We start from the raw sequence: 104,152 nt of genomic DNA on the forward strand, positions 1-104,152 counted from the left end.
GGGATTAGTTGACCACTACAAACGACCTGCTCGACATCGCCCGGCAACGCTTGCCGAAACACGTTGCTTGTCCCACCACAACTCCCTGTGGGAGCGGGCTTGCTCGCGAAAAACGATAACGCGGTCCCGTTGAGGCCATATAAATGCAAGAAAATTCGCTGTGGATATCTCCGTCAGCAACAACCTATGAAAGCTTCGGCAAGGTCCTACAAAACAAGACACCTTGTCGGCTATCGATGACCAGTCACTCAATCCTATAGTCCGGGCTGTCGCTGCCAAATCAGCGACTCGGGCTTGGTCACCCGAATTAGATCTACGTACTCACCCGTTGTATGCTGCCGACGCTTTTTTGTGTCTGCACGCTATATGGTGGCTGTGTTTGGGATGCCTTCGGGCATGCCGGTTCTGTGCGTAGATCTCACCGGTTGACCAACCCGAACACAGTCGCCTCCCATCGTTTGGTCACGATGATGGCGGTCCTTTCTGACACATCTGAGATTGCACATCATGAATAAATGGAATCCGTTCACCAACGAACGCTATCTACCGCTCCACACCAACCTCACCGATTCCCCGCCCCTGATCATCGACACAGAGGCCAGCCCCCAAGACATCCTCGAAGCCGCCCTCCAGCGCATCCGGGCCTCCAGCGAGCTGCTGCAAACCCTGCACTGCCAAAGCTTCAAGGACGGCGATGTCGAAGACATCCCGCACATCACCCACGCCCTCTACCTGCTAACCCAGGACGGCTGCGACCTGCTCAAGGTTGCCCAGCAACGCATGCTCAACTGGAAAGCCCCCTCTTAACGCGATCGTTCAGGCAGGTTCCGTTCCCAAGTAGGAGGGGCCTGCCTGATCAATGATGTTTTTCTGCCACCCCACATAGGAGCCGAACATTGCAAACTATTATTGATTGCGTAGCATGTGAGCCATTGTTCACCCATGGACTCACTCTCATGACAGCCGAAACTATCGATCACTGCACCCTCACACGATTGGTTAAGAAAGGCTCGGTAAACAGCGCGCATATCGTCGCGAATCCGGGAGGGTGGTCGATTCAAATTCCGTACGGGAACAAACAATGCTCCCTGACCGCGCAACGTAGTCGACAGGTACGACTGTTCAAACGACTTGAAACGTTGGTGACTTATCTGCAAGACGTAGGCATCACCACCTTCGATGTGGACGCATCGAACTATGATCCACTCCAAATCAAAACCTACACGCGTCCCGATCGTTCCGAGGCGTTGAAACAGGCACACGATGCCGTCGCATACGAGGAGTGGTTCAAGGAGCAGGTCCAAATTGGGCTTGATGATTCAAGACCGACGGTGAGCGACGAGGAGGCCCGCCGAATATTCGCCGCCAAACGTGATGCCATACGTCAGCGGGCGCGTTGATGAAGGTAATCTGGCGTCAGACGGCGCTTGATGACCGAAGCAAAATCATAGATCACATCACTCTGGACAACCCTGAAGCGGCGATTGCCCTCGACGAGATTTTCGAGTTGAAAGCTGAAAACGCTCGTCAGCGTCCGACTCTTTACAGAAAAGGCAAAGTCCCAGGAACGCAGGAGATTGTTGCGACCGCCAACTACGTCATGATCTATCTGATCACAGAAAATGCAGTTGAAATGGTAAGGGTGATTCATGCCAGACAACGATGGCCCTGAAACTCCTTCGGTACTGCCCACAAACAGGTTGGACCTAATCCCGCACCAGCCCCAACGGACGCACCCGCAATGAACCTCGCCCCCAACTTCCCCGACGACGACACCATGCGCCTGCTCATGCAGCTGCTACACGAAGAACTCGGTCTGCCCGAACGAAAAACCATCAGCCTCGCCACTTCGATCAATTTCGACCTGGGCTGCAACGGCGCCGACGCCCAGCAACTGATGGAGACATTGGAAGAGCAATTCGCTGTCAACTTCATCGACTACGACGCTTATCGCTACTTTCAACCGGAAGGATTCGATGTCTTTCAAAAACGCAGGGCGAAGGGCCGTGGCGAGAAAGTGCCGCTGGCCATCGGCATGCTCTACAAAGCGATCAAGATGCAACGTTGGGATACGTGGGAACTGGAAAGCCTATAGAGCAAATGTCGCTCCCGAAAGGGCTCGCAACTGCAATTATTCTGGCGTTATCACCTCACAAGTGAAGGAATATTAGCTTCATGGCTAGAAAAACAGCGCCGCTGCTGCCGTCAATTGCACGACTGCTGGCCGACCTCGGTGAGCGCCTGAAACTGGCCCGTTTGCGTAGAAGGCTCACGGCTAAACAAGTGGCTGAGCGAGCCGGGATGTCGGTCATGACATTGCGCTCTCTGGAGTCTGGTGGTGCGGGCGTGACAATGGGGGCTTACCTCTCAGTGATGCACGTATTAGGTCTGGAGAAGGACTTGAGCAAGGTTGGCGCTACCGATGAATTGGGACGTCAACTGCAAGATGCTCAGTTAACCCGAGCATCAAGCCCTCGGACCAAAAAAACCGGAAGTGAACATAGCGTGATAGCGACGAAGTCGTTGATACCGAACCGCTCGAAGGAAACGCGAGCCACCAGTACAGCGAACCTCAGCGTCAGCGATTCTCTTCTCTTTCCCATGAATACCCACTCGCTGTCCGCGCTGCTGGTCAGAAAAAAGCCTGAACCCAACAGGTGACGAATGAGGCCGATTGTTGCTTGTGCATGGTGTAAACACTGGAAGAACTGTTCGCCATCAACCTCATCGATTAGACGCCTATCGCTACTTCCAACCCGAAGGCCATGGTGCGCTCATCTAGTAGCGCCGAGCCAAGGGCCAAATCCCCGATGACCATCGGTATGTACTATCAGGGTCTTCAAGGCCCAACGCTGGGACACGGATGAGCTCGAGGACCTGTAACGGCCCGGCGCATTCTGACTTGCCCACGAAAAACTGAATTTCGCGCACAAAAAAGCCGCCCCGAAGGGCGGCTTTTTCGTTAGCTCAATCCAACACTTACAACTTCGGACCCGCAGCCTTGATCGCGTCGCTCACTTCGAACTTCTTGAAGTTCTCGATGAACAGGCCGGCCAGTGCTTTGGCGGCTTCGTCGTAGGATGGCTTGTCGGCCCAGGTGTTGCGTGGGTTCAGCAGGCCAGTCTCAACGCCCGCTACGGCCAGTGGCACGTCGAGGTTGATGGTGTCCAGGTGCTCGGTCTCGGCACCGATCAGCGCGCCGCTCTGGATCGCGGCGATCACGGCACGGGTGGTCGGGATGTTGAAGCGTTTGCCGACGCCGTAGCCACCGCCGGTCCAGCCGGTGTTGACCAGGTAGACCTTGGAGCCGAAGCCGCGGATGCGCTTGATCAGCAGCTCAGCGTATTCACCGGCCGGACGCGGGAAGAACGGTGCGCCGAAGCAGGTGGAGAAGGTCGACTTGATGCCGCTGCCCGAACCCATTTCGGTCGAACCGACCAGCGCGGTGTAACCGGACAGGAAGTGGTAAGCCGCTTGTTCTTCATTGAGGATCGACACTGGCGGCAGCACGCCGGTCAGGTCGCAGGTCAGGAAGATCACAGCGTTCGGCTCGCCACCGAGGTTCTTCTCGGAGCGCTTGGCAACGTGCTCCAGCGGGTAGGCGGCGCGGCTGTTCTGGGTCAGGCTGACATCGGCGTAGTCGGCGTGCTTGGCATCGTCGATAACGACGTTTTCCAGTACCGCGCCGTGCTTGATGGCTTTCCAGATAACCGGCTCGTTCTTCTCGGACAGATCGATGCACTTGGCATAGCAACCGCCTTCGATGTTGAACACAACGCCTTCGCCCCAGCCGTGCTCGTCGTCACCGATCAGGTAACGGCTTTCGTCGGCCGACAGGGTGGTTTTACCAGTGCCGGACAGACCGAAGAACAGGGTCACGTCGCCTTCTTCGCCGATGTTGGCGGCGCAGTGCATTGGCAGTACGTCGGCAGCCGGCAGCAGGAAGTTCTGCACCGAGAACATGGCTTTCTTCATTTCACCGGCGTAACGCATGCCGGCGATCAGCACTTTCTTCTGTGCGAAGTTGAGGATCACGCAGCCGTCGGAGTTGGTGCCGTCACGCTCTGGCACGCACTCGAAGTTGGCAACGTTGAGCACTTGCCACTCGTCACGACCCGCCGGGTTGTACTGAGCCGGGTTGATGAACAGGCAACGGCCGAACAGGTTCTGCCAGGCAGTCTGGGTGGTCATCTTCACGGCCAGGTAGTGCTCGGAAGCCGCACCTACATGCACGTGGGAAACGAAATGCTCTTGCGCGTTGTTGAATGCCTCAACGCGAGCCCACAGGGCGTCGAACTTGTCGGCCGGGAACTTGCGGTTGATCGGGCCCCAGGCGATGGCGGCCTGAGTGCTTGGCTCTTCAACGATGAAACGGTCGACTGGCGAACGGCCGGTACGGTGACCGGTACGAACAACCAGTGCGCCGGTATCGGCAAGCTCGCCTTCACCGCGGTTGAGGGCTTCTTTAACCAGATCGTCAACACTCAGATCGGTGTACACGGCATTGTTGGCTTGCGTCATGAGGTTCCCCGTCGGCCAGTGGCCGAGTGCTCCAAACGTTTTTGTAGTAGAAAGTCGTGCACTACTACCGCGAAAAAAGTGGGCCGGATTATGCCAGAAAAGCCCAAAAAGAGTAGGCCCCTCCTGTCGTAACGGCGTTAATCCGGCGCAAGGCAGTGAATTTACCTGCGCTGAACCGTTTTAGTGACGGGTATCTGACGGCGTCTCGATACCCGCGCCGGCGAACAATTGAGTGACATCGGCCGCGTCAAACAGGTAGCGCTGGTTGCAGAACTGGCAATCGATTTCGATGTTGCCACCGTGTTCGACCGCCAGTTGATGCGCGTCTTCCATACCCAGACTGACCAGCGCATTGGCCGAACGTTCGCGCGAGCAACTGCAACGGAAGCGCAGCTTCTGCACATCGAACAGTCGCACCTGCTCGTCGTGGTACAGGCGATGCAGCACGGTTTCGTTGTCCAGGCTCAACAGCTCATCGGCGGTCAGCGTACCGCCCAGGGTGGTGATGTGCTGCCAGCTGGCGGCGCGTTCGTCTTCGTCTTTCAAACGGTCGGCCGGCAGTTGTTGCAGCAACAGGCCACGGGCACGACGACCATCGGCGCAGAGCTTGATGCGGGTGCCAATCTGCTGGGACATGACGAAGTAGTTGGTGAAGCAGTCGGACAACGTTTCGCCATTCAGGTCGACGACGCCCTGGTAGCGCTGGCCCCGTTTCGGGTCGACGGTCAATGTCAGCGAGCCGTCCGGCATCAAGTCGGCCAGGGTAGCGTCGGGGGCAATGCGGTCGGCCTCGTAACGGGCCAGGCCACGGATGTCGCGCTCGCTGGAGCACTCGATCATCAGCAGCGGGATCGGGCCTTCGGAGCGGGCTTGCAGAATCAGCAAGCCATCGAACTTCAACGTGCCGACCAGCAACGATGCGGCCGCCATCAACTCGCCGAGCAGTTGCGCGACCGGCTGCGGGTAGGCGTGTTTGGCCAGGACTTCGGCGTAGCTGAGCTCCAACGAGACCAGCTCGCCACGGGTGTCGCTGTCATCGAAGATGAAGCGTTGGGTGAAGTCGTTATCCGCGTGATCGGTCATAGGTCTGGGTATCTGAAGTAGTGAAAATGGTTACAGGAAACAGGAAATTGACCTTACGCCACCCCTCGGGTGCGCAACGTTCAGCCATGAAAGGCATTTTATGAACAATCCGGGCCTGATCCAAGCAAGGTGGAAAAAGCGCTGATGGGTTCCGGGCGTTTCCCGCTCTGCACTGCTGGCAATGTGGTTATGGCCTACAGGTCAGAGACTGTGTGTGATTTTCGACGAGCGGCGATATCGTCCATGCGATGCACAACTGGCCAGGCACAGATATGGATGCGCAGCGGGTCAATTGCAAGTCTTGGCCTGAAGGCGCGGTGAAACCTGGCGAGTGCGCGGCACTCGCCCGAGCAATATCTGTATCAGTCGTCGTTACTGCTGCCACGAAACTTGAACAGATCCCGTCGCTGTTTTTTGCTCGGCTTACCGTCGGTGCTCACGCCCAGGGCTCCAGCCTTTCTTTGCGCCGCGGCCTCTTCGCGCTTGGCGATGCTGGCCAGGGTTTCGGCATACAAGGTTTGCGCCTGCGGTGCGCCGCGACGAACGATCGACAGTGCCAGGACCACAACCGTGCGCTCCTCGAATCCGGTGCGAATCACGAACTCATCGCCAATACGTGGCTCCTTGCCCGGCTTGCAGCGTTCGCCCCGGCAATGCACCTTGCCGCTCTCAATCGCCGCCTTGGCCAGGGCGCGGGTTTTGTAGAATCGTGCAGCCCACAACCATTTATCGAGGCGGACTTTGTCGTCCTCTTCGTTTTTTTGTGCCATGGAATTTCCTCATTCTGAAATATTGGTGAACTGTACTACCGTTTCTGACGTACCAAGAATTTCACCGGCCCGGATTACAATGCTGACATTCCATAACCTCCCTGGGAGGCTGGAAATCCGGGGCGTAGATATCTGTCGCCTTTTAATCATTATTCTGCGTGAATACCGCGAATCCGGCCGCATGCGGCCCGAGCGGTTTCTACCGGTTGAGCACTATTGAAGACATTTGACCATTTGACCGTTGTCGGTCTGCGCGAGTGGGTGGCGCTCCCGGATTTGGGAGTCGCCGGCCTTCGGGCAAAAATCGACACCGGTGCCAGCACCTCAAGCCTCCACGCCACCGAAATCGAGCCGTTCGAGCGCGATGGTGAGCAGTGGGTGCGTTTTACCGCCCACCTGGGTTCCGTCGTACAACTGCGCCACCGACGCTGCGAAGCACCGCTGGTGACGATGAAAACCATTAAAAGCTCAAACGGTCACGCGCAGGTGCGATACGTGATCAGCACCACCCTGGCCCTTGGTGATCGGGTCTGGCGGGTCGAGTTCACGCTCGCCTGCCGCAAGTCCATGCGTTATCGCCTGCTGCTCGGCTCCAAAGCCCTGATCCACGGCCAGTTGGTGGTCAATCCGGGCATCAAGTATGTACAAGACAAGCCGGTGTTCCCGGTATCTACCTCCTCCACAGGTGTTGCATGAAGATCGCTGTGCTGTCGCGGAATCCGCGTCTGTATTCCACCCGTCGTCTGGTCGAAGCCGGTACCGAGCGTGGCCATGAAATGGTGGTGGTCGACACCTTGCGCGCCTACATGAACATCGCCAGTCACAAGCCGCAGATCCACTACCGCGGCAAACCGCTGGAGGGTTTCGATGCGGTGATTCCACGGATCGGTGCATCCGTGACCTTTTATGGCTGCGCAGTACTGCGCCAGTTCGAAATGATGGGGGTATTTCCACTCAACGAATCGGTGGCCATTGCCCGTTCCCGGGACAAGCTGCGTTCGCTGCAATTGTTGTCCCGTCGCGGGATCGGCTTGCCGGTGACCGGGTTTGCCCACTCCCCCGATGACATTCCCGACCTGATCGAAATGGTCAACGGCGCGCCGTTGGTGATCAAGGTGCTGGAAGGCACCCAAGGCATCGGCGTGGTGCTGTGCGAAACCGCCACGGCGGCGGAGTCGGTGATCGAGGCGTTCATGGGCCTCAAGCAGAACATCATGGTTCAGGAGTACATCAAGGAGGCTGGCGGGGCGGATATTCGCTGCTTCGTCGTCGGTGACAAGGTGATTGCAGCGATGAAGCGCCAGGCCAAGCCCGGCGAGTTTCGCTCCAACCTGCATCGCGGTGGCAGCGCGAGCCTGATCAAGATCACCCCGGAAGAGCGCATGACGGCGTTGCGTGCGGCGAAGGTCATGGGGCTGGCGGTGGCAGGCGTCGACATCCTGCGCTCCAATCACGGGCCATTGGTGATGGAAGTGAACTCGTCGCCGGGTCTTGAGGGGATCGAGACCACCACCGGGAAGAACGTGGCGGGGATCATCATCGAGCATCTGGAGAAGAATGGTGGGCCGAATATGACTCGGACCAAGGGCAAGGGCTAAAAGCAGACACAAGCTGCAAGCTTCAAGCGGCAAGTGAAAAGCCGCTTTCTCTTGCAGCTTGAAGCTTGGCGCTCGAAGCTGTCTTCAGACCGCATCCCGCGGCAACATCAACCCCAACGGCAACCGCACCCGCGCTTCCAGCCCACCACCCGAGCGGTTACGCAGCTCAACGTTGCCGCCATGCATCGAAGCAATCCGCTTCACGATTGCCAGCCCCAACCCGGTACCCTTGCCACCCCGGGCACGATCACCCCGGGTGAACGGGTTGAAAATCGCCTCCAGCTCCGAAGGATCGATCCCGGCACCGCGGTCCATGACACTGAGCACCACATACGGTGCGCTGGTGTCCCCGGACACATACGCTGCCACCTCCACACCGCTACCGGCATGATGCAGCGCGTTGCCGATCAGGTTGTTCAGCAGTCGCTTCATCGATACCCGACGCAGCGGAAACGGCTGGATAGGCTCCAGGCGCAATCGCACTTTTTCTTCGGTCTGGTTATACGGCGCGGCAACTTCACGGACCAGGTCGCTCAGGTCAACCTCTTCCACCGACTCGTCGCGCCCGTCACGAATGAACGCCAGGAACTGATCGAGAATCGCGTCCATGTCTTCGATGTCGCGCACCATGTCATCGGTCAGGTCGGTGTGATCGCCCATCAGTTCCAGGGACAGGCGCAAGCGGGTCAGCGGCGTGCGCAAATCATGGGAAACCCCGGCCAGCATCAGTTCACGTTCGCGACCGGCCTGTTCGACGTCTTCGGCCATCTGGTTGAAGGCGCGGTAAACCTCGGTCATCTCACTCGGCGTATCGCTGATCGGCAGGCGCACGCTGCGGCCCTGGCCGAGTTGCCGCGCTGCATAGACCAGACGCTTCAAAGGTTGATTGAGCTGACTGACGAAGATCCAGGCCGAAGCGGTGGACAGCAGACCAATCGCGAGAAACCAACCCAGCACGTTCCAGATTTTCTGACCGCGCAGCGGATGGGGATAAAGCGGTACTTTCAGCCAGCCATCCCCCAGGCTTGGCGCCCGCACCCACAGCGCCGGTGGCGAATGCATGCGCAGCCGGACTTCAGTGTCGGCACCCAGCTCCGCCTGCATCTGCCGCTGGTAGATCTCGCTGTAAGGCCAGTGTTGTTCGCCTTCCGGCACACCGGCACCCACCACCCGGATCAGGGTCGCGGACTCGGCGATCTTGGTGCGGTTTTCTTCATCGGCAGCCCAATAGGCACGCAGCGTCAGGGCGACACCGTGGCTGTATTGGCGGTCCACCAGCACGTCTTCGTTCATCAGCAGATAAACCAGGGTCAGTGCCTTGGAGAAGAGTACGACGATGAGCACCAGCCAAAGGGTGCGGGAGAAGAAGCTCTGGGGAAACCAAACGGGGGTTTTCATGGATAACCGTTCAACACTTGCAGGAGCGAGCGATGCTCGCATATTGCGGATCGCGAGTCTGCGGACGGGATCGTTTGATCCGCTGTCCGCATGACCCGCTCCTACAAATCGCCAATCACTTGGTGGCGGTACCATCCGGTACAAACACGTAACCCACGCCCCAGACAGTCTGGATGTAACGCGGTTTGGACGGATCGGGCTCGATCATCCGGCGCAGACGGGAAATCTGCACATCGATGGAACGCTCCAGGGCATCCCACTCGCGACCACGGGCCAGGTTCATCAGTTTGTCGCGGGTCAGCGGTTGACGGGCGTTCATCACCAGGGCCTTGAGTACAGCGAACTCACCGGTGGTGAGCATGTGCACTTCTTCGCCGCGCTTGAGCTCACGGGTAGCCAGGGACAGCTCGTAGTCACCGAAGGTCACGCTTTCGTCTTCGCTACCCGGGGCGCCCGGAACCGGAGCCGACTGGCGACGCAATACCGCCTTGACGCGAGCCATCAGCTCATCGGGGTTGAACGGCTTGGCCAGGTAATCGTCGGCGCCCAGTTCCAGGCCCTTGATGCGGCTCAGCTCATCGCCCTTGGCGGTGAGCATGATGATCGGAATCTGGTTGTTCGCGTTGCGCAGGCGGCGGCAGGCGGTCAGGCCGTCTTCGCCGGGCAACATCAGGTCGAGTACGACCAGGTTGAACACTTCGCGCGCCAGCAGGCGATCCATTTGCTCGGTGTTCGGTACGGCGCGGGCGCGGTAGCCCTTGCTGACGAAAAAACGTTCCAGCAGGCTGCTCAGCCCCGGATCGTCGTCAACGATAAGAATTTTTTCGCCTTCAGCAGTTTGTGCAGTGCTGCTCATTGGATGCTCCTTTGATCTCGGCGCGCATTATGGCGTAGCTGCCGTTATACGCACCGTGTGCATTGTTAGCAGATTTTTCCTTTAGTGCCAGAAAACCGGCCATTGCACCGGCAACCCGCGATGTCCCCGAATGCCGGAACGCTGGTTATAATGCGCGGCCTTTTGTGTCAGGCAACATCAGACAGGTACTACAGACGGGCACCATTTATTTTCATGGCGTCGGCAGTAATTGTTCGATTTCACGGGTCAACGGGATACCTTTTGATCCAGGTAGCGGCGCAGGCCAGGCCGCTCAACCAGACTCGCCCAGGCCCTATCTCTGCGCCTGCGAGCCTGCTTTCACAATTTGTCAGGTGGTTTTATGGACAGCATCAACAGCCGCATCGCCGAGGAACTCGGTGTACGCCCACAACAGGTCGAAGCGGCCGTCGCGCTACTCGATGAAGGCTCTACCGTTCCCTTCATCGCCCGTTACCGGAAAGAAGTGACCGGCAGCCTCGACGATACGCAATTGCGTCATCTGGAAGAGCGCCTGCGCTACCTGCGAGAACTCGACGAACGGCGGATCAGCATCCTCGCCAGCATCCAGGAGCAGGGTAAGCTGACCCCGCAACTTGAGCGCGACATCAAGCTCGCCGACACCAAGACCCGTCTCGAAGACTTGTACCTGCCGTACAAGCAGAAGCGCCGCACCAAGGGCCAGATCGCCCTGGAAGCCGGCCTCGGCGAGCTGGCCGACGGCCTGTTCAACGACCCGTCCCTGAGCCCGGAAACCGAAGCCGCACGCTTCATCGACGCGGAAAAAGGCGTGGCCGATGTGAAGGCCGCCCTCGAAGGCGCCAAGTACATCCTGATGGAACGCTTCGCCGAAGACGCAGGCCTGCTGGACAAGCTGCGCAACTACCTCAAGCAGGAAGCCACCCTCAGTGCCCGCGTGATCGCCGGCAAGGAAGAGGAAGGCGCCAAGTTCCGCGATTACTTCGAACACGACGAACCGCTCAAAAGCATGCCGTCGCACCGCGCGCTGGCGATTTTCCGTGGCCGCAACGAAGGCATCCTCAGCTCCGCGCTGAAAGTCGGCGACGAACTGCCGGGCACCATGCACCCGTGCGAAGGCATGATCGGCCAGCAGTTCGGTATCCAGAACCAGAACCGCGCCGCCGACAAATGGCTGGGCGAAGTGGTGCGCTGGACCTGGAAGGTCAAGCTCTACACCCACCTGGAGACCGATCTGCTGGGCGAACTGCGCGATGGCGCGGAAACCGAAGCGATCAACGTATTCGCCCACAACCTGCACGACCTGCTGCTATCGGCCCCGGCCGGCCCGCGCGCCACTCTGGGCCTCGACCCGGGCCTGCGCACCGGTTGCAAGGTCGCCGTGGTCGACGCCACCGGCAAGCTGCTGGATCACGCCACGGTTTACCCGCACGTACCGCACAACAAGTGGGACCAGACCCTCGCCGTGCTCGCCGCCCTGTGTGCCAAGCACTCGGTGGACCTGATCGCCATCGGCAACGGTACCGCCAGCCGCGAAACCGACAAGCTGGCCGCTGAACTGATCAAAAAATACCCGGCCATGAAAATGACCAAGGTCATGGTTTCCGAGGCCGGTGCATCGGTTTACTCGGCATCGGAATTGGCTTCCAGGGAATTCCCGGACCTCGACGTGTCGATCCGTGGCGCCGTGTCGATTGCCCGTCGCCTGCAAGACCCGCTGGCTGAGCTTGTGAAGATCGATCCGAAATCCATCGGCGTCGGCCAGTACCAGCACGACGTGTCGCAGCTGAAACTGGCCCGTGGCCTGGATGCGGTGGTCGAGGACTGCGTGAACGCCGTCGGCGTGGATGTGAACACGGCGTCCGTGGCGCTGCTGGCACGGATCTCCGGCCTCAACGCAACCCTGGCGCAGAACATCGTCAGCCACCGCGACGAGCATGGCGCGTTCAAGACCCGTGCCGCGCTGAAGAAAGTCGCGCGCCTGGGCGAAAAAACCTTCGAACAGGCCGCCGGATTCCTGCGCGTGATGAACGGCGACAACCCGCTGGACGCCTCCGCGGTACACCCGGAAGCCTATCCGCTGGTACAACGCATCGCCGCCGAGACCGACCGCGACATTCGCTCACTGATCGGCGACAGCGGTTTCCTCAAGCGCCTTGATCCGAAGAAATTCACCGACGAAACCTTCGGTCTTCCGACCGTTACCGACATTCTCCAGGAGCTGGACAAGCCAGGACGCGACCCACGTCCCGAGTTCAAGACCGCCGAGTTCCAGGAAGGCGTCGAAGACCTCAAGGACCTGCAGCTGGGCATGATCCTCGAAGGCGTGGTGACCAACGTGACCAACTTCGGGGCCTTCGTCGATATCGGCGTGCATCAGGACGGTTTGGTGCACATCTCCGCACTTTCGGAGAAGTTCATCAAGGATCCTCGCGAAGCGGTGAAGGCCGGTGACGTGGTGAAGGTGAAGGTCATGGAAGTCGACATCCCGCGCAAACGCGTTGGCCTGTCGATGCGCATGAGCGACACCCCGGGCGAGAAAATCGACGGCGCTCGCGGCGCGCGTCCGGGGTCGGCGCCACGCCAGTCCCAGAACACCGCACCGCGCAAGGAAACCACGGCAGCCGCCCCGAGCAACAATGCCATGGCTTCGCTGTTCGCCAATGCCAAGCAGTTGAAGAAACGCTGATGGACATTCCCGCCGGGCTGACCGAAAGCGCGTTTTTCAAGCTGCTGGGCTGCCGCCTGCACAGTCTGGAAACCGGGGTGGCGCAAGTCGCCCTGGCGCTGGAACCGCAGCTGCGCAATCGCGGCGGCAAGCTGCACGGCGGGGCCTTGTTCAGCCTGGTGGACATTGCCATGGGGCTGGCCTGCTCCAGCACCCACGGCTTTGACCAGCAGAGCGCGACCATCGAGTGCAAGATCAACTACATCCGCGCCGTCTCTGACGGCGAGGTGATGTGCACGGCGCGGGTGATCCACCCGGGCCGCCGCACCTTGGTGGTCGAGGCCGATGTGGTGCAGGGCGACAAACTGGTCGCAAAAGCACAAGGCACGTTCGCTGTCCTGTAGCTAGTCGTCATCAAATTGAGTTAATTTCGGCGCTGTGATCGCAGCGTCGAGCTTTTCTGTGGGAGCGGGCTTGCCCGCGAAGAGGGAGTGTCAGTCAACCTCAAGTCGTCTGACACACCGCCTTCGCGGGCAAGCCCGCTCCCACAGGGATTGCGTTTCCTTCGCGTGCATCTGCCAGATTCAAGGATTGAAGTCGGCGGTTCCAAAGGGGCTTTGAGAGCCCGAAAAACCAGGCGAAAACGCCAGTTTTAACTTCACCCTTGTAGACCGTCTTGCCCACCCCCATATTGGGGCGACTGACGCGTGAAGGAATCCAACTTGAGCGAACTTCTCAACCGCCGCCTGGCTCTGCTCGGCGAGCGCGCTAACCTCTCTCTGCTCGAACAGTGCCTTCACGGCATCGAACGTGAATGCCTGCGCGTGACCGATGAAGGTCGCCTGGCGCAAACGCCGCACCCGGAAGAATTGGGTTCCGCGCTGACCAATGAACAGATCACCACCGACTATTCCGAGTCGCTGCTGGAGTTCATCACCCCGGCCCTGCCCGATCCTGCCGATACGCTGGCGAGTCTGGACAGCATTCACCGCTTTGCCTACAGCAAGCTCGGCAACGAGTACCTGTGGAGCCCATCGATGCCGTGCCCGTTGCCGGCCGAGGAAGATATCCCGATCGCCTATTACGGCACGTCCAATATCGGGCAGCTCAAGTACGTCTACCGCAAGGGCCTGGCCCTGCGTTACGGCAAGACCATGCAATGCATTGCCGGCATCCACTACAACTTTTCCCTGCCGGAAAAACTCTGGCCGTTGCTCAAGGAAGCCGAAGGCTTTGTCGGCACCGACCGCGACTTCCAGTCGTCGTCCTACATCGCGCTGATTCGCAACTTCCGCCGCTACAGCTGGCTGCTGATGTACCTGTTCGGTGCTTCACCCGCACTGGACGCCGGCTTCCTGCGCGGTCGTTCGCACCAGTTGGAACAACTGGACCCGCAGACCTTGTACCTGCCGTACGCCACCAGCCTGCGCATGAGCGACCTGGGTTACCAGAGCAACGCCCAGGCCGGCCTGACGCCGTGCTACAACGATCTGAACAGCTACACCGACAGCCTGCGCAAAGCGGTGGCCACGCCGTATGCGCCGTACGTCGAAGTCGGCACCCACCAGGATGGCGAGTGGGTACAGCTCAACACCAACATTCTGCAGATCGAAAACGAGTACTACTCCAACATCCGCCCGAAACGCGTGACCTACACCGGCGAGCGCCCTATCCAGGCGCTGATGGCCCGTGGCATTCAGTACGTCGAAGTACGCTGCCTGGACATCAACCCGTTCCTGCCGATGGGCATCGACCTTGCCGAGTCGCGCTTCCTCGATGCGTTCCTGCTGTACTGCGCGCTCAATGACAGCCCGCTGCTGACCAGCACCAGTTGCGGCAACGCGACCTCGAACTTCCTCAGCGTGGTCAAGGAAGGTCGTCGTCCGGGCCTGCAACTGCAACGGGATGGCCAGCCGGTTGACCTGAAGGAATGGGCCGGCGAGCTACTGGAAAAAATCGCGCCTCTGGCGGCGATGCTCGACCAGAGCCATGGCGGTGACGCCCACAGCAAGGCGCTGGACGCCCAGATGGCCAAGGTCCAGGACCCGTCCCTGACGCCGTCGGCCCAGGTATTGGCAGCGATGGCCGAACACAAGGAAAGCTTCGCCCAGTTCTCCCTGCGCCAGAGCCAGGCCCATGCCGAGTTCTTCCGCAGCGAGCCGTTGGCGCCGGAGGAACAAGCGAAGTTTGAAGAGCGGGCGCGTTCGTCGCTGGCTGAGCAGGCTGAGCTGGAGCAGAACGAAGTCGGTGATTTCGATGTGTTCGTCGGGGCGTACCAGGCGAGCATTCTGGCTATCAGCAACTGAAGGTCCTTCGGACCTTATCGCGAGCAAGCTCGCTCCCACAGGGTTCAATGGTGTTTGCACGATTGTGCTCACACCGAAGATCCAATGTGGGAGCGAGCTTGCTCGCGATGACCGCGTAGCGGTCGCTCCTCAAGTTTTCCTCTCATAAGCTAATTCGAAAAAGTTATTTATTTTAGAATTCTTAGATCATTTAGTCTCTTTCTCACGCCGACACTCGGTCGCCTGACAAGGAGCTTTCTGATGAAACTGACTTTCCCTCTACGCTTGCTGGCGGCCGCGTCCTTGGCTACCGCGAGCTTTTTTGCCCAGGCGGCCGACTTCACCGTCGCCTACCAGACCACCGTTGACCCGGCGAAAGTCGCCCAGGCTGACGGCGCTTACGAAAAGGCCACCAAGGCCGATATCAGCTGGCGTAAATTCGACAACGGTGCCGATATCATCGCCGCCATCGCCTCCGGCGACGTGCAGATCGGCTATCTCGGCTCCAGCCCCCTGACCGCCGCGATCACCCGCAAAGTGCCAGTGGAAACTTTCCTCATCGCCACCCAGATCGGTGCCGCCGAAGCCTTGGTCGCCCGGGACGATTCCGGGATCAAGACCCCGCAAGACCTGATCGGCAAGAAAATCGCCGTGCCGTTTGTATCCACCGGCCACTACAGCCTGCTGGCCGCGCTGAAGCACTGGAACATCGATCCATCGAAAGTGACCGTCCTCAACCTGGCTCCGCCCGCGATCATTGCCGCCTGGAAGCGCGGTGACATCGACGCCACGTACGTGTGGGATCCGGCCCTGGGGGTCGCCAAGGAAAACGGCAAGGTACTGATCACCTCCGGCGAGCTGGCCAAGTTCGGCGCACCGACCTTTGATGCCTGGATCGTGCGCAAGGATTTCGCCGAGAAGCACCCGGAGATCGTCACCGCGTTCGCCAAAGTGACCCTGGACGCCTACGCCGATTACCGCAAAGACCCGCAAGCCTGGCTCGCCAACCAGGGCAACGTCGACAAGCTTGTAAAACTGTCTGGCGCCAAGGCCAGCGACATTCCATTGCTGCTGCAAGGCAACGTCTACCCGCTGGCGGCTGACCAGGTGCTCACCCTCGGCGCGCCGACCACCAAAGCCATCACCGACACCGCGGCGTTCCTCAAGGAACAAGGCAAGGTCGAGGCGGTACTGCCGGACTACGCGCCGTACGTCAGCGCCAAGTTCATCACCAACTGATCGGGAGTCAATGCGATGGCTTTGCTTGAGCTGGAGCGCATCAGCGCACAGTACCCCGGCAACCCGGAATCGGTGTTGGCGGATATCTCCCTGAGCCTGGGGCCCCGGCAATTGCTGGTCGCCCTCGGCCCGTCCGGCAGTGGCAAGACTTCGCTGTTGAACCTGATTGCCGGTTTCGTCGAACCCAGCGCCGGACGCATCACCCTCGACGGCGTGCCCGTCAAAGGCCCGAGTGCCGAGCGCGGCGTGGTGTTCCAGGACGACGCGCTGCTGCCATGGCAAGACGTGCTGGCCAATGTCGGATTCGGCCTTGAACTGGCCGGTATCGCCCGGGACAAGCGCGAAGCTCGCGCCCGGGAAATGCTTGCCCTGGTCGACCTTTCAGGCTTTGAACAACGCCGTATCTGGCAGCTTTCGGGCGGCCAGAAGCAGCGTGTCGGCCTGGCCCGCGCCCTCGCCGCCGATCCACGCGTGTTGCTGATGGACGAACCTTTCGGCGCCCTCGACGCCTTTACTCGCGAGCAGATGCAGGAACTGTTGCTGCAAGTCTGGCAACGCACCGCCAAACCGGTATTCCTGATTACCCACGACATCGAAGAAGCCGTGTTCCTCGCCACCGACCTGATTCTGTTGGCGCCCAACCCAGGGCAAATCGTCGAGCGCCTGAGCCTCGATTTCGGTCAGCGTTATGCCGCCGGTGAGTCGGCCCGCTCGATCAAGTCCGACCCGGGTTTTATCGAAACCCGCGAACACGTACTCGCCAAAGTGTTCTCCCAACGCAGCGCCGCCCAGCGGCAGGAGCGCGCATGAGCAGCTACGAAATTCCCGTCGCAGCGATAACACCAGGCTCAGACGTGATTCCGGCAAGTCGCCGTTTGAGCACTCGATGGATCAGTGTGCTGACACTGGTCGTTCTCGTTGCTGTTTGGTGGGCCGTGACGGCGACCGGCTTGATCGAGCCGCTGTTCCTGCCACCACCGTCAGCCGTGCTGCAAAAAGGCTGGCTGTTGGCGACCTCGGGTTACATGGATTCAACCCTGTGGCAGCACCTCGGCGCGAGCCTGAGCCGCATCGGCCTGGGCCTCGGCTTTGCGATTCTCACCGCCGTGCCGGTGGGAATCGCCATCGGCGCCAACCGTATCGCCCGTGGTGTGCTCGATCCGCTGATCGAGTTCTACCGGCCGATTCCGCCGTTGGCTTATCTGCCGCTGATCGTGATCTGGTGCGGCATCGGTGAGTTGTCAAAAGTGCTGCTGATCTACCTCGCGATCTTCGCTCCGATTGCCATCGCCACCGCCACCGGTGTGCGCACGGTCGACCCGGCCAAATTGCGCGCCGCGCAGTCGCTGGGCGCAACGCGCGTGCAGTTGATTCGCCACGTGATCTTGCCCAGTGCCTTGCCGGACATTCTGACCGGTGTGCGCATTGGCCTCGGCGTGGGTTGGTCGACGCTGGTCGCCGCCGAACTGATCGCCGCCACCAGCGGCCTGGGCTTCATGGTGCAATCGGCCGCGCAGTTTCTGGTCACCGATGTGGTGGTACTGGGGATTCTGGTGATTGCACTGATCGCTTTCGCGATGGAAATGGGCCTGCGCAAATTGCAGCGCAAACTGGTGCCGTGGCACGGCCAGGCTCACTGAAATCATAAATGTGGGAGCGGGCTTGCTCGCGAATGCAGAGTGTCAGGCGACTTTATTGAGACTGACACACCGCTTTCGCGAGCAAGCCCGCTCCCACAAAAAGCGCACCCGAATTGAAGAGAACAACCATGAACGAGTTGACCATCACCCCTTTAAGCTCCGCCCTCGGTGCACAGATCAGCGGCATCGACATCAGCCAGCCACTGAGCGCGGAACAACGCGACGCCATCGAGCAGGCCCTGCTCAAGCATCAAGTTCTGTTCTTTCGCGACCAGCCGATCACACCACAGCAACAGGCGCGATTCGCCGCCAATTTCGGCGACCTGCACATTCACCCGATCTACCCGAATGTGCCGGAGCAACCCGAAGTGCTGATCCTCGACACCGCCGTCACCGACGTGCGTGACAACGCGATCTGGCACACCGACGTGACCTTCCTGCCGACCCCGGCCATGGGTGCGGTGCTCAGCGCCAAGTTGCTGCCGGAGTTTGGCGGCGACACGTTATGGGCCAGCGGGATTGCCGCGTACGAGGCCCTGTCTGCGCCGCTGAAAACCTTGCTCGAAGGCCTGACCGCCACCCACGATTTCACCCGTTCGTTTCCGCTGGAACGCTACGGCAACACGCCAGAGGCGCTGGCCCAATGGGAAGAAGCACGGCGCAAGAATCCGCCGCTGTCGCACCCGGTGATCCGCACGCACCCGGTCAGCGGGCGCCGCTCGCTGTTCGTCAACGAAGGCTTCACCTCGAAGATCAACGAACTGTCGGAAACCGAGAACGAGGCGATTCTGAAGTTCCTGTTCGCCCATTCGACGCGGCCGGAATTCACCATTCGTTGGCGTTGGCAGCAGGATGACATTGCATTCTGGGACAACCGCGTGACCCAGCATTACGCGGTGGACGATTACCGGCCGGCGCGGCGGGTGATGCAGCGGGCGACGGTGTTGGGGGATGTGCCGTTTTTTTCGGTGAGTCCCTGACATCTTCATTGCCTGTTCAGGCCTCTTCGCGGGCAAGCCCGCTCCCACAGGTTCAGTAGTGCTCACAGAGTTTGTGTGCGACTCGGACACTGTGGGAGCGGCGGTGCGGCGATCCGACTTGCCCGCGAAGAGGCCGGAACAGGCACCAAAAAGCCAGTGCCGATCACTTACTCCGCAGTCGAAGGCTTCTCCCAAAGATTGATCCCGCCCTCTTGGGCAAACCGGTCAATCTCCGCCAGCTCCTGCGCACTGAAGCTCAGGTTCTTCAACGCGCCGACGTTCTCGATGATCTGCTCCGGCCGGCTCGCGCCAATCAATGCCGAAGTGACCCGTGGATCGCGCAGGGTCCAGGCCAGCGCCAGTTGCGCCAGGCTCTGGCCACGACGCCTGGCGATTTCGTTGAGTGCCCGCACCTGGGCAATGTTGGCCTCGGACAAATGCGATGCCTGCAACGAACCACCGCCCGGACGGTTGACCCGTGCATCCTCCGGTACGCCGTTGAGGTATTTGTCGGTCAGCAAGCCCTGGGCCAGCGGGGTGAAGGCGATCACACCGGTGCCGAGTTCGTCGGTGGTGTCCAGCAGGTCTTTTTCCACCCAGCGATTGAGCAGGTTGTAGGCCGGCTGGTGAATCAGCAGCGGCACTTTCCACTCTTTGAGCAACGCCGCCATTTCGCGGGTTTTCACCCCGGAGTACGAAGAGATGCCGATGTACAACGCCTTGCCCTGCTGCACCGCAGTCGCGAGTGCGCTGGCGGTTTCTTCCAGCGGGGTATCCGGATCAAAACGGTGGGAGTAAAAGATGTCGACGTAGTCCACGCCCAGGCGTTGCAGGCTCTGGTCGAGGCTGGCCAGCACGTACTTGCGCGAACCGCCGCCCTGTCCGTAAGGGCCGGGCCACATGTCCCAACCGGCCTTGCTGGAAATGATCAGTTCGTCGCGGTACTGCTTGAAGTCTTCACGCAGTAAACGGCCGAAGTTGATCTCCGCGCTGCCGTACGGCGGGCCGTAGTTGTTGGCCAGGTCGAAGTGGTTGATGCCCAGGTCGAATGCCGTGCGCAACAACGCGCGCTGGGTATCGATCGGCGTGCTGTCGCCGAAGTTGTGCCACAGGCCCAGCGACAGTGCCGGCAGCACCAGGCCGCTGCGACCCACGCGGCGGTAGGGTATGGAGTCGTAGCGGTTTTCGGCAGCGGTGTAAGTCATCGAATCCTCTCTTGTCGGTCTTGAATCTGGTATCGACTGCTTCGCCAGTCGCCCAGCATACGCCCGGACAAACGCCAGAAAACCCCGGATTCGACTAATGGCTGAAACGTTTCAGATACTTCCCCGCCAACAATCTACCGCGCCCCCGAAAACACCTCCCCCAACCAGTCCACAAACACCCGGACCCTGGGCGACATGTGTCGGTTGTGCGGGTATAGCACCGAAACCGGCATCGATGGCGGTGGTGTGTCGACGAGGACTTCCTGCACCAGGCCTTGGGAAATCTGCGTTTCCATCCGGTAGTGCGGGCACTGGATCAGGCCCAGCCCGGCAATCGCCGAGGCGGCGTAGATTTCTGCGCCGAACACCGAGACCGCACCGTCGATGGCCACTTCCTTGACTTCACCGTCCACCATGAATTCAAACGGGAACAACCTGGCCGTCGTGCGCGAAACGTAGTTCACCGCACGGTGCCGGCTCAGGTCGGCAAGGCTTTTCGGTTCGCCGTATTTGCGCAAATAGGCGGGGCTGGCGCAGGTGATCTGACGCAGGTTGGCGATACGCTTGCCGATCAGCGTGGAGTCGCCCAATGTTCCTGCGCGCAACACGCAATCGATACCTTCAGTGATCAGATCGACCTGGCGGTCAGCCTCGCTGATCGACAGGTCGATGTCGGGATAACGCGCCATGAATTGCGGCAATGCCGGGATCACGAAGTGCTTGGCCAATGTCCCGTGCAAGTCCACCCGCAGCCGCCCCTTCGGTGCCACACCGCGAAACGCCAATTCCGCTTCTTCCAGCTCTGCCAGCAGTTGCACGCAACGCAGGTAGTAGGCCTCGCCATCCAGCGTCGGACGCACTTTACGCGTGCTGCGCTCCAACAAACGCGTACCGAGCCAGGCCTCGAACTGATTCAAGGTGTGGGTCAGTGTTGCGCGTGGCAGGTTCAGGTCATCGGCAGCCTGCGTGAAGCTGCTGCGCTCGTAGATCCGCACAAAAATCTTCATCGCTTTGACTTGGTCCACAACTCACTCCAGGCACTCGATTGTTGGCGATTATTGAACAGTCAAGGCAACTCTCGTGCATTTATCGGCCTGAGTAAACATGTGAAATTGGCTTCACACCCCGTCGACAGGAACACCAACATGACTCATCAAACTCCGAAAGTTGCCATAGTGACCGGCGCCTCCCGCGGCATCGGCGCGGTCATCGCCAAACAATTGGCCAGCGAAGGTTTCGCCGTTGCCATCAACTACGCCAGCAGCGCCACCGAAGCCTCCAAACTGGTGGTGGAGTTGCGTCAGGCCGGCCATCAGGCCATAGCGATCAAGGCCGATGTGGCCAATGCCGACGACGTGCGCCGGATGTTCGACGAGACAGAAACCCAACTGGGCAATGTCGATGTGTTGGTGAACAACGCCGGCATCCTCAAGGTGCTGCCACTGGCGCAACACAGCGACGAACTGTTCGAGCAGAACTTCAACATCCACGCTCGCGGTACCTTCAATACCCTGCGTGAAGCGGCGACCCGCCTGAACAGCGGTGGCCGGATCATCAACTTCTCCAGCAGCACTGTCGGCATGAACCTGCCGGGCTATGCGGTGTACATCGCCAGCAAAGCGGCAGTGGAATCCCTGACCCAGGTATTCGCCAAGGAAATGCGCGGGCGCAACATCACCGTCAATGCGGTGGCACCCGGGCCGGTGGCGACTGAGTTGTTTTTGCACGGCAAGAGTGAGGAGCAGATTCAGAATTTCGCGAAGATGGCGCCGCTGGAGCGTCTCGGTCAGCCGCAGGATATTGCCCGAGTCGTGTCCTTCCTCGTCGGACCGGATTCGGCGTGGGTCAACGGGCAGGTTTTGCGGGTCAATGGTGGATTGGCTTAACTATGCTCAGACAGACACCGCGATAGCGGTTTGTCAGGCAAAAAAATCCAGCGGAAGCACACACCATGCACACCACCATCATCATCACCTTCGGCCTGATCCTCCTGGCGCTGATGCTCTACATCGGCGAGAAAATCGGCTTCACCCGCCAGACCCTGGCCTACGGTTTTATCCTGCTGTGGCTGGCGCTGACGCTGATCAACGGCGCAGTCGGCATTGTGCATGCCGGCCAGCCATTGAGCACCGAACTGGTGGTCGGCAGCGCCGTGTTCGGTGTCCCGGTAGCGGCACTGGTGTTGTTCATGGTGCTGACCACCGAGACGTGAAGGCCTTGATCAACGCACCAGATGCAGGAACTGCATGTGCCGTTCGTACTGGTCGAGGATGTCGTTGATGATCTGCTCCTTGGTGTAGCCGACCAGATCGTAGTCCTGACTGCCCTCGCTCAAATGCACTTCGGCCCGGTAATAGCGGCGATTGTTGAGTTGCTTGGAACCCATGCCGCCACGGGCAAACGATGGCGTGAAATAGCCGCGCATCTGCACCTGATAAACGAACGGATGCTGGTCGCCATGACCGATTTCCAGGCTGACGCTGTCATGGGCCGGGTCCGGGTGCATGACCACGTGCAAACCCTTTTCCCGGAACACCGCGGACACCTCTTCAATCGCCGGACGCACCGTGGTGTCGAGGAAGCGATAGACCTCATCCCGCGACGGGAAATGCACCGCCTGACTCAGGCGCTGACGCCAACCGCCCCGCCGTGAACCGGACACCGGTGCCAGTGAATGCATCTGCGCGATCTGCTTCTGCGACTCCAGATAAAACGCCTTGTGCAGCCCCCACATCATCAACAGCAGGATCAGCGAGAACGGCAGCGAGGTCAGGACCACCGCTGACTTCAGCGCATCGATGCTGCCGGAAAACAGCAGCGCACTGGTTACCAATGCGGTCATCGCACCCCAGAACACCCGCAGCCATTTCGGCCCGTCTTCATCCGGGTTGCCGCCCTTGGCAGACAGCGTCGACAGCACTACGGTGCCGGAGTCGGCGGAGGTGACGAAGAACACGAAGCTGATGAACACCGTGACCGCGATGACGGTTTTGCTCCACGGGTAGGTTTCCAGCAACAGGTAGAGCGTCATCGACGGATTGTCGATGGCCGACATGCCGAGCGCGCTCATGCCGTGGTTGAGCACTTGATCGATGGCGCTGTTGCCGAAAATGGACATCCACGCCAGGGTAAAGCCGAGCGGAATCAACAGCACGCCGAAGACGAACTCGCGAATGGTGCGGCCACGGGAAATCCGTGCGATGAACAAGCCCACGAACGGCGACCATGCAATCCACCAGGCCCAGTAGAACACCGTCCAGCCGCCCAGCCAGTCGCTGGGTTTGTCGTAGGCGTAGAGGTCGAAACTCTTCATCGGCAAGGCGCCGAGGTAGTCGCCGAGGTTCTGGATCAGGGTGTTGAGCAAGTGCTGCGTGGGGCCGGCGAACAGTACGAACAGCAGCAGCGCGCAGGCCAGCAGCATGTTGATGTCGGACATGACCCGCACGCCCTTGTCGACGCCGGAGACCGCAACGATGATCGCAGCGCCCATCATCAAGGTGATCAGGCCAACCTGAACCCACTGGGTGTGGGCGATGCCGAACAGGTAGTCCAGGCCCGAGTTGAGGTGCAACACACCAAAGCCCATATCGGCACCGAGGCCGAACACCGTGGCGATGATGCCGAAGCCATCCACCGCGTAGCCGATGGGGCCATTGATGCGCTTGCCGATCAGCGGATACAGCGCCGAGCGCAGGGCCAGTGGCAGGTTATGCCGGTAGGCGAAGTAGGCCAGCGCCATGCCGACAAAGGCGAACACGCCCCAGCCATGCAGGCCCCAGTGCAGAAACAGAATCTGCATCGCCTGGCGCGCCGCATCCGCCGTACCGGCCTCGCCTTGGGGCGGTTGCAGCATGTGGGTCAACGGCTCGGACACGCAGAAGAAAAACAGGGTGATGCTGATCCCGGCGGCGAACAGCATGCCAGCCCAGGACAAATAACTGAATTCGGGTTCGTCGTGGTCGGCACCGAGCTTGATCTTGCCGTAGCCGGACAAGGCGGTGACCACCACGAAGACCAGATACAGGGTCATCGCCAGCAGGTAATACCAGCCGACCGTGTTGGCCGCCCAGTTTTGCGCCGCCAGCAACCAGGCACCGGCCTGCTCGGGCATGGCGATGACAACGACACCAAACAACAGGATGAAACTCGCCGAGAACCAGAACACCGGCGGATTCATGCGGATCAGGCCGCTTGGAGGGATGGACGATGCACTCATGTTCGGTGCACCTCGAAGGGGTAAAACGTGGCTGTAGAAATCAGACTCAGCAAAGGCAAGCCTCCTGTTGTGAGCGGGCAGCGAACCGCCGGTTTAACTTGAATGAACGTTCAAGTTAAACATGGATAGGGGGCTAAGGACTAATCGCAGGGCTCGGCGGTAGTGTTAATACGCTAGCTCAAGGGAGGGTATTACGCGGGTTTTACGGGGTTCTGTAGGAGCTGTAGGAGCTGTAGGAGCTGTCGAGTGCAACGAGGCTGCGATCTTTTGATCTTGATTTTGCGGTGCATTGGAAAAGATCACAGCCTCGTTGCACTCGACAGCTCCTACAAGTCCTACAAGTCCTACGGCAGGGATCTTATTTTTGCGCCCCATCATCATGCTGCAGATTCGCCTGGGTCAGGTTGCTGCCCGCCGGCACGCTGCGGGTCAGCCAGACGTTACCGCCAATGGTCGAGCCCTGGCCGATGGTGATCCGCCCCAGAATCGTCGCCCCGGCATAAATCACCACGTCATCCTCGACAATCGGGTGCCGTGGCTGGCCTTTCTGCAGCTGACCGTCTTCGTCCGCCGGGAAGCGCTTGGCGCCCAAGGTCACCGCCTGATAGATCCGCACGCGCTCGCCGATGATTGCCGTCTCGCCAATCACCACGCCCGTCCCGTGGTCGATGAAGAAACTGCGGCCGATCTGCGCACCTGGGTGAATGTCGATACCGGTGGCCGAGTGAGCGATTTCCGCGCTGATCCGCGCCAGCAGCGGCAACCCGGCGCGATACAAATGGTGGGCCAGACGATGGTGAATCACCGCCAGAATCCCCGGGTAGCACAACAACACTTCATCGACGCTGCGCGCCGCCGGGTCGCCGTGATAGGCCGCGAGCACGTCGCTGTCCAACAGGCTGCGCAACCCGGGCAAAGCGAGGGCGAAGTCCTGAATGATCTGGATGGTTTTGGCTTCGACTTCAGTCTCGGCCTGGGCACTGTGGCGCGCGGCGTAGCGCAATTCGAGTCGCGCCTGGGCCAACAGCGCATTCAGCGCCACATCGAGGGTGTGGCCGACGTAGAAATCTTCGCTCTCTTCGCGCAGGTCAACCGGCCCCAGGCGCATCGGGAACAGCGCACCGCACAGGGCTTCGAGAATGTCCGCCATGGCTGCGCGGGACGGCAATTCGCGACCGCCCTGCTCGCCGCTGGCCCGGCCGTTTTGTGCACGCCACTGTTCACGTGCCGTGCGCAGCTGGCTGACGATGGTCTGCAATTGCCAATGGCTGGAACGCTCACTCACGGTAAAAACTCCTCATGGGCGGCCGGACTGTCTGGCCGCACTGACGGGGATTACTTTACGGCAAGGGTCGCGAGGCAAATTAAGAACCAATAGTGCTGTGCTCAGTTCGATTGGCTATAAGCGATTGGCGGTTGCCCCAACTTTTTGGCGTGCCTATAGTCCTGAGATCTTCAACCGCCAGTACGGACTCATGATCAAACAACAGCTCGCCCGCTTTAACCGCCTCGACCTGCTCGGTCAGCCCACCGCCCTGGAAAAACTCGAACGCCTGTCGACCTGGCTGGGCCGCGACCTGTACGTCAAGCGCGATGACCTGACGCCGCTGGCAATGGGCGGCAACAAGCTGCGCAAACTCGAATACCTGGCCGCCGATGCCTTGGCCCAGGGTGCCGACACCTTGATCACGGCGGGCGCGCTGCAATCGAACCACGTGCGCCAGACAGCCGCCATTGCCGCCAAGTTGGGACTGGGCTGCGTAGCCCTTCTGGAAAATCCTCTGGGTACTGACGACATCAATTACACCGGCAACGGCAACCGCCTGCTGCTCGACCTGTTCGATGCCAAGGTCGAACTGGTGGAAAACCTCGACAACGCCGACGAGCAACTGCAAGCCCTGGCCAACCGACTGCGCAGCAACGGCAAGAAGCCGTACCTGGTGCCGATCGGTGGCTCCAATGCGCTGGGCGCCCTGGGTTACGTGCGCGCCGGGCTGGAACTGGCCGAGCAGATCAAGGACACCGGTCTGAAGTTCGCTGCCGTGGTCCTGGCCTCGGGCAGCGCCGGTACCCATAGCGGCCTGGCATTGGCCCTGAGTGAAGCATTGCCGGATCTGCCAGTGATCGGCGTGACGGTTTCGCGCAGCGATGAAGACCAGCGGCCAAAGGTTCAAGGCCTGGCCGAACGCACTGCCGAGTTGCTGGGCGTGAATCTGCCGGAGGCTTTCAAGGTCGAGTTGTGGGATGAATATTTCGCCCCGCGTTATGGCGAGCCGAATGCCGGCACACTGGCGGCGGTGAAGCTGCTGGCGAGTCAGGAAGGCTTGCTGCTGGACCCGGTCTACACTGGCAAGGCCATGGCGGGCTTGCTGGACGGGATCGGGCGTCAGCGTTTCGACGAAGGTCCGATTATCTTCCTGCACACCGGCGGGGCGCCGGCGTTGTTTGCCTACAAAGACTTTATCTGACTGATCGTTCCCGCGTTCGCGTGGGAACGTATTTGAATTAATATTCAAATAAAGAATAATAAATAGAATATTTATTATTTTCCTATCTAACGGCGTCATCTTATAGTCACGCCGCAGGCGAATTTGCAGCGAGACGCATAAGCTGCTTTAGGGCAGGATATCGCAGTCGTCCAAATCCCGAATTTGCCAACTTTCCTAAAGCGTCTTCCATAAGAAAACACAGGGGCTTGTCATGAATTTTTCCGCACTACGTCGCAATCTGCTGGTGGGTTCGCTGGGCCTGGCACTGAGCGCCGGCCTGATTGGCCAGGCGGTTGCCGGTGAGCAACTGCAACAAATCAAGGACAAAGGCGTGATCAACGTCGGCCTGGAAGGCACTTACCCACCGTTCAGTTTCGTCGATGCCGACGGCAAACTGACCGGCTTCGAAGTCGAGTTCTCCGAAGCCCTGGCCAAAGAGCTGGGCGTCAAGGTCAAACTGCAACCGACCAAATGGGACGGCATCCTCGCGGCCCTGGAATCCAAGCGCCTGGACGCAGTGATCAACCAGGTGACCATCTCCGAAGAACGCAAGAAGAAGTACGACTTCTCCGAGCCTTACACCGTTTCCGGTATCCAGGCGCTGGTGCTGACCAAGAAGGCCGCCGAGCTGAACATCAAGACCGCTGCCGACCTGGGTGGCAAGAAAGTCGGCGTAGGCCTGGGCACCAACTACGAAGAGTGGGTGAAAACCAATGTGCCGACCGCTGACGTCCGCACCTACGAAGATGATCCGACCAAGTTCCAGGACCTGCGTGTCGGCCGTATCGACGCCATTCTGATCGACCGTCTGGCTGCACTGGAATACGCCAAGAAAGCCAAGGACACCACCGCCGCCGGTGACGCGTTCTCCCGTCAGGAAGCCGGCATTGCCCTGCGCAAAGGCGAGCCTGAACTGCTGGCCGCGGTGAACAAGGCGATCGACAAGCTGCGCGCCGATGGCACCCTGAAAAAGCTCTCGGAAAAATACTTCAACGCTGACGTCACTCAATAATGGAAGAAGCTTTCCAACTCGCACTGGACTCCGTGCCCTTTCTGCTCAAGGGCGCGTACTACACGGTCATCCTCAGCCTGGGCGGGATGTTCTTCGGCCTGGTGATGGGGTTCGGCCTGGCGCTGATGCGCCTGTCGCGCTTCAAGCTGGTGAGCTGGATCGCCCGCATCTACGTGTCGTTCTTTCGCGGCACGCCGTTGCTGGTGCAACTGTTCGTGATCTATTACGGCTTGCCGCAATTGGGTCTGGAACTGGATCCGCTGCCGGCGGCCCTGATCGGCTTCTCGCTGAACATGGCCGCCTATGCCTGCGAAATCCTGCGTGCCGCGATCAGCTCCATCGAGCGCGGCCAGTGGGAAGCCGCTGCCAGTATCGGCATGACCCGCGCGCAGACCCTGCGCCGGGCCATCCTGCCGCAGGCGATGCGCACCGCATTGCCGCCGCTGGGCAACAGCTTCATTTCGCTGGTCAAGGACACGGCGCTGGCCGCTACCATCCAGGTACCGGAACTGTTCCGCCAGGCACAACTGATCACCGCCCGTACCTTCGAAATCTTCACCATGTATCTTGCCGCCGCACTGATCTACTGGGTCCTGGCCACGGTGCTGTCGCACCTGCAGAACCAGTTGGAAGCGCGGGTCAATCGGCACGACCAGGAGTCCTGACCCAATGATTGTCGTGGAAAAACTGACAAAGCAGTTCAAGGGTCAAGTCGTGCTCAATGGCATCGATCTTGAGGTCAAGGAAGGCGAGGTGATCGCGATCATCGGCCCGAGTGGTTCGGGCAAGACCACCTTCCTGCGCTGCCTGAATTTTCTGGAAGAACCCACCAGCGGCCGGATCAAGGTCGGCGATATCGAAGTCGATACCAGCCGCCCCCTGAACCAGCAGCAGAGCCTGGTGCGACGTTTGCGCCAGCACGTGGGCTTCGTGTTCCAGAACTTCAACCTGTTCCCCCATCGCACCGCCCTGGAAAACGTCATCGAAGGCCCGATCGTGGTCAAGAAGACACCGCGCGACGACGCTGTTGCCCTGGGTAAAAAACTATTGGCCAAGGTCGGTCTGGCGGGCAAGGAGGACGCTTACCCGCGTCGCCTCTCCGGTGGCCAGCAACAGCGCGTGGCGATTGCCCGGGCACTGGCGATGGAGCCCGAAGTGATCCTGTTCGATGAGCCGACCTCGGCCCTCGACCCGGAACTGGTGGGCGAGGTGCTGGCGACCATCCGCGGTCTGGCCGAAGAGAAGCGCACCATGGTGATCGTCACCCACGAAATGGGCTTTGCCCGGGACGTGGCCAACCGTGTGGTGTTTTTCGACAAGGGTGTGATCGTCGAGCAAGGCGAAGCGAAGGCATTGTTTGCCAACCCGAAAGAAGAACGGACGAAACAGTTCCTGAGCAAGTTCCTGAATAACGCCCACAACTAAAAACCCCGCTCAACAACAGTCACCTTCCATGGATGGAAGTGACACCCCACAAAAAATCCCTCATCAATACCAAACTAACCACCCTCTATTCGATATACATATTTTGTACGCGCGCGCGGTACATATATATGTACCGCAATAATTAAACGCCCTCTCCCCACCAAACTCCTTTCCCGGCACTTGGCCAACCACGCGTGCAAAGTCGCCCTGATCTGGCCAATTTCATCGGACAAATTCGACACACCGGCATGGTTTACTTACTTAGCGCCGTAGGAACTTTCTGAATAACACCACCTACCCTCCCACAACTAACAAATCTCATTGACACCAGTTCCCCGTGACTCTTATCTAGTCTCCGAACAACGTCACCCTTCCCGCCAGACTCATTATTTCAATTAAAAGTAATGAATGGTTTTGCTGTTCGATATTTAGTTTTTGATTTCCCAGAAACGGACTTCGTTGCAAGACTTCAAGGAGACTTCATGAAAAGCACCTCGAACAAATCCGGGCTTGCGGCCCCGACCCTGGCGCAATCCAACAAGACCGGCATTAACGTCACTTGCGCGGCGCACCTGCTGATCGATGTGGCGCCCTACCCCGCCATGGACGCAGGAGACCTGATCGAACTGTTCTGGGACAACTGCTACGTGGCCTCCCGCGTGCTGACGGCCAGCGATGTCGGCCGACCGGTGCAGTTGCGGGTGCCTGAGAGTTTTGTCACCAACGGTACCTCGCGCATTCACTACCGGGTCATGCAGATTGGCCGGGGCCCGGCGGTATCGGCCAGTCAACACGTGCAGATCAAACTCGACTGTCCAGGCGGCCAGCCCTCGGCGCTGTGCGGCGATGAAAACCAGTGCCTGGCACCGGTGAGCATTCCCGAGGCGATTCGCCGTCAAGGGGTCAATCCAAGCCAGGTCAAACGCGGTGTTCCCTTGACCATCGAGCCGTACCTGAACATGGCCGTCGACGACGAAATCACCCTGCGCTGGGGCGATGTGCGCATGGATCTGCCACGGCTCAAGTCCACCGATGTAGGTCAGCCGATCCAGGTGTGGATACCGCCGGCCATCATCCTCGAAGCCGGCGAAGATCTGCGGCTGGAAGTGACGTACTGCATTCTCGATCGGGTGGGCAACAACTCCCGTTGGGCACCGGCCCGCACGCTGAAGATCGGTTGCGCCAATCCTTATCTGAAAGTCCCGAAGAAACAGCCCCTCAAGGCTGCTGAACCCCGTAGACGATAAAGAAACGTCTGTGGCGGAATCATCCTTCTATCTATATTCCTAAAAGTTAGTTCATAAATTATTTATACGCGCTTAGGGTATATACACCGGACCACCGGACATCCTTGATTTCATGCGCTGCCACAAGCGGCGCTTCCATAAGATGTGAGGTAGGTATGGTCCGGAACACAATCACCCCAGTGCAGATCGCCAGGGCATTGCGAGCAGCCAAGGAGTGGCACTGATGTCCAGTCTGGCAGATGCAAACGTCCAGAGTGACCTGGACATCGCCCCGCTGTTGTTGCCCGCAAAAGTCCTGCGCAACGATGCTCAAGCCATCAAGGCCGCCCACGAACTGGCGCAAGTCGCCCGCCTGCAAGCAGCCAAGCGTGACCAGTTGCGCAAGCTCCCATGGTCTGAAATCGAACAGTTCACCCGCAGCGGCCTGGGCAGCATTTCCATCCCCCGCGAGTACGGTGGCCCGCAGGTTTCGTTCGTCACCCTGGCCGAGGTCTTCGCAATCATTTCCGCCGCCGACCCGGCGCTTGGGCAGATCCCGCAAAACCAGTTCGGCATTCTTAACCTGATCCTCGGCAGCGCCACCGAAGCGCAGAAAAGACAACTGTTCAAAAGCGTCCTGGATGGCTGGCGCATCGGCAATGCGGGGCCGGAACGCGGCACCAAAAACACCCTGGAACTGAAAGCGCGCATCACCGCTGACGGAGTCCTCAACGGCCAGAAGTTCTATTCCACCGGTGCGCTGTTCGCCCATTGGGTTGCGGTCAAGGCATTGAACGACGACGGCAAACAAGTGCTGGCGTTCATCCGGCGCGGCACGCCGGGATTGCGCATCGTCGATGACTGGTCCGGGTTTGGTCAGCGCACCACCGCCAGCGGCACGATTTTGCTCAACAACGTGCAGGTCGATCCCGAGCTGGTGGTGGATAACTGGCGGATCAACGACACGCCGAACATCCAGGGCGCCGTCTCGCAGCTGATTCAGGCGGCCATCGACGCCGGTATCGCCCGGGGCGCCATCGACGACGCCATCGATTTCGTGAAAACCCGTGCCCGGCCGTGGATCGACGCCAAGGTCGAGCGGGCCAGCGATGACCTTTACGTGATCGCCGATATCGGCAGGTTGAAAATCGAATTGCACGCTGCCGAAGCGCTGCTGCGCAAGGCCGGGCAAGTACTCGATGACGTCAGCGCCGCTCCGCTCACTGCCGAGTCTGCCGCCCGCGCCTCGATTGCCGTGGCCGAAGCCAAGGTGCTGACCACCGAGATTTCGTTGCTGGCCAGCGAAAAGCTGCTCGAACTGGCCGGCAGCCGCGCGACCCTCGCCGAATTCAACCTCGACCGCCACTGGCGCAACGCCCGGGTGCACACACTGCACGATCCGGTGCGCTGGAAGTATCACGCGATCGGTGCCTATCGCCTCAACGGCACGCTGCCTAATCGCCATTCCTGGATCTGACGACCAGACATCTGGAGAAACATATGACAAGTTCTCACCACGTCGCGGTCATCACCAGCGATGAACAAGCCCTGATCGTCGCCAGCGACCTTGCCGAAGACTTCAAACGCGACAGCGCCACACGCGATCACGAGCGCCGCTTGCCACACCCGGAACTGGAAGTGTTTTCCCGCTCGGGCCTGTGGGGCATCAGCGTGCCAAAGGAATTTGGCGGCGCCGGTGTTTCCAACGTCACCCTGGCCAAGGTCATCGCCTTGATTGCCCGGGCCGATGGCTCCCTTGGGCAGATCCCGCAGAACCATTTTTATGCCCTCGAAGTACTGCATGTGAACGGCAGCCACGAGCAGAAGCAACGCCTGTACGCCGAGGTTCTGACCGGCCAGCGCTTCGGCAATGCATTGGCCGAACTCGGCACCAAAACCGCCCACGATCGCATCACCAGCCTGACCCGCGACGCCAGCGGCTATCGCATCAATGGTCGCAAGTTCTACGCCACCGGTGCGATCTATGCCCAGCGCATTCCCACCTCGGTGGTGGATGAAAACGGCGTGCAGCAACTGGCGTTCGTCCCGCGCAACAGCAAGGGCCTCACCGTAATTGACGACTGGAGCGGCTTCGGCCAGCGCACCACCGGCAGCGGTTCGGTGGTGTTCGAAGATGTCTACGTCGCTGCCGAAGATGTCATCCCCTTTCAAAGCGCCTTCGAACGCCCGACCCCGGTCGGCCCGCTGGCGCAGATTCTCCATGCCGCCATCGACACCGGCATCGCCCGCGCCGCGTATGAAGATGCGCTGCACTTCGTGCGCACCAAAACCCGGCCGTGGATCGACGCCACCCACGAAAAAGCCACGGACGATCCACTGACCCTCAAGAGCTTCGGCCACCTGAGCATTCGCCTGCACGCCGCCGAGGCACTGCTGGAGCGGGCCGGTGAATACCTCGACCAGGCCCAGGCCGACGCGAACGCCGAGACCGTCGCGGCCGCGTCGATTGCCGTCGCCGAAGCCCGCGCCCTGAGCACCGAAATCTCCCTGGTCGCCGGCAGCACGCTGTTCGAACTGGCCGGCAGCCAGGCGACCCTGATCGAACACGGCCTCGACCGCCACTGGCGCAACGCCCGGGTGCACACCCTGCACGACCCGGTGCGCTGGAAGTACCACGCCGTCGGCAATTACTACCTAAACGATGAAAACCCGCCACTGCGGGGGACCATCTGAATGGCCAAGAAGAAGATCCTGCTCAACGCGTTCAACATGAACTGCATCGGGCACATCAACCATGGCTTGTGGACGCACCCGCGCGACACGTCCACCCGCTACAACACGATCGAATACTGGACCGAACTGGCGCAACTGCTGGAGCGCGGGTTGTTCGACGGCCTGTTCATCGCCGACATCGTCGGGGTCTACGACGTCTACCAGAACTCGGTGGACGTGCCGCTCAAAGAGTCGATCCAGTTGCCGGTCAACGATCCGCTGCTGCTGGTGTCGGCCATGGCCGCGGTGACGAAAAACCTCGGTTTCGGCCTGACTGCCAACCTCACCTACGAAGCGCCGTATCTGTTCGCCCGCCGCCTGTCGACGCTGGATCACCTGAGCCGTGGGCGAGTCGGCTGGAACATCGTCACCGGCTATCTCGACAGCGCCGCCAAGGCCATGGGCCTGAGCGAACAGGTCGAGCATGACCGTCGTTATGACCAGGCCGACGAGTACCTGGAGGTGCTCTACAAACTCCTGGAAGGCAGTTGGGAAAACGGCGCTGTGCTCAACGATCCACGGCAGCGGATCTACGCGCAACCGGACAAAGTGCACAAGGTCGAGCACAAGGGCGAGTTCTATCAGGTCGAGGGTTATCACCTGTGCGAACCCTCGCCCCAGCGCACACCGGTGCTGTTCCAGGCCGGCAGTTCGGATCGCGGCTTGTTGTTCGCCGGGCGACATGCCGAGTGCGTGTTCATCAGTGGCCAGAACAAACCATCGACCAGGGCCCAGGTGGACAAGGTGCGCGCCAGCGCCGTCGAAGCCGGGCGCAATCCCGAGGACATCAAGGTGTTCATGGGCCTGAACGTGATCGTCGGCGCCACCGAAGAGCTGGCCTGGGCCAAGCACGCCGAGTACCTGAGCTACGCCAGTGCCGAGGCCGGCGTGGCGCACTTTTCGGCGTCCACCGGGATCGATTTTTCCCAATATGAAATCGACGAGCCGATCCAGTACGTGAAGAGCAACGCGATCCAGTCCGCCACCAAGCACCTGCAAAACAACGACTGGACCCGACGCAAACTGCTGGAGCAACACGCCCTCGGCGGGCGTTACATCACCGTGGTCGGCTCACCGCAACAAGTGGCGGATGAACTGGAATCCTGGATCGCCGAAACCGGGCTGGATGGCTTCAACCTGACCCGCATCGTCACGCCGGAAAGCTATGAGGATTTCATCGAACTGGTGATCCCCGAGTTGCAACGGCGGGGGTCGTACAAGACCGCTTATGACAGCGGGACCTTGCGTCAAAAGCTGTTTCGCGAAGGGGCGTTTTTGCCTGAGCAACATACCGGCTCGGCTTACCGCCGCTAAAAGCTTCGCGAGCAAGCCCGCTCCCACAGGGGAATGCATTCCAGATGTGGGAGCGGGCTTGCTCGCGAAGAGGCCCCACCAGACACCAAAAATTCAATGCACTGACTGGATAACCCATCATGAAAAAGCACTACCTCTCTCACCCAGTCAAAGCACTGGCCCTGGCCCTCGGCCTGTTCAGCTCTGCGGTTTTCGCCGCCGACGCGCCGCTGAAAATCGGCACCACCGCTGCCTTCGCCATTCCCCTTGAAGCGGCCGTCGAAGAGGCCTCCAAACAAGGCCTGAAAGTCGAGCTGGTGGAGTTCACCGACTGGATCGCGCCGAACGTCAGCCTCGCCGCCGGCGACATCGACGTGAACTACTTCCAGCACATCCCCTTCCTGGAAAACGCCAAGGCCGCCTCGGGTTTCGACCTGGTGCCGTTCGCGCCGGGGATCATCAACAACGTCGGCCTCTACTCGAAGAAATACAAAAGCTTCGACGAACTGCCGCAAGGCGCCAGCGTGGCCATCGCCAACGACCCGATCAACAGCGGTCGAGGCTTGCAACTGCTGGCCAAGGCCGGACTGATCACCCTCAAGCCCGGCGTCGGCTACAAGGCCACCGAAGAAGACATCATCGCCAACCCGAAGCACATCAAGATCCTCCAGGTCGAAGCCGTGCAACTGGTACGCGCCTATGACGATGCCGATCTGGTGCAGGGCTACCCGGCCTACATTCGCTTGTCGAAAACCTTCGATGCGGGCTCAGCGCTGCTGTTCGACGGCCTCGATCACAAGGAGTACGTGATTCAGTTCGTGATCCAGCCCAAGAGTAAAACCGACCCGCGCCTGATCAAGTTCGTCGACATCTATCAGCACTCACCGGCTGTGCGCGCCGCGCTGGATAAGGCTCACGGCAAGCTCTATCAAGCCGGCTGGGAAAGCTGAACATGACCGCCGCCATCCAACGGCGACTGGAGCTTCCAGAGCCTCAACGCGCTGAACAAACCGAGCTGCATCCCGAGCTCAATCGTGCTCATGTGCGCTTCATCAACCTGGGTAAAACCTACAACGGCCAGCAAGGTCCGGTGGCCGCGTTGCACGGCATCGACCTGGCGATCCAGCGCGGCGAAGTGTTCGGCATCATCGGTCGCAGCGGCGCCGGCAAGTCGTCGTTGATCCGCACCATCAATCGCCTGGAACAGCCGAGCAGTGGTCGTGTACTGATCGATCAAGTGGACATCGGCGAGTTCGACGAAGACCGCCTGGTGGCGCTGCGTCGGCGCATCGGCATGATCTTCCAGCACTTCAACCTGATGTCGGCCAAGACCGTTTGGCAGAACGTCGAGCTACCGCTGAAAGTCGCCGGCGTGCCCAAGGAACAACGGGAGCAGAAGGTCCGTGAACTGCTGGAACTGGTGGGCTTGCAGGCCAAGCACAAGGCTTACCCGGCGCAGTTGTCCGGCGGGCAGAAACAGCGCGTGGGCATCGCCCGGGCGCTGGTGCATGACCCGGAAATTCTGCTGTGCGACGAAGCCACCTCGGCGCTCGACCCAGAAACCACGCAATCGATCCTCGGCCTGCTGCGCGAAATCAATCAGCGCCTGGGCCTGACCATTGTGCTGATCACCCACGAGATGGCGGTGATTCGTGAGATCTGTGATCGCGTGGTCGTGCTCGAACACGGGCGCATCGCCGAGCAAGGGCCGGTGTGGGAAGTGTTCGGCAATCCGCAACATGAGGTCAGCAAGACATTGCTGGCGCCGTTGCAACACGCATTGCCCAAAGAGCTGCAGAGCCGTTTGCAGGCGCAGCCAAAATCCTTGGCCGATGCCGTGGTCCTGCGCCTGCAGTTCACCGGCAGCCAACGCGACGAACCGGATCTGGCGGCACTGTTCAGCGCCCTCGGAGGCCGTGTGCGATTGCTGCAAGGCGGCGTGGAACGAATTCAGGGCCATGCCCTCGGGCAACTGCTGCTGGCAGTGACCGGCTCGACTCTCGGTGCCGAGCAATTGCGTCAACGCGCCGGCCAATGGGCGCAACAGGTGGAGGTGCTGGGCTATGTGGTTTGATCGCTTGCTGCAGGGTTTCATCGACACGTTCCTGATGGTCGGCGTGTCGTCGTTGATCGCGCTGTTGGCGGGCATCCCGCTGGCGGTGATCCTGGTCACCAGCTCCAAGGGCGGCATCTACCAAGCCCCGGCGTTGAACCGCGCACTGGGCGCGTTCGTGAATTTGTTCCGCTCGATTCCGTTTCTGATTTTGATGGTGGCGCTGATTCCGTTCACCCGGCTCATCGTCGGCACCACCTACGGCGTGTGGGCGGCCGTGGTGCCGCTGACCATCGCGGCCACGCCGTTCTTTGCACGCATTGCCGAAGTCAGCTTGCGCGAGGTCGATCATGGATTGATCGAAGCGGCGCAAGCCATGGGCTGCCGGCGCTGGCACATCGTTTGGCATGTGTTGTTGCCTGAGGCGCTGCCGGGGATTGTGGGCGGGTTCACCATCACCTTGGTCACCATGATCAATTCGTCGGCCATGGCCGGAGCGATTGGCGCCGGTGGACTGGGGGACATTGCCTATCGGTATGGGTATCAGCGCTTTGATAGCCAGATCATGTTGACGGTGATTGTGTTGCTGGTGGCGGTGGTGGCTGTGATTCAGTTGGGTGGTGACCGGTTGGCGCGGGGGTTGAACAAACGGTAAGTGAAGATCCCGGCGATATTTCGCACAGGAAAATCAGCGATTCCGAACGCCCGTTCCCTTTCCTTTGCAGGACGTTTCCTAGATCATTTCGCTCGCTTGCGCCTGCCAAATCCGGTGTTTAGTCTCGGTCCGTCACTGCTCATCAGTGATCGGGTTTAGTAGCCCGGAACAATAGGCGCATAGCGATTCCATGCTTATGTCCGGCAAATTTTGCCGCATGCAGAATATGGTGGCTGTGCGTGGGGCACCTTCGGGTGCACCGGTTTTCCTATTGACCGGCCTACTAACCTGCGTACAGCCGCCACCCAATCGTTTAGTGGGCGATAAGTGATGGCTCCCATGCAGCAATAGGAGCAACACCCATGAAAAAATCCGTTCCCGATCCACCTCCCGAAAATCCCGCCAACGAAACCGTCACCGACGATTCACTCAGGGATCGTTCCGCGCTGTACCGCGCCATTGATTTCTATCTCACCGGCAAGCAACCCGCACCAACCGATGAGATGCGCTTCTACAACGTCAGCAAAGACGTGAGTTTTGAAGACACCCAACTCTATGTTGCCGACCTGCTGCGCTGTGCTTCGGTCACGGCGTATCAGTGTGGCGATCAACTCAAGGGCGCCGACCGTGCAATGGTGTACTCGATCTGGCATTTGCTGGAGATTGCCAAGGCGATGGTGGATCACTCCATTGAGTGTTTGGGGATGAAAAAGGGCTAAGTCTGACTTTAATCATCGGTTGTCAGTGCCACCGCCATCGCGAGCAAGCTCGCTCCCACAGTTGACCGTGGATATCTGTGGGAGCGAGCTTGCTCGCGATGGGCTGCGCAGCAGCCCCCGACGCCATGGCGTATATTCGGTGAATCCAAATTGCCTGCGCAGCCGACCATGAAGCAAACACCCGACGACCTCGAACAGATCACCGCCACCACCCTGGGCCATTACAACGCAGTGGCCGAAGACTTCCGTGAAGGCACCCGCGATCACGACGTCAGCCAGAACATTGATGCCCTGTTGCGGCATATTCAGGGCGATGCGCCTTTCGACATTCTCGATTTCGGCTGCGGGCCGGGGCGTGATTTGCAGGCGTTCACCCGTATGGGCCACAAGGCTGTCGGCCTCGACGGTTCGGAAAAATTCGCGCAGATGGCCCGCGAGGACAGCGGGTGCGAGGTGTGGCAGCAGGACTTCCTGAAGCTTGATCTGCCGGCCGAGCGTTTCGACGGGATTTTTGCCAACGCGGTGCTGTTTCATGTTCCGCGTCAGGAATTACCGCGGGTGTTGAAGCAGTTGTGGGGGGCGCTGAAACCGGGTGGAGTGTTGTTCAGTTCCAATCCTCGTGGCGAGAATCAGGAAGGCTGGAACGGGCCGCGTTATGGGTCGTATCACGACCTGGCGGCCTGGCAGCATTTGTTGATCGAGGCGGGGTTTGTGGAGCTGGAGCATTACTACCGGCCGGCCGGGCTGCCGCGGGAGCAACAGCCTTGGTTGGCGAGTGTGTGGCGTAAGGTGTAATGCCGACAAATTTGCAGCGTTTGTTCTGACGCCTTCGCGGGCAAGCCCGCTCCCACAGGAGTACGCGGTCAACTGTGGGAGCGGGCTTGCCCGCGAATAGAGCGCGCAACGCTCGCTTTCAAGCCACCTCTTTCTTCGGCTCGCGAATCTTGTACCAGGCCACATACAGCGCCGGCAAAAACAGCAGCGTCAGCAAGGTGGCGATGACGATCCCGCCGATCATTGCGTAGGCCATCGGCCCCCAGAACACTTCCCGGGCAATCGGGATCATCCCCATGCTCGCCGCCGCAGCGGTCAGCAGGATCGGCCGACGTCGATGTTCGGTGGCCTGTACCACCGCATCCCACGGCGCGTAGCCCTTCTGCTCGTACTCTTCGATCTGGGTCACCAGGATCACCGAGTTACGGATGATGATACCGATCAGCGCCAGAATCCCGAGGATCGCCACGAAGCCCATCGGCGTGCCCGTCGGCACCAGCGCGATCACCACGCCGATCAGCCCCAGCGGCGCGACACTGGCCACCAGGAACAGCTTCTGCACGCTGTGCAGTTGGATCATCAGGAAGGTCGCCATCAGGAACAGCATCAGCGGCACAACCTTGGCAATCGGGCCCTGGGCCTTGCCGCTTTCCTCCACCGTACCACCGGTGGCGACCTTGTAGCCCGCCGGCAGTTTGGCAGCGAAAGCGTCGATGGACGGCTTGAGGATTTTCACCAGGTCCGTCGGCTGGATCTCGTCGCGTATCGCCGCCTTGATGGTGATGGTCGGCAGGCGATCGCGACGCCACACCAGCGGTTGCTCCAGTTCGTAGCGCACAGTGGCAAACGCCAGCAACGGAATCGACGTGCCGCTCGGCGTGACGATTTGCAGGTTCTGCAGGGTTTCCGGCGTACCGCGTTCGGAATCCACCGCGCGACCGACCACGTTGATCAGGTAGATGTCGTCATCGACCTGAGTCACCGTCTGGCCGCTGACGATGCCGTTCATCAGGGCGGCAACGTCTTCGGAGGACAGCCCCAACTGCCGCGCCTTGTCCTGGGCGATGTCGATGCGCAGCACTTTGCCCGGCTCGTTCCAGTCGTAGATGATCTCGCCAATGTGCGGGTTCTTGTCCAGTTCCGTGGCCAGGTCAATGGCATGTCGGCGCACCTGGTCGATGTCCTTGCCGCTGACCCGGTACTGGATCGGACGCCCTACCGGCGGGCCCATTTCCAGTGCCTGGACATAACCGCCGATGCCGACGAAGTCGTTGCGCAAGCGATCGCGAAGCTTCTGCATCATGGCTTCACGGGTATGGCCTTTGCTGACGATCACCAACTGCGCGTAGAACGGGTTTTGCAGTTGCTGGTCCAGTGGCAGGTAGAAACGAATCGCGCCCTGGCCGACGTAGGTGCTCCAGCGCACGATGTCCGGATCGTCCTTGAGCGTGGCCTCAAGGCGATCGACCGCCCGGCGGGTTTCGTCGAGCGAGGCGTTTTGCGGCAGGTTCAGGTCCACCAGGATTTCCGGGCGATCCGAAGACGGGAAGAACTGGTTCTGCACGTAGCGCATGCTGAACACCGCCAGTACAAAGCACAGCACGGTGATGCCGATGGCCCACCAGCGATTGCGCATGCACCACAGCAGCCCGCCGTTGAACGCCTTGCCGATGCGCCCCGGTTCGCCTTCATGGGGTTTCACGTTGGTACTGAGAATGTGCACACCGATCACCGGCGCAAACAACACCGCCACTACCCATGACACCAGCATCGCGCAGGCGATCACCGCAAACAGGGTGTAGGTGTACTCACCGGCGGAGCTGGCGTTCAAGCCGATCGGCACGAAGCCCGCCACCGTCACCAGCGTACCGGTGAGCATCGGGAACGCCGTGGAGGTGTAGGCGAAGGTTGCCGCCTGCTCCTTGGTCTCGCCCATTTCCAGGCGCGTGACCATCATTTCCACGGTGATCATCGCATCGTCCACCAGCAGGCCGAGGGCGATGATCAGTGCACCGAGGGAAATCCGCTGCATGGTGATGCCGCTGTATTCCATGAACACGAACACCATCGCCAGCACCAACGGGATCGAGCACGCCACCACCAGCCCGGCGCGCACGCCAAGGCTGACGAAGCTGACCAGCAGCACGATCACCACCGCCTCGAACAAGGCACTGGTAAAGCCGCCGACGGCCTCTTCCACCACCACGGCCTGGTCGGAGACGTTGTAAATGCCGACACCCACCGGCAGGTCGGCGGTCAACTGGTCCATACGAGCGTGCAAGGCCTTGCCGAATGCCTGGACGTTGCCACCCTTTTGCATGGCAATCGCCAGGCCGATGGCCTGTTTGCCGTTGTAGCGAAATTCCGGCGAGGCCGGATCGACATAGCCGCGGCTGATTTCGGCAATGTCGGCCAGACGATAGTAGCGATCGTTGAGCTTGAGGTTGACCTCGGCCAGGTCTTTCTCCGAAGCGAACTTCCCTGAAGTGCGCACCGAAATCCGCTCCGGCCCGGCCTCGATGACACCCGCCGGGGTCACGGCGTTCTGAGATTGCAGGCTCTGCACCACCTGTCGCTCATCGATGCCCAGCGCTGCGAGTTTGCGTGTGGAGAAGTTCAGGTACAGCACTTCGTCCTGCTGGCCGACCATTTCGATCTTGCCCAGCCCCGGCACGCCACGAATTTCCATGCGCGCCTGTTCCACGTAGTCGCGCAGCTGACGCAGGGTCAGGCCGTCGGCGGTGAAGGCGTAGATCGAGCCGAAGACGTCACCGAATTCGTCGTTGAACGACGGCCCCTGGATGCCTTGCGGAAACTGGTACTTGATGTCGCTGATCTTCTTGCGCACCTGGTACCAGATTTCCGGGATGTCCTTGGCACTGGTGGTGTCGCGCAGGTACACATACACCGTGGACTCACCGGGGCGCGTGTAGCTTTTCACGTAGTCGAGGGAGTCGAGCTCTTCGAGCTTTTTCTCGATCCGGTCGGTGATCTGCTTGAGGGTTTCCTCCTGGGTCGCCCCCGGCCATTTGCTCTGGATCACCATGGTCTTGATGGTGAACGAAGGGTCTTCTTCGCGCCCCAGGTTGAAGTACGAGAACACACCCATCAACAACGCGACGAACATCAGATACCAGATGAACGACTGATGCTTGAGGGCCCATTCCGAGAGGTTGAAAGGCCCTTTCATTGACTGTCCTCGTCGAATTTCACTTTCTGCCCCGGCTTGAGGCTGTTCACACCGGCACTGACCACTCGCTCGCCGTTCTTCACGCCGCCGGCCAGCACCACGGTGCTGTCGGTACGGCTGATCACGGTGATGTCACGGGGAGAGACGGTTTTACTCTGTGCATCGATCACCCAGATCCGTGGCTTGCCATCGACCTCCTGCAGCGCGGTGACAGGCAACTCGATGCGCGGCTTGATCGCCGTGCTCAGGGTGACGCTGATGGCCGTCCCCAGGCGAAAGCCGTCTGGCGTTTCGGCCAGCGTCAGGCGGGCGCGACGGGTGCGTGTGGCGCTTTGAGCCTGAGGTTCGATTTCGCGGATGATGGCGGTGGTGTTGATGCTCGGATCCAGCTGCGCAGCGACCAGAAACACCACATCGCTGGGCAGTTGATCGACCAGGGTATCGGGCAGGTCGATTACCGCTTCCTTGATGTCCGGTTGCGCCAGGGTCACCACTTGCTGACCGGCCGACACCACTTGCCCGGCCTCGGCGCTCCACTGGGTGACCACGGCTTTATGGTCGGCACGCAGCTCGGTGTAACCCAATTGGTCTTTGCTCTGGTTGACGGCTGCGCGAGCCTGATCGAGGGAGGCCTGGGTGGTTTTCAGGTCCGTGTTGGCTGCGTCGAGTTGCGCTTGGGCGCCAACCCCGCGGTCAAACAGGGCTTGCTGGCGCTGGGCAGTGGCCTTGGCGTTGATCAGTTGCGCCTGGATTTTCGCCAGGTCGCCCTGGGCCGAGCGTAATTGGTTCTGTTGATCCGAAGGGTCGAGGGTGGCGAGCAATGTGCCCTTCTGCACTTCGGCGCCGACATCGACGTTACGGCTGGCGATTCGCCCGCCCACGCGGAACCCGGTATCGGTTTCATAGCGCGCCTGGATGCTGCCGGCGAAGCGGCCCAGGTCCTCTTCGTTCAAGGTCTGGACCTTGATCGACAGCACCGGCCGTACCGGCGCCGGCGGCGGTTCGTTTTTGGAACAGGCGCTCAGCACCAGCCCGATGGACAACGCCCATAAAGGCTTCATGGCTTGGCTCCCCACGTCAGATCCTTGTAAGTGTTTTCGGCAATTTCGACGTCCATGTCGGGGTGCAAGAGTTGTCCGCCCGCGATGATGACTTTGTCGCCGTCTTTCAACCCGCCGCTGATGATGACCTTGCCGGTCAGGTAGCGGCCGACAGTGACCGAATGCAACTGGGCCTTGCCCTTGTCATCGACAATCCAGACAGCGGGTTCACTGATGTTTTTGGTCAGCGCCGACCACGGCAACTCAACGACCGACTTGCCCGATCCCCTGGCCGTGGCACTCACCACCGAGCCCAATTGCATGCCGTCGGGCAGACTGTTGAGGCCGACCTTGACCTGCACGGTACCGGATTGCGCCGACACCGCCGGGGTGATTTCGCGCACGGTGCCGGTGGTTTTGATCGCCGGGTTGTCGAGCAGGCTCAGGACAATGGTTTCATCGCTCGGCTTCTCGGCCAGCAGGGATTCATAAACGTTGAACACCGCATCGCGGTCGCCGTCACGGGCCAGGCTGAAGATCGGCATCGTCGCCTGAACCACCTGGCCGACTTCCGCCTGACGCTCGGTAATGATCCCCGGCGCATCGGCGATCAGCGCCGTATAGCTCAATTGATCCCTGGCATTGGCCAACTGCGCCTGGGCGGCGCTCAAGGCGCTCTGGCTGCTGCGCAAGGCTGCCTGGGCCGAGTCGAATTCGCTCTGGCTGGTGTAGCCCTTGGGCAAGAGTTTTTGCTGGCGCACGAACGCCGCTGCGCTCTGCGTCACTCGCGCCTGTTCAGCCAACACTTGTGCCTGGGCCGAGTCGACGTTGCTCTGCAAATCCTTGGGGTCGAGCCGGGCCAGCACTTGCTTGGCTGTCACGCGATCACCGACGTCCACCGAGCGCTGGATGATCTTGCCGCCCACGCGAAAAGACAGCTCTGTCTGTACCCGTGCCTGGATATCACCGGTGAGGGTAACCGGGGCCGCGTAATCCGCTGGCTTGACGACTTGCACGAACACCCGTGGCAAGTATTCCTGCACGGGCTTTTTCTCGTCGCAAGCGGTCAGCAGGGTGACGACACTCAAGGCCATGACTACTTTGAATCCGGGAACCGCCATGCAAACTCCTTGGCCTTTTTTATGGACAACTCGACAGAGAGCTTAGAACAGGATCCAGACCTTGCACGAGCGTCTTATGAAGAAAAAATTCACCCTTCCTTACGTCCAAAACACTTGCGCTAGACACCTGCCCGTACCGGACAATGGGCCTCGCTCGACCCCGCCACAGGAACCCACATGCTCAACACGCTCGCGGTAGCCAATTACCGCTCGATCAACAAACTGGTGATCCCGCTGGGTCAGCTGAATCTGATCACCGGCCCCAATGGCAGCGGCAAATCCAACCTGTACCGTGCGCTGCGTCTGCTGGCGGAAACCGCCCACGGCGGCGTGGTCAATGCCCTGGCCCGTGAAGGTGGCCTGGATTCGACCTTCTGGGCCGGCCCGGAAACCCTCTCCCGGCGCATGCGCACTGGCGAAGTCGCCATCGAGCCCACCGTGCGCCAGGGCGTCAAGCGCCTGCGCCTGGGGTTTGCGGGAGACGATTTCGGCTACTCGATCAGCCTCGGCCTTCCCGATTCCAATGGCCATTTCATGCTGCCCGGGCACAGCTCGCCGATCCCGTCCTATTTCAGCCTCGACCCGCAGATCAAGCGCGAATGCCTGTGGGCCGGGGCGTTCTATCGCCCAGCCAGTCTGCTGGTCGATCGTGACGGCCCGATGATCCGCGCCCGCGCCGATCGCAAGTGGGATGTATTGGCGCAGCACACACCGACGTTCGACAGCCTCTTCGATCAGGTCGGCAGCCTGCGCGGTTCGCCGGAGGTGCTGGAGATGCGCGAGTTCATCCGCCGTTGGCGCTTTTACGATCATTTTCGCAGCGATGCCGACGCTCCGGCGCGTCAACCGCAACTGGGCACTCGCACGCCGGTGCTGCATCACGACGGACGCGACTTGGCGGCGGCCTTGCAGACGATCATCGAAATCGGTGATCCCGACGCCTTGCGGGCGGCGATCAGCGACGCCTTTCCCGGCGCTCGGTTGAATATCGACCCTCTGCCCGGTGGTCGCTTCGCCATCGAGTTCTTTCAGGAAGGTTTGTTGCGGCCGCTGTCAGCCGCCGAGCTGTCGGATGGAACCTTGACCTATTGCTGGTCGCGGCGCTGCTGACGCCACGGCCGCCGACACTGATGGTGCTGAACGAACCGGAAACCAGTCTGCATCCGGATCTGCTGCCGGCGCTGGCACGCTTGATCATCCGTGCCTCGGCGCAGTGCCAGGTGTGGGTGGTGTCCCATGCCCGGCGCTTGATTTCGGCGTTGCAGGAGGACCCGGACTGCAACTGCATCGTGCTGGAGAAAAATCTTGGCCAGACCGGGATCGTGGGCCAGCGCATGCTGGATGAGCCGGCATGGTATTGGCCTGATTGAACGGCGCGTGATTTGCCGGGATGAGGGAAGACGTCTATTTTCCCTTGCGCCGCAGGAAGGATCTTTTTTTCGAAACACAACTCCAAGGACGAACCACTTTTGGCCAGACTCCCGGCCAACACCTCACAAGGACGAGAACATGGCAGACGCACAACCGCCGCAACGGCTGGATCCGCAGGACATCCTGAAATTACTGATGGCGTTGCGCAGGGCCTTGAAGGCCGGGCCGGCCTGAAGGCTTTTGATCTTGTGGCGAGGGAGCTTGCTCCCTCGCCACTGGTAAACCGACACACAAAAAAACGCCGACGCTAAATCAGCCGTCGGCGTTTGAAACCTTGAAGGGGTTTACTTCGCGAATCAGAACGCAGGCAATACCGCGCCGCTGTACTTCTTCTCGATGAATGCTTTGACTTCCGGACTGGTCAGGGCCTTGGCCAGTTTCTGGATGGCAACGCTGTCCTTGTTGTCCGGACGGGCCACCAGGTAGTTCACGTAAGGCGAATCGGCACCTTCAATGATCAGCGCGTCTTTCGCCGGGTTCAGGCCCGCTTCCAGCGCGTAGTTGGTGTTGATCATGTCCAGGTCGACCTGATCCAGCACACGCGGCAACATGGCTGATTCGAGTTCCTTGAACTTGAAGTTGTGCGGGTTCTTGGCAATGTCTTTCGGGGTCGACACGGCGTTTTTCGGGTCTTTCAACTCGATCAGGCCAGCCTTCTGCAGCAGGATCAGGGCACGGCCGCTGTTGCTGCCTTCGTTCGGGATGGCAATGGTCGCGCCGTCTTTCAGTTCAGCCAGGGTTTTGACTTTCTTCGAGTAGCCACCGAAGGGTTCAACGTGAACACCGATCACGGTTTCCAGGTGAGTGCCTTTGCCTTCGTTGAAGCTTTTCAGGTACGGCAGGGTCTGGAAGTAGTTGGCGTCCAGACGCTTCTGGTCGACCTGCACGTTCGGCTGCACGTAGTCGGTGAAGACTTTGATTTCCAGGTCCACGCCTTCTTTGGCCAGGGTTGGCTTGATCAGTTCGAGAATCTCGGCGTGTGGCACCGGGGTCGCGGCAACCACCAGTTTTTCGCCAGCCTGGGCCAGGCCCGTGGTCAGGGCAGCCGCCAGTGCGGTGAACAACAGAACCTTTTTCATGCAGTGTCCTTATCGAAAATCACAGTCGCTTGTGGCGACGGCTTGAATATGAGAGTGCCAGTGAAGTGCTATCGCTGGCGTGAAGCGGACAATACCGGGATTTTTTATTCCCGAACAATAACGTTTATTCAGCTTCATATTCCATTTTGTTCATACAGAGCGTTAAAGCGTCTGCGTCAGGCTTTCCAGCAAGCGCTTGAGTGTCGAACGCTCGCCAGCAGTGCCGTTTTTGCTTGTATAAACAATGTGTTGCTCGATTTTTTCGAGTGAAATCGAGGGCTCCGCCAGGTTCAAATGTTCCGGCAAAATCTCGTCGCCCGTACTCACCAGCAGCGCAAAGTGAATGATGTTTTCCAGCTCCCGGGTATTGCCCGGCCAACTGTGGCGTTCCAGCACAAGCTGCGCCGCTTCGCTGATCAGCGGCACTGGCAAGTCGAGACGCTGGCTGTAGATGCCGAGGAAGTATTCGGCCAGCGACAGGATGTCCCCCGTGCGTTCGCGCAGTGCCGGCAGTTCGAGCTGGCCTTCGCTGAGGTAGTGATAGAGCCGTTCATGGAATTTTCCAGCGGCAACCGCCTGGGCCAGATCGATGCTGGTGGCCGCCACCAGCCGCACATCCACCGGGCTCGGCTGATGGGCACCGACACGGGTGACTTCGTGGTTTTCCAGCGCGGCGAGCAATTTGGTCTGGATCGGCAGCGGCAGGTCGCCGATCTCGTCCAGATACAGCGTGCCGCCGTTGGCCGAACCGAACCAACCGGCGCGGCTGCTCGCCGAGCCGCTGTAGCTGCCCGCCGCATAACCGAATAACTCGGCGTCGGCGTACGTCGGGCTGATAGCGCCGCAATTGACCGACACGAACAACCCGCCGCGATCACTGGCGCGGTGGATATGGCGGGCCAGCAATTCCTTGCCGGTGCCGGTTTCGCCACGGATCAGCACTGACACTGAACGCGTGGCCAGTTGCTCGAGGTCTTCACGTAATTGTCGTGAACGTGGATCGACAAACACCAGCGCCTTGGCGCGGATGCTCAGGGGACTTTTTTCAGCATCGGGAAAGGTCAGCAGTGGCTGGCCGAAGGTTTCAAAGCTCATGGCAGACTCCCGCCCAAAACCGCCGGGAGACGGGGGGCGTTAAACAAGGAAAGTGTTCAAGCGCGGCGCAGGGCGTGGTGTTCCATGCGGTTTTGCAGGCGATAGAGGTAGGCAAAACCCTGCTCCCAGCGCTGGTGACCGGACTTCACGTTGATATGCCCTGCCCCCGCCAGAATCCCCGCCTCGGCGCCCCAGTTACGCGCCAGCTCCAGGGCCCGCGGTGCACTGACGGCGCTGTCGTTGTCGGAGCTGACAACCTGGCTGGGGAATGGCAGCAGATCCGTCGGGATCGGCGCGAAGTTGCGCAGGGCCGGTGCGCATGCAGGGCGCTCGACATCGGCTGGCGCGACGAGCAAGGCGCCACGCACTTGACGCAAAAACTGCACGGGGGCGCTCGCGGCCCAATGGGCGACGGTGATGCATCCCAGGCTGTGGGCAATGAGAATTACCGGCGTGCTGTCGGCGGCAATCGCCTCGGCCAGTGCCGCAACCCAGTCTTCACGACGCGGCGTCAGCCAGTCGGCCTGCTCCACCCGTGCGCTGTTCGGCAGGCTGTTCTGCCAGTGGCTTTGCCAATGATCTTCTGGCGATCCTTGCCAGCCCGGCACAATCAGGTAGCGAATTGATTCGTTGCGCATGGGGGAGCTCTCCTGCTGTGTGTCTGTTCCCGGTCGAGTATAGGGAGATGATTTATATTCGTTAAGGAATAAGAAGCTATTTATTAAGATCTATATCGAATATTAAACATATAACCTGTGGGAGCGAGCTTGCTCGCGATAGGGCCCGGACATTCAACATCGATGTCGATTGATCCACCGCCATCGCGAGCAAGCTCGCTCCCACAGGGAACAGTGTGTTCGCGAAAGTTGAAGCAAAAAAAGGGGCCGCACCCTGCCAAGGAGACGGCCCCGGAAAACGAAAATCTGTTAACGCGCAGTGATCACCGACAGCCTGGTAATCCCTGCCCGTTCAATCGATGCCATGGCCCGCGCCACCTCGCCGTAATTCACACCGTCGTCCGCCTGCAACTGCACGCGCACCTCGGGGTCCTTGGCCTTCGCCGACTTGAGGTTGAACTCCAGCAAGTCCGGCTGTATCTCGTCCTTGTTGATAAACAGTTTGCCGGCACCGTCGATGCTCACCACCAAGGGGTCTTTCTGCTCCACCGGCGCCACCGCCTCGGTCTTGGGCAGGTTGATCGGTATCGCGTTGGTCAGCAGCGGTGCCGTGACGATGAACACCACCAGCAGCACCAGCATCACATCCACCAGCGGCGTCACGTTGATCTCGCTGAGCACCTCATCGGTGTCTTGCGTGGAGAAGGCCATATCAGGACGCCTCCTTCACTTTCTGCGCATTGCCCTGGGCTGCCGCCTTGTGCGCCGTCGGGTGGATCAGCACGCGGAACGAACTCTTCTGCGCCAGGCTGTAGAAGTCGTGGGCGAAGTCATCCAGGTCCGCCGCCGTCAGTTTCAAACGACGCAAAAAATAGTTGTAAACCAGCACCGCCGGCACCGCGACGGCGATCCCCACGCCGGTGGCGACCAGTGCCGCGCCAATCGGTCCGGCGACCGTTTCAAGGCTCGCCGAACCCGCCGCGCTGATGCCTTTCAACGCTTCCATGATTCCCCATACCGTGCCGAACAAACCAATGAACGGCGAGGTGCTGCCAATGCTCGCGAGCACCGCCAACCCGGTTTCCAGCGACCGGCGCTCACGCACGATCTGCTGACGCAAGGCACGCTCCAGACGATCCTGATGGTTGATCGCCTGGCTCAAGTCCGCCGCCTGCGGCGCCTCACCCACCTGGATTGCCGCATAACCGGCCTGTGCAACCCTGGCTGCCGCTCCGGGTCGGGTTTCGCTCAATTCCGCCGCCGAGTCGAGGCTCGAAGCGGCCCAGAACTGCCGGTGAAACTTTCGATCCTGTGCCTTGAGGCGACCGAACTGCAGGCCCTTGAGCAATGCCAGCCCCCAGGTCGCGATGGAAAAAACCACCAGCAGCCAGATCACCGCGCTTTCGATGGATTCAAGTGGAGATGCCAGTAACGTCATGATGTATCCCTCGTGTAAACGTTTCGCGCGAAATTGGTTTCTGTTTAATGAATCTTGAAATCGATGGGCACGCTGACCCAGCCGTCCCGGGCGACATCGCCTTGCTTGGCCGGCACGAAACTCCAGCGCTTCACCGCGTTCAGCGCTGCTTCGTCCAGTGCATCGCGACCGCTGCTTTTCTGGATCTGGATTTCGCCTGGCTTACCGCTGGCCAGCACATGCACGCGCAACAACACCGTGCCCTCCCAGCCGCGACGCTGGGCGAGGGACGGGTATTGCGGCGCCGGGTTTTTCAAGTAGCCAGCAGTGGCCGAGGCCGGTGTCACAGGCGCGGGTGCCGGGGGTGCAGGTGGTGCCGGGGCCGAGACAGGCGCTGCCGGTTGTGGCGGCGCAGGTGGTTGTTCAACGGCTTTTGGCGCCGGTTTCGGTATCGGTTTGGCCACCGGTCTTGGTTTGGGAATCGGCTTCGGTGGAGGTGGCTTCACCGCCAGTTGGTCTTCCACGGGTGCAGGCGGCTCCACCACAGGCTGCACCGGTTGCGGTGGCGGCGGCTCGACCACCGGTGGCGCCGGACGCGAGAACTCGATGGTCATCGGCGGAATCTGCGGTGGCACGATGGGCAGCACGGTGGTCGGTTGCTGATTGACCCAATAGATCACCGCGCCATGCACCAGCAGCGCCAGCACGCCCAGCACGATCGCTTCCCGTCGGCGAAGGACGCCTTTGGGCGCGCGCTGCAAACGTAACTGGCCCAAGGGCACCCGGTGCGGTCGGCCGAGGTCGACCAACTCACCACCGGGTGCCTGGCGCCACAGCACTTCATGTGCACCGGCGGCGGTCTGGACATTGCCCATTATTCAACTCCCTACGGTCTCTTTGCGGATCACCGGAACGTCGTACTGAACATCCCCCGACGACGTCCTGGTAGAGCAATCATTGGCTTGAACGCTTAGTTCTTAAAGTAATGTTTAAACTTAAATTTAGACTCAAATCGAATATATAAAACCTTCAACCCACCGCCAGAGCCCGCCGTTCAAGGGCTCCGGCGTAGTGGAAATAAACCGATGCCTTGCCCGCATTGAAAGTATTCATCCAAGGCATGGTTTTTCGCCGTCAGAAGTCGTATCGACCGGTCACGCCCAGCGTTCGCGGTGTGCCGAGCAGGCCTTCGTAGCCGCCATTGGCGGCCGTCCACAGCGTCGTGTAATAGGTTTTGTCGAAGGCGTTTTTCAGCCACAACGAAACGTCCCACTGCCCCTGGTTGAAGTCGCCACGAAGGCCGGTGGACAGGTTGACCACCGCATAACTCGGGATCTGCCCGAAGTCGGAATCTTCCACCGTGCCCACCGCTTTGGAGCGGAACGCATAGCTGGCGGTGACGTACTCTTCGAAGCCGTTGCTCAGGCTCCATTTGTATTCGCCGTTGGCGTTGCCGATCCATTTCGAAGCACCCACCACTTGATGGCCGCTGAGGTCGCAGGATGCTGGAGCACCCGGCGCCAGGCTGACTTCCGGCGGGCACGGCGCATCCTTGTAGGAGAGGTAGCTGACGTCGTTGTACGAGCCGTTGATGTTCAGCGTCAGGCCACGTAGCGGGATCAGGGTGCTTTCGAACTCCACGCCGCGGGAGCGCACGGAGCCGGCGTTGGTCAGATATTGCACGCGATTGACGTCGTCGTAGGCGTTGGTCTGGTAGCCGTTGACCTGGGTCCAGAACAGGTTGGCGTTGAGTTGCAGGCGACGGTCCCACAGGGTGCTCTTGAAACCGAGCTCGGCGTTGTTGGCGCGCTCGGTGCCGATCAGCAGCGAATCGGGGCCGGCAACCGGTGCCGTGCCCACCGCCAGATTGACCCCGCCGGATTTTTCGCCATGGGACAAGGTGGCGTAAGTGAGCAGGTCGTCGGTGAGGCGGTAACTGAGGTTCAACAAACCCGAGGGACTGGAGCTGTACTGATTCAAATCGCCGGAGTCGAAGACGCCGGCGCGAGCACGTCGTGCCGCAGCCGCCGCACCGGTGACCGCGGCACCACCGGCCGGTGCATCACGGGTCACCCTGGCGTTTTTCTCTTCATAGGTGCCGCGCAGGCCGGCGGTGAAATCCAGGCGCTCGGTCAGGTGCCAGGTGCCTTGGGCGAACAACGCGTAGCTGTTGGTTTCGATATGACCATTGCCGACACTGTCGACGTTGTTCAATGCGCCGTTGGGCGTGCCGTTCCAGACGTCCGCTTGCGGGCCGTAAAAGGCGAAGGATTTGTTGTCCAGATCGGAGCCGAAGTAATAGGCACCGAGCACGTAATCGAAGAATCCACCGGTAGGCGATGCCAGGCGAAACTCCTGGGAGTACTGCTTATCCTCCACAGAAACGCCGGCATTGAAGAAGGTGGAGACGTTCAGGCCGTCATCATTGCGCGGGGTGAAATTCCACCAGCGATAGGAGCTGATAGAGGTCAGGGTGAAGTCACTCGGCAGCGTCCAGTTGGCCTCGACCGAAGTACCGCCCTGATGCACGGTGACGTGCTGTTCGTTGTTCAGGTTGACCTTGCGGTGCGTGCCGTCGACCAGTGTCGCGCCCGCCGCATTGGCCCGGCGCTGGTAAAGGTTAGTGCCATTGATGGTCGGCCCGGTGTTGAACAATACACGGGTGCCGGCGCTGGAATCTTCTTCGTTATAGTCGCCGATCCAGCGCAGGCTGAATGACTCGTTCGGCTTGAAGAGCAGCTGCCCGCGAAAGCCGTCGCGGGAGCCACCGTTCAAATCGTGGCCGTCGAATTCGTTCTTGATGTCACCGTCGCTGCGGGTGCGGTACGCGGAAAAACGTCCGGCCAGTTCGTCATTCAACGGGCCGGAAATCGTGCCCTTGGTCTGGAAATAACCGTCCTCGCCCACCGAAGATTCGATGCTGCGCTCCGGGGTGAAGGTGGGCGCGCGAGTGCTGATGTTGATCACGCCCGCCGTGGTGTTTTTGCCGAACAAGGTGCCTTGTGGGCCGCGCAGCACTTCGAGCTGCTCGATATCCATCAGGTCGAATACGGCCATGCCGGGGCGGCCAAGGTAAACGTTGTCGAGGTACAGGCCGACACTGCCTTCCAGGCCATCGCTGGCCGGGTTGTTGCCCAGGCCACGGATCGACACACTGGACTGACGCGCATGCATGTAGGCGACGTTGACGCTGGGCACCAGCTGCTGCAGATCCTGGATGCGATAGACCCGCTGGGTTTCCAGGGTCTGGCCGCTGACCACGCTCATCGGCGTCGGTACGTCCTGCGAACTTTCTTCGCGGCGGCGAGTGGTGACCGTCACGGTTTCCAGTTGCGCGCTGTCGGCCGTGGCGGATTTTTTTGAGGCGGTTTCAGGGGTGGCGCTATCGGCCGCATAGCCTTGGGTCCAGCTGGCACTGCCTGCCAGTAGCAGAGCCAGGGGCAGGCGTTTGAGCCGTTGGGGTGAGGAGGTTTGAGCAAAGTGCAACGGACTCATAAGGCGGGGTTCCCGATCAAAAAAAGTTCTTTGTTGCTTGCCAGGCCGCCTTCGCGAGCAAGCCCGCTCCCACAGGGATCGTGGAGACATTGAGATCCCTGTGGGAGCGGGCTTGCCCGCGAAGGCGTCGGCTCAGACGCCGTCGATATCCGGCCCTTTCAACGTCTGGCTGACCTGCCCGTTCACACCCACCGGCACTTCGCCCTTGAGCGTCACCCGCCGCACGATGCGGTCTTGGGTCCCGTAGTCATCCACCGCGTAATGCTGGGTGGAGCGGTTGTCCCAGATCGCCACATCACCGGCCTTCCAGCGCCAGCGCACGATGTTTTCCTGGCGGATCACATGGCTTTGCAGCAAGCCGAACAGGTGCGCCGAATCGGCCTGGGAATAGCCCTTGATGCGTTTGACGAAATGCCCCAGCAACAGGCTCTTCTCGCCGCTGATCGGGTGCACGCGCACCACCGGGTGCTCGGTCTCGTAGACCGTCGAGGTGAAGACCTTGCGATAGCGCTCCAGCTTCTCCGCCGAGACGTCCGGCCGGGTACCGGCGTAGTCGTATTCGTTGCTGTGCACGGCGACCAGTTTGTCGGCCAGCTCACGCAGCTCCGCCGACAACCCGGTGTAGGCGGTGGCGGTGTTGGCCCACAGGGTGTCGCCACCGAAAGCCGGGGCCACCACCGAGCGCAGGATCGAGGCTTTTGGGTAGGCCTCGACGAAGGTCACGTCGGTGTGCCATGAGCTGGCTCGCTGGCCCTCGGCACCGTCCAGTTCCAGCAGAAAACGGGTGCCCTCGCGCACCGGTACTGTGGGGTGCGCCACAGGTTCACCGAGCAGGTGGGCGAACGCCTCCTGGCGCTGATCGTCGAGTTGGGTCTGCTCGCGGAAGAAGATCACTTTGTATTGCAGCAGTGCCTGTTGAATGGCTTCAACAGTGGCGGCATCCAACTCGCCGGAAAGCTCTACGCCACGGATTTCGGCACCGATGCGACCGGCCACCGGATGGATTTCAAGCGCGTGAACAGCGGGTTGTACTGCGAGTGCGGCATTGCTCATGGGTAGACCCTCATCAGACTGCTTGCGGTTGAACCGGCCGCGAAACACTGCTCTATCTATATACTATTTAGATCTAATAGATATCTACATGCTTCGTTGACGGAATAAGAGGTTGCATTTAAAACCTCAGTCAACCCTCGTCGCAAATGCCTTCGAGCTATTTTTAGGATGCCGGAAAAGCATATGGATCTTCGCCAGTTGCGTTACTTCATCGCCCTCGACGAACACCGCAGTTTCGTGCGCGCAGCCGAGGCCATGGGCATTACCCAGCCTGCCTTCAGCCGCAGCATTCAGGGGCTCGAACATGAGTTCGGCTGCGTCCTGGTGGACCGTGGCAACAAGGATTTGCGCCCCACTCCCGAAGGCCTGGTGGTGCTGCAACATGCCCGCAGCCTGGTGCAGGGTGCGGCGTTGCTCAGCTCGGAAGTGACGCAGATGACCAAGCTCGATGCCGGCGAACTGCGCTTCGGTTGCGGCCCGGCGCCGGCGGTGAAACTGGTGCCGGATGCTGTGGCGCAATTCATCAACGCGCACCCGAAAGTGCGCACCTGCTTCGAGGTGGATAATTGGGAAAAACTCAGCCGCGCCCTGAGCCGTGAGGAGATCGAATTCTTCATTGCCGACATCCGTCATTTCGAGTCCGACCCTAACTTCCAGACCCAGGCCCTGACGCCCAAGCGCGGTGTATTTTTCTGCCGCCCCGGGCACCCGCTGTTGGCCAAGGAGAGCCTGTCGACCAACGACATGTTCGATTACCCGCTGGCGACCACTATGATCCCGCCGGGCATTCGCAAACTGCTGGCGAACCTCAGTGGGCGCGTGGATTTTTCACCGACCATCGAAACCGAGCATTTTCCGGCGCTGGTGAAAGTGGTGCTGCAATCGAATGCGATTGGTGTAGGGACTGAAGAAGCGTTTGTCGAAGACATCGCCCAGGGTTCACTGGTGTTGCTGCACTGGCGCAATCTGCCGCAGAACATCGAGAGCATGAATGCACGGTGCGGGATCGTCAGTCGCACCGGGTTCCGCTTGTCGCCGGCGGCGCGGGCGATGATCGAGACACTGGTGGCGGTGGACAGGCAGCAAGTCAGCGTCACGGTTTGATGGCCTCATCGCTGGCAAGCCAGCTCCCACAGGTTTTTCTGGTGTTCACAAGATCTGTGTTCACTGGAGACCCCTGTGGGAGCTGGCTTGCCAGCGAAAGCGCCCTCAAGAACGCAAATGATTCAAAGTTTTGCCGCAGCCAACTCCGGCGCCACCCAATCTGTCACCTTGAACGACTTGCGAATCAGCTTCTGCTGCGAAGCCAGGTCCACCGCATCCTGCAATTTGCCAAGGAACACCGGATCAAGTGTCGACGGGAACACCTCGCTCAGTTTCTGATCCTTCAGATCCTGCGTGAGGATCACCGCCGGATAATTCGCCAGCCCTGACACCAACTGAATGTAGGCGTCCTTGTTGCTGTCCTGGGTCAGCCACGCCACGGCTTGCTGTTGAGCCTTGAGCAGTGTGGCGACTGCCTCGGGGTGCTCGTCGACGAACTTCCCGGTCCCCACCAACACGGCCTGCACACTGCCGGCGCCGCCCAGGTCCTTGGTGGTCAGAGGCAACTCCGCCAGTCCCTTGGCCTGTAATGCGGTAAGCCCGGAACCACCCCACGAGGCATCGATCTGCTTCGCCGCCAGTGCCGCGACCGCCGCGTTGAAGTCGAGGTTGATGACTTTCACGTCTTTCTCGCTCAACCCCTGGCTGGCCAGCGCCGCATCGAAAGACAGCTGGCTGGCGGTGCCACGGAAGATCGCCACGCGTTTGCCCTTGAGGTCCTGCAGGGTCTTGATCCCCGAACCCGGCACCACGCCCAGGTAATGCTTCACCCCGCGCGCCGAGGCGCTGAGCAGTCGCGTATCCAGACCATTGGACTTGCCGATGATGGCCGCCAGATCGCCGAGGTAGGCCAGGTCCACCTGACCGTTGGCGAACGCCTCGTTGATCACCGGGCCTGCGCCCTTGAAGAAGCTCCACTGAATCTTGATGCCTTGATCGGCGAAAGCCTTTTCGAAGATCTGTTGATCGCGCAGTACGTCCACGACACCGCCACCACTGTGCTGGGTACCGGCACTCAGATCCGGCACCGCGATGCGGATTTCCTTGAGCTCACCGGCGTTGGCCGTGAAGGCCAGCAGGCCCGCCAGGGCCGGTGCGGCGAACAGACTGATGACACGTTTGAAGGGAAGGTTCATGGGTGCGGCTCCTTGGGGCAACGGGCGTTGATGAGCCGAAAGTAGGCCGAAGAGAAACCAACACTTAAATACTATAAATTCACATTTTTATAGCATTTTGATCTATATCAGCCCCTACGGGCCTTCCGATCGCGTATGCAAAAACAGCATCAAAAATATTCTTCAAAGGCATTGGATGTGCGCGCGCTCCCAAGCCTTAAATGGCATTGCTTATCCCTAAATAGAATTAATTTTTATTTTTATAGATCAATTTTGTATACACATTAAACCCTGTGGGAGCGAGCTTGCTCGCGATAGCGGTGTGTCATTCAGCACATAAGTCGCCTGACACACCCTCATCGCGAGCAAGCTCGCTCCCACAAAAAGCAGGCTTGCATTGCAACCCGACAACGGAGGTCACCCATGGCCCGTGTTTCCCTTCTCAGCCTGCCACTGCCCGCCCCATCGCTTGAACACAAGCGAACATGGCCAAGCCTGGGCCAACGCTTGTTGCCGTGGTTGTTGCCCACTGCCCTTTTCGTACTCTGGTGGCTCGCCAGCCGCAACCACTGGATGAGCGAACAGATTCTGCCGGCGCCGAGCCTGGTCTGGAACAGCACTGTCGAATTGTCCCAAGGCGAGTTGTGGAGCCATTTGTGGATCAGCCTGCAACGCTTGTTCTGGGGCTTGCTGGCCGGGGTCAGCGCTGGTGCTGTTTTAGGTGCGGCACTGGGTTTCAGTCGTCGACTGGAGCGTCTGGTATTTCCAACCTTCGCCGGCTTGGCCCAAGTCCCGACCCTGGCCTGGATTCCATTGTTCATGGTGTTTTTCGGCATTGGCGAAATGCTGAAACTGGTGGTGCTGATCAAGGCCATCGTGGTGCCGGTAACCCTGCATACGCTGGTCGGTGTGCGCGATGCTCAACCAAAGCTGCGCGAGGCCGCCGCCGTGTTGCGCCTGCCCAGGCACCTGTTGATCCGGCGCCTGGTGCTGCCGGCAGCGCTGCCGGCATTCATGGCCGGTGTGCGCCTCGCGCTGGCCGCCGGCTGGACTTCACTGCTCGCTGTCGAACTGCTCGCCTCCAGTGAAGGCATCGGATACCTGATGGTCTGGGCGCGGCAGTTGTTCATGCTCGACATCGTGTTCGTGTGCATCGTGGTGATCGGCCTGATCGGCGTGGCGATGGATCGCGGCATCGACCTGCTGGACAGGAAACTGGTGTACTGGCCGCACCCGGCCACCGCCGAAATCCGTCGCGGGCCGCGTTATCAAGGCTGGCAGCGATTGCAACCGTGGCTGCTGCCGCTGGCGCTCCTGGCGTTGTGGCAACTGACCTCGGATCAGCAGTGGATTGACGCGAACATTCTGGTCAGCCCGCTGGCCGTCTTGCAGACCACAAAAAACGGTTTGCTCGACGGCACACTGCTTGGCGGCATGGCCCTGAGCCTGGGCCGAACCCTTGGCGGATTGCTGCTCGGTGGTGGGCTCGGGTTTGCCTTGGGGCTGCTGCTGGGGTTGTCGCGCACCAGTGAACGCCTGCTCGGCCCAACCCTCGCCGCCATCCGCCAGATCGCCATTTTCGCCTGGGTGCCGCTGCTCACCGCGTGGTTCGGTCTGGGGGAATTGGCCAAGTGGGTGTTCGTTGCCCTCGCCGCCTTTTTCCCGCTGTTCATCGCCACCCAACGCAGCGTCGCCCACCTGTCGCCGCAACTGAACGAGGCCGCGCAGGTGTTGCGCCTGAATCTGCGCCAGCGCCTCGGTCGGCTGGTACTACCTGGCGCGGCGCCGGGGATTTTTGCAGGGCTTCGGCTGAGCCTGATCTACGCCTGGCTCGGCACCATCGGCGCCGAATATTTCATGCCGTCCAACGGCGGCATCGGCAGCCAGATGATCGGCGCCCAGCAACTGCTGCGCATGGACCTGATCATGGCCGGCATGCTGCTGGTGGGCCTGACCGGTGCCCTGCTCAACCTCATTGGCCAACGCCTGGAAATCCGCGCCACTCGCTGGAGACACGCATGAACGCACCGATTGTCAGCTTCAATCACGTGGGCAAAACCTTCGACGTCGACGGCTTCACACTTGAGGCCATTCGCGAGTTCAACCTGGACATCGCCGAGGGTGAGTTCGTCGCCATCGTCGGCTCCAGCGGTTGCGGCAAATCCACCTTGCTGCGGCTGCTGGTGGGCCTCGATACGCAGTTTCGCGGGCAGATCAGCGTGGACGGAAAAGCCGTCACCGGCATCGGCGGCGAGCGCGGCATCGTCTTTCAGGAACACCGCTTGTTCCCGTGGCTGAGCGTGGCCGACAACATCGGCCTGGGACTGGTCAACGAACCACTCAGCGTTGCGCAAAAGCACAAGCGCATCCATGACTTCATCGAATTGGTGGGCCTGGGCGACTTCGCTCGCGCCTATCCACACCAGCTCTCTGGTGGCATGGCGCAGCGCGTGGCCATCGCTCGTGGCCTGGTGGCCAGCCCGCGGATTCTGCTGCTGGACGAGCCCTTCGGCGCCCTCGATGCGCTGACCCGCCAGCAGATGCAGGACGAACTGTTGGCGATCCGCTCCCGGGCAAAAATCACCACCGTGCTGGTCACCCACGATGTCGAGGAAGCGATCTTCCTCGCCGACCGCGTGGTAGTGATGGAGCCGCGTCCTGGGCGAATCAAGCAAGTGGTCGAGATTGCCCTGCCCCATCCGCGCCAGCGCAGCAGTTTCGACTTCCACCAATTGCGCGAAGAACTGCTTCACGAACTCACCAGCGACGATCACTACCAGCCCCCCGTGCCGGTGCAGGTCCGCGATCTGCCGCTGTCCTTCATTGCCTACTGAAAAAGGAAATGCTTGATGCCGCAACGTCCCAACTTTCTAGTGATCCTGGCCGATGACCTGGGCTTTTCCGACCTCGGCGCCTTCGGTGGCGAAATCAACACGCCGAACCTCGATACATTGGCCAACAATGGCCTGCGCCTGACCGATTTTCACACCGCACCGACCTGCTCGCCGACCCGTTCGATGCTGCTCACCGGCACTGATCACCACATCGCCGGCATCGGCACCATGGCCGAAGCATTGACCCCGGACCTGATCGGTAAACCGGGTTACGAAGGGCACCTGAACGACCGCGTGGTCGCCCTGCCCGAGTTGCTGCGCGAGGCTGGTTACCAGACCTTGATGAGCGGCAAATGGCACCTGGGCCTGACCGCAGAACTGGCGCCCCACGCCCGGGGTTTCGAGCGTTCGTTTTCGCTGCTGCCCGGCGCGGCCAACCATTACGGCTTCGAGCCGACCTACGATGAAACGACGCCACGGCTGCTGAAATCCACCCCGGCGCTGTACATCGAAGACGACCAATTCATCGATGAACTGCCCAAGGATTTCTATTCCTCCGATGCCTTTGGCGACAAGCTGCTGCAATACCTCAAGGAGCGCGACCAGACCCGGCCGTTCTTCGCCTACCTGCCGTTTTCCGCGCCACACTGGCCGTTGCAGGCACCGGCCGAGGTGGTGGAAAAATACCGCGGGCGCTATGACGCAGGCCCTGAAGTACTGCGACTTGAGCGTCTGGAAAAACTCAAGAAACTGGGGCTGATCGAGGCCGATGTCGAGCCGCATCCGTTGATCCGGTTGACTGCACAATGGGATGCCCTGAGCGACGAGCAACGACAGATCTCCGCGCGGGCCATGGAGGTTTATGCCGCGATGGTCGAGCGCATGGACTGGAACATCGGGCGGGTCGTCGATTACTTGCGCCAGCAAGGGCAACTGGACAACACCTTCATCCTGTTCATGTCCGATAACGGTGCCGAAGGGGCGTTGCTGGAGGCCTTTCCGAAATTCGGCCCGCAGTTGCTGACCTATCTCAACCAGCATTACGACAACAGCCTGGACAACATCGGCCGCGCCAACTCCTACGTCTGGTACGGGCCGAACTGGGCGCAAGTGGCGACCGCGCCGTCGCGGCTGTTCAAGGCCTTCACCACCGAAGGCGGGATCCGCGTTCCGGCGCTGGTGCACTACCCGCAGCTGCCGCTCAAGGGCCAGATCAGCCACGGTTTCGGCACGGTGATGGACATCACGCCGACCATTCTGGATCTCGCCGGCGTGCGCCACCCGGGCAAGCAATGGCACGGCAAGCCCGTGGCGCAAGTTCGAGGGAAGTCGTGGCTTGGGTTCCTGTCGGGCGAGACGGCACACGTGCATGACGAACACACCGTGACCGGGTGGGAATTGTTCGGTCGGCGGGCGATTCGACAGGGGCAATGGAAGGCGGTGTACATCCCGGGGCCGGTGGGGCCGGCGACCTGGCAGCTGTATGACCTGGGCAATGATCCGGGGGAGATTCATGACCTGGCGTCGAGCCAACCACACAAGCTCGGTGCCTTGATCGAGCATTGGCAGCGGTATGTGGATGAGACTGGGGTGATATTGAGTGAGTCGCCGTTTCAGCCGGATTGATGCTGTCTGAACCGGCCCCTTCGCGGGCAAGCCCGCTCCCACAGGTTTCTGCGGTGAATGCAAAATTTGCTTTCAGCACAAATCATTGTGGGAGCGGGCTTGCCCGCGAAGAGGCCCTTTCAAACGACCACTAGACTTGAGCCGTACGCACCTTTTCCACAGCCACTTCTTCCCTGCGCTCAAACCGGTTGGCCCGCGCAAACGTACCGAAATCATTGAACCGCACACCCATCTCGCGCATCACCTTGTGCCCCACCGGCACGGTCAACTGGCGGATGTAGAAGGGTTCCTTCACCACAAAGTGATGGATCCCGTGGCTGCTGCCGAAGTTGAAGCAGAACGCCTGCAGCGGCCACAACCACCAGGCATTCAGTACCTGGCACTGCTGCATCACGTTGCCCGGCTCCACATCACCGTAGTAATGCATGTTCGAGCTGACGAAGTGCAGGCAGAAGGTGCGCAACACGTTCGGGCCGATGATTACGACTGCCGCGATGTCGATCACCTGCATCACCGACAACGTGGTCGCCGACCACTCGATCGGTGCGCCCATCAGATACGCAACGCCGTTCGCCCCGTGAAAACCGAGAAACACGTACCAGGCGCCCCAATGCATCAGTGCCAGCGGTGCGTAGACCTTCAACGTGCGCTGGACGATGCTGATCTTTTGCGCCCAGGTCTTGGCCCGCAGCATGCGGATGAACGACGACATCATGTTGTCGCCAATCATCAAGAATCGCGCGATACCCCATGGTTCGCCGTTGGTAATGGCGCGTTCTTCCATATCGGTTTCAGAGCCCGACACCTTATGGTGATTGAGGTGCAGATGGCGGCGAATCCAGGGATTGATGGTGCTCGGCCGCGCCAGCCACACCAACCCCATCATCAGGTTGTGCGGCACCTTCTGCTTGCGAAAGTACATGCTGTGGATCAGGTCGTGTTCCAGCTCATGGGTCAACGAGGCAAAAAATGCGTTGAGCAACAGGCACGCCCACCAGGCCATGTGCCCGGTCATATAGAGCGCCGCAGAACCGACCATACCGGCGATGGCGAAGGTCAGAATGCCCGCGCCGAGGGCGTCCTGATGCTTGAGAATCGGGTATTGCTCGCGCAACTCGACGCCTCTGGCCAGCACCACTTCGCGGATATGGGCCGATCGTTGAGCTGCATTCAGTCGCTGGGGGCTTGCAGAAGTACGGTCCATGCTTCCATCCTCTGGTTATTGATGGTTGCATCCTGCCTTGCGATCCTTCGCAACGCGGTAGCCGAGAACGCCAACCTGTTGACCGGAAGCGCCAATCAGCATGACTGAACCGACCTCCCTCGCCAGCTGGACCCGCGCCCTGCGCAAGCAACTCGATGCTCTGGGCATCGACAGCACCGCCCTGTGCCAGCAAGCGGGGCTCGACCCGCAACTGATGGACGACCCGAACGCGCGCTACCCGCTGTCGGGCACCACGCACCTGTGGAATCTGGCAGTCCAGGTCAGCGGCGACCCGGCGATCGGATTGCGGGTTTCGCGTTTCGTCAGCCCGACCACTTTCCATGCGCTGGGTTATGCGCTGGTGGCCAGCGGCAGCCTGCGGGAAGTGTTCGAGCGCATCGTGCGCTATCACCAGGTGGTAAGCGATGCCCTGGAGCTGGAGCTGACCCGCGCCGAGGATCGCTACCGCTTCAGTCTTAAAATCCCTTCCGGCAACCCGGCCCCGGCCTTCGAAGCCATCGATGCGTTCATGGCGATCTACGTGCGCACCTGCCGCAATCGCCTGGGCCGCGACTACGCGCCGCTGGCGACCTACCTGCGCCGCCCGGAACCGGCAGACGCGCATCAATGGCATAAAGTCTTTCGCTCGCCCTTGCACTTCGGCGCCGATGAGGATCGGCTTGAATTCGCCCTCATTGACTTCGACAGCCACCTGGACGACGCCAACCCGGAACTGGCCGAACACAATGAAACCGTACTCAAGCGAACCCTGGCGCAACTCAAGCCAATGACGTGGGAGCGCAAAGTCCGCGACGCGATTGAAGAACAACTGCCCGAAGGCGAACCCAGCGCCGAACACATCGCCAAGGCCCTGCACCTGAGCCTGCGCAGCCTGCAACGGCACCTGGCCGACGAAGGCTGCCGGTTCGACACGCTGCTCAACGAAAGCCGCGAAAATCTCGCCCTGCTGCACCTGCGCGACCCGCAAGTGTCATTGAGCGAGATCAGTTATCTGCTCGGGTTTGCCGACACCAGCAGCTTCAGCCGCGCCTTCAAGCGCTGGACGGGGATGACGCCTGGGCAGTTTCGGGATGGGTTGCGCTGATCTAGCCTGAAAATGGGTTGCCTGGGCTGGCCTCTTCGCGGGCAAGCCCGCTCCCACAGTTTTTTCGGTGACCACAAATCTCTGATTCACCCAGATCCCCTGTGGGAGCGAGCTTGCTCGCGAAAGCGGACTGTCAGTCGACATACCTGGAGACTGACACACTGACATCGCGAGCAAGCTCGCTCCCACAAGGGATATGCGTCGAGTTTCAGATTGTGGCCAGCTCCCGCAACCGGGCAGCATCGATAATTTCAATTTCGCCGTAACTCAGCCCGATGACTCCCTGCCCCTGCAACTCCTTGAGGATCTGGTTGGTGGTCTGGCGCGACAGCGACAACATGGCGGCAAGCTGCTCCTGGGGCAGTTGCAGGACGCGGCGCGGTGGTGTGGTCTCGCCATAGCCTTCGGCGATCATCAACAAGCGGTGCGCCAACCGTGCCGGGGCCGGCAACAGGCTCAGTTGTTCGAGGTTGATGAAGGTCATGCGCAATTTCTGGCTCATCAGCAAGGCCAGTTGCCGCCAGTGCTGCGGATGCTCATCGAGCAGCGCCAGCAAGGTATTCTGGGGAATGTGCAGCAGCGTGCACTGGCCCACGCCGTAGGCATCGTGGGTGCGTGGCTGGCCATCGAACAGGCAGATTTCGCCGAACCAGTGCGGCGGCTCCACCAGGCTCAGCAATGCTTCCTTGCCCTGCTCGCTGACGGCACCGACGCGCACCGCGCCTTCAAGCACCGCGTACAGGCCACAGGGCGGATCGCCACGCTTGAACAGCCGCTGGCCCGGCGACAGGCGCCGCAGCCTGGCCGCCGACAGCAGGCTATCCTGTAGGGAAACAGGCAAATGGCTGAACCACTGACCGCTCATCAGGCGTGGACGCCAGACCTGCATATCCATGAAAACTCCTAGAGATTGTCGCCTGGCTGACAGAGCGGGAAGTGGCCCCGGGGCATGATCAATCACCCCACAGGAGAACAACAATGAAAAGCCTCGTCGACCACCTCAGTCAATACGCCGCCTACCACCGTGACCCGCGCAACATCGCCTCGCACTTTATCGGCATTCCGTTGATCGTGGTGGCCGTCGCGGTGTTGCTGTCGCGGCCGGAATGGTCGCTGGTCGGCGTGTGGCTGTCACCGGCAGTGCTCGTCTCGCTGGCATCGGCGTGGTTTTACCTGCGCCTGGAGTTGCGCCTGGGCATGTTGATGACCGTGTTGCTCGGGCTGTCGGTGTGGGCAGGTCATGCGCTGGCGCAGCAAAGCACGCTGGTCTGGCTGGGCAGCGGCGTGGCGATGTTCGTGATCGGCTGGGCGATCCAGTTTGTCGGCCATCACTACGAAGGGCGCAAACCGGCATTTGTCGATGACGTGACCGGCTTGATTGTCGGGCCGCTGTTTGTGGTGGCTGAATTGGCGTTCATGCTGGGGATGCGGCGTGAGCTCAAAGAGCAGATCGAGGCGCGGGCAGGGGGTGTGCGGATCAATCCGAAGCGTGCGGCTGTCTAGATCGCATTCGCGGGCAAGCCCGCTCCCACACTGATTTGCGTCATTCACAAATCCAATGTGGGAGCGGGCTTGCTCCGGGCGGCGATCCGACGAAGCTTTTGATTTTAAATATTCGCGACCTTCTGCCAGACCTTCGGCTTGAAGAACAACGTCTCGCCTTTTGCCAAACCAACCAGGCTGTCGTGATCCTTGACCACTTCGGCCTCGATCAGATCGCTCTGCCCTTCGACCTTCAACGTCACCCGCGTCGTCGCGCCCAGCGGACGAATATCGCGCACCTCCGCTGCGTGGTGATCTTCCAGTTCATGGCGCGACAGCGACACCTCGTGCGGGCGGAACAGCACGTGCCTGTCTTCGCCCAGGTGCAGACGGTTCGAATCACCGAGGAAGTGATAGACGAAATCGCTGGCCGGGTTTTCGTAGACGTCGCCCGGTGAGCCGATCTGCTCGATCACACCCTTGTTCATCACCACGATGCGGTCGGCCACTTCCATGGCTTCTTCCTGATCGTGGGTCACGAACACCGAGGTCAGGTTGATGTCTTCGTGCAGACGCGCCAGCCAGCGGCGCAGCTCTTTGCGGACCTTGGCGTCGAGGGCGCCGAAAGGCTCGTCGAGCAGCAGCACTTTCGGCTCCACCGCCAGTGCCCGGGCCAGGGCAATGCGCTGGCGCTGACCGCCGGAGAGTTGTTCCGGGTAGCGATCCGACAACCAGTCCAGTTGCACCATGTTCAGCAGTTCGTGGACCTTGGTTGCGATCTGGCTTTCGTTCGGGCGCTGGTTTTTCGGCTTCATGCGCAGGCCGAACGCGACGTTGTCGAACACCGTCATGTGGCGGAACAAGGCGTAGTGCTGGAACACGAAACCGACGTTGCGATCTCGCACGTCGTGGCCGGAAACGTCTTCACCGTGGAACACGATATTGCCCTGGTCTGGAGTTTCCAGGCCGGCGATGATCCGCAGCAGCGTGGTCTTGCCGCAGCCCGACGGACCGAGCAACGCGACGAGTTCGCCGCTCTGGATGTCCAGGCTGATGTTGTCCAGCGCCTTGAAGGCATGGAAGTTCTTGCTGACGTTACGCACTTCGATCGACATGAATTATTCCTCCGCGGCGCTGGCGCGCAGGCGGTTAATACGGTTTTCGCTCCACTGCTTGAGCAGCAGGATGAAGAGCGCCAGGATCAGCAACAGGCTCGCCACGGCGAACGCGGCCACGTGGTTGTATTCGTTGTAGAGGATCTCGACATGCAACGGCAGGGTGTTGGTCACCCCGCGAATGTGCCCGGACACCACCGACACCGCACCGAACTCCCCCATGGCCCGCGCGGTACACAGCACCACGCCGTAGATCAGGCCCCATTTGATGTTGGGCACGGTGACGTGCCAGAACATCTGCCAGCCGTTGGCCCCGAGCAGGCGCGCGGCTTCCTCTTCCTGAGTGCCTTGTTCCTGCATCAGCGGGATCAGTTCACGGGCCACGAACGGCACGGTGACGAAAATCGTCGCCAGCACGATGCCCGGCAGGGCGAAGACGATCTGGATGTCGTGATCCTGCAGCCATGGGCCGAACAGGCCCTGGGCGCCGAACATCAGCACGTAGACCAGACCGGCGATCACCGGCGATACCGAGAACGGCAGGTCGATCAGTGTCACCAGCATGCTCTTGCCGCGAAACGAGTACTTGCTCACGCACCAGGCGGCGCTGACACCGAACACCAGATTCAGCGGCACTGAAATAAGTACGGCGATGACCGTGAGTTTCAGTGCCGACAGCGCGTCCGCCTCAAAGATCGCGGTGAAAAACGCCCCGAGGCCGAGCTTCAGGCCCTGGGACACCACGATGAACAGCGGCAGCAACAGGAACAGCGCAAAAATCAGCCAGCCAAGGCCGATCAGGATTCGCCGCGAAGTCGCACTGCCACGGCGGGCAGCGTTCGAGGAAGCGGCAGCAATAGACGATTGAGACATGGGTGCGCCTCCTTATGGGGTTTCGATGCGCCGCTGCAACAAGTTGATCAGCAGCAACAGGACAAAGGAAACCACCAGCATCAGTACACCAATGGAGGTAGCGCCGGTGTAATCGTATTGGTCGAGCTTGACCATGATCAGCAGCGGCAGGATCTCGGTTTTCATCGGCATGTTACCGGCAATGAAAATCACCGAACCGTACTCGCCGACCCCGCGGGCAAAGGCCAACGCGAACCCGGTCAGCCATGCAGGCAAGAGTGCCGGCAGCAGGATATGGCGGAAAACCTGCAACGGTTTTGCACCCAGGCACGCTGCCGCTTCTTCCACTTCGCGGGGAATATCCGCCAATACTGGCTGTACGGTACGTACTACGAATGGAAGTGTCACAAAAGTGAGGGCAAGGGTGATGCCCAGAGGGGTGTAGGCGATCTTGAAACCCAGATCCGCCGCAAATTGACCCACCAGGCCGGTAGGTGTGTACAACGCCGTGAGCGCAATACCAGCCACCGCCGTGGGCAATGCGAACGGCAAGTCGATCATTGCATCGATCACTTTTCGTCCAGGGAAGGTATAGCGCACTAATACCCAGGCCAGCAGCGTGCCGATAATGCCGTTGATGATCGCGGCACACAGGGCTGTGCCGAAGCTGAGCTTCAACGCAGCCAGCACCCGTGGCGCCGAGATGATTGCCCAGAACTGATCCCAGGTGAGTTGAGCGGCATGCACAAACATCGCCGCCAGTGGTATGAGCACAATCAGGCTGAGGTACACCAAGGTGTAGCCCAGCGTCAGCCCGAAGCCGGGTATGACGGGGGAGATACGACGCGACATAAAAGTCCTTGGTTAAAAAGCGATCAACTAAACCCATCCTTGTGGGAGCGGGCTTGCTCGCGAAGAGGGAGCATCAGTCAACAATGATGTCGTCTGATACACCGCCTTCGCGAGCAAGCCCGCCCCCACATGTTATGCAGCTTAAGCCAGGTTATTGCGCCTGGTAGATCTGGTCGAACACGCCCCCGTCGTTAAAGAATTTCGGCTGTGCGGTTTTCCACCCGCCGAAGTCCTTGTCGATGCTCACCAGTTCCAGTTTCGGGAACTGCTGGGCGTACTTGGCGGCCACGTCCTTGTCACGTGGACGATAGAAGTTCTTCGCCGCGATTTCCTGGCCGGCCGGGCTGTACAGGTGCTTGAGGTAGGCTTCGGCGATCTGCTCGTTGCCCTTTTTCTCGGCGTTCTTGTCGACCACCGCCACCGGCGGCTCGGCGAGAATCGACAGCGAAGGCACGACGATGTCGAACTTGTCGGCGCCGCCCTCTTCTTTCAGGGCCAGGAAGGCTTCGTTTTCCCAGGCCAGCAATACGTCGCCCTGACCGTTGTTGACGAAAGTAATGGTCGAGCCGCGGGCGCCGGTGTCCAGCACTGGCACGTGCTTGAACAGGGTTTGTACGTATTCCTTGGCCTTGGCTTCGTCGCCGCCACTGGCTTTCAGGCCATAGGCCCACGCCGCGAGGAAGTTCCAGCGCGCACCGCCAGAGGTTTTCGGGTTCGGCGTGATCACCGAGACGTCATTCTTGACCAGGTCGCCCCAGTCCTTGATGCCTTTAGGGTTGCCCTTGCGCACCAGGAACACGATGGTCGAGGTGTAAGGGGTGCTGGCGTCCGGCAGGCGTTTTTGCCAGTCAGCCGGCAGGGATTTGCCGAGCTTGGCGATTTCGTCGATATCACCGGCCAGGGCCAGGGTCACGACGTCGGCACGCAGGCCATCGATCACCGCCCGCCCCTGCTTGCCCGAGCCGCCGTGGGATTGCTGGACCTTCACGGTGTCGCCCGCGTGTTCTTTCTGCCAGAACTTGATGAATTCGGCGTTGTAGTCCTGGTACAGCTCACGGGTCGGGTCATACGACACGTTGAGCAGCTCGTAGTCCTTGGCAACGGCGGAACCGGCAAAAAGGGCGCTGGCCAGGGCGGCCAAAGCGAAATGACGAATCGACAACATGGTGAAAGCTCCTGGAATTCTTGGTTTGTTGGCTTTTTCTTATGGGATATCGCGTTGCCTGATTCACCTCAGCCCGGCTTGTTGCCCGGCTGCTGCAAACGGAATTTTTCTTTGCGCTCGATCTGCACCACCTGGGCGTTGTGCACGGTGATTTCCACGGCACCAAAGCGCAGATCGCGCAGGGCACTCTGGATTTCACGCAAGATGGTGGCTTCGTCTTGACCGTCGACGCTACGCAGGGATGCGCTCATATTGCTGCTCCTTCAACTGAGAGGTTGCCTCGCAGTGTCGGCACTGCTTGCGGCTTGAGAGCAATAGTAGAGAGGCACAGATATTCTTAAAAAGACTATTTAAGAATGTTTATATAACCATAAGACATTAATTGAATGGACAAGGGCTTGAGATGATTCGCCCACTTCCAGGCACAACAAAAACCCTGTGGGAGCGAGCTTGCTCGCGATGAGGGAGTGTCAGTCGCCAGAAATGTCGGCTGATATTCCGCTATCGCGAGCAAGCTCGCTCCCACAGGGTTTGGGCATCAACTGAACTGGGCACCTATCCGATCACCGGCGTACATGTCCAATCCAGCCGCACCGCCGGCACCGGTCGCCCAAACCAGTAGCCCTGCCCCAGATCGCAACCGTGTTCAAGAAGGAAAGCAGCCTGCTCGACCTGCTCGATCCCCTCGGCATGCACCTGCATGCCCATGCTTTGAGCCAGGGCGATGATCACCCGCGAAATCGCCGCATCATCCTCATCCCACGGCAATCCGGCGACGAAGCCCTGGTCGATTTTCAGTTTTTGCACCGGCAGGCGCTTGAGCCGCAACAGCGATGAGTAACCCGTGCCGAAGTCATCGATGGCCAGGCGCACACCCAACTCGCGCAGGCGATGCATCTGCTCCAGCGCGACCTCCGGATCGTCCATCACCGCGCTTTCGGTCACTTCCAGCTCCAGACAGGCCGGCTCCAGCCCGGTTTCGCGCAGTACCTGCGCTACCTGCTGATACAACTCACGACGGGCGAACAGTCGCGAAGAAACATTGACCGCGACGAACGACAGCACCACCCCGTCCTGCTGCCACTGGCACATCTGGCGACATGCCTGCGCCATGACCCAGGCATCGATTTCAGCAATCAGGCCGGTTCGTTCGGCGACCGGAATGAATTCCGCAGGCGACACCAATCCCCGTTGCGGATGCTGCCAACGCACCAACGCCTCGACGCCAATCAGGCGACAGGTCTTGAGATCGTGAACCGGCTGGTAATGGATCCGCAGCTCCTGCTGGTCCAGGGCGCGGCGCAATTCGAAGGCGATCTCCACCCGTTGCTGGGCGTGGGCCGTCAGCTCTTCGGTGTACAGGGCATAATCATTGCGCCCCGTGCTCTTGGCCTTGAACAGCGCAGAGTCGGCATTGCGCAGCAGTTGCTCGACGCTCAAGGCATCGCTGGGGAACAGGCTGATGCCGATGCTGGTGTTGATGGACATCTGGTGTCCATCAATAAGGAACGGCTCTTTAAGGCCATCGATGATCCGCTGGGCCAACGCAGCGGCCTGAACCAGTTGCGGACAGCTTTCGGCGAGTACGGCGAATTCATCTCCGCCCAGCCTGGCCAGGGTGATGCCCGGGCCGAACATGGCACCCAGGCGCTCGGCCACAGCCTTGAGCAACTGGTCGCCAATGGTATGCCCGAGGCTGTCGTTGATCATCTTGAAGTGATCGAGATCGATCATCAGCAGCGCGCAGCCACGCTTGTGGACCTGTGCAGAGGCCAGGGCCTGTTCGGCGCGGTCGGTGAACAACAGGCGGTTCGGCAGGTCGGTCAGCGGATCGTGGTGCGCCAGGTGCATCAGCTCGTGTTCGGAGTTCTTGATTGCACTGATGTCGGAAAACACCGCCACATATTGGCTCGGCCGGCCGTAGTCGTCATGAATCAGGCGGATCGTCTGCCATTGCGGGTAAATCTCGCCGCTTTTGCGCCGGTTCCAGATTTCCCCACTCCACTCCCCGACACTGGCGAGCGCGGCAAACATCACCTGATAGAACTCAGGGGAATGTCGCCCGGACTTGAACAGATTGGGCCGCTGCCCCAGCACGTCCTCATACCCGTAACCGGTGATTTCCATGAACGCCCGGTTCACATGGACGATCACGCCTTCCCGATTGGTGACCAGCACGCCTTCGCGGGTGCAGTCGAACACGGCTGCCGCCTGGCGCAAGCGCATGCGGTCGGCATCGCGCTCACGCAGCTTGGCGCCGATACCCAGACACCGCAGTAACCGCGCCCGGGCAATGAAGATCAACCCGGCGCTGAACAGCACCCAGACATAACCGTTGATCAGTTGCCATCGCAGTCGCTCGGCGGAGCTATCGAAGAAACTGTTTAATAAATAGCCACTGATCTGCAGCCAAACCACAGAAAGCAACAGATAGAGCAGCGCTGCGCGCAAGGCATCGCGATAGGTGGCAGACATCCGGCAATCCATGTCCCTACAAAAAGGTTGGAATTATAGTTTAAAGACACATCCAGCCACTCTTATCTGAAAGGGCGACTGGTTTTCTGTGTGGGCTTAGTGATAATGCAACGGCTGTTTTTTCTTTATCGAGGGCCCTACAGCCTATGTGGTACGAAGGTTTTCTTGGCTTGTCGCCCTGGTCGCTGGTAGCAGTCACCCTGCTGATGACCCACGTCACGATCATCGCCGTCACGGTCTATCTGCATCGTTACTCGGCCCATCGCTCCCTGGAGCTCAATGGGGGCCTTAAACATTTCTTCCGTTTCTGGCTGTGGCTGACCACGGCGCAGAACACCCGCGAGTGGACCGCCATCCACCGCAAGCATCACGCCAAATGCGAAACCGTCGATGATCCGCACAGCCCGGTCATCAAGGGTTTGTCCACGGTGCTGCGCAAAGGCGCCGAGCTGTACCGCGCCGAAGCGGAAAACCCCGAGACGCTGCGCATCTATGGCAAGAACTGCCCCGAAGACTGGATCGAGCGCAATCTCTACAGCCGCTTCCCGCTGCTGGGCATTGCGATCATGGGTGTTATCGACCTGCTGCTGTTCGGCACCATCGGCATCACCATCTGGGCCATCCAGATGATGTGGATCCCGGTGTGGGCCGCCGGCGTGGTCAATGGCCTGGGCCATGCCGTCGGCTATCGCAATTTCGAATGCCGCGACGCCGCGACCAACCTGGTGCCTTGGGGCATCCTGATTGGCGGTGAAGAACTGCATAACAACCATCACACCTACCCTAACTCGGCAAAACTGTCGGTGAAGAAGTGGGAATTCGACCTGGGCTGGGCTTGGATTCAAGTCTTCAGCTTCCTGCGCCTGGCCAAGGTCCAGCGGGTTGCGCCGATTGCCCATCGCGTCGAAGGCAAGGGCAACCTGGACATGGACACCGCCATGGCGATCCTCAACAACCGCTTCCAGATCATGGCCCAGTACCGCAAACTCGTGATCGGCCCGCTGGTCAAGCAAGAGCTGGAAAAGGTCGATCACTCGGTACGTCACCAGTTCCACCGGGCCAAACGCCTGCTTTCGCGGGAGACCAGCCTGCTGGATGACAAACACCATGTACGCATCCAGAACATGCTCGAGCACAGTCAGGCGCTGAAGGTAATTTACGAGAAACGCCTGGCCCTGCAGCAGATCTGGGTCAAGACCAGCTCAAATGGTCACGACATGCTGGCAGCCATCAAGGACTGGGTACACGAAGCCGAAGCCAGCGGGATTCAATCCCTGCGCGAATTCGCCGATCAGTTGAAAACCTACTCCCTGCGCCCTGCCGCCGTCTGAAAAACCTGTGGGAGCGGGCTTGCTCGCGAAGGGGTCGAGTCAGTCGACATAAAAGGTGACTGACACACCCCCTTCGCGAGCAAGTCGGATCGCCGCACCGCCGCTCCCACATTGGTTTGTGGCCTGGCCGAAAAATCGCGTCATCAATACCGCCCGGCGGGAGCAAGCGCCCTCGCCACAAAAGGCGGGAACTTCATCTAAAAAGCCCTATCTCAAAGACACTTCGCCATCCCCGGCGGGCTTGGTGTTGGCCGCATGCCCTTTGAGATTTGTGTCGATGGCCCAGAAAAACCTGCAAGACTCATCTCCGTCACATAGGCCCGAGGCCGCGCAGACCCTGATTGCGCTGATTCACGCCCAATGCGAAGTCGCACGCCTGAGCGAACGCGAACAGCTGCTCAATACCTTGCTGATGAGCGTCAACGCGGTGCTATGGGCATTCGATTGGGAAACCCGCCGGGTGCTTTACGTCAGCCCCGCCTACGAACGGATCTTTGGCCGTTCGGTCGAACGGCTGCTGGCCGACTGCAACCAATGGCGCGGCAGCATTTACCCTGAAGACCTGGACTACGCCGAACGCAGCCTGGCCGAAGTGCTGGACAAGGGCGCCGTCGAAGACCGCGAGTATCGAATCATTGCCGCCGACGGGCAGGTGCGCTGGCTCAGCGACAAATGCTACGTCAACCGCCAGGCCGAACCGGGGCAACCGGTGATCATCGTCGGTATCGCCGAAGACATCACCGACAAGAAGCGGATGGAAAGTGAACTGCACCGCCTGGCCACCACCGACGCCCTGACCCAGAGCAGCAACCGCCGGCATTTCTTCGAATGCGCCCACCGCGAGTTCACACGCGCCCGGCAAAAGGGCGAACCGCTGTCGTTTCTGATGCTGGACATCGATGACTTCAAAATCATCAACGACACCTACGGTCACCAGAAAGGCGACAACGTGTTGCAACGTATCGCCGATAGCGGCCGCGCAGCGTTGCGCCGTGGCGACCTGTTCGGGCGCATTGGCGGTGAGGAATTCGCAGCGGTGTTTCCCGGGTGCACGCCGAAGATGGCCCTGCAAGTGGCTGAGCGCTTGCAACAGCAGATTCAGCGATTGCGTTTCACCCATGAAGGCCAGACGTTCGGCATCACCGTCAGCCAGGGCCTGACCAGCCTGACCGCCGCGGACGGAAACGTGGAAAACCTGTTTTCCCGCGCGGATGCCGCGATGTACCAGGCCAAGCGCGAGGGCAAGAACCGGATTGTTACTGCCTGACCGGCCTTGCACTCAAACCTGTGGGAGCGGGCTTGCCCGCGATAGCGGACTATCAGGTTACAACGATGTTGGATGTGATGGCCCCATCGCGGGCAAGCCCGCTCCCACAGGGGTAAGTGGCGAGCTTACTTCTTGCGCAAGCGCATCAATTCAGGCAAGCCGATCTTGAGCAACCGCGCCGTCCGGCTCTTCGCCAGCTCTTCGATGCCCTCATGCTCGGTCAGGCGCGCCATCTGCGCCGCCATGTTCATTACCAGCGCTTCGCGGGAGTAAACCCCGCCACCGAGCTGGTAGGCCGCCGCAATCAACTCCCGCAACTCCAGCGGTAGACGCCAGCGCGTGCGCAGGGCTGAACCATAGGCCGCGCCAAATTCAACCAGCGCTTCGCCCACTTCCTCCTGCTCGTCCAGTTCGCCACCAGCCTGTTGCCATTCCTGCAAACAGCGCAGCAACGCCAGATCGCCGAGACGATGCAACATGCCGGCGCAATAGCAGCGCTCCTGATCCAGATCGAGCAGGCGCGCCAGGGTTCGCGCGTATTCGGCGGTGTGCAGCGACAGATCCCAGTAACGCTCGGCATAGTCGGCCAATTGCGGATCGCTGAGCCGGGCACTGCGCTTGAGCGCCAGGCCGAGAATCAGGTTCATGCTTTGCCCCGTGCCCAGCCGATGCAGCGCCTGGGACAGGGTTTGCACACCGGCGCCGTGGTGCTGGGCCGCGCTGTTGGCAGCGGCGATCAGTACGGCCGTGACCTGCGGATCGGTGCGGATTTCGTCTTCCAGCACCGTCAGGTCGAGGCCATTGGGATTGAGGCTGCGCTTGACCGCCACTTGCACGTCGGTCATCAGCGGCGCGCCGTCGGCCAATTCCCGTCGACGCTCCAGAAACACCGACAACGTCATGCCCGGTGCCAGCGCCGGCACCTCGCACGAGACTTCTTCGCCAGCGTTCAGCAGCAGCCCCTGCAACCGCTGAGTCAGGCTTTCCATATTCAGGGGTTTGGTCAGGTACGCAGCCGGCACCAACGGCAAGGCCTCGCGCACACTGGCACTGTCGTTGCGACTGCTCATCAGAATGAAGGGCAGCGGCGGATTGCGTTTGCGCTGACGGACATTGCGCAGGACATTCAGGCCATCGACGCCCGGCAACTCCCAGTCGGCGATCACCAGGTCATAGGGGTTGGCAGCCAATAACTCCAGCGCTTGCTGACCATCGGCACACAAATCCAGCCGCGCATCGCAGCGTACGTTCAACAACACTTCCTTGAGCAAATCCCGGGACCAGGGGTCGGCCTCGGCAATCAGGACTCTTGGAACGGCGGGTAAAATGACAGTTGTCATACAGCTCTCCCTGGCAATGCAGGAACCTTAGCCAATGCTGGCCATTCGATACAGCGCTAATGCGCGGGATGTGTTTCCAGTGGCATGAAAAAACCCGCCGAAGCGGGTTTTTTGTGGATCAGGTCACACTGGGTGATCAGAGCTCGGAGAAGCACTCTTCGATGATCGCCAGGCCTTTGTCCAGTTGCTCGTCCGGCGAGGTCAGCGGTACCAGGACGCGCAGAACGTTGCCGTAAGTGCCGCAGGACAGCAGGATCAGACCCTTGTCGCGAGCCTTGGCCACAACGGACGCCACGGCTGCGGCGTTCGGCTTGTGGCTGTCGCCGTTTTCGAACAGCTCGACAGCGATCATCGCGCCCAGGGCACGGACTTCGCCGATCACCGGGTACTTGGCCTGGATGGCCTTCAGGCCGGTTACCAGACGCTCGCCAACAGCCTTGCAACGATCCAGCAGGTGCTCTTCTTCGAACACTTCCATCACGGCCAGGGCCGCGGCGCAAGCGATCGGGCTACCGGCGTAGGTGCCGCCCAGGCCGCCTGGAGCAATGGCGTCCATGTATTCGGCCTTGCCGCACACACCGGCCAACGGGAAGCCGCCAGCGATGGATTTGGCGAAGGTGGTCAGGTCGGCGGCAACGCCCATCTGTTCCATGGCAAAGAAAGTACCGGTACGGCCAGCGCCAGTCTGTACTTCGTCAGCGATCAGCAGGATGCCGTGCTGGTCGCACAGGGCACGCAGACGCTTCATGAACTCTTTGGGCGCGACGTAGAAACCACCTTCGCCCTGAACTGGCTCGATGATGATCGCGGCGATGTCTTTCGGCTCGGCGTCGTTCTTGAAGATGCGTTCGATGGAAGCGATCGAGTCGTCGATGCTCACGCCGTGCAGTTCGTTCGGGTACAGCGCGCGGAAGATGCCGCCTGGCATCAGGCCCATGCCGGCCGAGTAAGGCACGACTTTACCGGTCAGGCCCAGGGTCATCATGGTGCGACCGTGGTAAGCGCCGGTGAAGGCGATCACGCCGGCACGGCCGGTGGCGGCACGGGCGATCTTGATGGAGTTTTCCACGGCTTCGGAGCCGGTGGTCACCAGCAGGGTTTTCTTGTCGAAATCACCTGGGACCTTGGCGTTGATTTTTTCGCACACTTCTACGTACGGCTCGTAGGCCAGCACCTGGAAGCAAGTGTGGGTCAGCTTGTTCAGCTGCTCGGTCACGGCGGCGATGATTTTCGGGTGCACGTGGCCGGTGTTCAGTACGGCGATACCGCCGGCGAAGTCGATGAACTCACGACCTTCAACGTCGATTACGGTCGCGTTCTTCGCGGAATCGGCGAAGATCGGGTGAATCTGGCCAACACCACGTGGTACAGCAGCGGTACGGCGGGCCATCAAAGAAGCGTTAGTCTTGCTCATTACATTCCTCATTCGCCGCTCATCGGTCGGCGTGGTTCAAGGATTAAGCGGTGGGGAGGTAACTAAGGCAGCATGCGATGATCGACTGCCACAGCTTTCCCGACCACAGAGAAAATTCCGGTTTGAAGCGGCGCAAAGGGACAGCGCTCTCGTGCCCTTTGCGCTTGAAGCAATGCTCTTGCGAGGTTAGATGCCCAGGCAGAGATATTTGATTTCCAGGTAATCCTCGATGCCGTACTTGGAACCTTCACGGCCCAGGCCCGAGGCCTTGATGCCGCCGAACGGCGCGACTTCGTTGGAGATCAACCCGGTGTTGACGCCGACCATGCCGTATTCCAGGGCTTCTGCCACACGGAACACACGACCCAGGTCGCGGGCATAGAAGTACGAGGCCAGACCGAACTCGGTGTCGTTGGACATCGCGATCACGTCGGCTTCGTCTTTGAAGCGGAACAGCGGAGCCAATGGACCGAAGGTTTCTTCCTTGGCCACGGCCGCATTGTTCGGCACGTTGGTCAGGATGGTCGGCTCGAAGAAGTTGCCTTCCATCGGCTTGCCGCCGGACAGCACGGTGGCGCCTTTGGAAACGGCGTCGGCAATGTGCTCTTGCACCTTGGCCACGGCTTTTTCGTCGATCAGCGGGCCAGTGGTGGTGCCGGCTTCCAGACCGTTACCGATCTTGAGCTTGGCCACAGCCACTTTCAGCTTCTCGGCAAAGGCGTCGTAGACCGAATCCTGAATGTACAGGCGGTTGGCGCAGACGCAGGTCTGGCCGTTGTTGCGATACTTGGAAATGATCGCGCCTTCGACGGCCTTATCCAGGTCCGCATCGTCGAACACGATGAACGGCGCGTTGCCGCCCAGTTCCAGGGAGACTTTCTTGATGTCCTTGGCGCATTCCGACATCAGTTGACGGCCGATTTCGGTCGAACCGGTGAAGGACAGCTTGCGCACGATCGGGTTGCTGGTCAGCTCGCTGCCGATGTCGCCGGCGCTGCCGGAAACAACGCTGAACACGCCAGCCGGGATGCCGGCACGCTGGGCCAGTTCGGCCAGGGCGAAGGCGGAAAACGGAGTTTGCGAAGCAGGCTTGAGCACCATGGTGCAACCGGCGGCCAGGGCCGGGCCGGCTTTACGGGTGATCATTGCAGCCGGGAAGTTCCACGGGGTGATTGCAGCGGTCACGCCGATTGGCTGCTTGATCACGATCAGGCGCTTGTCTGGCTGGTGACCCGGAATCACGTCACCGTAGATGCGCTTGGCTTCTTCGGCGAACCATTCGATGAAGGAAGCGGCGTAAACGATCTCGCCCTTGGCTTCGGCCAATGGCTTGCCTTGCTCCAGGGTCATCAGGTGAGCCAGGTCGTCCTGGTTCTCGATGATCAGCTCGAACCAGCGACGCAGCTTGGTCGCACGTTCTTTGGCGGTCAGTGCACGCCAGGCCGGCAGCGCTTTGTCAGCGGCTTCGATCGCACGGCGGGTTTCGGCAGCGCCCATTTTCGGTACGGTGCCCAGAATTTCGCCCGTTGCCGGGTTGTTGACCTTGATCGTCTGACCATTGTCCGCATCTACCCAAGCGCCATCGATGAAGGCTTGCTGGCGGAACAACTGAGTGTCTTTCAGCTGCATGACGTTTCCTTTTCTGAATGGGGTTGGCTTAAACCAAAGCGCTACGTCTTTTAAGCTCATGGTTCAGAATGAAATCGTTCTCGGAATAATCCACCGGGCAATCGATAACGTGCACACCCGGCTCACTGATGCAGCGCTGCAGTAGCGGCAAGAAGCCTTCGGCGCTTTCCACCCGGTGGCCCTTGGCACCATAGCTTCGCGCATACATGACGAAATCCGGGTTGCCGTAGTCCAGGCCAAAATCAGTGAACCCCATGTTGGACTGCTTCCAACGGATCATGCCGTAGCCATCATCGCGTAGGATGATGACCGTCAGGTTCATCTTCAAACGTACAGCGGTTTCCAGCTCCTGGCTGTTCATCATGAAGCCGCCGTCACCGCACACAGCTACCACAGGACGATCCGGATAGACCAAATGTGAAGCCATCGCCGAAGGCAAGCCCGCACCCATCGTTGCCAAGGCATTGTCTAACAGTACGGTGTTGGGTTTATGTGCCTTGTAGTTGCGCGCGAACCAGATTTTGTAGATGCCGTTATCCAGAGCCACGATGCCTTCGGAGGGCATGGCACGACGCACGTCGGCGACAAAGCGCTGCGGGTAGATCGGGAAACGGTTGTCGTCCGCGCCCTCGATCACTTGGGCCTCGTTGGATTCACGGATCGTCATAAGGCGGGTGAAGTCCCAGTGTGAAGTGTCATTCAAGGATTCGCCGATCTGCCAAACAGCATTGGCGATATCGCCGATCACTTCGACCTGCGGGAAGTACACCGGATCGACCTCGGCGGAGCGGAAGTTGATGTGGATGACTTCGGTGCCGCCACGGACCATGAAAAATGGCGGTTTCTCAATCACGTCGTGGCCAATGTTTACGATCAGATCAGCCGCCTCGACAGCACGGTGCACGAAGTCGCCGGAAGACAGTGCGGCATTGCCAAGGAAGCGTGGATGACGCTCATCTACCACACCTTTGCCCATCTGAGTGGTGACAAAAGGGATGCCGGTCTTGTCGATCAGTTGCTTGAGTACCTTGGCAGTCATCTTGCGATTGGCGCCGGCACCAATCACCAGGATCGGGCTACGGGCTGTCTGCAATTTCTCGACTGCGGCCTCGATGGCCTTGTGTTCGGCCAGCGGGCGACGATGCAGGCTCGGAGGAATTGGCCGGCTTTCGGTCTGCTCCGCGGCGATGTCCTCGGGAAGTTCAAGATGAACCGCTCCGGGCTTCTCTTCCTCAGCAAGGCGGAAGGCTTCACGCACACGCGAGGGAATGTTGTCAGCGGACGCCAACTGGTGGGTGTACTTGGTCAGCGGTTGCATCATCCCAACAACATCAAGAATCTGGAAACGGCCCTGCTTGGACTTTTTGATTGGCTTCTGCCCTGTAATCATGAGCATTGGCATTCCACCCAAGTAGGCATAGGCGCCAGCAGTGACCAGGTTCGTAGCGCCAGGGCCAAGGGTCGATAAGCTGACTCCCGTTTTGCCGGTTAACCGGCCATAGGTTGCCGCCATGAAACCAGCCGATTGCTCATGTCGAGTGAGAACGAGCCGGATGTTGGAGCGCCTGAGTGATTCAAGTAAATCCAGGTTCTCTTCACCAGGAATCCCGAACACGAACTCTACGCCCTCATTCTCGAGGCACTGCACTACGACGTCTGAAGCCTTGAGCATTTCACTCTCCTCTAAAATCATGTATCTGTGCTTGAGGTGCAACCTTGGACAATTCGCTTACGATGGCGGGGAACCTAACGACTTCGCCAACGTTGCGCATTCTGATGGTAAATGTCTTTTCACAACTTTTCGGATCAAACACCGGCATTTGGCTTCCAGCCTCCCTGACCATCGCAAGGGAGGCCAACAGTCGCAGCGCGATATGGACACAAAACGGTGTCGGTTCCATTCGGCGACCTACCAGCGTAAACAACCTGTCACCATAGTCGTTTCGTAACCGCTTGAGCGACCCGCTGACGGCTGCCTGCGTAACACCCAGATTCTGCACCGCAATTGAAGCGGAGTGGTCTCGCCACAACGACTCAAAGGTATAGAGCAGATTTATATCTTTCATCACAGCGCCCTGACTGATATTCAGAAACCAAAACACTGCACTTGCCAGCAAAGCGTCGTGGGCTTCGACCGGCAAGTGCAGTAAAGCTGGAGTTCTTGAGTGTTATGCGGACGCGTGATAACTCAACGTCGTGTCAGGTCCAGCGCCACATCGACGATCATGTCCTCTTGCCCACCGACCATTTTTCGCCGACCCAATTCGACCAGGATGTCGACGGTACGCAACCCATAGCGCTGGGCCGCCGCTTCGGCATGGCGAAGAAAGCTGGAGTAAACGCCTGCATAACCCAGCGCCAGCGTCTCGCGATCTACCCGCACCGGACGGTCCTGCAGCGGACGGATGATGTCATCGGCGGCATCCATCAAGGTGTAGAGGTCGGTGCCATGATTCCAGCCCAGTCGCTCGGCGGCAGCGATGAACACCTCCAATGGCGCGTTGCCCGCCCCCGCCCCCATGCCAGCCAGGCTGGCGTCAATGCGGTCACAGCCCTCTTCCACCGCGACGATGGAGTTGGCCACGCCCAGGCTTAAGTTGTGGTGGGCGTGCATGCCGGTTTCGGTTTCCGGCTTGAGCACCGCCTTGAACGCACGGAAACGCTCGCGCACGTCCTGCATGTTCATCGCCCCACCGGAGTCGGCCATGTACACGCAGGTCGCGCCGTAGCTCTCCATCAACTTGGCTTGGGCGGCCAACTGCTCGGCCGGAATCATGTGGCTCATCATCAGGAAACCGACGGTGTCCATGCCCAGTTCGCGGGCATATTCGATGTGCTGTTTCGACACATCGGCCTCGGTGCAATGAGTGGCGATGCGCACCACCCGGGCACCGGCGTTGTAGGCTGCTTTCAGGTCATGCACGGTGCCGATGCCGGGCAACAACAAGGTAGTGATCTTGGCGTGGCTGATCACATCGGCGGCGGCTTCGATCCATTCCAGGTCGGTGTGGGCGGCGAAGCCGTAGTTGAAGCTCGACCCTTGCAGGCCATCACCGTGCGCCACTTCGATCGAATCGACCTTGGCTTTGTCCAAGGCGCGGGCGATGTCCTGCACGTTCTGCAGCGAATACTGGTGACGAATCGCGTGGCTGCCGTCGCGCAGGGTGACGTCGGAGATGTAGAGTTTTTTGCCGGGATTGAAAGTCATGTCGGTCTCCTCAGGCGTTGAGCATCGACTGTGCCATGCGCTCGGCGGTGGCCAAGGCAGCGGAAGTCATGATGTCGAGGTTGCCGGCATAGGCTGGCAGGTAGTGGGCGGCGCCTTCGACTTCGAGGAACACTGAGGTCTTGAGACCGGAGAACTTGCCAAGACCCGGTATGTTCAGTGGTGCGTCTTCAGGGATGACGTCGAACTGGACTTTTTGCTTGAGGCGATAGCCCGGCACATAGGCCTGTACGGCGGCCGCCATCTCTTCGATGGAGGCCTCGACCAGTGTCTGATCAGCGGCTTCGGACAGCACAAACACCGTGTCACGCATCATCAGCGGCGGTTCGGCCGGGTTCATCACGATGATCGCCTTGCCCTTGGCTGCGCCGCCGATCGCTTCGATAGCCTTGGAGGTGGTTTCGGTGAATTCGTCGATGTTGGCACGAGTGCCGGGACCCGCGGACTTGCTGGCGATCGAGGCGACGATTTCGGCGTAGTGAACCTTGGCCACGCGTGATACTGCTGCGACCATGGGGATGGTCGCCTGGCCACCGCAGGTGACCATGTTGACGTTGAGTTGGCCGAGATTCTGTTCCAGATTGACCACCGGCACGCAATACGGGCCGATGGCTGCAGGTGTCAGGTCGATCAGACGGATACCGGGTTTGATCGAGCGCAGGAAGGCGTCGTTTTTTACGTGGGCGCCGGCCGAGGTGGCATCGAAGACGAAGTCGATGTCCTTGAATTCGTCCATGCGGGTCAGGCCTTCAACACCTTCATGGGTCACCGCCACGCCCAAGCGTTGGGCGCGGGCCAAACCATCAGAGGTCGGGTCGATGCCGACCATAGCGGCCATTTTCAGGTGCTTGCCGTGACGCAAAATCTTGATCATCAGGTCAGTGCCGATGTTGCCCGAGCCGATGATTGCGACGCTGATTGGATTGCTCATTGTTATTGTGTCCTGTCGTTGCACACAGCCTGGGATCAGGCGTTACCACGCCGGCGTTCGGCAAGGGTCTTGCCACCCGCAGCCCACTGGGTTTCGGGAATCTCTTGAAGCAGCACGCGTACGCTATCTACGGGCACATCGAGGCTTTGCGCGATGGCCTGGGTGACGTTGAGCAACAGTGCATGCTTCTTCTCTTCACTGCGTCCTTCGGCGAGGTGGATCATGGCGATAGGCATGGTCGATAGCTCCGGATCAACGCTGGCTGGACGAAGTGAAGCGCATGGAGACGCTGCCCAAATGCTGGTAGCGGACGGTGATGTTGTCCCCGGCAGCAACGGCAATGGCCTCGGTGATGCCACCGGTCATGATGAAGCAGCCCGCCGGCAGTTCACGCCCCTTGGCACCGAGCATGTTGGCCAGCATGGCGACGCTCTGCGCCGGATGCCCGAGCACCGCGGCGCCGGCACCGGTGGCGACTACTTCGCCGTTCTTTTCCAGCACCACACCCAGGCATTTAAGGTCAATGCCCTGCACGCCACTCATTTGTCCGCCGGTGACGAAGCGTGCCGAAGAGGTGTTGTCGGCAATGACGCTCTTGAGATCGAAGCGGAAGTTCTCGTAGCGCGAGTCGATCACTTCAACTGCCGGCAAAATAAAATCGGTAGCCGCCAATACGTCGCCAATATGCACGCCCGGTCCCTTGAGCGGATGCTTGAGGACAAAGGCGATCTCGGCCTCGACCTTGGGATGGATCAACCCGTCAACATCGATAGCCGCGCCGTCCAGGCAAGAGCCGTAGTCCGTAAGGAAGCCGTGGATCGGGTCAGTGACCCCCATTTGCTTCATTTTTGCGAAAGACGTCAGGCCCATTTTCAGGCCGGCGATACGTACACCGCGTGACTCTTTGCGTTGGCGAATGGTGTCCTGAATGGCGTAGGCGTCTTCCCAGTCCATGTCGGGGTGAGCGTCGGTAATCTTGGCCACCGCCTCTCGGTTGAGCTCGGCATTTTCCAGGTGTTCGGCCAGTTGGGCGATAGTTGCTGCAGAGAGATTCATAAGGATTTCCTTCAAACGAAACGAACGGAGGCCGAGCCGATGCCGCCCAGGTTGATGCGCAATTGATCACCGGCCTTGACCGGCACCATGGCCGCCAGTGAACCGGAGAGGATGACTTCGCCCTTATTCAGGCCAATGCCAAGCTGGCCGAGTTTGTTGGCCAGCCAGGCCACGGCATTCGCCGGGTGGCCGAGGGCCGCAGCGCCGGCGCCAGTGGCAACCACTTCACCGTTCTTTTCCAGTGTCATGCCGACACAAGCCAGGTCCACGTCACGCGGGGCCACGCCCTGCCCGCCCAAGACGAAAGCCCCGGCGGAGGCGTTGTCGGCGACGGTGTCCTGGATGCGGATCTTCCAGTCACGGATGCGCGAATCGACGATCTCGAAGCACGGCATCACATAGGCGGTGGCGCGCAGCACATCGGCGACGGTAATGCCCGGGCCACGCAGGTCTTCCTTGAGCACGAACGCGATTTCGCCTTCGGCCTTGGGTGCGATCAAGCCGTCGATGGCGATTGCGGCGCCATCGGCGTAAAGCATGTCCGAGAGCAGATGACCGAAGTCCGGTTGATCGACGCCGAGCATGTCCATCACCACTTTGCTGGTGACCCCGATCTTTTTTCCAATGATCCTTTGGCCATCGTCAAGACGTCGCTGAATCATCGACAGCTGCACCTGATAGGCCTGCTCCAGGGTCATATCCGGATAGGTGTCAGTCAACGGTGCCAGAGCCTCGCAATTGCAGAGGGCCTGGTGCAGTTGGTGGCCGAGAACGTTAATCTCTTGCTTATTCATGAATAGCTCCTTACAGCCGCACGCAGACGTTGCGCAGCTCGGTGTAGAACTCAAGCGAATGCACGCCCCCCTCACGACCGATACCCGACTGCTTGGCACCGCCGAAAGCGGTACGCAGGTCGCGCAGAAACCACGAGTTGATCCAGCAAACACCCACGTCCAGTGCACTGCCCAGACGATGGGCGACCTGCAGGTTGCTAGTCCACACACTGGCGGCCAAGCCGTAGGGAGTGTCGTTAGCCAGGCGGACGACTTCTTCTTCGGTATCAAAAGGTGCGATGTGGCAAACCGGACCGAAGATTTCCTCGCGCACCACGGCCGAGGTTTCCGCAAGGCCGGTCCAGATCGTCGGCTCGAACCAGGCGCCTTCGGCCAAATGATCCGGTACCTGGGCGATGCCGCCGCCGTGGACCACGGTGGCACCGTCGGCGATAGCCTGACGGCAGTAAGAGAGAATTTTTTCGCGGTGACCGAGCGAGATCACCGGTCCCATGGTGCTGTCGTGCTGGTTCGGGTCACCCACTTTGATGCCTTCGGCGTGGACCTTGAACGCAGCGACAAAACGCTCGAACAGCGGACGTTGGACGTAGATGCGCTCGGTACCCAGGCAGACCTGGCCACTGTTCTCGAACACGGCGCGCCCCAGTCCTTTGACGGCTTTTTCCAGGTCCGCATCGGCAAAAACGATGCCTGCGTTCTTGCCGCCCAGTTCCAGCGATACCGGGCGGATACCCTTGGCTGCGGCCTTCATGATGATCTCGCCCGTGCCGGTTTCACCGGTGAAGGTGACGCCATTGACCTCTGGGTGAGCGGTGAGGAAGGCACCGGCCGAGTCACCGCCGAAACCATGCACCACGTTGTACACACCCGGTGGCACGCCGGCTTCATTCATGACTTCGGCGAGCAGCGTGGCAGTGGCCGGGGTCTCTTCGGAGGGTTTGACCACCACAGTATTGCCACAGGCCAGGGCCGGCCCAACCTTCCAGGTCATCAGCAACAGCGGCAGATTCCAGGGACAAACAACAGCGATGACGCCACGTGGTGCTCGCACGCTGTAGTTCACCGCCTTGCCACCGTCAGGGGTGTCCATCACGAAGCTTTCAGTCGGCACATTCTTGATCAGGTCGGCGAACACCTTGAAGTTGGCCGCGCCACGGGGAATGTCCAAGTGCCCGGCGAGTGCGCGGGGTTTGCCGGTATCGGCCACTTCCGCAGCCACAAACTCTTCATGGCGACGTTCGATGCCCTCCGCCACTTTGTGCAACAGGGCCGTTCGCTGGGCGACGGTCATGCTGCCCCAAGGGCCTTTCAATGCAGCTTGCGCAGCTTGCACGGCGGCGTCGACCTCAGCTTTGCCGGCCTCGTGCACCAAGCCGATCAGGCTGTTATCGGCTGGGTTGCGGTTCTCGAAGGTACGGGTGCTACTCACCCATTCACCATTGATGAAATGGCGGAATTCTTTAGCAGGCATAAGGTGTTCCTTCATTTTCTAGTTGGCTGGAGCGCTGGCTTCGGGGTCACCCGCCGTCAGGTATTCCCACATACGTTCGTAAATTCGGCCGCTGGTGACAGCCCGTCGCGCGCAGGCCTGTGGGTCGAGTACCGGCCCAAGGGCTGCAAGACCAGCGCTGTGCAGTTGCAATTCAATCCGCGCGGCGTCTTCCAGGTACCAGGTCAGCGTCAACGCTTCGATCAGTGACGCGCCAACGACGATGGCGCCGTTGCCACGCATGACCAGCGCATTCCCCTGCCCTAATTGATTGGCCAAGGCGCTGGCTTGGTCGTCGCTGCGCAGCAGCTGCGGGTCGTCCCACAGCGGGATTGGCTGCTGCAAATAGCTGCCCATGCCATGGCGCGGTTGAGGTGTGAGCCTTGCGCATGACAGGGTCATGACCTGGGCAGGCATGCTTCGGATCACGGCGTGGACGTCCGGGCGACGACGGTATATTTGCTGGTGGATACGAACCTCACCCAGCACGCCGTCGGGCAACTCACCATTGACCGGTACCACGATTCCTGACTCGCCCGGCTGGATCAAACCCATCGGTTGCGCGGCGCATACCAGAAAGTGCTCCTCATCCAGGCGCAGGCTGCAGTGCCCGTAGGCATGCACCAGACCCGCACGGGCCAAAGCGCGCGCAGCCACGCGCACCTGCGACTGCTCCTCGCGGCCGGGTATTGGCAAGCGACTCACGATTTGAATTCCGGAATGTCAGGCTTCGCACCCCAGGCGCAGAATCCCGCGCCCTCCGCCGGAAACTGCCGAGGCTGGTGGCTTGCATCATTCTCTGGAGAGATCAGGCTGACCCCTGTCGAGTATTCGTAGGTCATGCCGTCAGGTCCCTCGAAGTAGAGGAACATCGCGCCCGAGGTGGGGTGGCGGCCCGGACCAAAGAGGATGCGTATGCCCCGCTCAACCAGGAAGTAATAGGCACGCATCAAGTCATCGACGGACTCGACCTGGTGGTTGATGTGTTGCACACCGGGGTGGGACGAAGGGAACAAGGCGATCTTGTGATGGACCTCATCGATGCGCAGCAGCGGCGCCTCGCCAATTCGGTCACTGACCCTGGCGTTTGCCAGCTGAGTCCAGAACAGTTCATCACGCCGGGCATTCATGGTGCGCAAGCCAATGTGGCTGAAACCGGTGATACCGGCATCGCGACTCGGAAAATAGCGTCGCCCGCTTGCCTGGGGACGCAAGACCAGCTCGATGTTGTTGCCGCTGGGATCTTTGAAGCGAATGAAGTCGTCGACATAGCGCACTTCAGCGTCTGCACGTGAGCCATGCTGTACGTTGAATTCATTACGCTCCAGCAAGACCGCTGCGTCTTCCAGGTCCTGTGCTGTTCTGACTTCGAACGCTGTTGTGGTTTCTTGCGGATCGCCCTCGTAATAGCAGAGCGTATGGTCTCGGCTGTCCGATCGGAAGTACACCGCGCCGTTGGCTTCTCGGGCAATCTGCAACCCAAGGATCTGAGTGGCATAACGACGTGCCTCGTCCAGATTTGCGGTGCCCAGCCGTATATACCGAATGTCATGCAGGTTGATCATGAGGGATGTCCTCTTATTTATTGTTGTCTGGGACTCATCTTCCCGTCGCCCAATAAATAAAAGAAGCAAATATTAGTTATTCGCACTATCTGAAAAATTTATAGGCGTATAACCCTCTGCAGTCAGTTTTTTGGAAAAAAAATGCCCCGTATCCGTGGATACGAGGCATTGGAACCAATGAATCAGATCAACCGATGGCCTGCTTTCCAATGTCTGCAGTGCCTGCCTGCGTACTCACCTCGCAAACTGTTTTATTCCTAGGCATGGAGATCACAAACAATGCGGAGATGACGTAGAACCCGGCGCACACCATCAGTCCCGCCGCCAGGCTATAAAAGCTGGCAATGCCACTGAGCAGCACGGGGGCAAAAGCCGCCAGGCCTCGGCCCACGTTGAAACAGAAACCCGCCCCAAGCGTTCGCACCCGGATGGGATACATTTCGCTGAAGTAAGAACCGAACAACCCGGCGAACACCATGAAAAATGCGTACCCCGCCCCTATCCAGATCAACGATTGAGTCTGGGTGGTATAGACATAGACCAGCGCCATCGTTGATGTGAGTAACAGCGATATGACAATCGTAAGCCGCTTGCCAATACGGTCGGCGATGAAGCCGAATACGTTCAGGCCACAGAAATTCCCAAGATGGAGAACCGCCATAAAGCTGGTCATCGACGCCAGACTCAAGCCACGGTCCTGTATCAGGTAGGTGGGCAGCCACGTGCTGACGCCCCAGGAACCAAGCAACGCAAAGCTGGCTGCAAGAGACCCCAGCAGGGTGTAACGAAGTAGCTCAGGCGAAAAAATCTCGCTGACGGATATCCGCTGCGCAGTGGTGCCCTGAGTATCGCGTTGAGCCTTCCAGGCCGGAGATTCCGGAATCAGGAAATACACATAAATAATCGGCAGGATCACAGAGGCGCCGGACACGAAAAACATCAAACGCCATTCCGGCAGCATGAACTTTGCCGCCAGGGCAGCGGCGATGGCGCCAACCGGGAAGGCACTGATCACGAAGGATATGGCTCTGGCGCGCTGCTTGGGCGGCCACGTTTCAACGATATAAGCCGAGAGGATCGTCCATACCCCGCCAAGCCCAAGGCCAGAGAGAAACCTCAAGCCCGCCATTACGTAGAGGTCATGAGCGAATGCAAATACACAGGTCAGCGCACCGAAGATCGCCAGCGATGCAATCAGAGCGTCGCGCCGGCCGAAGTTGTCGGAGTACCAGCCTGTGGCAACACCGCTCACACCAATCCCCAGCAATGTAGCGCTAGCCAGCGCCCCCACCTCATGGAGGCTGAAACCCAGATCCTGGCGGATAACGGGCAGCGCGAGCGTTAACAGAATGATCTCCATTGCATCAAAAAGGTAGGCGATAAATCCACCGATCAGTACATGCCACTTGGATATTCCAGTCACGATTTCACCTGTTTCTATTTATTGGATAGTGATGTTCGTTCCAGGGACGCCACGTTGTTTATGGCTCCCCATGAAGGACGCAACGTTCAGAATCGGTAAACGGCCTGCAGCCAGATTCGATCACCTTCGGCTCGGTTCTCGACCAGCGTTTCGTGCTGCCATTTCATGACAAACCCGATTGCCGGGGTCTGGTATTTGATCGCGGGGCCGATTGCGGCGACTTGGCCACGGTTACCGTCCAGGTAGGTCTGGCCATTTTTCTCATCATCGGTGAGCTGCTTGTACAGGTAGCCGTTCACGCCCACTTGCCATTCGCGAGTGATGTTGTAGCCGATGTTGTAGTCGGCGTTGAACTCACGGCCGGAGCGATAGTGAGTATCGGAGTTCTCGCCATTGATCATGTAGATGAGCTTGGCGCTCACCTCCAGGTTCTCCAGCGGATAGGCGGTAAAGGAATACCAAGGCCCGTAGGCCCATGTGTTTCGACCCGGGTTGAAAAGATGATCCTTGTCGTAGTCCCCGACGGGTACAAACACATCCAGACCGAGTAGCTGGTGGTACCGTGGCGAGCTCCACCCCAATACAAAAGGAACCACCGTCAGATCGCCGATGCCTTCTTGGTGGTCGCTGCGATGAACGCGCCCTGCTGGTGTATCGACATCAAAGCTGATGTCGCCCTTGACCAAGGGCAACGCAATGCGACTGGCCAGCTTGGCACCCAGTATCGAGAAGTCCTGATAGACGTAATCCACCCGGATCGACAGTGCCTGTATATCAAGGTCAAAGTTGTGAATACCTGGTTTTTTATCGCCATCGCCGTCCAGCGTCTTGTTCGCACTGTAGTCGGACAAGTAGAAGAACTCGGTAAAGCCTGGCGGTGGCATCTTTCCCGCGCCGACCGTATTCACACCCAGTGGGTATGAACTGCCGCCGCCCTCAGTTGCCTGGGCAAGCGGAACGCACAGAAGGCCGATGCAGAGGGTACTGATCCAGGCGCTTGTCGCGCACTGGCTATGTGATCTTGGTGTGCTCATCTCATGTTCCATTGTTATTTTTGTATGACGGAGGAGAGTTTTTTTGCAGCTTTCAGTGCTGGCGTTAGTTAAAAGCGACTGGCAAATTTCAGGCGCAACGATGCACACCGTCATTTGTCAGGACGCTGCAAACAGTTGAGTTATTCAACGGCCGGGCATTGATTGCCCAGCCTTCGCAAGGTGTTACCGAATAGTGGTTTCCAGCTCGCCGAGCCCTTCGATGCAGACTTTCAATACATCGCCGCGGTCCAGGAATGTGTGGCTTTCCATGCCCACGCCTGCCGGTGTTCCCGTCAACAGAACATCACCGGGAAACAGATCGATGGTCTGGCTCAGATAGGAAATCTGCTCTGCAACGCCGTACATATGGTTGCGGGTATTGGAATCCTGTACCCACGCGCCGTTCCTCGACAGCTTGATATCCAGGTTCTCGGGATCTTTGACAAATTGTGCCGGCGTCAGGTACGGGCCCAGCGGGCAAGAACCCGTGAAGCATTTGTGGCCAATCCAGTCGAAGCGAAACGGCGAGCTGGGATCGACTTGCTCGCGACGCAGTCGATCACGCGCCGACAGGTCATTGGCGCATGTGTAACCCGCCACGTAGTCGAGCGCCTCTTCAATGGAGACACGCGACGCTCGCTTGCCAATCACCACCGCCAACTCGGCTTCCCAATCGAGCATGCGGACACCTGCCGGAAAGTCCACCGTTTGCTTGTGGGCGACCAGACTGCCGCGGCCGGGCTTGATGAAATGCCAGGGAGCAATGCCCTCGCTGCGCGGATCCAGCGACAGTTTCATGTTGAACGCACGGGCCATGGCTTCGACATGGTCACGATAGTTTGCTCCCGCGCAATAGATCGTGCCTGGACGTTCCAGAAACGGAGCAAAGTGCAACGTGGCAAGATCAAGCCGCTGCGACTCATAGAGCACTGGCGCTTCAAACACTGTCACTGCAAGCTTTTGAAGCTGCGGATTGGTCGTCTCCCAGCTCTCGAGCAATGTATCGATGGAAGCTGTCGGCAACTCAAGACCGGCCTTGGCCACAAGCTGACCAAGGTCATAGGCGTATTCGCCAACCAGGAGGCCGGTAGCGTTTGACTGGACATCCGTCCGATAGGTGAAAAGCTGATACTTCATGGGACCACCATCACAGGAGCGAAAAGCGTTGGTTGGAAAAACTGACGTGAAGCGTGAGGCCGCCTTCCATGAGCAGCCACTTGCGTACCTCTACGTCATAAACACCGTGGGCAATAAAGGGATCTGACCGGACAATGCGCAGCGCTTCGGCCTGATCCGCTGCACGCAGAATGCTCATACCCCCCAGCTCACCGGGAAAGGTCTGATCCGAGACAAAGGGCCCGGAAGCGAACAACTCGCCGCGTTGTTGCGCCAGAATCGCCCACTTCAAGTGGGCGTCCAGTAGCTCTGGTACGCGGGTCAGGTCCCGTGGCGTACGCATGACCACGAACAGCGGCTTGTTCAACATCCCTGCCAGCAGTTCCTTGGTCGTAGAGCTATCACTCATCACGCGCCGCCTCGAAGTTTTGAATGAACGCCTCAGGCGGTGGATTCGTTGCCCACACGGCGATCAGGTCTGGCGGCGCCCCATCGATAGCCAGCCATTCGCTGTCATCTTCGGGAATGACATCGATGTCCCAGAAGTATTCGACCATGCTGTCCCAAGGGTCGCGGACGTAATGAAAGTAGTTGGAGCCGGCCACATGTCGTCCAAGGCCAAAAGCGCTTTCGTAGCCCAGGCTCATCAGGTGTTGAGCGCCCAATTCGATCTCATCAATACCCATCACCTCAAAACTGAGATGATGCAGACCGCTATGGCTGCTCTTGGCCAGACCAAGTACATGGTGATCACCGCCGCAGCCACACCGTAGAAAGGCGATCTTGTCCCCCGCGCGATCAGAGACTTTCATCCCTAGCACCCGGGTATAGAAATCAATCGAACGATCCACATCGGGGGTGAATTTGATCAAGTGACCCAAGCGCAACGGCGTCACTCGACGCAACTTCGAGGACGGTGTGCAGCCGCGCTGACCGATGCGGCGGTAACGGCCCGGGGTGTTCGACTCTGGTGTCGGCAAAGGAGCTAACGGCATTGAGTCGGCGTCAGTGACGTGAACCCAATCGCCGGACGGATCACGAAACCACAATCCGTCTTGCCCGATATCAAACGGTGCTGGATGGATGACCACACCGTGGTAGCTGAGGCTTTCTCGAATAGTCTGCAAGCCCTCAGCATCGGTACCAAACGAGATATAACTCAGGCGCTTTGTGGTGCCGGGCATCAGTCGCACTTGATCCTGGGCGCGCCCCTTACAGCGCAACACCAAATGATCACCGGCCATGCGGGCTTCGAGCCCGACAGCTTCGTAGAAGGAACGACCCACTTCCAGATCCGGAACAGTCACGCCTACGTGTTGTAGAGAACGAATCATCTTGGATGCTCCTACTTAACGAATAGGGGAAAAGGGTGCGGCGCTCAACAGCTCAACCTGCTGGGCAACCACCAGATGACCGTTCTTACCAAGGAACGTACGCCATCTTGGATCGCTGGACAGCGCCGCGCGGCGTTGGGCACGGTCCTCGTAGCTGGAATATCCCCACAACTGAATGACCCGATTGATGTCCCCCGTTTCAGGCTTGAAATACCCGATCAAATTGCCCAGTGCCTCGCCCTGAAGTGGCAGCCCCTCCTCCTCGTAAGCACGCAGGAATTCGTGCAGCGCGCCAGGCTTGAGTTGATAGGTACGTTGTTCAATCAGCATGTTGTTTTCTCTTTTTTGGAAGGTGCCTGGGAGTCGGCCTGGGAGTCGGCTTCGATCAACTTGATCACTGCCGAGATATCTTCTTCACCAATGCCTTCTTCGATAGCCCTTAGAAAGTAGGGCTTGGCGGCATTGAACAGAGGCGCGGCGCTACCGAGTTCCTCGGACAGCTCACTGGCCATGTCGATGTACTTTTCCAGCGTGGCGAAAGGTCCTGGCGCCGGTAGGAAATGACGATCAGCCATAATCGGTGCTCTTGCGCTGAACATCGTTGAACCACCCGCACTTTGGCGTATCACCTCAACCACCTGCTGTGCGCTGAACCCTGCTTTCACGCCAAGGTTCAGCGCCTCGGCTGCGGCCAGGGTGTGAATAGTCACCAGATAGTTGGCGATCAATTTCATCGCGACCGCGCACCCAAATCCACCGATGTGGAACTGGATGTCGGCGATCGCATCGAGCACAGGCTTGCAGTGCTCCACCAGGTCAGGGTCACCGCCCAGAAACAAGGAAGCCTTGCGTAGGGAAACCATGGATGGAGTACCACTGACCTCCGCTTCCAACACCCGTGCACCACGTTGTTCGATACGCTGAGCCATTCGTTGCTTGAAGGCTTTGTGATAGGTGCCGATCTCGATGAGCGTGTGCTGCGGCCCTATGGACTGAAGCAGGCCATCAGGCCCCTCCATGATTTCCATGTGGGCCACTTCGCTGGGCAGGCAAGTGAGGATGAAGTTTGATTGCGCCGCTACGGCGGCTGGGCTTTCGAGCGCGATGCCACCCTGACGGATGAAGGCCTCGCGATCTCGACGTCGGTAACCGACAACGCGAAATCCGGCCGCAAGCAGGTTGGTTGCGATAGGAAGGCCAAGCTGGCCGATTCCCACCATACCGATGGTTATCACAGGCATTATTCGCCTCTCTTGTTGTTGTTCTTTTACGCAAAGCTTGAAGCTCGGCTAGGCGCTAACCTAGGCGCAGCCGGGTTTTGGAGCAAACAGCTCGGGTTATGAATAAGTAGAAGCAAGCGTTATACGAAGGGGCTGGAGTAGGCTCGACGCCTCAGCCAACCGCGACCGCAACTTCACTCAGGGCAAGGTGAAGTCACGCATGCAGCAGATCGAGCAGAGCATTGATCGATATCTGGCGGCGATAGATTCGGCGGATCGGGCAACGCCCGAAGTGGCCGAGGCCAAAGCAGAGCGGCTTAAAGAAAAGATAGAAACACTGAAAACACAGATGCAGAAACTCAAGGAATTTGCCGGTCGCCCATTTCCATATCCGCGAAATCAAAGCCTGGCGAAACAGCTTCACTGATCAAGCCGAATCCTGCCGCGCCGTGCATTACCTGCGAAGCTTTCCAGATGCCACCGGGCACATGCAGCTGCAAGCATTGTCCGGCGAGAACGTCGTGACCCATCACGATGGTTTTCAATGTGCCGTCCGGAAAAATCAGCGTGTACTGAATCGGATCGCCCAGATGATAGTAATGAACGATGTCTGACTGGTTGAGATGGAAATGGCCGATCGGAGAATCCTCGGTCAATAGATAGAAAATCGACGTCATGCAATGCCGTTGGCCACCCGCAGTCACAACCATGTTCTGGTCGTCCGATTGGTAGGTTCTGCGAAAGAATCCACCTTCGATATGGGGCTCAAGGCCCAGGGCTTCGATCAAGTCTGCAATTTTCCGGGCGCGCTGAGTCATCTTGCCTCTTTGCCGATAATTCGCGAACTTATTGGCATATCCAATGTGTTTAGCGACATAACTCGACTAAATAGTGCTTTAGTCGAGTTGGCTTTTATCCTTGCCAGGCACCCTGTCCCGCCATTGGGTGATTCGGCTCCCGTCAGTTTCGACTCTGCTCACCAGCTGTGTATCAGAGTGTATCGGCGCGACACCTCGATACACAGCCTTTCATCCGGCCGACGATTGGACACAGCCCAGATACGTTTGCGCGCTTCAATGCATGCAAGGTTTGAAGGGGCTCGGACGGAACCCCTGGCCCATGACTGGTAATGGAGAGATCCCATGAAGATGGCACTGCGCAACAGCAACCCGGGCAAGACTCGTCGCCACCTGGTCGGCCCTTCGATCCTCGCGCTGACGCTGTTCGGCGTACTCGGCGCGGCCCACGCACAAACGGCCGCCACCGCGCAGCCGGCAGTGGCCCCTGCCGGTACCACACAGGCGGCGCCCTCGCCGTTCGGCCCTCTCAAGCATGTCAACGCCGGGTTGCTGGACGTGGCGTACGCCGAAACTGGCCCGGCCAACGGACCGGTGGTGATCCTGCTGCACGGTTGGCCGTATGACATTCACAGCTATGACGAGGTCGCGCCGTTGCTGGTCGCCAAAGGTTATCGGGTGCTGATGCCCTACGCCCGTGGCTATGGCGATACGCACTTCCTGTCCGATAAAACCCTGCGCAATGGCCAGCCGGCTGCGCTGGCCAGTGATGTCATCGACTTCATGGATGCCCTGAAGATCAAGCAAGCGGTACTCGGTGGCTACGACTGGGGTGCGCGTTCGGCCGATATTGTCTCGGCGCTGTGGCCGGAACGGGTCAAGGCGCTGGTCTCGGTCAGCGGTTATCTGATCGGCAACCAGGCCGCCGGCAAGAACCCGCTGCCACCCAAGGCGGAATTGCAGTGGTGGTATCAGTTCTACTTCGCCACTGATCGTGGTCGCGCCGGTTACGAGAAAAACACCCACGACTTCGCCAAATTGATCTGGCAACTGGCTTCGCCGAAATGGACGTTCGATGACGCCACCTTCGACCGTAGCGCCAAGGCGCTGGACAACCCCGACCATGTCGACATCACTGTGTTCAACTACCGCTGGCGCCTGGGCCTGGTCCAGGGCGAGAGCCTATACGAACCACTGGAGCAGAAACTGGCCACGGCGCCTTCCATCAGCGTGCCGACCATTACCCTTGAAGGCGATGCCAATGGCGCTCCGCACCCGGCGCCTGAAGACTATGCCAAACGCTTCACCGGCAAATACGAGTTCCGGCTGATCAGCGGCGGCATCGGCCACAACCTGCCGCAGGAAGATCCGCGGGCGTTCGCCAAGGCGGTGATCGATGCCGATCACCTTTGAGGGCGATCTGACGCATTCGCGCCTGCGTTGAACGGCACAGGGGTAAAGATGAGCTATCTTGAGAGCGAATCACCTGCATCAGGTGACTGCCAACAAGTAAGGACGCTTCATGAATCGTTTGCCCCGGCGCCATGCCCTCTTCGCCTTGACTTTCGCCAGTACGCTCACAGCCGCAGCCCTGTCGGGTACTCCGGGTTACGCGGCACCAGCCACTGTCGCCGCGCCGGCCGCCAGCCCTGTCTCAGGCCCTGTCGCCGGCACCAAAATAACTGAACCGTACGTGCGCATGATGGCGCGCGAGGCGTATTTCTGGGCCTGGCCGATGGCCAACATCTTCAATCGTCGCCAGGCCTTCAAGGACCTGCCCGAACCCGGCTTGATGGGCGGCATCGTACCCGTGGCCCCGATCAATCGGCTGTCGATGCTCAGCGACTACATCGACCCGGCCGAGCGCCTGGTGGCTTGCCCGAACCAGGATGTGGTGTACGGCGCCGGCAGCATCGCCCTGGACCTTGAACCGGTGGTGCTGCAAGTGCCGGACTTCGACGGCCGTTTCTGGGTGTATCAGGTGGTCGACCTGCGCTCCGACAGCTTCGCCGAACTGGGCAAAATGTATAACACCCAGCCAGGTTTCTACCTGTTGGTCGGCCCGGACTGGAATGGCAAGGTGCCGCCCGGCATCAAACGGGTGTACCGCTCGCGTACGAACACCGGGTTCGTGATCCCTCGGGTATTCCAGGACGACACCGCCGCCGACCGCCTGGCCGTGCAGCCGGCATTGTCGGGCATCGACATGTACCCGCTGTCGCAGTACGACGGCAATATGAAGAAGCGCAACTGGGCCAGGCTGCCGAAATTCCCGGCCCAGGCTTCTGAAGGCAACGCCGAAACCAAATGGGTGGTACCGGAGAAGTTCTTCGATGAACTGCCGGCCCTGCTCAGGGACGCCAAGCCATTGCCGGGCGAAGAAGCCCGCTACGGGCAAATGGCCGCCCTCGCGGCCATCGCCAAGGCCGACCCGCAACTGCGCGCCGCGATGATCGACGAGGCGAAAAAAACCGACAAAGAGGTGATCGACCCACTATTGCAGTTCCGCAACTACGGCCTGCAATTGCCCAATCACTGGAGCACCGTGAGCAACGGCGCAGCGTTCGGTACCGACTATTTCACCCGTACCGCCGTGGCGCGCTCGAACATATTCGTCAATCAGCAGAAAGAGACCAAATACTTCTATCAGGACCTGGATGAGAACGGCCTGCGCCTCAACGGCCAATACGGCTACAGCGTGACGTTCGCCAAAGGCAAGCTGCCGCCGGTCAAGGGGTTCTGGTCACTGACGCTGTACAACGAACAGCACTTTTTCTCGCCGAACGAGCTCAAACGCTATTCCATCGGCACCAAGAACAAATCCCTGCAAACCAACCCTGACGGCTCGCTGACTATCTACGTGCAAAGCGAATCACCGGGCAAGGACAAGGAAAGCAACTGGCTGCCCTCGCCCAAAGACGCCGAATTCTCGCTGTACATCCGCGCCTACTGGCCGCAAGCCGATGCCCTCGACGGCGACTGGACTCCACCGGCGGTGGTGAAAACCAATTGAAAAGGACTTCTACGATGAACGCAGCCAGCAAAACGCTGACCGCACTGGCATTGGCCGTTTCGGTCAGCCTCGGCGCCCAGGCAGCCACGCATTATGAACAACTGGCCGACCTGCCCTTCGTTGGCGGTTATCCAACCCCGGAAGGCGTGGCCCAACTCAAGAACGAGTTGCTGTTCCAGCGCGCCGTGCAGTCCTACATCTGGGCACTGCCGGCATTGAACATGTACGCCATGAAGGAAGGCTCGGAAAAAACCTTCGGCGCCGGCTACAACGTGTTGCCGATCTGGAAAGACCGGCTCAACGCCAAGACCTTGGTGACTACGCCGAACTCCGACGTGATCTACGCCATGGGCTATCTGGATCTGAAGCAGGACGGCCCGATGGTGATTGAAGTGCCGCCGGGCATGCAGGGCATTCTCGACGACTTCTTCCAGCGGCCGATCTGCTCCGAAGGCCAGATCGAAGGTCGTCAGTGGTGCGGCGATGTCGGCCTGCCCGGCCCGGACCAAGGCAAGGGCGCCAAGTACCTGGTGCTGCCACCGGATTACAAGGGTGACGTGCCTGCGGGCTACCTGACCTACCGTTCACGCACCTATAACGTGTTTGTGTTCTGGCGCGGTTTCTTCAAGGACCCGAAACAGCTGGAAGCACCGGTCAAGCTCATGGAGCAGACGCGCATCTATCCGCTGGGCAAAGAAGCCACGGCTAAGAAGATGGAGTTCCCCAACGCCTCGAAAACCCCGATCAACATGCTCTACCCCACCGATGGCAGCGCGTTTGACATGCTTTCGCGATTTATCGACCATGAATACGTCGACCCGCAGGACATGGAAATGCGCGGCATGCTCGCCGCCTTGGGCATCATAAAGGGCAAGCCGTTCCAGCCGGATACGGCGACCCGCGACCTGCTCGACAAGGCCGCGAAGACCGCGAGCAAAATGGGCCACGCCACTTCCTACACCCCGCAAACCATAGTCGCCAACGGCACCTGGTACCCGGACCGCAAGTGGCTGAACGTCTTCCCGGGCAACGCCACCTTCACTGCCGACACCTTCAACTACATCGACCCACGCACCGGTTTCTTCACCAATGCCTACTCGGCCAGCCCGGGCATGGCGGTGAACATGGAGAACGTCGGCGCCAAGTACCCGGCCACCTTCGTCGACGCCAAGGGCGAGTTCCTGTCGGGCAGTAACGCCTACACACTGAACCTGCCCAAGGGCATTCCGGCGGCGTTGTTCTGGTCGGTAACCGTGTACGACTCGATCACCGCCTCGGGCGTGGACAACGGCCAGCCGTTCCCGTCGTTGAACGCCATGGACAAGCCACTGGTGAATGCCGACGGTTCGATTGACGTGCACTTTGGGCCGGATTCACCGGGTGAAGGCAAGAACTGGATTCGCACCCTGCCGGGCAAAGGCTTCTTCGTGATCCTGCGCCTTTATGGCCCGACCAAGGCGTTTTTCGACAAGGCCTGGAAACCCGGCGATTTGCACAAGCAGTAACCCATAGTCCCGTGAACAAATGAGCGCCCCAGTGGCGCTCATTTCGTTTTGGCGGCATGGCAAACACAGGGTATATCGGCCCCCGGCATCCGCTCCCGAAGCAAACCTCAGGTCGACGACAGACAGGCACCCTTTTCCGGTACCAGACGAATATCGACACGACGGTTGGCTTCCCGCCCCGCCTCGGTGTCATCAAGGACAGCACACCGATTCAATATTCTCGACCCGATCTACGCGACCATGACCACCTCACTAACTCCCCGTAAGGACAATGTCATGGCCATTGCAAAGGCAGTACCCGGCAAAACCCTGCTGACCCCGACCGACCACACCCTGATCATGATCGACCACCAGTCGCAGATGTCCTTCGCGACCAAGTCGATCGATGCTGTGACCCTGCGCAACAACGCCGCACTGGTGGCCAAGGCAGCCCGTGGCTTCAAGGTCTCGACCATTCTCACCACCGTCGCCGAGAAGAGTTTTTCCGGGCCGATCTTCGACGAAATCAAAGCCGTGTTCCCGGAACACAACGTCATCGACCGCACCAGCATGAACACCTGGGAAGACGAGCGCATCGCCGTGGAGGTCAACGCCATCGGCAAGCAGAAGATTGTCCTTGCCGGTCTGTGGACGTCGGTTTGCATCGTAGGCCCGGCGTTGTCGGCGGTTGATCAGGGTTTCGAGGTGTATGTGATTGCCGACGCCTGCGGCGACGTCAGCACCGAGGCCCATGAAATGGCCATGCAGCGCATGATCCAGATCGGCGCCCGGCCGATGACTTCGTTGCAATACCTGCTGGAACTGCAACGTGACTGGGCCCGCAGCGAGACCTACGACGAAACGGTGAAAACCTCGATTGCCAACGGTGGTGCCTACGGTCTGGGCCTGATCTACGCCAAGACAATGTTTGGTGCGTCCGAAGGCCATTAAGGTCCGTTGAAAAAACCAGCGACTGCGCAGTCCCGACGCAGTCGCTGCCCCTGCGGTGACCCATTGATGATCCATTCCCCGCAAGATTTCAGGGCGGCCCTTGCCCTGTGCCTCTACCTGTTGGCCACCCACGCACTGGCCGATGAATCGTCTCAAGACGTGGAAGGCTTCCTGAACGGTGCGACGCTTGGCGTACTCAGCCGCAACTTTTATCTGAACAGTGACTATCGGTCCCCCTCGCCGACCGGCAAGAGCTACAAAGCCGAATGGGCTCAAGGCTTTATCGGCGCTTTTGAATCCGGCTTCACGCCGGGTGCCGTAGGCTTCGGCCTCGATGCCCATGCCTTTCTTGGATTGAAACTCGATGGCGGCAAGGGCCACTCCGGGACCGGATTGCTGCCGGTGGACAGTGAAGGTCGTAGCCAAAGCAACTACTCCAGCGGTGGCGGCGCGATCAAGCTCAAGGCTTCGAACACCACCCTGGCGTTTGGTGAAATGGAGGTCGAAAGCCCGGTATTCGACACCGCGGACAAACGCTTGCAACCGGAGTACGCCACCGGTTTTCTGCTCGACAGCCGCGAAATCGCCGGCATGAACCTGCAAGCCGGCCACTTCACGGCATTCAAGAATCAGGACAGTGCTTCAGGCAAGGGCAACTTTTTCGGCTATGGCGCCAACACCGAGGCCGGCGGCATTTCGTTTGTCGGCGCCGATCTGTTCACCCAAAGCCCGGTTGGCGGCGCCCTGTATGCCTCGGATCTGACCGACACCTGGCACCAGTACTACGGCAACCTGCACTTCAAGCAGTCCGAAGTGTTCCTCGACGCCAACCTCTATCACACCCGGGACACTGGCCAGGCGCTGGCCGGTGCCATTGATAACACGGCGTACAGCCTGTCCGGCAGATACACGATCGGCGCCCATGGGTTCACCTTGGCGTACCAGAAAGTCGATGGTGATACGCCGTTCGATTTCGTCGGTGGCGACTCCATCTACCTCGCCAACTCGATCAAGTACGCCGACTTCAACGGCGCCCACGAACGCTCCTGGCAAGCCCGCTACGACCTGGACCTGGCTACGTTCGGGATACCCGGCCTGAAGTTCATGACCCGTTACGTTACCGGCGACCAGATCGACGGCACCCATGCACCACAAGGCGGAGCCTACAACCCGTTCGACCCGGCGACCGGCACCTTCACGCCGCAACAAGGTGATGGGGGCAAGCACTGGGAGCGGGACATTGATTTGAAGTACATCGTCCAAACGGGTGCCGCGAAGGACCTGTCGGTGCAGGTGTCGCACGTTTCGCACCGGGCCAATGAGGCGCAGGCGGGTGATGATATAGACCGGGTATATGTAGTGATTCAGTACCCGCTGGGGTTCTGAGGAAAGCATTCGGCAATGATTCGGGCTTGCCGCAAAGCCGCAAATTCTGTTCGGATTGGATGGATCGCAATAGCGGCCCGCTTGCTCGATACCGCACCAATAGTATGATAGGTTGCACGCAGTCGACCATCTCCGTGGAGGCCCAATCATGGGAACCGTACGAAAAACCATCACTGTGACTGACCAGCAAGACAACTGGATCAAAGCCCAGATAGAAGCGGGCCATTACACCAACGACAGCGAATACATTCGCGATCTGATCCGTCGTGAACAGGAGCGCAGCGCTGAACTCGAAACGATCCGTGCCGCCCTTCGGGAAGGTGAATCAAGTGGAAAACCTCGCCCATTCGATCCAGTTGCATTCAAACAGCGAATGTTGACCGCGCATGGCTGAATATCGTCTAACGCCTGCCGCAGAGGGTGACCTTGAGGCAATCTGGAGTTATACCGCTCGCCAGTGGGGCCTGGATCAGGCCAATCGCTACATTGACATCCTTACCTCAGCATTTGCGCAATTGGCCGAGCGCCCAAAAAAGGCGCCGGCCTGCGACAATATCCGCCCTGGTTATCGGCGCTGCAGTGTGGAGCGGCACATGATCTATTTTCGAATCACCGCGTACGGAATTGCGATCATCAGGGTCCTTCATGATCGGATGGAAGCGCAGCGCAATCTCTGACGATCCATTTCGCAACCCCGTGTAAAAACTGGACGAATGTATTGCTTCGAGCAACTGCCATCGCGAGCAAGCTCGCTCCCACAGAGGGTTGGGTTGAGTCAGAAGGTTTGAGGTTGATTGGCGGAAGGCAGCCGGAGTCGAACCTGCCCGGGAACGGATGCCGTCCCCAACCGGGTTTGAAGCCCGGCCGCGCCACCGGGCGCGATTGCCTTCCTTGAAGTCATGCATCTGAATCAGTGCACTGTGCCAACGCACTGTCCAGGCGAATCTGCCGTCGATCTCCAAAGCGCCGGGTCAGGCCGATGCGGTCGAAGTACTCCAGTATCTGGATACTGCGCTTGCGACCCAGACCCACCGCATCACGAAACGCCGCCACCTGGATCACCGGGTTCGCGTCCGCCAGTTGCAACAGCATAGCCGCCAATCGGCGAATCATGCCGTCGGTGTAAAACAGGTCGTGCACCACTTGATGCATCAAACCCAGACGCGCCATTTTGCGTAGCAATGCGCGGACGGTGGCTTCGTCATGTCCCAGATCACGTACCCAGGGTGGATTGAACTGCGCCGCGTCGAACAGCGGCTGCAATTGTAGCCACAGGCCCTCGTCCTCCTCGCTCAAGCGCACCTGATGCCCGGGCAGATGCAACCACGGGCCGCTGCTGGCGATGTCGCCGCAGGCCAACAACTCGTCGAGCAAGCTGATGAATGTCGGGCGTTCCAGCGTGCTGCCGGTGAATCGGCGCAGGCGATCCCGGTCCGGCCCCATCTGATCCGGTTCGAGTTGATGGAAACGCGCGAGCTGGTCCACTAAAGGTGCTTTCAAGGACTCCCAGCGACTTGCATTGAACAACAATGGGCCTTGACGGGTATTGATCAGGCGCACGTCAGCGGGCAACACCCAACTGTTGCGCGGTCGGTTGAATTGCCGCTCCAGGCGCTGAGGATCGATCCCGGTGTCGCTATGGGCCAGCAATGCCGGCAAAACCTCTTCCAGCCCGGCACAATTCGCCAGCGTGTCCAACTGCGCCAACCGTTCGGGGCTGCGGCGTTGCCGTGCGGGTGCAAACGGATCGAGCACCCGGCCACCACCCAGGGTTCGTTGGGCACTCTGGTCACGCAGGATCAGCGGATCGCCCTTCACCGCATGTACCGGTGTATTGAGCAGCAGTTGCGCAAACATCCGCCCACCGGGTGCCAGGCTGATGCCTTCCAGCAAGGCGACGCGCCCGGTTATGTCCTGGGTGCCGAGGTGCACGTGTACCGGTTGAAAGTGTTCGAATGCCCGGGGTTCGCCGGCAAGCAACTGCATGTCGATATCCATGCGCTGGGTAGGCGCGTACAAGCCCTCGGCCAGCAGCCAGTGGCCGCGATGGATGTGCTCCAGCGCCAGCCGTTCGGCACTCAGGTTCAACGCCACGCGCTGGCCGGCAAAGGCATGGTCGGCGGCCTGGTTTTGCGCGTGCAGGCCACGGATGCGCACCGGTTTGCCTTGTGGCCCCAGCAGCAAGGTATCGCCCACCGCGACCTGACCGGACAGCGCCGTGCCGGTCACCACGATACCGGCCCCGGCCACGCTGAAAGCCCGGTCGATCCCCAGGCGAAAACCACCGTCGGTGCTGCGCTGCTGTACTTCACGCTGGGCTTGCAGCAATTGTTGGCGCAGGGTTTCGATGCCCTCGCCGGTCACGCTCGACAACGCAATCAGCGGTGCATCGGCATAGGGTCCGGGCGCCAGCAAGGTACGGATCTGCTCGCGCACGTCTTGTACCCGGGCGCTGTCGACCCGGTCGCACTTGCTGATCGCCACCAATGCCCGGGGGATGCCCAACAACTGGACAATCGCCAGATGCTCGCGGGTCTGCGGCATCACCCCATCATCGGCGGCCACCACCAGCAACACCAGATCGACGCCCTGCGCCCCGGCCAGCATGTTGTGGGTGAAGCGCTCATGGCCGGGAACGTCGATGAATCCGGTCAACTGTGCACCCGCCTCCAGCGCGGCATACAGGTAGCCCAGGTCGATGGTCATGCCGCGCTCACGCTCTTCGCGGCGCCGGTCACCCGCCTGACCGGTCAACGCCTGGAGCAGCGCCGTCTTGCCATGGTCGATGTGCCCCGCGGTGCCGACAATCACCCTGCCAGGCCCTCCACCTGCAATTGATCGAGTTGCGCCAGCCATGCCGGTTCGTCGTCCAGTTGCCGCAGGTCCAGCCACAGGGCGTCATCGTCGATGCGCCCCAGGACCGCAATCGGCAAGGCGCGAAAGGCTTCTTCCAGCGTCAACAGGGAGCGCCCGCGCAAGCGCTTGGACGTCAACGGGCGCAGACACAGCGCGGCGCTGGCCAGCCGCGCCACCGGCTGGCTGCCGCTGCC

95 protein-coding genes, 1 tRNA gene and 3 pseudogenes are annotated in these 104,152 nt (G+C 60.0%); 46 read left to right on the forward strand and 53 right to left on the reverse strand.

Features of this window, described 5'->3' with window-relative positions:
• Positions 1–507: 507 nt before the first annotated feature.
• The 5 genes from PMI34_RS26930 to PMI34_RS26910 all read left to right on the forward strand — a co-directional run bounded on the left by PMI34_RS26930 (position 508) and on the right by PMI34_RS26910 (position 2,661).
• Entirely contained in the window at positions 508–807 is a 300-nt protein-coding gene (locus tag PMI34_RS26930) for a hypothetical protein (protein ID WP_008045317.1), read from the forward strand.
• Positions 808–956: 149 nt separating this feature from the next.
• On the forward strand, positions 957–1,400 hold the full coding sequence (locus tag PMI34_RS26925) for a hypothetical protein (protein WP_008045318.1): 444 nt from the start codon (positions 957–959) through the stop codon (positions 1,398–1,400).
• Positions 1,400–1,672, forward strand: a complete 273-nt coding sequence (locus PMI34_RS26920; RefSeq protein ID WP_008045320.1) for a type II toxin-antitoxin system RelE/ParE family toxin — start codon at positions 1,400–1,402, stop codon at positions 1,670–1,672. The genes PMI34_RS26925 and PMI34_RS26920 overlap by 1 nt, the downstream gene beginning before the upstream one ends.
• Before the next feature lie 69 nt (positions 1,673–1,741).
• A complete protein-coding gene (locus tag PMI34_RS26915) occupies positions 1,742–2,095 on the forward strand; it encodes a DUF1493 family protein (RefSeq protein ID WP_008045322.1) in 354 nt (117 codons plus the stop codon).
• Positions 2,096–2,175: 80 nt separating this feature from the next.
• Positions 2,176–2,661 (forward strand): helix-turn-helix domain-containing protein, encoded by a 486-nt coding sequence (locus PMI34_RS26910; RefSeq protein WP_008045324.1) that lies wholly within the window; start codon positions 2,176–2,178, stop codon positions 2,659–2,661.
• Positions 2,662–2,979: 318 nt separating this feature from the next.
• Here the strand turns inward: PMI34_RS26910 and PMI34_RS26905 are convergent, their stop codons facing one another.
• From PMI34_RS26905 to PMI34_RS26895, 3 genes are all read right to left on the reverse strand, one after another.
• Positions 2,980–4,521, reverse strand: a complete 1,542-nt coding sequence (locus PMI34_RS26905) for a phosphoenolpyruvate carboxykinase (RefSeq protein WP_008045326.1) — start codon at positions 4,519–4,521, stop codon at positions 2,980–2,982.
• A 180-nt stretch (positions 4,522–4,701) separates the two neighbouring features.
• Entirely contained in the window at positions 4,702–5,604 is a 903-nt protein-coding gene (gene hslO / locus PMI34_RS26900; RefSeq protein ID WP_008045328.1) for an Hsp33 family molecular chaperone HslO, read from the reverse strand.
• Between the two features lie 362 nt (positions 5,605–5,966).
• Positions 5,967–6,374: an RNA-binding S4 domain-containing protein gene (locus tag PMI34_RS26895; protein ID WP_008045331.1), complete on the reverse strand. Its 408-nt coding sequence runs from the start codon at positions 6,372–6,374 to the stop codon at positions 5,967–5,969.
• Between the two features lie 216 nt (positions 6,375–6,590).
• Here PMI34_RS26895 and rimB point away from each other — a divergent pair, with 216 nt between their 5' ends.
• Entirely contained in the window at positions 6,591–7,070 is a 480-nt protein-coding gene (rimB, locus tag PMI34_RS26890) for a retropepsin-like aspartic endopeptidase RimB (protein WP_007983163.1), read from the forward strand.
• Positions 7,067–7,972, forward strand: a complete 906-nt coding sequence (gene rimK, locus PMI34_RS26885; protein WP_007972871.1) for a 30S ribosomal protein S6--L-glutamate ligase — start codon at positions 7,067–7,069, stop codon at positions 7,970–7,972. Before rimB ends, rimK begins: the two co-directional genes overlap by 4 nt.
• Positions 7,973–8,056: 84 nt before the next feature.
• Here rimK and PMI34_RS26880 read toward each other — a convergent pair whose 3' ends face one another.
• Both PMI34_RS26880 and ompR read right to left on the reverse strand, forming a co-directional pair.
• Positions 8,057–9,370, reverse strand: coding sequence for an ATP-binding protein (locus PMI34_RS26880; protein ID WP_008045336.1), 1,314 nt, complete (start codon positions 9,368–9,370; stop codon positions 8,057–8,059).
• Between the two features lie 115 nt (positions 9,371–9,485).
• The gene (gene ompR / locus PMI34_RS26875; protein WP_007972873.1) at positions 9,486–10,226 is read right to left on the reverse strand and encodes an osmolarity response regulator transcription factor OmpR; all 741 of its coding nucleotides are present in this window, start codon (positions 10,224–10,226) and stop codon (positions 9,486–9,488) included.
• A 361-nt stretch (positions 10,227–10,587) separates the two neighbouring features.
• Here ompR and PMI34_RS26870 point away from each other — a divergent pair, with 361 nt between their 5' ends.
• From PMI34_RS26870 to tauD, 7 genes are all read left to right on the forward strand, one after another.
• Positions 10,588–12,912: a Tex family protein gene (locus PMI34_RS26870; protein ID WP_008045338.1), complete on the forward strand. Its 2,325-nt coding sequence runs from the start codon at positions 10,588–10,590 to the stop codon at positions 12,910–12,912.
• Positions 12,912–13,295, forward strand: coding sequence for a PaaI family thioesterase (locus tag PMI34_RS0126945; RefSeq protein ID WP_008045340.1), 384 nt, complete (start codon positions 12,912–12,914; stop codon positions 13,293–13,295). Before PMI34_RS26870 ends, PMI34_RS0126945 begins: the two co-directional genes overlap by 1 nt.
• 318 nt (positions 13,296–13,613) lie before the next feature.
• Positions 13,614–15,197, forward strand: a complete 1,584-nt coding sequence (gene gshA / locus PMI34_RS26865; protein ID WP_008045342.1) for a glutamate--cysteine ligase — start codon at positions 13,614–13,616, stop codon at positions 15,195–15,197.
• A 240-nt stretch (positions 15,198–15,437) separates the two neighbouring features.
• Complete coding sequence (tauA, locus tag PMI34_RS26860; protein WP_008045344.1) at positions 15,438–16,415, forward strand: taurine ABC transporter substrate-binding protein; 978 nt, start codon at positions 15,438–15,440, stop codon at positions 16,413–16,415.
• Between the two features lie 15 nt (positions 16,416–16,430).
• On the forward strand, positions 16,431–17,225 hold the full coding sequence (gene tauB, locus PMI34_RS26855; RefSeq protein ID WP_008045346.1) for a taurine ABC transporter ATP-binding subunit: 795 nt from the start codon (positions 16,431–16,433) through the stop codon (positions 17,223–17,225).
• Positions 17,222–18,055 (forward strand): taurine ABC transporter permease TauC, encoded by an 834-nt coding sequence (gene tauC, locus PMI34_RS26850; RefSeq protein WP_008045348.1) that lies wholly within the window; start codon positions 17,222–17,224, stop codon positions 18,053–18,055. The genes tauB and tauC overlap by 4 nt, the downstream gene beginning before the upstream one ends.
• 128 nt (positions 18,056–18,183) lie before the next feature.
• Positions 18,184–19,035, forward strand: coding sequence for a taurine dioxygenase (tauD, locus tag PMI34_RS26845; RefSeq protein WP_008045350.1), 852 nt, complete (start codon positions 18,184–18,186; stop codon positions 19,033–19,035).
• A gap of 167 nt (positions 19,036–19,202) precedes the next feature.
• Here the strand turns inward: tauD and mgrA are convergent, their stop codons facing one another.
• Both mgrA and PMI34_RS26835 read right to left on the reverse strand, forming a co-directional pair.
• Positions 19,203–20,240, reverse strand: a complete 1,038-nt coding sequence (mgrA, locus tag PMI34_RS26840) for an L-glyceraldehyde 3-phosphate reductase (RefSeq protein ID WP_008045351.1) — start codon at positions 20,238–20,240, stop codon at positions 19,203–19,205.
• A gap of 134 nt (positions 20,241–20,374) precedes the next feature.
• On the reverse strand, positions 20,375–21,265 hold the full coding sequence (locus tag PMI34_RS26835; protein ID WP_008045352.1) for a LysR family transcriptional regulator: 891 nt from the start codon (positions 21,263–21,265) through the stop codon (positions 20,375–20,377).
• Positions 21,266–21,385: 120 nt separating this feature from the next.
• On the opposite strand from PMI34_RS26835, the gene PMI34_RS26830 reads away from it, so the two are divergent.
• Both PMI34_RS26830 and PMI34_RS26825 read left to right on the forward strand, forming a co-directional pair.
• Positions 21,386–22,126, forward strand: a complete 741-nt coding sequence (locus PMI34_RS26830) for an SDR family oxidoreductase (RefSeq protein WP_008045353.1) — start codon at positions 21,386–21,388, stop codon at positions 22,124–22,126.
• A gap of 65 nt (positions 22,127–22,191) precedes the next feature.
• Complete coding sequence (locus tag PMI34_RS26825; protein ID WP_008045355.1) at positions 22,192–22,452, forward strand: hypothetical protein; 261 nt, start codon at positions 22,192–22,194, stop codon at positions 22,450–22,452.
• A 9-nt stretch (positions 22,453–22,461) separates the two neighbouring features.
• Here the strand turns inward: PMI34_RS26825 and betT are convergent, their stop codons facing one another.
• Positions 22,462–24,417: a choline transporter BetT gene (gene betT / locus PMI34_RS26820; RefSeq protein ID WP_162130348.1), complete on the reverse strand. Its 1,956-nt coding sequence runs from the start codon at positions 24,415–24,417 to the stop codon at positions 22,462–22,464.
• A gap of 397 nt (positions 24,418–24,814) precedes the next feature.
• On the reverse strand, positions 24,815–25,741 hold the full coding sequence (gene epsC, locus PMI34_RS26815; protein WP_008045359.1) for a serine O-acetyltransferase EpsC: 927 nt from the start codon (positions 25,739–25,741) through the stop codon (positions 24,815–24,817).
• 190 nt (positions 25,742–25,931) lie between these two features.
• Between epsC and PMI34_RS26810 the strand changes: the two genes are divergently transcribed.
• The 13 genes from PMI34_RS26810 (at position 25,932) to PMI34_RS26750 (ending at position 38,856) form a co-directional block, all read left to right on the forward strand.
• Positions 25,932–26,924 carry a D-cysteine desulfhydrase gene (locus PMI34_RS26810; RefSeq protein ID WP_008045361.1) on the forward strand — a complete coding sequence of 331 codons (993 nt, stop codon included), beginning with the start codon at positions 25,932–25,934 and terminating at the stop codon, positions 26,922–26,924.
• 232 nt (positions 26,925–27,156) lie between these two features.
• A complete protein-coding gene (gene tcyJ, locus PMI34_RS26805; protein ID WP_008045363.1) occupies positions 27,157–27,957 on the forward strand; it encodes a cystine ABC transporter substrate-binding protein in 801 nt (266 codons plus the stop codon).
• Positions 27,957–28,622, forward strand: a complete 666-nt coding sequence (tcyL, locus tag PMI34_RS26800; RefSeq protein WP_007972897.1) for a cystine ABC transporter permease — start codon at positions 27,957–27,959, stop codon at positions 28,620–28,622. The genes tcyJ and tcyL overlap by 1 nt, the downstream gene beginning before the upstream one ends.
• A 4-nt stretch (positions 28,623–28,626) precedes the next feature.
• Positions 28,627–29,382, forward strand: a complete 756-nt coding sequence (gene tcyN / locus PMI34_RS26795) for an L-cystine ABC transporter ATP-binding protein TcyN (protein WP_008045365.1) — start codon at positions 28,627–28,629, stop codon at positions 29,380–29,382.
• A 482-nt stretch (positions 29,383–29,864) separates the two neighbouring features.
• Positions 29,865–30,629: a hypothetical protein gene (locus PMI34_RS26790; protein WP_008045367.1), complete on the forward strand. Its 765-nt coding sequence runs from the start codon at positions 29,865–29,867 to the stop codon at positions 30,627–30,629.
• A gap of 223 nt (positions 30,630–30,852) precedes the next feature.
• Entirely contained in the window at positions 30,853–32,085 is a 1,233-nt protein-coding gene (locus tag PMI34_RS26785) for an SfnB family sulfur acquisition oxidoreductase (protein WP_008045369.1), read from the forward strand.
• A 23-nt stretch (positions 32,086–32,108) separates the two neighbouring features.
• Positions 32,109–33,302: an SfnB family sulfur acquisition oxidoreductase gene (locus PMI34_RS26780; protein ID WP_008045371.1), complete on the forward strand. Its 1,194-nt coding sequence runs from the start codon at positions 32,109–32,111 to the stop codon at positions 33,300–33,302.
• A complete protein-coding gene (locus tag PMI34_RS26775) occupies positions 33,303–34,655 on the forward strand; it encodes an LLM class flavin-dependent oxidoreductase (protein ID WP_008045384.1) in 1,353 nt (450 codons plus the stop codon).
• A gap of 119 nt (positions 34,656–34,774) precedes the next feature.
• Positions 34,775–35,584 carry a MetQ/NlpA family ABC transporter substrate-binding protein gene (locus tag PMI34_RS26770; RefSeq protein WP_008045386.1) on the forward strand — a complete coding sequence of 270 codons (810 nt, stop codon included), beginning with the start codon at positions 34,775–34,777 and terminating at the stop codon, positions 35,582–35,584.
• A gap of 2 nt (positions 35,585–35,586) precedes the next feature.
• Positions 35,587–36,708, forward strand: a complete 1,122-nt coding sequence (locus tag PMI34_RS26765) for a methionine ABC transporter ATP-binding protein (RefSeq protein WP_008045387.1) — start codon at positions 35,587–35,589, stop codon at positions 36,706–36,708.
• A complete protein-coding gene (locus tag PMI34_RS26760) occupies positions 36,698–37,342 on the forward strand; it encodes a methionine ABC transporter permease (RefSeq protein ID WP_008045388.1) in 645 nt (214 codons plus the stop codon). Before PMI34_RS26765 ends, PMI34_RS26760 begins: the two co-directional genes overlap by 11 nt.
• A gap of 362 nt (positions 37,343–37,704) precedes the next feature.
• Positions 37,705–38,061 (forward strand): DUF6124 family protein, encoded by a 357-nt coding sequence (locus tag PMI34_RS26755; protein WP_008045389.1) that lies wholly within the window; start codon positions 37,705–37,707, stop codon positions 38,059–38,061.
• A gap of 168 nt (positions 38,062–38,229) precedes the next feature.
• Positions 38,230–38,856 carry a class I SAM-dependent methyltransferase gene (locus tag PMI34_RS26750; protein ID WP_008045390.1) on the forward strand — a complete coding sequence of 209 codons (627 nt, stop codon included), beginning with the start codon at positions 38,230–38,232 and terminating at the stop codon, positions 38,854–38,856.
• Between the two features lie 118 nt (positions 38,857–38,974).
• On the opposite strand, the gene PMI34_RS26745 is transcribed toward PMI34_RS26750, so the two are convergent.
• From PMI34_RS26745 to PMI34_RS26735, 3 genes are read right to left on the reverse strand one after another with little or no spacing between them, the layout of a single operon-like run.
• Positions 38,975–42,025 (reverse strand): efflux RND transporter permease subunit, encoded by a 3,051-nt coding sequence (locus tag PMI34_RS26745; RefSeq protein WP_008045392.1) that lies wholly within the window; start codon positions 42,023–42,025, stop codon positions 38,975–38,977.
• Positions 42,022–43,086 (reverse strand): efflux RND transporter periplasmic adaptor subunit, encoded by a 1,065-nt coding sequence (locus PMI34_RS26740; RefSeq protein ID WP_008045394.1) that lies wholly within the window; start codon positions 43,084–43,086, stop codon positions 42,022–42,024. The genes PMI34_RS26745 and PMI34_RS26740 overlap by 4 nt, the downstream gene beginning before the upstream one ends.
• A complete protein-coding gene (locus PMI34_RS26735) occupies positions 43,083–44,186 on the reverse strand; it encodes an efflux RND transporter periplasmic adaptor subunit (RefSeq protein WP_008045395.1) in 1,104 nt (367 codons plus the stop codon). Before PMI34_RS26735 ends, PMI34_RS26740 begins: the two co-directional genes overlap by 4 nt.
• A 177-nt stretch (positions 44,187–44,363) precedes the next feature.
• On the opposite strand from PMI34_RS26735, the pseudogene PMI34_RS0126950 reads away from it, so the two are divergent.
• Positions 44,364–45,556: pseudogene (locus tag PMI34_RS0126950) on the forward strand (AAA family ATPase).
• 357 nt (positions 45,557–45,913) lie between these two features.
• On the opposite strand, the gene PMI34_RS26730 reads toward PMI34_RS0126950, so the two are convergent.
• The 8 genes from PMI34_RS26730 to PMI34_RS26695 form a co-directional block, all read right to left on the reverse strand.
• Complete coding sequence (locus PMI34_RS26730) at positions 45,914–46,696, reverse strand: MetQ/NlpA family ABC transporter substrate-binding protein (protein WP_008045406.1); 783 nt, start codon at positions 46,694–46,696, stop codon at positions 45,914–45,916.
• A 162-nt stretch (positions 46,697–46,858) separates the two neighbouring features.
• Complete coding sequence (locus tag PMI34_RS26725) at positions 46,859–47,791, reverse strand: sigma 54-interacting transcriptional regulator (RefSeq protein WP_008045408.1); 933 nt, start codon at positions 47,789–47,791, stop codon at positions 46,859–46,861.
• Between the two features lie 56 nt (positions 47,792–47,847).
• The gene (locus PMI34_RS26720) at positions 47,848–48,429 is read right to left on the reverse strand and encodes an alpha/beta hydrolase (protein WP_008045411.1); all 582 of its coding nucleotides are present in this window, start codon (positions 48,427–48,429) and stop codon (positions 47,848–47,850) included.
• A gap of 288 nt (positions 48,430–48,717) precedes the next feature.
• Positions 48,718–49,119, reverse strand: a complete 402-nt coding sequence (locus tag PMI34_RS26715; RefSeq protein WP_008045412.1) for an ExbD/TolR family protein — start codon at positions 49,117–49,119, stop codon at positions 48,718–48,720.
• A gap of 1 nt (position 49,120) precedes the next feature.
• A complete protein-coding gene (locus PMI34_RS26710) occupies positions 49,121–49,846 on the reverse strand; it encodes a MotA/TolQ/ExbB proton channel family protein (RefSeq protein ID WP_008045414.1) in 726 nt (241 codons plus the stop codon).
• Positions 49,847–49,890: 44 nt separating this feature from the next.
• Complete coding sequence (locus PMI34_RS26705; protein WP_008045416.1) at positions 49,891–50,700, reverse strand: energy transducer TonB; 810 nt, start codon at positions 50,698–50,700, stop codon at positions 49,891–49,893.
• Positions 50,701–50,959: 259 nt separating this feature from the next.
• Positions 50,960–53,320: a TonB-dependent receptor gene (locus PMI34_RS26700; RefSeq protein ID WP_008045417.1), complete on the reverse strand. Its 2,361-nt coding sequence runs from the start codon at positions 53,318–53,320 to the stop codon at positions 50,960–50,962.
• Positions 53,321–53,452: 132 nt separating this feature from the next.
• Entirely contained in the window at positions 53,453–54,373 is a 921-nt protein-coding gene (locus PMI34_RS26695) for a TauD/TfdA dioxygenase family protein (protein ID WP_008045419.1), read from the reverse strand.
• A gap of 183 nt (positions 54,374–54,556) precedes the next feature.
• On the opposite strand from PMI34_RS26695, the gene PMI34_RS26690 reads away from it, so the two are divergent.
• Entirely contained in the window at positions 54,557–55,477 is a 921-nt protein-coding gene (locus tag PMI34_RS26690; RefSeq protein WP_008045421.1) for a LysR family transcriptional regulator, read from the forward strand.
• 122 nt (positions 55,478–55,599) lie between these two features.
• Here PMI34_RS26690 and PMI34_RS26685 read toward each other — a convergent pair whose 3' ends face one another.
• The gene (locus PMI34_RS26685; RefSeq protein WP_008045424.1) at positions 55,600–56,613 is read right to left on the reverse strand and encodes an ABC transporter substrate-binding protein; all 1,014 of its coding nucleotides are present in this window, start codon (positions 56,611–56,613) and stop codon (positions 55,600–55,602) included.
• Positions 56,614–57,015: 402 nt separating this feature from the next.
• Between PMI34_RS26685 and PMI34_RS26680 the strand changes: the two genes are divergently transcribed.
• Genes PMI34_RS26680 through PMI34_RS26670 form a run of 3 tightly spaced genes read left to right on the forward strand, consistent with a single transcriptional unit; the run spans position 57,016 to position 61,052 of the window.
• On the forward strand, positions 57,016–58,614 hold the full coding sequence (locus tag PMI34_RS26680; protein WP_008045425.1) for an ABC transporter permease: 1,599 nt from the start codon (positions 57,016–57,018) through the stop codon (positions 58,612–58,614).
• On the forward strand, positions 58,611–59,426 hold the full coding sequence (locus tag PMI34_RS26675) for an ABC transporter ATP-binding protein (protein WP_008045427.1): 816 nt from the start codon (positions 58,611–58,613) through the stop codon (positions 59,424–59,426). The genes PMI34_RS26680 and PMI34_RS26675 overlap by 4 nt, the downstream gene beginning before the upstream one ends.
• A 15-nt stretch (positions 59,427–59,441) precedes the next feature.
• The gene (locus PMI34_RS26670) at positions 59,442–61,052 is read left to right on the forward strand and encodes an arylsulfatase (RefSeq protein WP_008045429.1); all 1,611 of its coding nucleotides are present in this window, start codon (positions 59,442–59,444) and stop codon (positions 61,050–61,052) included.
• A gap of 130 nt (positions 61,053–61,182) precedes the next feature.
• On the opposite strand, the gene PMI34_RS26665 is transcribed toward PMI34_RS26670, so the two are convergent.
• Complete coding sequence (locus PMI34_RS26665; RefSeq protein ID WP_008045431.1) at positions 61,183–62,256, reverse strand: fatty acid desaturase; 1,074 nt, start codon at positions 62,254–62,256, stop codon at positions 61,183–61,185.
• A 100-nt stretch (positions 62,257–62,356) separates the two neighbouring features.
• Here PMI34_RS26665 and PMI34_RS26660 point away from each other — a divergent pair, with 100 nt between their 5' ends.
• The gene (locus PMI34_RS26660) at positions 62,357–63,361 is read left to right on the forward strand and encodes an AraC family transcriptional regulator (protein ID WP_008045432.1); all 1,005 of its coding nucleotides are present in this window, start codon (positions 62,357–62,359) and stop codon (positions 63,359–63,361) included.
• A 208-nt stretch (positions 63,362–63,569) separates the two neighbouring features.
• Here the strand turns inward: PMI34_RS26660 and PMI34_RS26655 are convergent, their stop codons facing one another.
• A complete protein-coding gene (locus tag PMI34_RS26655) occupies positions 63,570–64,256 on the reverse strand; it encodes a Crp/Fnr family transcriptional regulator (RefSeq protein ID WP_008045434.1) in 687 nt (228 codons plus the stop codon).
• A gap of 83 nt (positions 64,257–64,339) precedes the next feature.
• Here PMI34_RS26655 and PMI34_RS26650 point away from each other — a divergent pair, with 83 nt between their 5' ends.
• Positions 64,340–64,864: an Mpo1 family 2-hydroxy fatty acid dioxygenase gene (locus tag PMI34_RS26650; protein ID WP_008045436.1), complete on the forward strand. Its 525-nt coding sequence runs from the start codon at positions 64,340–64,342 to the stop codon at positions 64,862–64,864.
• Positions 64,865–64,968: 104 nt separating this feature from the next.
• On the opposite strand, the gene PMI34_RS26645 is transcribed toward PMI34_RS26650, so the two are convergent.
• The 6 genes from PMI34_RS26645 to dibA all read right to left on the reverse strand — a co-directional run bounded on the left by PMI34_RS26645 (position 64,969) and on the right by dibA (position 71,302).
• On the reverse strand, positions 64,969–65,958 hold the full coding sequence (locus PMI34_RS26645) for a sulfate/molybdate ABC transporter ATP-binding protein (protein WP_008045437.1): 990 nt from the start codon (positions 65,956–65,958) through the stop codon (positions 64,969–64,971).
• Between the two features lie 3 nt (positions 65,959–65,961).
• Positions 65,962–66,831, reverse strand: a complete 870-nt coding sequence (cysW, locus tag PMI34_RS26640; protein ID WP_008045439.1) for a sulfate ABC transporter permease subunit CysW — start codon at positions 66,829–66,831, stop codon at positions 65,962–65,964.
• 12 nt (positions 66,832–66,843) lie between these two features.
• Positions 66,844–67,662, reverse strand: a complete 819-nt coding sequence (cysT, locus tag PMI34_RS26635; protein ID WP_007972956.1) for a sulfate ABC transporter permease subunit CysT — start codon at positions 67,660–67,662, stop codon at positions 66,844–66,846.
• 151 nt (positions 67,663–67,813) lie between these two features.
• Positions 67,814–68,824, reverse strand: coding sequence for a sulfate ABC transporter substrate-binding protein (locus tag PMI34_RS26630; protein ID WP_177318790.1), 1,011 nt, complete (start codon positions 68,822–68,824; stop codon positions 67,814–67,816).
• A gap of 71 nt (positions 68,825–68,895) precedes the next feature.
• Positions 68,896–69,078 carry a sulfur starvation response protein OscA gene (gene oscA / locus PMI34_RS26625; RefSeq protein ID WP_007975618.1) on the reverse strand — a complete coding sequence of 61 codons (183 nt, stop codon included), beginning with the start codon at positions 69,076–69,078 and terminating at the stop codon, positions 68,896–68,898.
• A gap of 304 nt (positions 69,079–69,382) precedes the next feature.
• Positions 69,383–71,302 (reverse strand): phosphodiesterase DibA, encoded by a 1,920-nt coding sequence (dibA, locus tag PMI34_RS26620; RefSeq protein WP_008045444.1) that lies wholly within the window; start codon positions 71,300–71,302, stop codon positions 69,383–69,385.
• Positions 71,303–71,448: 146 nt separating this feature from the next.
• Here dibA and desA point away from each other — a divergent pair, with 146 nt between their 5' ends.
• Positions 71,449–72,633: a delta-9 fatty acid desaturase DesA gene (desA, locus tag PMI34_RS26615; protein ID WP_008045448.1), complete on the forward strand. Its 1,185-nt coding sequence runs from the start codon at positions 71,449–71,451 to the stop codon at positions 72,631–72,633.
• A gap of 277 nt (positions 72,634–72,910) precedes the next feature.
• Entirely contained in the window at positions 72,911–73,900 is a 990-nt protein-coding gene (locus PMI34_RS26610; RefSeq protein WP_008045449.1) for a GGDEF domain-containing protein, read from the forward strand.
• A gap of 125 nt (positions 73,901–74,025) precedes the next feature.
• On the opposite strand, the gene PMI34_RS26605 is transcribed toward PMI34_RS26610, so the two are convergent.
• From PMI34_RS26605 to PMI34_RS26515, 20 genes are all read right to left on the reverse strand, one after another.
• A complete protein-coding gene (locus PMI34_RS26605; protein ID WP_008045451.1) occupies positions 74,026–75,240 on the reverse strand; it encodes a response regulator in 1,215 nt (404 codons plus the stop codon).
• A gap of 136 nt (positions 75,241–75,376) precedes the next feature.
• Positions 75,377–76,654: a 4-aminobutyrate--2-oxoglutarate transaminase gene (gabT, locus tag PMI34_RS26600; protein WP_008045454.1), complete on the reverse strand. Its 1,278-nt coding sequence runs from the start codon at positions 76,652–76,654 to the stop codon at positions 75,377–75,379.
• 186 nt (positions 76,655–76,840) lie between these two features.
• Positions 76,841–78,283 carry an NADP-dependent succinate-semialdehyde dehydrogenase gene (gene gabD, locus PMI34_RS26595; RefSeq protein ID WP_008045456.1) on the reverse strand — a complete coding sequence of 481 codons (1,443 nt, stop codon included), beginning with the start codon at positions 78,281–78,283 and terminating at the stop codon, positions 76,841–76,843.
• A gap of 28 nt (positions 78,284–78,311) precedes the next feature.
• Positions 78,312–79,955, reverse strand: a complete 1,644-nt coding sequence (locus PMI34_RS26590; RefSeq protein WP_007938271.1) for an acetolactate synthase large subunit — start codon at positions 79,953–79,955, stop codon at positions 78,312–78,314.
• Between the two features lies 1 nt (position 79,956).
• Positions 79,957–80,424, reverse strand: a complete 468-nt coding sequence (locus tag PMI34_RS0126955) for a LysR family transcriptional regulator (protein ID WP_238538743.1) — start codon at positions 80,422–80,424, stop codon at positions 79,957–79,959.
• A gap of 47 nt (positions 80,425–80,471) precedes the next feature.
• Positions 80,472–81,491, reverse strand: coding sequence for a 4-hydroxy-2-oxovalerate aldolase (gene dmpG, locus PMI34_RS26585; RefSeq protein ID WP_007987889.1), 1,020 nt, complete (start codon positions 81,489–81,491; stop codon positions 80,472–80,474).
• Between the two features lie 10 nt (positions 81,492–81,501).
• Positions 81,502–82,440: an acetaldehyde dehydrogenase (acetylating) gene (locus tag PMI34_RS26580; RefSeq protein WP_007971595.1), complete on the reverse strand. Its 939-nt coding sequence runs from the start codon at positions 82,438–82,440 to the stop codon at positions 81,502–81,504.
• Positions 82,441–82,475: 35 nt separating this feature from the next.
• Positions 82,476–82,676, reverse strand: coding sequence for a 2-hydroxymuconate tautomerase family protein (locus tag PMI34_RS26575; protein WP_007971593.1), 201 nt, complete (start codon positions 82,674–82,676; stop codon positions 82,476–82,478).
• A gap of 16 nt (positions 82,677–82,692) precedes the next feature.
• Entirely contained in the window at positions 82,693–83,496 is an 804-nt protein-coding gene (dmpH, locus tag PMI34_RS26570; RefSeq protein ID WP_008045458.1) for a 2-oxo-3-hexenedioate decarboxylase, read from the reverse strand.
• Positions 83,497–83,507: 11 nt separating this feature from the next.
• A complete protein-coding gene (gene dmpE / locus PMI34_RS26565; protein ID WP_007971588.1) occupies positions 83,508–84,290 on the reverse strand; it encodes a 2-oxopent-4-enoate hydratase in 783 nt (260 codons plus the stop codon).
• Positions 84,291–84,300: 10 nt separating this feature from the next.
• Entirely contained in the window at positions 84,301–85,761 is a 1,461-nt protein-coding gene (locus PMI34_RS26560) for a 2-hydroxymuconic semialdehyde dehydrogenase (protein WP_008045461.1), read from the reverse strand.
• An 18-nt stretch (positions 85,762–85,779) separates the two neighbouring features.
• On the reverse strand, positions 85,780–86,484 hold the full coding sequence (locus PMI34_RS26555; protein ID WP_177318789.1) for a class II aldolase/adducin family protein: 705 nt from the start codon (positions 86,482–86,484) through the stop codon (positions 85,780–85,782).
• Positions 86,481–87,344 carry a VOC family protein gene (locus PMI34_RS26550; RefSeq protein ID WP_008045465.1) on the reverse strand — a complete coding sequence of 288 codons (864 nt, stop codon included), beginning with the start codon at positions 87,342–87,344 and terminating at the stop codon, positions 86,481–86,483. The genes PMI34_RS26555 and PMI34_RS26550 overlap by 4 nt, the downstream gene beginning before the upstream one ends.
• Positions 87,345–87,531: 187 nt before the next feature.
• Positions 87,532–88,767: an MFS transporter gene (locus tag PMI34_RS26545; protein WP_008045467.1), complete on the reverse strand. Its 1,236-nt coding sequence runs from the start codon at positions 88,765–88,767 to the stop codon at positions 87,532–87,534.
• Positions 88,768–88,853: 86 nt separating this feature from the next.
• Positions 88,854–89,801 carry a SphA family protein gene (locus tag PMI34_RS26540; RefSeq protein ID WP_007971582.1) on the reverse strand — a complete coding sequence of 316 codons (948 nt, stop codon included), beginning with the start codon at positions 89,799–89,801 and terminating at the stop codon, positions 88,854–88,856.
• 183 nt (positions 89,802–89,984) lie between these two features.
• A complete protein-coding gene (locus PMI34_RS26535) occupies positions 89,985–90,938 on the reverse strand; it encodes a fumarylacetoacetate hydrolase family protein (RefSeq protein WP_008045469.1) in 954 nt (317 codons plus the stop codon).
• A gap of 10 nt (positions 90,939–90,948) precedes the next feature.
• Positions 90,949–91,326: a YciI family protein gene (locus PMI34_RS26530; RefSeq protein WP_008045481.1), complete on the reverse strand. Its 378-nt coding sequence runs from the start codon at positions 91,324–91,326 to the stop codon at positions 90,949–90,951.
• Positions 91,319–92,251 carry a VOC family protein gene (locus PMI34_RS26525; RefSeq protein ID WP_008045482.1) on the reverse strand — a complete coding sequence of 311 codons (933 nt, stop codon included), beginning with the start codon at positions 92,249–92,251 and terminating at the stop codon, positions 91,319–91,321. The genes PMI34_RS26530 and PMI34_RS26525 overlap by 8 nt, the downstream gene beginning before the upstream one ends.
• 15 nt (positions 92,252–92,266) lie before the next feature.
• Positions 92,267–92,581 carry an NIPSNAP family protein gene (locus PMI34_RS26520; RefSeq protein ID WP_007938251.1) on the reverse strand — a complete coding sequence of 105 codons (315 nt, stop codon included), beginning with the start codon at positions 92,579–92,581 and terminating at the stop codon, positions 92,267–92,269.
• Complete coding sequence (locus tag PMI34_RS26515; protein WP_007987865.1) at positions 92,575–93,492, reverse strand: NAD(P)-dependent oxidoreductase; 918 nt, start codon at positions 93,490–93,492, stop codon at positions 92,575–92,577. The genes PMI34_RS26520 and PMI34_RS26515 overlap by 7 nt, the downstream gene beginning before the upstream one ends.
• A gap of 115 nt (positions 93,493–93,607) precedes the next feature.
• Here PMI34_RS26515 and PMI34_RS27750 point away from each other — a divergent pair.
• Positions 93,608–93,874, forward strand: a pseudogene (locus PMI34_RS27750) (IS5/IS1182 family transposase); the annotation flags it as partial.
• Here the strand turns inward: PMI34_RS27750 and PMI34_RS26510 are convergent.
• Positions 93,831–94,289 carry a cupin domain-containing protein gene (locus PMI34_RS26510; RefSeq protein WP_008045484.1) on the reverse strand — a complete coding sequence of 153 codons (459 nt, stop codon included), beginning with the start codon at positions 94,287–94,289 and terminating at the stop codon, positions 93,831–93,833. The pseudogene PMI34_RS27750 and the gene PMI34_RS26510 overlap by 44 nt on opposite strands.
• Positions 94,290–94,613: 324 nt before the next feature.
• On the opposite strand from PMI34_RS26510, the gene PMI34_RS26505 reads away from it, so the two are divergent.
• The 7 genes from PMI34_RS26505 to PMI34_RS0126960 all read left to right on the forward strand — a co-directional run bounded on the left by PMI34_RS26505 (position 94,614) and on the right by PMI34_RS0126960 (position 101,779).
• On the forward strand, positions 94,614–95,681 hold the full coding sequence (locus PMI34_RS26505; RefSeq protein WP_008045485.1) for an alpha/beta fold hydrolase: 1,068 nt from the start codon (positions 94,614–94,616) through the stop codon (positions 95,679–95,681).
• A 109-nt stretch (positions 95,682–95,790) separates the two neighbouring features.
• Complete coding sequence (locus tag PMI34_RS26500; protein ID WP_008045486.1) at positions 95,791–97,281, forward strand: DUF1254 domain-containing protein; 1,491 nt, start codon at positions 95,791–95,793, stop codon at positions 97,279–97,281.
• A 14-nt stretch (positions 97,282–97,295) separates the two neighbouring features.
• Positions 97,296–98,786, forward strand: coding sequence for a DUF1254 domain-containing protein (locus PMI34_RS26495; protein WP_008045487.1), 1,491 nt, complete (start codon positions 97,296–97,298; stop codon positions 98,784–98,786).
• A 276-nt stretch (positions 98,787–99,062) separates the two neighbouring features.
• Positions 99,063–99,716 carry a hydrolase gene (locus PMI34_RS26490; protein WP_008045488.1) on the forward strand — a complete coding sequence of 218 codons (654 nt, stop codon included), beginning with the start codon at positions 99,063–99,065 and terminating at the stop codon, positions 99,714–99,716.
• A 66-nt stretch (positions 99,717–99,782) separates the two neighbouring features.
• On the forward strand, positions 99,783–101,102 hold the full coding sequence (locus PMI34_RS26485) for an OprD family porin (protein ID WP_008045490.1): 1,320 nt from the start codon (positions 99,783–99,785) through the stop codon (positions 101,100–101,102).
• A gap of 148 nt (positions 101,103–101,250) precedes the next feature.
• Positions 101,251–101,496 (forward strand): type II toxin-antitoxin system ParD family antitoxin, encoded by a 246-nt coding sequence (locus tag PMI34_RS26480; RefSeq protein ID WP_008045492.1) that lies wholly within the window; start codon positions 101,251–101,253, stop codon positions 101,494–101,496.
• Positions 101,489–101,779 (forward strand): type II toxin-antitoxin system RelE/ParE family toxin, encoded by a 291-nt coding sequence (locus tag PMI34_RS0126960; RefSeq protein WP_032829304.1) that lies wholly within the window; start codon positions 101,489–101,491, stop codon positions 101,777–101,779. Before PMI34_RS26480 ends, PMI34_RS0126960 begins: the two co-directional genes overlap by 8 nt.
• Positions 101,780–101,897: 118 nt before the next feature.
• On the opposite strand, the gene PMI34_RS26475 is transcribed toward PMI34_RS0126960, so the two are convergent.
• The 3 genes and pseudogenes from PMI34_RS26475 to PMI34_RS26465 all read right to left on the reverse strand — a co-directional run.
• A tRNA-Sec gene (locus tag PMI34_RS26475) sits at positions 101,898–101,993 on the reverse strand.
• Between the two features lie 6 nt (positions 101,994–101,999).
• The gene (selB, locus tag PMI34_RS26470) at positions 102,000–103,913 is read right to left on the reverse strand and encodes a selenocysteine-specific translation elongation factor (RefSeq protein WP_008045493.1); all 1,914 of its coding nucleotides are present in this window, start codon (positions 103,911–103,913) and stop codon (positions 102,000–102,002) included.
• Positions 103,910–104,152: pseudogene (locus PMI34_RS26465) on the reverse strand (L-seryl-tRNA(Sec) selenium transferase); the annotation flags it as partial. The pseudogene PMI34_RS26465 and the gene selB, both read right to left, overlap by 4 nt.

It is taken from the genome of Pseudomonas sp. GM74 (assembly GCF_000282455.1).
Lineage (GTDB): Bacteria > Pseudomonadota > Gammaproteobacteria > Pseudomonadales > Pseudomonadaceae > Aquipseudomonas.

Coding starts and splice junctions, on each gene's coding strand:
- PMI34_RS26930 (WP_008045317.1), top strand. CDS start 508: ATGAATAAATGGAATCCGTTCACCAACGAACGCTATCTACCGCTCCAC.
- PMI34_RS26925 (WP_008045318.1), top strand. CDS start 957: ATGACAGCCGAAACTATCGATCACTGCACCCTCACACGATTGGTTAAG.
- PMI34_RS26920 (WP_008045320.1), top strand. CDS start 1,400: ATGAAGGTAATCTGGCGTCAGACGGCGCTTGATGACCGAAGCAAAATC.
- PMI34_RS26915 (WP_008045322.1), top strand. CDS start 1,742: ATGAACCTCGCCCCCAACTTCCCCGACGACGACACCATGCGCCTGCTC.
- PMI34_RS26910 (WP_008045324.1), top strand. CDS start 2,176: ATGGCTAGAAAAACAGCGCCGCTGCTGCCGTCAATTGCACGACTGCTG.
- PMI34_RS26905 (WP_008045326.1), bottom strand. CDS start 4,521: ATGACGCAAGCCAACAATGCCGTGTACACCGATCTGAGTGTTGACGAT.
- hslO (WP_008045328.1), bottom strand. CDS start 5,604: ATGACCGATCACGCGGATAACGACTTCACCCAACGCTTCATCTTCGAT.
- PMI34_RS26895 (WP_008045331.1), bottom strand. CDS start 6,374: ATGGCACAAAAAAACGAAGAGGACGACAAAGTCCGCCTCGATAAATGG.
- rimK (WP_007972871.1), top strand. CDS start 7,067: ATGAAGATCGCTGTGCTGTCGCGGAATCCGCGTCTGTATTCCACCCGT.
- PMI34_RS26880 (WP_008045336.1), bottom strand. CDS start 9,370: ATGAAAACCCCCGTTTGGTTTCCCCAGAGCTTCTTCTCCCGCACCCTT.
- ompR (WP_007972873.1), bottom strand. CDS start 10,226: ATGAGCAGCACTGCACAAACTGCTGAAGGCGAAAAAATTCTTATCGTT.
- PMI34_RS26870 (WP_008045338.1), top strand. CDS start 10,588: ATGGACAGCATCAACAGCCGCATCGCCGAGGAACTCGGTGTACGCCCA.
- PMI34_RS0126945 (WP_008045340.1), top strand. CDS start 12,912: ATGGACATTCCCGCCGGGCTGACCGAAAGCGCGTTTTTCAAGCTGCTG.
- tauA (WP_008045344.1), top strand. CDS start 15,438: ATGAAACTGACTTTCCCTCTACGCTTGCTGGCGGCCGCGTCCTTGGCT.
- tauB (WP_008045346.1), top strand. CDS start 16,431: ATGGCTTTGCTTGAGCTGGAGCGCATCAGCGCACAGTACCCCGGCAAC.
- tauC (WP_008045348.1), top strand. CDS start 17,222: ATGAGCAGCTACGAAATTCCCGTCGCAGCGATAACACCAGGCTCAGAC.
- tauD (WP_008045350.1), top strand. CDS start 18,184: ATGAACGAGTTGACCATCACCCCTTTAAGCTCCGCCCTCGGTGCACAG.
- mgrA (WP_008045351.1), bottom strand. CDS start 20,240: ATGACTTACACCGCTGCCGAAAACCGCTACGACTCCATACCCTACCGC.
- PMI34_RS26830 (WP_008045353.1), top strand. CDS start 21,386: ATGACTCATCAAACTCCGAAAGTTGCCATAGTGACCGGCGCCTCCCGC.
- PMI34_RS26825 (WP_008045355.1), top strand. CDS start 22,192: ATGCACACCACCATCATCATCACCTTCGGCCTGATCCTCCTGGCGCTG.
- betT (WP_162130348.1), bottom strand. CDS start 24,417: ATGAATCCGCCGGTGTTCTGGTTCTCGGCGAGTTTCATCCTGTTGTTT.
- PMI34_RS26810 (WP_008045361.1), top strand. CDS start 25,932: ATGATCAAACAACAGCTCGCCCGCTTTAACCGCCTCGACCTGCTCGGT.
- tcyJ (WP_008045363.1), top strand. CDS start 27,157: ATGAATTTTTCCGCACTACGTCGCAATCTGCTGGTGGGTTCGCTGGGC.
- tcyL (WP_007972897.1), top strand. CDS start 27,957: ATGGAAGAAGCTTTCCAACTCGCACTGGACTCCGTGCCCTTTCTGCTC.
- tcyN (WP_008045365.1), top strand. CDS start 28,627: ATGATTGTCGTGGAAAAACTGACAAAGCAGTTCAAGGGTCAAGTCGTG.
- PMI34_RS26790 (WP_008045367.1), top strand. CDS start 29,865: ATGAAAAGCACCTCGAACAAATCCGGGCTTGCGGCCCCGACCCTGGCG.
- PMI34_RS26785 (WP_008045369.1), top strand. CDS start 30,853: ATGTCCAGTCTGGCAGATGCAAACGTCCAGAGTGACCTGGACATCGCC.
- PMI34_RS26780 (WP_008045371.1), top strand. CDS start 32,109: ATGACAAGTTCTCACCACGTCGCGGTCATCACCAGCGATGAACAAGCC.
- PMI34_RS26775 (WP_008045384.1), top strand. CDS start 33,303: ATGGCCAAGAAGAAGATCCTGCTCAACGCGTTCAACATGAACTGCATC.
- PMI34_RS26770 (WP_008045386.1), top strand. CDS start 34,775: ATGAAAAAGCACTACCTCTCTCACCCAGTCAAAGCACTGGCCCTGGCC.
- PMI34_RS26765 (WP_008045387.1), top strand. CDS start 35,587: ATGACCGCCGCCATCCAACGGCGACTGGAGCTTCCAGAGCCTCAACGC.
- PMI34_RS26760 (WP_008045388.1), top strand. CDS start 36,698: ATGTGGTTTGATCGCTTGCTGCAGGGTTTCATCGACACGTTCCTGATG.
- PMI34_RS26755 (WP_008045389.1), top strand. CDS start 37,705: ATGAAAAAATCCGTTCCCGATCCACCTCCCGAAAATCCCGCCAACGAA.
- PMI34_RS26750 (WP_008045390.1), top strand. CDS start 38,230: ATGAAGCAAACACCCGACGACCTCGAACAGATCACCGCCACCACCCTG.
- PMI34_RS26745 (WP_008045392.1), bottom strand. CDS start 42,025: ATGAAAGGGCCTTTCAACCTCTCGGAATGGGCCCTCAAGCATCAGTCG.
- PMI34_RS26740 (WP_008045394.1), bottom strand. CDS start 43,086: ATGAAGCCTTTATGGGCGTTGTCCATCGGGCTGGTGCTGAGCGCCTGT.
- PMI34_RS26735 (WP_008045395.1), bottom strand. CDS start 44,186: ATGGCGGTTCCCGGATTCAAAGTAGTCATGGCCTTGAGTGTCGTCACC.
- PMI34_RS26730 (WP_008045406.1), bottom strand. CDS start 46,696: ATGAAAAAGGTTCTGTTGTTCACCGCACTGGCGGCTGCCCTGACCACG.
- PMI34_RS26725 (WP_008045408.1), bottom strand. CDS start 47,791: ATGAGCTTTGAAACCTTCGGCCAGCCACTGCTGACCTTTCCCGATGCT.
- PMI34_RS26720 (WP_008045411.1), bottom strand. CDS start 48,429: ATGCGCAACGAATCAATTCGCTACCTGATTGTGCCGGGCTGGCAAGGA.
- PMI34_RS26715 (WP_008045412.1), bottom strand. CDS start 49,119: ATGGCCTTCTCCACGCAAGACACCGATGAGGTGCTCAGCGAGATCAAC.
- PMI34_RS26710 (WP_008045414.1), bottom strand. CDS start 49,846: ATGACGTTACTGGCATCTCCACTTGAATCCATCGAAAGCGCGGTGATC.
- PMI34_RS26705 (WP_008045416.1), bottom strand. CDS start 50,700: ATGGGCAATGTCCAGACCGCCGCCGGTGCACATGAAGTGCTGTGGCGC.
- PMI34_RS26700 (WP_008045417.1), bottom strand. CDS start 53,320: ATGAGTCCGTTGCACTTTGCTCAAACCTCCTCACCCCAACGGCTCAAA.
- PMI34_RS26695 (WP_008045419.1), bottom strand. CDS start 54,373: ATGAGCAATGCCGCACTCGCAGTACAACCCGCTGTTCACGCGCTTGAA.
- PMI34_RS26690 (WP_008045421.1), top strand. CDS start 54,557: ATGGATCTTCGCCAGTTGCGTTACTTCATCGCCCTCGACGAACACCGC.
- PMI34_RS26685 (WP_008045424.1), bottom strand. CDS start 56,613: ATGAACCTTCCCTTCAAACGTGTCATCAGTCTGTTCGCCGCACCGGCC.
- PMI34_RS26680 (WP_008045425.1), top strand. CDS start 57,016: ATGGCCCGTGTTTCCCTTCTCAGCCTGCCACTGCCCGCCCCATCGCTT.
- PMI34_RS26675 (WP_008045427.1), top strand. CDS start 58,611: ATGAACGCACCGATTGTCAGCTTCAATCACGTGGGCAAAACCTTCGAC.
- PMI34_RS26670 (WP_008045429.1), top strand. CDS start 59,442: ATGCCGCAACGTCCCAACTTTCTAGTGATCCTGGCCGATGACCTGGGC.
- PMI34_RS26665 (WP_008045431.1), bottom strand. CDS start 62,256: ATGGACCGTACTTCTGCAAGCCCCCAGCGACTGAATGCAGCTCAACGA.
- PMI34_RS26660 (WP_008045432.1), top strand. CDS start 62,357: ATGACTGAACCGACCTCCCTCGCCAGCTGGACCCGCGCCCTGCGCAAG.
- PMI34_RS26655 (WP_008045434.1), bottom strand. CDS start 64,256: ATGGATATGCAGGTCTGGCGTCCACGCCTGATGAGCGGTCAGTGGTTC.
- PMI34_RS26650 (WP_008045436.1), top strand. CDS start 64,340: ATGAAAAGCCTCGTCGACCACCTCAGTCAATACGCCGCCTACCACCGT.
- PMI34_RS26645 (WP_008045437.1), bottom strand. CDS start 65,958: ATGTCGATCGAAGTGCGTAACGTCAGCAAGAACTTCCATGCCTTCAAG.
- cysW (WP_008045439.1), bottom strand. CDS start 66,831: ATGTCTCAATCGTCTATTGCTGCCGCTTCCTCGAACGCTGCCCGCCGT.
- cysT (WP_007972956.1), bottom strand. CDS start 67,662: ATGTCGCGTCGTATCTCCCCCGTCATACCCGGCTTCGGGCTGACGCTG.
- oscA (WP_007975618.1), bottom strand. CDS start 69,078: ATGAGCGCATCCCTGCGTAGCGTCGACGGTCAAGACGAAGCCACCATC.
- dibA (WP_008045444.1), bottom strand. CDS start 71,302: ATGTCTGCCACCTATCGCGATGCCTTGCGCGCAGCGCTGCTCTATCTG.
- desA (WP_008045448.1), top strand. CDS start 71,449: ATGTGGTACGAAGGTTTTCTTGGCTTGTCGCCCTGGTCGCTGGTAGCA.
- PMI34_RS26610 (WP_008045449.1), top strand. CDS start 72,911: ATGGCCCAGAAAAACCTGCAAGACTCATCTCCGTCACATAGGCCCGAG.
- PMI34_RS26605 (WP_008045451.1), bottom strand. CDS start 75,240: ATGACAACTGTCATTTTACCCGCCGTTCCAAGAGTCCTGATTGCCGAG.
- gabT (WP_008045454.1), bottom strand. CDS start 76,654: ATGAGCAAGACTAACGCTTCTTTGATGGCCCGCCGTACCGCTGCTGTA.
- gabD (WP_008045456.1), bottom strand. CDS start 78,283: ATGCAGCTGAAAGACACTCAGTTGTTCCGCCAGCAAGCCTTCATCGAT.
- PMI34_RS26590 (WP_007938271.1), bottom strand. CDS start 79,955: ATGCTCAAGGCTTCAGACGTCGTAGTGCAGTGCCTCGAGAATGAGGGC.
- dmpG (WP_007987889.1), bottom strand. CDS start 81,491: ATGACTTTCAATCCCGGCAAAAAACTCTACATCTCCGACGTCACCCTG.
- PMI34_RS26580 (WP_007971595.1), bottom strand. CDS start 82,440: ATGAGCAATCCAATCAGCGTCGCAATCATCGGCTCGGGCAACATCGGC.
- PMI34_RS26575 (WP_007971593.1), bottom strand. CDS start 82,676: ATGCCTATCGCCATGATCCACCTCGCCGAAGGACGCAGTGAAGAGAAG.
- dmpH (WP_008045458.1), bottom strand. CDS start 83,496: ATGAATCTCTCTGCAGCAACTATCGCCCAACTGGCCGAACACCTGGAA.
- dmpE (WP_007971588.1), bottom strand. CDS start 84,290: ATGAATAAGCAAGAGATTAACGTTCTCGGCCACCAACTGCACCAGGCC.
- PMI34_RS26560 (WP_008045461.1), bottom strand. CDS start 85,761: ATGCCTGCTAAAGAATTCCGCCATTTCATCAATGGTGAATGGGTGAGT.
- PMI34_RS26550 (WP_008045465.1), bottom strand. CDS start 87,344: ATGATCAACCTGCATGACATTCGGTATATACGGCTGGGCACCGCAAAT.
- PMI34_RS26540 (WP_007971582.1), bottom strand. CDS start 89,801: ATGAGCACACCAAGATCACATAGCCAGTGCGCGACAAGCGCCTGGATC.
- PMI34_RS26535 (WP_008045469.1), bottom strand. CDS start 90,938: ATGAAGTATCAGCTTTTCACCTATCGGACGGATGTCCAGTCAAACGCT.
- PMI34_RS26530 (WP_008045481.1), bottom strand. CDS start 91,326: ATGAGTGATAGCTCTACGACCAAGGAACTGCTGGCAGGGATGTTGAAC.
- PMI34_RS26525 (WP_008045482.1), bottom strand. CDS start 92,251: ATGATTCGTTCTCTACAACACGTAGGCGTGACTGTTCCGGATCTGGAA.
- PMI34_RS26520 (WP_007938251.1), bottom strand. CDS start 92,581: ATGCTGATTGAACAACGTACCTATCAACTCAAGCCTGGCGCGCTGCAC.
- PMI34_RS26515 (WP_007987865.1), bottom strand. CDS start 93,492: ATGCCTGTGATAACCATCGGTATGGTGGGAATCGGCCAGCTTGGCCTT.
- PMI34_RS26510 (WP_008045484.1), bottom strand. CDS start 94,289: ATGACTCAGCGCGCCCGGAAAATTGCAGACTTGATCGAAGCCCTGGGC.
- PMI34_RS26505 (WP_008045485.1), top strand. CDS start 94,614: ATGAAGATGGCACTGCGCAACAGCAACCCGGGCAAGACTCGTCGCCAC.
- PMI34_RS26500 (WP_008045486.1), top strand. CDS start 95,791: ATGAATCGTTTGCCCCGGCGCCATGCCCTCTTCGCCTTGACTTTCGCC.
- PMI34_RS26495 (WP_008045487.1), top strand. CDS start 97,296: ATGAACGCAGCCAGCAAAACGCTGACCGCACTGGCATTGGCCGTTTCG.
- PMI34_RS26490 (WP_008045488.1), top strand. CDS start 99,063: ATGGCCATTGCAAAGGCAGTACCCGGCAAAACCCTGCTGACCCCGACC.
- PMI34_RS26485 (WP_008045490.1), top strand. CDS start 99,783: ATGATCCATTCCCCGCAAGATTTCAGGGCGGCCCTTGCCCTGTGCCTC.
- PMI34_RS26480 (WP_008045492.1), top strand. CDS start 101,251: ATGGGAACCGTACGAAAAACCATCACTGTGACTGACCAGCAAGACAAC.
- PMI34_RS0126960 (WP_032829304.1), top strand. CDS start 101,489: ATGGCTGAATATCGTCTAACGCCTGCCGCAGAGGGTGACCTTGAGGCA.